General features: G+C 35.3%; 114 protein-coding genes and 1 tRNA gene (1 of these 115 only partly in view). 30 read left to right on the plus strand and 85 right to left on the minus strand.

Annotated elements, in window-relative coordinates; genetic code table 11:
• Positions 1-72: 72 nt before the first annotated feature.
• Positions 73-507, plus strand: a complete 435-nt coding sequence (locus J8281_RS01455) for a hypothetical protein (protein WP_210195807.1) — start codon at positions 73-75, stop codon at positions 505-507.
• On the plus strand, positions 504-1,373 hold the full coding sequence (locus tag J8281_RS01460) for an IS3 family transposase (protein ID WP_371812573.1): 870 nt from the start codon (positions 504-506) through the stop codon (positions 1,371-1,373). Before J8281_RS01455 ends, J8281_RS01460 begins: the two co-directional genes overlap by 4 nt.
• Positions 1,374-1,442: 69 nt before the next feature.
• On the opposite strand, the gene prfA is transcribed toward J8281_RS01460, so the two are convergent.
• From prfA to J8281_RS01510, 10 genes are all read right to left on the minus strand, one after another.
• Positions 1,443-2,519, minus strand: a complete 1,077-nt coding sequence (gene prfA, locus J8281_RS01465; protein ID WP_210195808.1) for a peptide chain release factor 1 — start codon at positions 2,517-2,519, stop codon at positions 1,443-1,445.
• A gap of 203 nt (positions 2,520-2,722) precedes the next feature.
• The gene (locus tag J8281_RS01470) at positions 2,723-4,597 is read right to left on the minus strand and encodes a hypothetical protein (protein WP_210195809.1); all 1,875 of its coding nucleotides are present in this window, start codon (positions 4,595-4,597) and stop codon (positions 2,723-2,725) included.
• A gap of 114 nt (positions 4,598-4,711) precedes the next feature.
• Complete coding sequence (locus tag J8281_RS01475) at positions 4,712-5,890, minus strand: AIR synthase related protein (protein ID WP_210195810.1); 1,179 nt, start codon at positions 5,888-5,890, stop codon at positions 4,712-4,714.
• A 70-nt stretch (positions 5,891-5,960) separates the two neighbouring features.
• Positions 5,961-7,418 (minus strand): carboxypeptidase-like regulatory domain-containing protein, encoded by a 1,458-nt coding sequence (locus J8281_RS01480; RefSeq protein WP_210195811.1) that lies wholly within the window; start codon positions 7,416-7,418, stop codon positions 5,961-5,963.
• A 108-nt stretch (positions 7,419-7,526) separates the two neighbouring features.
• Positions 7,527-9,002, minus strand: a complete 1,476-nt coding sequence (locus tag J8281_RS01485) for a CsgG/HfaB family protein (RefSeq protein WP_210195812.1) — start codon at positions 9,000-9,002, stop codon at positions 7,527-7,529.
• A 5-nt stretch (positions 9,003-9,007) separates the two neighbouring features.
• Positions 9,008-9,415, minus strand: a complete 408-nt coding sequence (locus tag J8281_RS01490) for a curli production assembly/transport component CsgF (protein WP_210195813.1) — start codon at positions 9,413-9,415, stop codon at positions 9,008-9,010.
• 11 nt (positions 9,416-9,426) lie between these two features.
• On the minus strand, positions 9,427-10,155 hold the full coding sequence (locus J8281_RS01495; protein ID WP_210195814.1) for a CsgE family curli-type amyloid fiber assembly protein: 729 nt from the start codon (positions 10,153-10,155) through the stop codon (positions 9,427-9,429).
• 73 nt (positions 10,156-10,228) lie between these two features.
• Positions 10,229-10,741: a hypothetical protein gene (locus J8281_RS01500; RefSeq protein ID WP_210195815.1), complete on the minus strand. Its 513-nt coding sequence runs from the start codon at positions 10,739-10,741 to the stop codon at positions 10,229-10,231.
• Between the two features lie 205 nt (positions 10,742-10,946).
• Complete coding sequence (locus J8281_RS01505) at positions 10,947-12,446, minus strand: hypothetical protein (RefSeq protein WP_210195816.1); 1,500 nt, start codon at positions 12,444-12,446, stop codon at positions 10,947-10,949.
• Between the two features lie 411 nt (positions 12,447-12,857).
• A complete protein-coding gene (locus J8281_RS01510; RefSeq protein WP_210195817.1) occupies positions 12,858-15,044 on the minus strand; it encodes a glutamine synthetase III in 2,187 nt (728 codons plus the stop codon).
• 219 nt (positions 15,045-15,263) lie between these two features.
• Between J8281_RS01510 and J8281_RS01515 the strand changes: the two genes are divergently transcribed.
• Complete coding sequence (locus J8281_RS01515; RefSeq protein ID WP_210195818.1) at positions 15,264-16,289, plus strand: glutamine synthetase beta-grasp domain-containing protein; 1,026 nt, start codon at positions 15,264-15,266, stop codon at positions 16,287-16,289.
• A 133-nt stretch (positions 16,290-16,422) separates the two neighbouring features.
• Here J8281_RS01515 and J8281_RS01520 read toward each other — a convergent pair whose 3' ends face one another.
• The gene (locus J8281_RS01520) at positions 16,423-17,376 is read right to left on the minus strand and encodes a calcium/sodium antiporter (protein ID WP_210195819.1); all 954 of its coding nucleotides are present in this window, start codon (positions 17,374-17,376) and stop codon (positions 16,423-16,425) included.
• A gap of 198 nt (positions 17,377-17,574) precedes the next feature.
• Here J8281_RS01520 and J8281_RS19600 point away from each other — a divergent pair, with 198 nt between their 5' ends.
• Positions 17,575-17,727: an SsrA-binding protein gene (locus tag J8281_RS19600; RefSeq protein WP_246848934.1), complete on the plus strand. Its 153-nt coding sequence runs from the start codon at positions 17,575-17,577 to the stop codon at positions 17,725-17,727.
• 114 nt (positions 17,728-17,841) lie between these two features.
• Entirely contained in the window at positions 17,842-18,660 is an 819-nt protein-coding gene (locus J8281_RS01525) for a hypothetical protein (protein ID WP_210195820.1), read from the plus strand.
• Between the two features lie 37 nt (positions 18,661-18,697).
• Here the strand turns inward: J8281_RS01525 and J8281_RS01530 are convergent, their stop codons facing one another.
• The 7 genes from J8281_RS01530 to J8281_RS01560 all read right to left on the minus strand — a co-directional run bounded on the left by J8281_RS01530 (position 18,698) and on the right by J8281_RS01560 (position 23,895).
• Positions 18,698-19,210 carry an adenine phosphoribosyltransferase gene (locus J8281_RS01530; protein ID WP_210195821.1) on the minus strand — a complete coding sequence of 171 codons (513 nt, stop codon included), beginning with the start codon at positions 19,208-19,210 and terminating at the stop codon, positions 18,698-18,700.
• 446 nt (positions 19,211-19,656) lie between these two features.
• On the minus strand, positions 19,657-20,769 hold the full coding sequence (locus J8281_RS01535) for a serine hydrolase (protein ID WP_210195822.1): 1,113 nt from the start codon (positions 20,767-20,769) through the stop codon (positions 19,657-19,659).
• A 10-nt stretch (positions 20,770-20,779) separates the two neighbouring features.
• A complete protein-coding gene (locus J8281_RS01540; protein WP_210195823.1) occupies positions 20,780-21,004 on the minus strand; it encodes a hypothetical protein in 225 nt (74 codons plus the stop codon).
• Between the two features lie 6 nt (positions 21,005-21,010).
• Positions 21,011-21,925: a PD40 domain-containing protein gene (locus J8281_RS01545; RefSeq protein ID WP_210195824.1), complete on the minus strand. Its 915-nt coding sequence runs from the start codon at positions 21,923-21,925 to the stop codon at positions 21,011-21,013.
• 12 nt (positions 21,926-21,937) lie between these two features.
• On the minus strand, positions 21,938-22,345 hold the full coding sequence (locus tag J8281_RS01550) for a DUF1761 domain-containing protein (RefSeq protein WP_210195825.1): 408 nt from the start codon (positions 22,343-22,345) through the stop codon (positions 21,938-21,940).
• Positions 22,346-22,450: 105 nt separating this feature from the next.
• On the minus strand, positions 22,451-23,266 hold the full coding sequence (locus J8281_RS01555) for a helix-turn-helix transcriptional regulator (protein WP_210195826.1): 816 nt from the start codon (positions 23,264-23,266) through the stop codon (positions 22,451-22,453).
• Between the two features lie 555 nt (positions 23,267-23,821).
• Positions 23,822-23,895, minus strand: a tRNA-Arg gene (locus J8281_RS01560).
• 455 nt (positions 23,896-24,350) lie between these two features.
• On the opposite strand from J8281_RS01560, the gene J8281_RS01565 reads away from it, so the two are divergent.
• The gene (locus J8281_RS01565) at positions 24,351-24,737 is read left to right on the plus strand and encodes a Fur family transcriptional regulator (protein ID WP_210195827.1); all 387 of its coding nucleotides are present in this window, start codon (positions 24,351-24,353) and stop codon (positions 24,735-24,737) included.
• Between the two features lie 86 nt (positions 24,738-24,823).
• On the opposite strand, the gene J8281_RS01570 is transcribed toward J8281_RS01565, so the two are convergent.
• Positions 24,824-26,092 (minus strand): S8 family serine peptidase, encoded by a 1,269-nt coding sequence (locus J8281_RS01570; RefSeq protein WP_210195828.1) that lies wholly within the window; start codon positions 26,090-26,092, stop codon positions 24,824-24,826.
• Positions 26,093-26,490: 398 nt separating this feature from the next.
• On the opposite strand from J8281_RS01570, the gene J8281_RS01575 reads away from it, so the two are divergent.
• The 7 genes from J8281_RS01575 to ggt all read left to right on the plus strand — a co-directional run bounded on the left by J8281_RS01575 (position 26,491) and on the right by ggt (position 35,204).
• Complete coding sequence (locus J8281_RS01575) at positions 26,491-26,769, plus strand: hypothetical protein (protein ID WP_210195829.1); 279 nt, start codon at positions 26,491-26,493, stop codon at positions 26,767-26,769.
• 353 nt (positions 26,770-27,122) lie between these two features.
• Positions 27,123-27,839 carry an ABC transporter ATP-binding protein gene (locus J8281_RS01580; protein WP_210195830.1) on the plus strand — a complete coding sequence of 239 codons (717 nt, stop codon included), beginning with the start codon at positions 27,123-27,125 and terminating at the stop codon, positions 27,837-27,839.
• The gene (locus J8281_RS01585) at positions 27,836-29,239 is read left to right on the plus strand and encodes a DUF3526 domain-containing protein (RefSeq protein ID WP_210195831.1); all 1,404 of its coding nucleotides are present in this window, start codon (positions 27,836-27,838) and stop codon (positions 29,237-29,239) included. Before J8281_RS01580 ends, J8281_RS01585 begins: the two co-directional genes overlap by 4 nt.
• A gap of 6 nt (positions 29,240-29,245) precedes the next feature.
• On the plus strand, positions 29,246-30,679 hold the full coding sequence (locus J8281_RS01590) for a DUF3526 domain-containing protein (RefSeq protein ID WP_210195832.1): 1,434 nt from the start codon (positions 29,246-29,248) through the stop codon (positions 30,677-30,679).
• 375 nt (positions 30,680-31,054) lie between these two features.
• Entirely contained in the window at positions 31,055-31,876 is an 822-nt protein-coding gene (locus J8281_RS01595) for a hypothetical protein (RefSeq protein WP_210195833.1), read from the plus strand.
• A gap of 207 nt (positions 31,877-32,083) precedes the next feature.
• The gene (locus J8281_RS01600; RefSeq protein WP_210195834.1) at positions 32,084-33,301 is read left to right on the plus strand and encodes a GTP-binding protein; all 1,218 of its coding nucleotides are present in this window, start codon (positions 32,084-32,086) and stop codon (positions 33,299-33,301) included.
• A 205-nt stretch (positions 33,302-33,506) separates the two neighbouring features.
• Positions 33,507-35,204: a gamma-glutamyltransferase gene (ggt, locus tag J8281_RS01605; protein ID WP_210195835.1), complete on the plus strand. Its 1,698-nt coding sequence runs from the start codon at positions 33,507-33,509 to the stop codon at positions 35,202-35,204.
• Here the strand turns inward: ggt and J8281_RS01610 are convergent.
• The 5 genes from J8281_RS01610 to J8281_RS01630 all read right to left on the minus strand — a co-directional run bounded on the left by J8281_RS01610 (position 35,201) and on the right by J8281_RS01630 (position 39,610).
• The gene (locus J8281_RS01610) at positions 35,201-36,115 is read right to left on the minus strand and encodes a bifunctional UDP-sugar hydrolase/5'-nucleotidase (RefSeq protein ID WP_210195836.1); all 915 of its coding nucleotides are present in this window, start codon (positions 36,113-36,115) and stop codon (positions 35,201-35,203) included. The genes ggt and J8281_RS01610 overlap by 4 nt on opposite strands.
• Positions 36,116-36,127: 12 nt before the next feature.
• Complete coding sequence (locus J8281_RS01615; RefSeq protein ID WP_210195837.1) at positions 36,128-36,898, minus strand: 5'-nucleotidase C-terminal domain-containing protein; 771 nt, start codon at positions 36,896-36,898, stop codon at positions 36,128-36,130.
• A gap of 398 nt (positions 36,899-37,296) precedes the next feature.
• Positions 37,297-37,740, minus strand: a complete 444-nt coding sequence (locus J8281_RS01620) for a hypothetical protein (RefSeq protein WP_210195838.1) — start codon at positions 37,738-37,740, stop codon at positions 37,297-37,299.
• Positions 37,733-38,926 carry an FtsX-like permease family protein gene (locus tag J8281_RS01625; protein ID WP_210195839.1) on the minus strand — a complete coding sequence of 398 codons (1,194 nt, stop codon included), beginning with the start codon at positions 38,924-38,926 and terminating at the stop codon, positions 37,733-37,735. The genes J8281_RS01620 and J8281_RS01625 overlap by 8 nt, the downstream gene beginning before the upstream one ends.
• A gap of 51 nt (positions 38,927-38,977) precedes the next feature.
• On the minus strand, positions 38,978-39,610 hold the full coding sequence (locus tag J8281_RS01630; RefSeq protein WP_210195840.1) for an ABC transporter ATP-binding protein: 633 nt from the start codon (positions 39,608-39,610) through the stop codon (positions 38,978-38,980).
• 99 nt (positions 39,611-39,709) lie between these two features.
• On the opposite strand from J8281_RS01630, the gene J8281_RS01635 reads away from it, so the two are divergent.
• The gene (locus J8281_RS01635; RefSeq protein WP_371812567.1) at positions 39,710-40,111 is read left to right on the plus strand and encodes a MerC domain-containing protein; all 402 of its coding nucleotides are present in this window, start codon (positions 39,710-39,712) and stop codon (positions 40,109-40,111) included.
• 237 nt (positions 40,112-40,348) lie between these two features.
• Here J8281_RS01635 and J8281_RS01640 read toward each other — a convergent pair whose 3' ends face one another.
• On the minus strand, positions 40,349-41,866 hold the full coding sequence (locus J8281_RS01640) for an amidohydrolase family protein (RefSeq protein WP_210195841.1): 1,518 nt from the start codon (positions 41,864-41,866) through the stop codon (positions 40,349-40,351).
• Positions 41,867-42,248: 382 nt separating this feature from the next.
• Here J8281_RS01640 and J8281_RS01645 point away from each other — a divergent pair, with 382 nt between their 5' ends.
• Genes J8281_RS01645 through J8281_RS01660 form a run of 4 tightly spaced genes read left to right on the plus strand, consistent with a single transcriptional unit; the run spans position 42,249 to position 46,355 of the window.
• Positions 42,249-43,244 carry a GntR family transcriptional regulator gene (locus J8281_RS01645; protein ID WP_210195842.1) on the plus strand — a complete coding sequence of 332 codons (996 nt, stop codon included), beginning with the start codon at positions 42,249-42,251 and terminating at the stop codon, positions 43,242-43,244.
• A gap of 1 nt (position 43,245) precedes the next feature.
• Entirely contained in the window at positions 43,246-44,163 is a 918-nt protein-coding gene (locus J8281_RS01650; RefSeq protein ID WP_210195843.1) for an aldose 1-epimerase, read from the plus strand.
• A complete protein-coding gene (gene galK / locus J8281_RS01655; protein ID WP_210195844.1) occupies positions 44,156-45,301 on the plus strand; it encodes a galactokinase in 1,146 nt (381 codons plus the stop codon). The genes J8281_RS01650 and galK overlap by 8 nt, the downstream gene beginning before the upstream one ends.
• Positions 45,302-45,332: 31 nt before the next feature.
• Positions 45,333-46,355, plus strand: coding sequence for a UDP-glucose--hexose-1-phosphate uridylyltransferase (locus tag J8281_RS01660; protein ID WP_210195845.1), 1,023 nt, complete (start codon positions 45,333-45,335; stop codon positions 46,353-46,355).
• Between the two features lie 34 nt (positions 46,356-46,389).
• On the opposite strand, the gene J8281_RS01665 is transcribed toward J8281_RS01660, so the two are convergent.
• The 5 genes from J8281_RS01665 to J8281_RS01685 all read right to left on the minus strand — a co-directional run bounded on the left by J8281_RS01665 (position 46,390) and on the right by J8281_RS01685 (position 52,902).
• Entirely contained in the window at positions 46,390-47,205 is an 816-nt protein-coding gene (locus J8281_RS01665; RefSeq protein WP_210195846.1) for an alpha/beta hydrolase, read from the minus strand.
• 583 nt (positions 47,206-47,788) lie between these two features.
• Complete coding sequence (locus J8281_RS01670; protein WP_210195847.1) at positions 47,789-49,189, minus strand: TolC family protein; 1,401 nt, start codon at positions 49,187-49,189, stop codon at positions 47,789-47,791.
• A 4-nt stretch (positions 49,190-49,193) separates the two neighbouring features.
• The gene (locus J8281_RS01675) at positions 49,194-50,549 is read right to left on the minus strand and encodes an HlyD family secretion protein (RefSeq protein WP_210195848.1); all 1,356 of its coding nucleotides are present in this window, start codon (positions 50,547-50,549) and stop codon (positions 49,194-49,196) included.
• Between the two features lie 6 nt (positions 50,550-50,555).
• Positions 50,556-52,223 (minus strand): peptidase domain-containing ABC transporter, encoded by a 1,668-nt coding sequence (locus J8281_RS01680; protein WP_210195849.1) that lies wholly within the window; start codon positions 52,221-52,223, stop codon positions 50,556-50,558.
• Positions 52,224-52,227: 4 nt separating this feature from the next.
• Positions 52,228-52,902: a TetR/AcrR family transcriptional regulator gene (locus tag J8281_RS01685; protein WP_210195850.1), complete on the minus strand. Its 675-nt coding sequence runs from the start codon at positions 52,900-52,902 to the stop codon at positions 52,228-52,230.
• 227 nt (positions 52,903-53,129) lie between these two features.
• Between J8281_RS01685 and J8281_RS01690 the strand changes: the two genes are divergently transcribed.
• Complete coding sequence (locus J8281_RS01690) at positions 53,130-53,501, plus strand: hypothetical protein (RefSeq protein WP_210195851.1); 372 nt, start codon at positions 53,130-53,132, stop codon at positions 53,499-53,501.
• 443 nt (positions 53,502-53,944) lie between these two features.
• Here the strand turns inward: J8281_RS01690 and J8281_RS01695 are convergent, their stop codons facing one another.
• The 7 genes from J8281_RS01695 to J8281_RS01725 all read right to left on the minus strand — a co-directional run bounded on the left by J8281_RS01695 (position 53,945) and on the right by J8281_RS01725 (position 60,962).
• Complete coding sequence (locus J8281_RS01695; RefSeq protein ID WP_210195852.1) at positions 53,945-54,805, minus strand: M57 family metalloprotease; 861 nt, start codon at positions 54,803-54,805, stop codon at positions 53,945-53,947.
• 545 nt (positions 54,806-55,350) lie between these two features.
• Complete coding sequence (locus J8281_RS01700; RefSeq protein WP_210195853.1) at positions 55,351-55,626, minus strand: ATP-dependent Clp protease adaptor ClpS; 276 nt, start codon at positions 55,624-55,626, stop codon at positions 55,351-55,353.
• A 59-nt stretch (positions 55,627-55,685) separates the two neighbouring features.
• Entirely contained in the window at positions 55,686-56,525 is an 840-nt protein-coding gene (gene prmA, locus J8281_RS01705) for a 50S ribosomal protein L11 methyltransferase (protein ID WP_210196072.1), read from the minus strand.
• A gap of 26 nt (positions 56,526-56,551) precedes the next feature.
• Positions 56,552-57,307 carry a triose-phosphate isomerase gene (gene tpiA / locus J8281_RS01710; RefSeq protein ID WP_210195854.1) on the minus strand — a complete coding sequence of 252 codons (756 nt, stop codon included), beginning with the start codon at positions 57,305-57,307 and terminating at the stop codon, positions 56,552-56,554.
• A gap of 49 nt (positions 57,308-57,356) precedes the next feature.
• The gene (locus J8281_RS01715; protein WP_210195855.1) at positions 57,357-58,430 is read right to left on the minus strand and encodes an ABC transporter permease; all 1,074 of its coding nucleotides are present in this window, start codon (positions 58,428-58,430) and stop codon (positions 57,357-57,359) included.
• A gap of 8 nt (positions 58,431-58,438) precedes the next feature.
• Entirely contained in the window at positions 58,439-60,100 is a 1,662-nt protein-coding gene (locus tag J8281_RS01720; RefSeq protein ID WP_210195856.1) for a BT_3928 family protein, read from the minus strand.
• Positions 60,101-60,407: 307 nt separating this feature from the next.
• Positions 60,408-60,962: a DUF1599 domain-containing protein gene (locus J8281_RS01725; protein ID WP_210195857.1), complete on the minus strand. Its 555-nt coding sequence runs from the start codon at positions 60,960-60,962 to the stop codon at positions 60,408-60,410.
• Positions 60,963-61,030: 68 nt separating this feature from the next.
• Between J8281_RS01725 and folP the strand changes: the two genes are divergently transcribed.
• Complete coding sequence (gene folP, locus J8281_RS01730; protein ID WP_210195858.1) at positions 61,031-61,858, plus strand: dihydropteroate synthase; 828 nt, start codon at positions 61,031-61,033, stop codon at positions 61,856-61,858.
• A gap of 221 nt (positions 61,859-62,079) precedes the next feature.
• Entirely contained in the window at positions 62,080-62,856 is a 777-nt protein-coding gene (cdaA, locus tag J8281_RS01735; protein WP_210195859.1) for a diadenylate cyclase CdaA, read from the plus strand.
• Between the two features lie 134 nt (positions 62,857-62,990).
• Here the strand turns inward: cdaA and J8281_RS01740 are convergent, their stop codons facing one another.
• Together J8281_RS01740 and truA are read right to left on the minus strand one after the other, a co-directional pair.
• The gene (locus J8281_RS01740) at positions 62,991-64,754 is read right to left on the minus strand and encodes an ABC transporter ATP-binding protein (RefSeq protein WP_210195860.1); all 1,764 of its coding nucleotides are present in this window, start codon (positions 64,752-64,754) and stop codon (positions 62,991-62,993) included.
• Entirely contained in the window at positions 64,735-65,496 is a 762-nt protein-coding gene (gene truA, locus J8281_RS01745; protein WP_210195861.1) for a tRNA pseudouridine(38-40) synthase TruA, read from the minus strand. Before truA ends, J8281_RS01740 begins: the two co-directional genes overlap by 20 nt.
• Before the next feature lie 106 nt (positions 65,497-65,602).
• On the opposite strand from truA, the gene J8281_RS01750 reads away from it, so the two are divergent.
• Entirely contained in the window at positions 65,603-66,097 is a 495-nt protein-coding gene (locus tag J8281_RS01750) for a metallophosphoesterase family protein (RefSeq protein WP_210195862.1), read from the plus strand.
• A gap of 57 nt (positions 66,098-66,154) precedes the next feature.
• Here J8281_RS01750 and J8281_RS01755 read toward each other — a convergent pair whose 3' ends face one another.
• Positions 66,155-66,565 (minus strand): DUF4293 domain-containing protein, encoded by a 411-nt coding sequence (locus J8281_RS01755; protein ID WP_210195863.1) that lies wholly within the window; start codon positions 66,563-66,565, stop codon positions 66,155-66,157.
• Positions 66,566-66,765: 200 nt separating this feature from the next.
• On the opposite strand from J8281_RS01755, the gene rho reads away from it, so the two are divergent.
• The 3 genes from rho (at position 66,766) to J8281_RS01770 (ending at position 71,796) form a co-directional block, all read left to right on the plus strand.
• Positions 66,766-68,409, plus strand: a complete 1,644-nt coding sequence (gene rho / locus J8281_RS01760) for a transcription termination factor Rho (protein ID WP_210195864.1) — start codon at positions 66,766-66,768, stop codon at positions 68,407-68,409.
• 728 nt (positions 68,410-69,137) lie between these two features.
• Entirely contained in the window at positions 69,138-69,806 is a 669-nt protein-coding gene (msrA, locus tag J8281_RS01765; protein WP_246848935.1) for a peptide-methionine (S)-S-oxide reductase MsrA, read from the plus strand.
• 829 nt (positions 69,807-70,635) lie between these two features.
• Positions 70,636-71,796, plus strand: a complete 1,161-nt coding sequence (locus tag J8281_RS01770) for a hypothetical protein (protein ID WP_210195865.1) — start codon at positions 70,636-70,638, stop codon at positions 71,794-71,796.
• A 900-nt stretch (positions 71,797-72,696) separates the two neighbouring features.
• Here J8281_RS01770 and J8281_RS01775 read toward each other — a convergent pair.
• The 5 genes from J8281_RS01775 to J8281_RS01795 all read right to left on the minus strand — a co-directional run bounded on the left by J8281_RS01775 (position 72,697) and on the right by J8281_RS01795 (position 81,191).
• Positions 72,697-73,584, minus strand: a complete 888-nt coding sequence (locus J8281_RS01775; RefSeq protein ID WP_210195866.1) for a bifunctional 5,10-methylenetetrahydrofolate dehydrogenase/5,10-methenyltetrahydrofolate cyclohydrolase — start codon at positions 73,582-73,584, stop codon at positions 72,697-72,699.
• A 135-nt stretch (positions 73,585-73,719) separates the two neighbouring features.
• Positions 73,720-75,048: a signal recognition particle protein gene (gene ffh / locus J8281_RS01780; RefSeq protein ID WP_210195867.1), complete on the minus strand. Its 1,329-nt coding sequence runs from the start codon at positions 75,046-75,048 to the stop codon at positions 73,720-73,722.
• Between the two features lie 518 nt (positions 75,049-75,566).
• Entirely contained in the window at positions 75,567-77,753 is a 2,187-nt protein-coding gene (locus J8281_RS01785) for a fasciclin domain-containing protein (protein ID WP_210195868.1), read from the minus strand.
• Positions 77,754-77,887: 134 nt separating this feature from the next.
• Complete coding sequence (locus tag J8281_RS01790) at positions 77,888-79,759, minus strand: fasciclin domain-containing protein (RefSeq protein ID WP_210195869.1); 1,872 nt, start codon at positions 79,757-79,759, stop codon at positions 77,888-77,890.
• A gap of 775 nt (positions 79,760-80,534) precedes the next feature.
• Complete coding sequence (locus tag J8281_RS01795) at positions 80,535-81,191, minus strand: hypothetical protein (protein ID WP_210195870.1); 657 nt, start codon at positions 81,189-81,191, stop codon at positions 80,535-80,537.
• A gap of 103 nt (positions 81,192-81,294) precedes the next feature.
• Between J8281_RS01795 and J8281_RS01800 the strand changes: the two genes are divergently transcribed.
• The 3 genes from J8281_RS01800 to J8281_RS01810 all read left to right on the plus strand — a co-directional run bounded on the left by J8281_RS01800 (position 81,295) and on the right by J8281_RS01810 (position 85,362).
• Positions 81,295-81,810, plus strand: a complete 516-nt coding sequence (locus J8281_RS01800; RefSeq protein ID WP_210195871.1) for an RNA polymerase sigma factor — start codon at positions 81,295-81,297, stop codon at positions 81,808-81,810.
• A gap of 130 nt (positions 81,811-81,940) precedes the next feature.
• On the plus strand, positions 81,941-82,846 hold the full coding sequence (locus J8281_RS01805; RefSeq protein WP_210195872.1) for a FecR family protein: 906 nt from the start codon (positions 81,941-81,943) through the stop codon (positions 82,844-82,846).
• Positions 82,843-85,362 carry a TonB-dependent receptor plug domain-containing protein gene (locus J8281_RS01810; RefSeq protein ID WP_210195873.1) on the plus strand — a complete coding sequence of 840 codons (2,520 nt, stop codon included), beginning with the start codon at positions 82,843-82,845 and terminating at the stop codon, positions 85,360-85,362. Before J8281_RS01805 ends, J8281_RS01810 begins: the two co-directional genes overlap by 4 nt.
• On the opposite strand, the gene J8281_RS01815 is transcribed toward J8281_RS01810, so the two are convergent.
• Together J8281_RS01815 and argS are read right to left on the minus strand one after the other, a co-directional pair.
• Complete coding sequence (locus J8281_RS01815) at positions 85,359-85,826, minus strand: GNAT family N-acetyltransferase (protein ID WP_210195874.1); 468 nt, start codon at positions 85,824-85,826, stop codon at positions 85,359-85,361. The two genes, J8281_RS01810 and J8281_RS01815, sit on opposite strands and share 4 nt — an antisense overlap.
• Positions 85,827-86,078: 252 nt before the next feature.
• Positions 86,079-87,857 (minus strand): arginine--tRNA ligase, encoded by a 1,779-nt coding sequence (gene argS, locus J8281_RS01820; protein WP_210196074.1) that lies wholly within the window; start codon positions 87,855-87,857, stop codon positions 86,079-86,081.
• Between the two features lie 1,077 nt (positions 87,858-88,934).
• On the opposite strand from argS, the gene J8281_RS01825 reads away from it, so the two are divergent.
• Both J8281_RS01825 and J8281_RS01830 read left to right on the plus strand, forming a co-directional pair.
• Entirely contained in the window at positions 88,935-90,362 is a 1,428-nt protein-coding gene (locus tag J8281_RS01825; RefSeq protein ID WP_210195875.1) for an SDR family oxidoreductase, read from the plus strand.
• An 81-nt stretch (positions 90,363-90,443) separates the two neighbouring features.
• Entirely contained in the window at positions 90,444-91,073 is a 630-nt protein-coding gene (locus J8281_RS01830) for a chromophore lyase CpcT/CpeT (RefSeq protein WP_210195876.1), read from the plus strand.
• Here J8281_RS01830 and J8281_RS01835 read toward each other — a convergent pair.
• The 38 genes from J8281_RS01835 to rpsL form a co-directional block, all read right to left on the minus strand.
• On the minus strand, positions 91,063-91,473 hold the full coding sequence (locus tag J8281_RS01835; RefSeq protein WP_210195877.1) for an Rrf2 family transcriptional regulator: 411 nt from the start codon (positions 91,471-91,473) through the stop codon (positions 91,063-91,065). The two genes, J8281_RS01830 and J8281_RS01835, sit on opposite strands and share 11 nt — an antisense overlap.
• 7 nt (positions 91,474-91,480) lie before the next feature.
• On the minus strand, positions 91,481-92,407 hold the full coding sequence (gene ctlX, locus J8281_RS01840) for a citrulline utilization hydrolase CtlX (RefSeq protein WP_210195878.1): 927 nt from the start codon (positions 92,405-92,407) through the stop codon (positions 91,481-91,483).
• 15 nt (positions 92,408-92,422) lie between these two features.
• Positions 92,423-93,340, minus strand: coding sequence for a dimethylarginine dimethylaminohydrolase family protein (locus J8281_RS01845; protein WP_210195879.1), 918 nt, complete (start codon positions 93,338-93,340; stop codon positions 92,423-92,425).
• Positions 93,341-93,785: 445 nt separating this feature from the next.
• Complete coding sequence (locus J8281_RS01850; protein ID WP_210195880.1) at positions 93,786-95,072, minus strand: citrate synthase; 1,287 nt, start codon at positions 95,070-95,072, stop codon at positions 93,786-93,788.
• 173 nt (positions 95,073-95,245) lie between these two features.
• Positions 95,246-96,535 (minus strand): phosphopyruvate hydratase, encoded by a 1,290-nt coding sequence (gene eno / locus J8281_RS01855; protein ID WP_210195881.1) that lies wholly within the window; start codon positions 96,533-96,535, stop codon positions 95,246-95,248.
• 179 nt (positions 96,536-96,714) lie between these two features.
• A complete protein-coding gene (gene carA, locus J8281_RS01860) occupies positions 96,715-97,833 on the minus strand; it encodes a glutamine-hydrolyzing carbamoyl-phosphate synthase small subunit (RefSeq protein WP_210196075.1) in 1,119 nt (372 codons plus the stop codon).
• A 131-nt stretch (positions 97,834-97,964) separates the two neighbouring features.
• Positions 97,965-98,444: a 50S ribosomal protein L17 gene (gene rplQ / locus J8281_RS01865; RefSeq protein ID WP_210195882.1), complete on the minus strand. Its 480-nt coding sequence runs from the start codon at positions 98,442-98,444 to the stop codon at positions 97,965-97,967.
• A gap of 63 nt (positions 98,445-98,507) precedes the next feature.
• On the minus strand, positions 98,508-99,500 hold the full coding sequence (locus J8281_RS01870) for a DNA-directed RNA polymerase subunit alpha (protein ID WP_210195883.1): 993 nt from the start codon (positions 99,498-99,500) through the stop codon (positions 98,508-98,510).
• A gap of 24 nt (positions 99,501-99,524) precedes the next feature.
• The gene (gene rpsD, locus J8281_RS01875) at positions 99,525-100,130 is read right to left on the minus strand and encodes a 30S ribosomal protein S4 (protein WP_210195884.1); all 606 of its coding nucleotides are present in this window, start codon (positions 100,128-100,130) and stop codon (positions 99,525-99,527) included.
• 128 nt (positions 100,131-100,258) lie between these two features.
• Positions 100,259-100,642, minus strand: coding sequence for a 30S ribosomal protein S11 (gene rpsK / locus J8281_RS01880; RefSeq protein ID WP_073316875.1), 384 nt, complete (start codon positions 100,640-100,642; stop codon positions 100,259-100,261).
• Between the two features lie 113 nt (positions 100,643-100,755).
• Complete coding sequence (gene rpsM, locus J8281_RS01885; RefSeq protein ID WP_210195885.1) at positions 100,756-101,130, minus strand: 30S ribosomal protein S13; 375 nt, start codon at positions 101,128-101,130, stop codon at positions 100,756-100,758.
• A gap of 2 nt (positions 101,131-101,132) precedes the next feature.
• On the minus strand, positions 101,133-101,249 hold the full coding sequence (gene ykgO / locus J8281_RS01890) for a type B 50S ribosomal protein L36 (RefSeq protein ID WP_073370549.1): 117 nt from the start codon (positions 101,247-101,249) through the stop codon (positions 101,133-101,135).
• Positions 101,250-101,465: 216 nt separating this feature from the next.
• Positions 101,466-101,681 (minus strand): translation initiation factor IF-1, encoded by a 216-nt coding sequence (infA, locus tag J8281_RS01895; RefSeq protein WP_010181908.1) that lies wholly within the window; start codon positions 101,679-101,681, stop codon positions 101,466-101,468.
• A gap of 108 nt (positions 101,682-101,789) precedes the next feature.
• Complete coding sequence (gene secY, locus J8281_RS01900; RefSeq protein WP_210195886.1) at positions 101,790-103,127, minus strand: preprotein translocase subunit SecY; 1,338 nt, start codon at positions 103,125-103,127, stop codon at positions 101,790-101,792.
• A gap of 10 nt (positions 103,128-103,137) precedes the next feature.
• The gene (gene rplO, locus J8281_RS01905; protein WP_210195887.1) at positions 103,138-103,590 is read right to left on the minus strand and encodes a 50S ribosomal protein L15; all 453 of its coding nucleotides are present in this window, start codon (positions 103,588-103,590) and stop codon (positions 103,138-103,140) included.
• A gap of 9 nt (positions 103,591-103,599) precedes the next feature.
• A complete protein-coding gene (gene rpmD / locus J8281_RS01910; RefSeq protein WP_210195888.1) occupies positions 103,600-103,779 on the minus strand; it encodes a 50S ribosomal protein L30 in 180 nt (59 codons plus the stop codon).
• An 11-nt stretch (positions 103,780-103,790) separates the two neighbouring features.
• Positions 103,791-104,315, minus strand: a complete 525-nt coding sequence (rpsE, locus tag J8281_RS01915) for a 30S ribosomal protein S5 (RefSeq protein WP_210195889.1) — start codon at positions 104,313-104,315, stop codon at positions 103,791-103,793.
• Positions 104,316-104,320: 5 nt separating this feature from the next.
• A complete protein-coding gene (gene rplR, locus J8281_RS01920; RefSeq protein WP_210195890.1) occupies positions 104,321-104,677 on the minus strand; it encodes a 50S ribosomal protein L18 in 357 nt (118 codons plus the stop codon).
• Between the two features lie 10 nt (positions 104,678-104,687).
• Positions 104,688-105,230, minus strand: a complete 543-nt coding sequence (gene rplF, locus J8281_RS01925; protein ID WP_210195891.1) for a 50S ribosomal protein L6 — start codon at positions 105,228-105,230, stop codon at positions 104,688-104,690.
• 20 nt (positions 105,231-105,250) lie between these two features.
• Positions 105,251-105,649, minus strand: coding sequence for a 30S ribosomal protein S8 (gene rpsH / locus J8281_RS01930; protein WP_210195892.1), 399 nt, complete (start codon positions 105,647-105,649; stop codon positions 105,251-105,253).
• Positions 105,650-105,716: 67 nt separating this feature from the next.
• Positions 105,717-105,986: a 30S ribosomal protein S14 gene (rpsN, locus tag J8281_RS01935; RefSeq protein WP_210195893.1), complete on the minus strand. Its 270-nt coding sequence runs from the start codon at positions 105,984-105,986 to the stop codon at positions 105,717-105,719.
• 2 nt (positions 105,987-105,988) lie between these two features.
• Positions 105,989-106,540 (minus strand): 50S ribosomal protein L5, encoded by a 552-nt coding sequence (gene rplE, locus J8281_RS01940; RefSeq protein WP_210195894.1) that lies wholly within the window; start codon positions 106,538-106,540, stop codon positions 105,989-105,991.
• Positions 106,541-106,542: 2 nt separating this feature from the next.
• Positions 106,543-106,854, minus strand: a complete 312-nt coding sequence (gene rplX / locus J8281_RS01945; RefSeq protein WP_210195895.1) for a 50S ribosomal protein L24 — start codon at positions 106,852-106,854, stop codon at positions 106,543-106,545.
• A gap of 14 nt (positions 106,855-106,868) precedes the next feature.
• Positions 106,869-107,237 carry a 50S ribosomal protein L14 gene (gene rplN / locus J8281_RS01950; RefSeq protein ID WP_027392543.1) on the minus strand — a complete coding sequence of 123 codons (369 nt, stop codon included), beginning with the start codon at positions 107,235-107,237 and terminating at the stop codon, positions 106,869-106,871.
• 2 nt (positions 107,238-107,239) lie between these two features.
• Positions 107,240-107,497 (minus strand): 30S ribosomal protein S17, encoded by a 258-nt coding sequence (gene rpsQ / locus J8281_RS01955; protein WP_109299479.1) that lies wholly within the window; start codon positions 107,495-107,497, stop codon positions 107,240-107,242.
• 12 nt (positions 107,498-107,509) lie between these two features.
• Complete coding sequence (gene rpmC / locus J8281_RS01960; RefSeq protein ID WP_210195896.1) at positions 107,510-107,704, minus strand: 50S ribosomal protein L29; 195 nt, start codon at positions 107,702-107,704, stop codon at positions 107,510-107,512.
• A gap of 11 nt (positions 107,705-107,715) precedes the next feature.
• A complete protein-coding gene (gene rplP, locus J8281_RS01965; protein WP_210195897.1) occupies positions 107,716-108,135 on the minus strand; it encodes a 50S ribosomal protein L16 in 420 nt (139 codons plus the stop codon).
• A gap of 20 nt (positions 108,136-108,155) precedes the next feature.
• Positions 108,156-108,881, minus strand: a complete 726-nt coding sequence (rpsC, locus tag J8281_RS01970; RefSeq protein ID WP_210195898.1) for a 30S ribosomal protein S3 — start codon at positions 108,879-108,881, stop codon at positions 108,156-108,158.
• An 8-nt stretch (positions 108,882-108,889) separates the two neighbouring features.
• Positions 108,890-109,297: a 50S ribosomal protein L22 gene (gene rplV / locus J8281_RS01975; protein ID WP_210195899.1), complete on the minus strand. Its 408-nt coding sequence runs from the start codon at positions 109,295-109,297 to the stop codon at positions 108,890-108,892.
• An 8-nt stretch (positions 109,298-109,305) separates the two neighbouring features.
• On the minus strand, positions 109,306-109,584 hold the full coding sequence (rpsS, locus tag J8281_RS01980; protein ID WP_210195900.1) for a 30S ribosomal protein S19: 279 nt from the start codon (positions 109,582-109,584) through the stop codon (positions 109,306-109,308).
• A gap of 6 nt (positions 109,585-109,590) precedes the next feature.
• Positions 109,591-110,415, minus strand: a complete 825-nt coding sequence (rplB, locus tag J8281_RS01985; RefSeq protein WP_210195901.1) for a 50S ribosomal protein L2 — start codon at positions 110,413-110,415, stop codon at positions 109,591-109,593.
• Positions 110,416-110,424: 9 nt separating this feature from the next.
• Complete coding sequence (gene rplW / locus J8281_RS01990; RefSeq protein WP_210195902.1) at positions 110,425-110,715, minus strand: 50S ribosomal protein L23; 291 nt, start codon at positions 110,713-110,715, stop codon at positions 110,425-110,427.
• Between the two features lie 5 nt (positions 110,716-110,720).
• On the minus strand, positions 110,721-111,350 hold the full coding sequence (gene rplD / locus J8281_RS01995) for a 50S ribosomal protein L4 (RefSeq protein ID WP_210195903.1): 630 nt from the start codon (positions 111,348-111,350) through the stop codon (positions 110,721-110,723).
• Positions 111,350-111,967, minus strand: a complete 618-nt coding sequence (gene rplC, locus J8281_RS02000) for a 50S ribosomal protein L3 (protein WP_210196076.1) — start codon at positions 111,965-111,967, stop codon at positions 111,350-111,352. The genes rplD and rplC overlap by 1 nt, the downstream gene beginning before the upstream one ends.
• 275 nt (positions 111,968-112,242) lie before the next feature.
• On the minus strand, positions 112,243-112,548 hold the full coding sequence (gene rpsJ / locus J8281_RS02005) for a 30S ribosomal protein S10 (protein WP_010181931.1): 306 nt from the start codon (positions 112,546-112,548) through the stop codon (positions 112,243-112,245).
• Positions 112,549-112,559: 11 nt separating this feature from the next.
• Positions 112,560-114,686 carry an elongation factor G gene (gene fusA, locus J8281_RS02010; protein WP_210195904.1) on the minus strand — a complete coding sequence of 709 codons (2,127 nt, stop codon included), beginning with the start codon at positions 114,684-114,686 and terminating at the stop codon, positions 112,560-112,562.
• Positions 114,687-114,698: 12 nt separating this feature from the next.
• The gene (rpsG, locus tag J8281_RS02015) at positions 114,699-115,175 is read right to left on the minus strand and encodes a 30S ribosomal protein S7 (RefSeq protein WP_210195905.1); all 477 of its coding nucleotides are present in this window, start codon (positions 115,173-115,175) and stop codon (positions 114,699-114,701) included.
• Positions 115,176-115,194: 19 nt separating this feature from the next.
• On the minus strand, positions 115,195-115,343 hold the 3' end of the coding sequence (rpsL, locus tag J8281_RS02020) for a 30S ribosomal protein S12 (RefSeq protein WP_024770883.1). The gene runs 226 nt beyond the window's last position; 149 of the gene's 375 nt are visible here — the last part of the coding sequence; its start codon lies beyond the right edge, outside the window — the gene reads right to left on this strand; the stop codon is at positions 115,195-115,197.

The following is a 115,343-nucleotide window of genomic DNA, read 5'->3' on the forward strand; positions in this document are numbered from 1 at the left end:
TCTTTTTAGATGGTTTTTTTAATTTTAAGACTTGTCTCGTCCTAAAATATCGATACACTAAATTTTAGTGTAATGAATAATTCAGCAAAGACGGGTTATGTGAAACGTACCCAAAAAGATTATTCGCTTTCTTTTAAGCTCCAAGTTGTAAAAGAAATCGAGTCAGGTCAATTAGAGAGGCTCCACGCCCATCTCAAATATGGTATCCAAGCCAGATCGACCATAACCCAATGGTTAAGAAAATATGGTACCTTTGACTGGGAAAACTTATCCGTAGTTACCGTGGCAAAAACACCTGAACAACGTATCGTAGAGCTTGAGGCAAAGATCAAATTGCTGGAAAAGCAGAAATCCAGAGCGGAGCATTTGGCCGAGCGCGCTGACAAGAAAGCTATTATTTTTGATATGATGGTAGATCTTGCCGAGCAGGAATATAATATCCAGATCAGAAAAAACTACGCGCCCGAGTTATCGAAAAGTTCAAAACAGAACACAAAGAAACCATAGTTTCCACCTGTAAGTTACTCGGGCTAGATAGACAGGTATATTATCGCAGTATCAGATCCAGGGCGCACAGGCAATTAATAGCACAACGAGTTGTAGTGTTGGTTCAAGGTATACGCAATGTAATGCCCAGGATTGGGACCAGAAAACTCTACCATATCTTAAAAAACGAACTTGCTGCCTTGAATGTTGGCAGGGACAAACTGTTTAAAATCCTTAAAGCAAACCATATGTTGATAAAACCCAAAAAATCATACCACATAACAACAGATTCACATCACCGGTTTAGAAAACACGAAAACAGGGTTCATAACTTGGAAGTTACCAGGCCGGAACAAGTTTGGGTCAGTGATATTACCTATACCGGAACACGGGATAACCCCTCGTATTTAGCTTTAATTACTGATGCCTATTCTAAGATGATAGTAGGATACAGTGTATCTGAATCCCTATCAGTAGAAGGTTCACTTAAAGCATTGCAAATGGCTATTGACAATAGAAAATATAAAAACCTTCCCCTAATACACCATTCAGATAGAGGGTTACAGTATTGTTCCAATGACTATCAAAACTTATTGGTCCAAAACAATATCCAGGCCAGTATGACTGAAAAATATGACCCTTATGAAAATGCAATAGCAGAAAGGGTCAATGGGGTTTTAAAGCAAGAATTCAATATAGATCAGAAAGTAAATGACTTCAATATCAAAACTAAATTAATTGAAAATGCAGTAAAACTCTACAACCATATCAGACCTCATCTATCCAACCATATGCTTACACCTAAACAAATGCATCAACAAAGAGAACTAAAACCAAAACAGTATAAAACAAAAATTCTCAGAGAAGCTAGCTTCTCTGAGAATTAAATAATAAATTTAATCTATCAATAATCTGTATCGATTATTTAGGACTGGTCAGACTTAGTCAACTAAAGACTAAAATACTTCGTTTGATTCTTTCAATTTTTCAGTGTTTTCTACCAATTGAAGTTCATCAATAATTTTTTGAATATCACCATCAATAATATTTCCCAGATCGTATAAGGTCAATCCGATTCTATGATCTGTAACTCTACCTTGCGGATAATTATAAGTTCTAATTTTAGCAGAACGATCGCCAGAGGATACCATACTCTTACGTTTCTCTGAGTCTGCGGCCTGTTTTTTGGCCAATTCTAATTCATATAACCGTGATCGCAATACTTTTAAAGCCTTTTCTAAATTTTTGTGTGACGATTTTTGGTCCTGACAACTTACAATCATTCCCGTAGGTTCGTGATGTAACTTTATCGCAGAATATGTAGTATTTACCGATTGACCTCCAGGACCCGTAGAGGTAGTCCTTTCAATACGTACTTCAGTCATATCTAATTCTACATCAAATTCTTCGGCTTCTGGCAGTACCATCACCGTAGCTGCACTAGTGTGTACCCTTCCTTGGGTTTCAGTCTGCGGCACTCTTTGCACACGATGTACTCCGGCCTCAAATTTCATAGTCCCATAAGCATCTTCACCATTTACCTCAAAGATAATTTCTTTATATCCCCCGCTGGTTCCTTCATTAAGATCAACTACACTTGTGCTCCAACCCTTTCCTTCACAATATTTAGTATACATTCTAAATAAATCCCCAGCAAATATGCTCGCTTCATCTCCACCAGTACCTGCGCGAATTTCTACCACACAATTCTTTGCATCTTCGGGATCTTTCGGCACGAGCATAAAGCGTATTTTTTCTTCAAGATCGGGCAGCTCTTCTTTGGCTTCTTCAAGTTGCATCTTTGCCATCTCTACCATTTCGGCATCGCTACCATCGGTTATAATATCTTCTGCCTCTTTTACATTATCGGTAAGTTCTATATAACGATCTCTTTCATCCATGATGGCTTTGAGATCTTTATATTCTTTATTAAGTTTTATATATTTCTTTTGATCAGCAATGATATCTGGCTGGATAATTAAATCACTTACCTCGTCAAACCGCTGCTTTACAATATTCAATTTATCAATCATAGTTCTCGTCCTAATCTGTAGAATTAACAAAAATAAGCTTTTTTTGCACAAAAGCCCATAGGATACCGAAACTCGGATACCAATTCTTTTCTAAATGTAAGCATCAATACAGATTGACTTAATACTACTGTACACATAGCTAAATCAATAAAAATAGGCTGTCCTAGCGTAGAACAGCCTATTTAAACTAACAGTAACTACTTTTATCTCACTAGATTTAGATAAAAATATACTTTATATTCTACATTATTATCTACTACAATTACATATCCAAACGGATTAAATCTAACATCAGAAAAATTACTGACACGACCTGTAAGAATTGAAGTCGGATACGTAAAATAACTGGTGATTTCTTGATTTGCTCCCGGAATTACCACTTTACTAATCGTGTAGGACTCTATATTTTCGTTAAAATTTAATCGTATTTGACCGGGAAATGTATCTCTCATATCATAATAAAGAGAGGCACCATCTACTTCGAGTGTAGGATGTTCACTAGGTGGCAGTTCAATCACTACGGGTATGTTGGTATCTATCCTTCCGAAGTTCTCGATATTACTTTGATAACTTATATAATAAGTGCCTGGTTTTTTCGCTCTACCACCAAAATCAATTTTAATCTCGCCATTTACGTAATTTGAAGAAGACAGCGTAACAGAATAGAAATCGCTACCCGATGCTTGTCTTAGAATAAAGGAAGCGCTGTTTCTAGGTAATCCAGGATAATACAAATTTTCTCCTTGCAGAGTTATTGTACTAGAGTTAGAATATATATTAGATTCAGCAATCCCTGTGATTACAGGACGTTTTGCTCTTACGATATTTATCGTATTCCCCTCATTATTTACAAAATTGTAAAATGTTTTAACTCCATCGATTTCTATGACAAACTCATGACCTGTACCTTCAATACCATTGTCAACAGACATATCTGGTAATTGAAAACCTAAATAATTAAAATCTTCATTAACCAATGTATTCGCAACGGCATACTCTTTTCCATCTTTTTTCAAATAGTAACTATACTCTGTTGCTCTAGACTCATTGATATACATATCGACGTAAAAGCTTCCCTCTGGAATGAATAACTCTTCGATTGCATCCTGACCATTAGCTCTTACACTTAAAAAATTAACAGTGCCTTTATCCAAAGTAAAACTTTCTGTACTATCAAAATTGTCATGTTCAATATACATCTCTAATTGATACCTATCATTCAAATAGTCGTTTGGCATTTGAACTGTCACCTCTTTTTTATCAATATCAATTGAATTTACTAGAAGGGAATAGGTACGTTGTTCATTCTTCAATGCAACTTTTAAACTATCGCTATAAGGATTAAGCGCATTAACTTCAAAAGTCACCAAAGAACCCGTATCTGCATTTTTGAATGCATTTGAAACGTTATTAGATAATTGTAATTTATCCAGGTATCTCTCAACCATGATTAAATAATCCTGATTTGAACCATCTTCGGCAGTCACCTCATAAACAATAGGTTTTGTAAAATCTAAGGTCAATCCTGATTCTGGCTTTACTTTTGAATTTTCGTCAATAATTACAAACGCTTCCAAATTACTTAAAGGACTAGCATAGGGCACTGAATATACAATAGTATCTTGATCTTCTTGCACCATATCGATTAAATCGTAAGATGCCTGACCAGGGGCGAGGTTATCAAAATAAAAGCTATATATTTTGGTATCAGAACCTTCTTTGGTAATTACTGCGCTATACTCTTTAATACTACCATCTTCAGCAGTAACCTCAAAAATTAGCGTCGAATTAAAATTAATAGCAGAACCTGAGGGTGGAAATACAGTTGCTTTATCTGAAACTTCAATCTGCGGTGTCAAATCAGTAATATCAATATCAGACTTAAATTTATAGACTATAGAATCATTACGCAGTTGTGCACTATATTCTTCTCCTTCAATTAAAAATGTAAAGGATAAAATTTCTTTTTCATCGCTTTTGTTAGTTTGATTGTTTGAATCGTTGGACACTACATCATCCTCACTAGAACAGGACATTACAAATCCTAGTACAAAAAGAAGCACTATAAAATTTCTCATTATTTTGGGTTTAAAATTTTGGCGAAGGTAATTAAAAATCAATTTAATTTATGGTATAACCGTAAATTAATTATGTAATAATGATAAATTAACAAAATGCACTACAAAATGCACTTAATACGTAAAACTCCCGAATTCACTTTTGATGGTAAGCTGCTTTTTTTCTGAAGCTTCTACCCTACCTACTATTTGAGCATCTACGTTAAAGCTTTTTGAAATAGCAATAATATCATCGGCAATGTGTTCAGAAACATATAATTCCATTCGATGCCCCATATTAAATACCTGATACATCTCTTTCCAATCTGTACCCGAGTTTTTCTGTATGAGTTTGAAGAGGGGGGGTACATCAAATAAATTATCTTTTATGATGTGCAAATGCTCTATAAAGTGTAAGATTTTAGTTTGGGCACCTCCGCTGCAATGCACCATCCCATGGATGGTAGAATTATCAAAATTTGACAAAATTTTATTGATTATAGGTGCGTATGTTCGGGTGGGTGATAACACTAACTTACCTGCATCCAAAGGAACTTCATTTATCCTATCCGTCAAATTGGTAGCCCCAGAATATACCAAGTCTTCAGGGATTGACGGATCAAAACTTTCTGGGTACTTTTCTGCTAATAGTTTATGGAATACATCGTGACGTGCCGAGGTTAATCCGTTACTTCCCATACCTCCGTTGTATTCTTTTTCGTAACTGGCTTGACCAAAGGATGCTAATCCTATAATTACATCGTTAGCTCGAATATTGGCATTATCGATTACATCCTTTCGTTTCATACGCGCAGTAACGGTAGAATCAACAATAATGGTACGTACCAGATCGCCAACATCTGCAGTTTCTCCCCCGGTAGCATAAATTTGAACCCCAAAAGCATTGAGTTCTTCAATCAGTTCTTCAGTACCATTAATAATTGCCGAAATCACCTCTCCCGGTATCAGGTTTTTATTTCTTCCTATGGTAGAAGACAACATAATATTATTTGTTGCCCCCACACATAAGAGATCGTCTATATTCATGATCAATGCATCTTGGGCTATGCCCTTCCAAACCGAAATATCTCCAGTCTCTTTCCAATACATATATGCCAAAGAAGATTTTGTTCCTGCACCATCAGCATGCATAATAAGGCAGTGCTCGTCACTTTGTGTAAGGTAATCTGGAACTATTTTACAAAACGCTTTAGGAAAAAGTCCTTTGTCTATATTCTTGATTGCACTATGTACATCTTCTTTGGATGCAGAAACGCCTCTTTGTGCATATCGTTTACTTACTTCTTGGCTCATTATTGCATATGAATTAAAGGGTAAAGATAATTGAAATTCAGAATTTAAAATTCAGAATTCAAAATTATTGTTACTCCCAGTCGGGCATCATGGCATTTTGCACTACTAATTGTCTATCCAACATATCTGAAAGCTGAATGGTTTGAATACGTTTTGTTGAAATGCCATCATTAGAAGTGTTTACATAGATAATGCTTGCTTCGTTTGGAGCATAACGTGCATCCAGATCGTTGGTTCCTGCAGGTTTATTTATCGAAACATCAGTAGTTGGATCACCATTAAAGTTATGTATAAATATATGAGAATCAAGCCTGCGGTATGTAGCATTCTCTGATCCTGAAATATCCCGTGTATATAAAAGTTGTGAACCATTAATAGATAAGTCGATCCCACCAGCAGCACCCGGTAGACCAGATATGACCGTATTTTGCAAAACCCCTGAAGTATTGATCGTAAATATTTCAACATTATACCCATCTAAATCGTTTGTTTTTAATGCAATAAGACCCGTACTCTCGTTTTTATCGACTTCTGTGATAAGATTTCCGTTTGAGGTTTGATACACTAATTGCAACCCGCTTCCGGTAGTGTTTATGGTATACAATTTATCCTGATTAGGAAATAATAATTTGGAGCCATTAGCATCCCACGAAAAATCTATTTCTTCCAAATTGAATCCAGACACCCCGACCTGAGAAGTAACCTGTTTTACTTCAGAACCGTCTGCATTCATAGTGAATAGATGTGTTTGCGAGCCTACAGATTGTAAGAATGCAATTTGACCGGTAGAAGGATTTCTTCTAGGTCTAAAACTATTTTTTGAAGATGCTGTAAGAGCTATGGGTGACTCACCGTTCTCATCTGCCGAATAAATAACGCTATTTCCTGCTTCCAATCGTGTAAAAATTACTCGATTATTGGGTAAATTAGTTGTTGTAAATGCGAAGACTGAACTATTTACAGCAGTATTAATAGCATCATTTGAAGATACTTGCCAGAAATATTTCGTTCCATATAAAAGTCCGGAAACAGTAAATGCGGTATCTGTAATAGCATCGTAAACCTCGACAGTATCATTATCTTCGTTTCTTAAACTTACGGTATAGGTAAGCGTGTCCTCATCAGGATCGTTTCCGCTCCACACCAGTTGAACTTCTACAGGAAGATCTTGAGCATTATCATTTGGTGTAAAAAGTACTGGGGTATCTGGCGGTCGATTACCTGCTGTTTCGACATCCATTTCAAAAACCACTTCCAATTCAACATCGGGAATGATTGTGATTCCTTCGAAAACTGCCAACAAACCTTCTTTTTGAGCGGCTAATGAGTAATCACCTGACGGAATGTTTTCTAAAACATAAAAACCTTCTGCATTGGTAAAAACTGTACTTGAACCCGGGTTAGTCGAAATTTTTACATTTTCTAAAGGCTCATTTGTCCCGACTTTTACAACTCTACCCTGTACAGATCCCAGACCTTCTACATCAATAGTATCTTCGCTGCAAGAAACTACACCTAGTACCATCATAATACGTACTACAGTATTTATACATCTTATCATTACTTTGTCTATAATATTGTTGCTTTTCTAGTATTCTTAATCTATTTGATAACGAACTACTTTGATCATTCTTGGCTATAGCTGTTCTTTTTTTCGCTCTTTTCTAACATTTCGGTTTCGCTCTCTTAATGTCTTTAGGCTTTGATCTTCCTGTTTCTTTTTCTTTCTGGCCTTTTTGTGCATTTTGATAGGGTTTCCAAAATACCAATTCACGCCAAATGAAAAATTAAGATATTGGTCATCTCTTTTCCCTTGGGCAATAGCATCCAACTGATCTCCAAGAACAAGGTGATGTGTAGCATTGAGAGATACTCCTATAGTATTTGAAATCAAATATTCAATACCTCCACCGTATTGAAACTTAAAAAATGTGCTACCAAAATCATCGGTATTAACATTACCCATACCGCCGTAGAAAAAAGGTGATAATTTTTCGAAAGGCAAAAGAGTAACTTCTGCATTAAGATCAAAAGCATTAAACCCTTCAGAAAAAGCATTCTGATTAGAAAGCTCAAACTTATGTATTGCAGCATTAACATTAAGATAAGGATTGAGATAATGTCGTACTCCCGCAGTTGCGGCATAGGTTACATCAGGATTGTTATAATCTCCGTTAATTAAAGCGATTCCTCCTTTTAAGAACATTGATGTTTTACCTCTTCTTTCTTTAAAATATCGTTCGTAAAGCGCAGTGTTTTGAGCCTCATATTTTTCAGCATTATACGCTTCGATTATTTGACTTGTAGTTTGGCTATCGGTATTGGGTGTCCATAATTTATCTTCTATTCCTTCTATAATTAAAGACTCTACTGCTTTTTCAATAGCTTCTGAAACTGCCATTTGTGTAGGCTCATTCTTAGTAAATCCTGTTTCTGCTTCTAACAATCTTCTAAATGTGACATATCGAAAAAAGCTCGCGTCCAAAGCTTGTGAAAGTATCGTCTTAGAAACGTAAACGGTTTTGAGAATTTTTCCACTAGATGTGGATACAGCTCTTAAATATACCGTGATTCTATCTTGTCGGTATTGGGTCGATGCTCCAATTCCAAAATATCGTGCTCCCAAACCTCCTGTGATCGTATTAGTATCGTACGAAACAATACCACCTTCGAGAATAATTCCTGCATACAATAAAGGGGGAAGTTGGGGTTCATTAGAAGTATTATTTTTTCTATACTCTTTTCGGGTAGAACGTATAATGTTACGTTCATTAAGAAGATTACTTAAATTTTCTCGCTCTATAGGCACAAACCATTTGGAGTCTTCTAGAGCCTTGATTAGTATCGTAGTAGCTCCTTGGGTCACTGCCGTACTAAAGGTGCTACCAGCCTCGGTAGGCTTATATTGCCCGGTTTGATCTCGAAATTTATACACCCCTACAACTACAGGTTCTACAGGTTTTGGAAAATCTTTAAGTGTTTTGGTCACTTTTGAATCTTCTCCCATTCTTGCATTTTCGACAACAACGGGCTGATTAAAATAGGCGCCACATCCCGAACATAAAAGTACGCAAAACACTACTGCGATTACTTTGTAAAATTTATAATGCATTGATATCAATTAGGAATTATTACTTGGGATTGATCTCCTGTGTTTGTATCAAGAATATTGATAACCAAGCCCTCTCCCGATGGAAAAATTTCTATAAATAACGTACCAAAGTTGAAGGTGCCTTCAGTTAAACCATCTTGTCCAAACTGTTCATTAAATAAAGATCTCGAGATTTGATTTAATAGTTGGTTATTCAAATTATCTGTAAATCGTTCTAGATCTGATTGATTATTTCTACCATTATTGTTGACATCTGTAAAAGTATTTTGTGCCTCGGCAGAACTCAATAACCATTGATAATTAAATGTATCACCTCCAAATGCCGGGTTTACCGGTCTGTATACCAGGTCTTGAGAGAACGATAAAGCGATTGCCGTAAAAATAAAAAGTAGTGTTAATACTATTGTTTTCATATCAGATATACTTAATATTGAAAAATATCGTCTTTCTGTTTTTCTAAATCTTTGAAATACTTAAATACTTTTCTGATTGCAATTTTCGACATTTGTTCTAAATATTCCAAATCTGGTTTACCAATAAATTGATGAATGACAACATCTTCTATTTTCACCTGAAGAATTGTAGTACGCCCAAAACTCAATGTCTCATATACACCTACTATTTTATTACCATTGATCTGATTTAAGGAGTAAGAATTATAAAAAAACTCGTAAAAATCTCTCCCGGGCTTTGTTTTGGTATCTTCTACTACAATACCTTTTAATTCTATACCGTCGTTAGACAACTCGTCGTCTTTTTCATTCGAAGGCTTTTTTGTTTGTTCGTTAAAGGCTAAACGATCTTTTGCTATAATTTTATTATCTTCAAAGACTAATAAAAGTACAATAATTTTGTCGGGAGTTTCACTACTTATCGTGCCCCGAGCTAACTCTTTGGTTTCATTTGTTTCTAATGTAAATCTTGCTTCCTGGATGTTTTTGGTGCTATTGTTTTGACGGTCTGTTCTGAAAACAGTTAGCGTGTACCGCAAACTTTTATAGACTTTGGTAGTGTTTGTAGCTGTAGCTACAGCCGTAATCATTTCGTCAACAGTTTCTGTCTTTATTTTTGCAGTAACTTCTGTGTTGGTGAGTTGCGCTGTGGCATTTTGAGAAACCAATATTAGTAGTAGTAAAAATGTTGGTTTCATCATATTCATATCAAAATTTCAAAGGTCTCATGACCAGCCTTTATGGCAAAACGAGTTATCGATAAATACCTGTGTATTAAAAACTTCTAACGATAATGGTTTGTGCATCTCCTGCCATTCTAAACTTCAAGCTTTTAGTAAGTTCATTGGTGCCAAAACGTTCGAAAATCAAATTATTCCCTTCCTGAATCAACTCTAAACTAGTAGACATGCCAGGATTAATAGAAACATCAAATACCCTATTATTGTTACCAGTTTGCGAAATTAATTTTTCAATTTCCAAAGCTGATTCTTCTAATTCAATATTATTTTCATTTCCTTCTTGGTTAATACGAATCGTTGAGGATTCGGCATCTATAGTCGATACTACAGAATTATTAACACCTATTTGCTGAATGAAAATTGCATTATTTATTCCAACCTCTATCGCAGCTAAATTGGGACTGTTTTGAGAAGCTATATTAGTAATTTGTGATAAAGTGATAAACCTTTCTTGATCTGTAATCAAAACATCGACTTCTTTATTACTTTCTTGAGCAAAGCAATGCGTAGTGTAACAAACTAAAATTACGAAAATTATTTTGTACATATTGATCAATGTTTTTTTCAAAATTAAAATTAAGAATGAGGCTATCTAAAAAGTAAACCTTATTGTCATTAGGATCTGCTTTGAGCTGAAAAGAACTCTATTTTTCAGAAAGCTGAGTTTAAAAGATTTCTTTGCTTCTCATGGAATGACAGTTTTTCAGATAGCCTCATCTGAAGATATAAAATTTTATGCTAATTGCTATATCTTACTGAAATCCATTTTGTGTTACTGTAGCAGAATTGGCGTTTCCTGTCTGGATGATAGTACTTGCATTAAGCTCTCCAACCTGAGATACAGTAGTTGCATTACCAATACCTGTTTGCGTATCTTGTGCAACATTTCCTGCACCAAACTGGAAGATATCGCTTACATTAGTCTCTCCTAATTGGCTAGATATGGCAACGTTATCATCTCCGAATTGAAATTGGTCTACCAGGTTACTTTCTCCTTCTTGAACAGAAGTTCCTGTATTTCCTGCCCCAAACTGAAGCTGCTCTGCAACATTTTCTCCCCCGGTGGTTAATAAATTTTGTACAGCAGAAACTGTATTGCTTATCCCTGTTTGCGTTTGTGTAATTGTATTGTTATCCTCCTCATGTCTTGCAAGTGCAGTATTGCCTTCACCGTTTTGAGTTTGTGCTATTGTACCTCCTCTAGAAGTGAAGAAAAGACCGCCCTGAATTGCTTCTGCATTATTTCCCATTCCGATTTGAGATTGAGTTGCACTATTATCTGCTCCAGACTGTGTTACAGCACCACTATTCTCGTCACCTTCTTGTGTTTGTTCAGAAGTATTTGTACTTCCATTTTGAGCTGCGGTTACCGTGTTTCCATTTCCTAATTGTACCTGAGTTACAGAATTATCGCCCCCAAATGATAATAGGTTTTGGATGGCACTTGCGCTATTTGCATCTCCAGATTGCCCCTGGATGATCGTATTATTATCTTCTTCATGGTTTGCGAATGCATTATTTTCATCACCTACCTGTACTTGTTGTACTTGTCCTCCTCTAGAATCAAAAATACTACTCCCTTGTAAAGAATTAGCTGTGTTTCCTCCTCCTTGTTGATCTTGCACTACGCCATTGTTAGTTCCCCATTGCTCTGCAGCACCAAAATTAGCATCACCTACCTGTGTTTGCGATGATTGATTTAATTCGCCAACTTGTGCAATCGTAGAAGTATTAAATACACCTTCTTGGTTACTTGCGCTAAAGTTAGCATCTCCTTGCTGACTGGCTGATGCTGAATTTTCATCACCTACCTGAATCTGAAAGGCTCTGTTTGACGTTCCTTCTTGACCAATAATAGTGGTATTACCGTTACCTTCCTGAAGTTGGTCAGCAACATTCATCCCTCCTAAAAATTCTAAGTTTTGAGTTGCAGTAGCCGTATTTCCATCCCCGATCTGTACTTGGAAAATGCCATTTACATCTTCTTCATGCTGCGCAGTTGCACTATTTTTATTTCCAGTCTGTGTTTGTTCTATAACACCATTTCTAGAAGCAAATAAAGCGCTTCCCTGGGTGGCAGAAGCTGTGTTACCCATCCCCTCTTGTAACAATAGTGATGAATTCGTATCACCTGTTTGATTTACACTAGCTGTGTTAGCGTCTCCTGTTTGAGTAACATCACTAGAGTTTGATTGTGCAACCATCACTGACGCACTTAATAAAGTTGCTAGACTAAGAATTACTGTTTTCATACATAATATAATTAAAATGATTAATACGATTACAAATTAAAAATCTGTATACCATAACTACATACAGATAAGCAAGGCTAATCTATATTATATCTGATAAGTAAAATTTTGTTTGGGGGGTGCTAGGGGTTATCAAAAACTACTTTTTGATTTTGGCAAATTTATGAAAATATTAAGGCTGTTTTTACGAATTCTTTAACTATTCGACGAAATACATAATAAAAAAATCTTAAAATATGAATTTATATGATTTTTAAAAGGTTTATGAAGTTTAAAAAAGAGGGGATAACATTCTGAAATATCGTTCGGGTAAGTAAATTCTTACCCAAACGACATTATATATACATTTTCACAAAAAAAGTATTATATACAGTTTTTTATCAATGAACTGGTTTACTACTTTATCATTCATTATCGGGTAAACAAAAGCTCTCGATATTTGGTTAATGGCCATAATTCATCATCTACCAAAAGTTCAAGCTTATCACAACTGTATCTTATCTCGTCGAACATGGGTTTTACTTTATTGCAATATTCTGATGCTTTTTTATTCACGTCTGTTAACTTATTTGTCTTTCTTCGTTGATCTGTCATCTCATTGACTTTTGCATTAATTTTTCCTATGTGACCAGATATTTCTTCAATTATTTCAAGTTGCTCTTTTGCATAATTCTTAAAATCTTTGTCATACAGTTCTTTTAAACCAGACACATTATTAATAAGCATATTTTGATAGCGTATTGCTGTAGGTATCACATGATTGCGAGCGATATCACCAAGAACTCTACTTTCTATCTGAATTCTCATAGCATACTCTTCTATTTCAATTTCATACCTGGCTTTGGCCTCAACCTCATTCATCACCTTCATTTCTTCAAACAATTTGATATTTTTAGCAGATACTTTTGCTTTTAAAGCTTCGGGAGTCGTTTTATTATTGCTTAGTCCTCTCTTTTTAGCTTCTTTCTCCCAATCTTCACTATAGCCATTACCTTCAAAAAGAATGGTTTTGGACTGCTTGATATACTCCCGTAAAATATTAAAGATGGCTTCATCCTTTTTAAGCCCTTTAGCCTCTATCAATTTATCTACTTCTTTCTTGAAATCAACAAGTTGTTTTGCAACTATTGTATTCAAAATAGTCATAGGATTGGCACAATTGGCTTTTGAACCTACGGCTCTAAATTCAAACTTATTTCCTGTAAAGGCAAAAGGAGAAGTTCTGTTTCTATCGGTGTTATCTAATAAGATCTCGGGTATTTTACCTACTACATTGAGTTTAAGATCTGTTTTTTCTTTAGGAGACAATTTACCATCGGTAACTCCCTCTAATTCTTTTAAAACTGCTGTTAATTGATCTCCGATAAAGACAGACATAATCGCCGGAGGGGCTTCGTTAGCACCCAAGCGATGATCATTACTTGCCGAAGCGATACCCGCTCTCATTAATTCTTCATTTTCGTTAATAGCTTTAATCGTATTGATAAAAAACGTTAAGAATTGAAGATTGCTCATGGGTGTCTTGCCTGGACCCAGCAAATTGATCCCTGTATTTGTACTTAACGACCAATTATTATGTTTTCCTGATCCATTTACACCTGCAAACGGTTTTTCATGAAGTAAAACCCTAAGATGATGTCTCGACGCAACCTTGCCCATTACATCCATTAAAAGCGAATTATGATCTACGGCAAGATTGGTTTCCTCAAAAATTGGTGCCAATTCAAATTGATTGGGGGCTACTTCGTTATGTCTGGTTTTTACAGGAATGCCCAACTTTGTACATTCGATTTCCAGATCCATCATAAAATTTAAGGCTCGTGTTGGAATACTACCAAAATAATGATCATCTAATTGTTGTCCTTTTGCAGAGGAGTGCCCCAGCAATGTTCTACCTGTCATTACAATATCAGGTCTCGACGCTGCTAGTGCCTCATCAATCAAAAAGTATTCTTGTTCCCATCCTAAAGACGCATTTACTTTTTTTACATTTTTATCAAAGTATTTGGCTACTGCTGTGGCTGCATGATCAACTGCTTGTAACGCTCTAAGCAAAGGGGTTTTATAATCTAATGCTTCTCCGGTGTAGGCGACAAATACCGTTGGAATACATAAGGTTGTACCAAATATAAAGGCCGGTGATGTAGGATCCCAAGCCGTATACCCCCTGGCTTCAAACGTATTTCTAATACCGCCATGAGGGAAAGAAGATGCATCTGGTTCTTGTTGCACTAATTGTCCACCTCCAAATTTTTCAATGGCTTCTCCATTCCCTACCGTTTCAAAAAATGCATCATGCTTTTCTGCAGTTGCCCCTGTAAGTGGCTGAAACCAATGTGTATAGTGCGTAACACCCTTGGATAATGCCCAATCTTTCATAGCCGAAGCTATTTGATCGGCTACTTTGCGATCTATTTTTGTGCCTTTTTCAACAGCAGCTGTTACACTGTTATATGCATCCTTGGTTAAAGATTGGAGCATTGTTCTCTGGTTAAAAACGTTTTCACCAAATAAGGCAGAACGACGTTCTATTTCATTGACTATTACTGTACTGCGGTTTAGTGTTTCTTTGAGTGCCTGAAATCTGAGTGTTGACATGATTTGTTAGTTTTATTACAAAGATAAAATAACTTTCTATTGTGAATACGTAAAAAATAATCTTTTGAAATTAGTAATAATTAAAAATACCCCCTCAAAAATTAGGGTGTTCACAAAAGTAGAATCAAATTTTACCGAATTAACCCTTATTTTTTTGCATATCTATCAATATGAATTAGTTTTGTAGCTTTTAAGAGTTCAATTTATAAAGTATTAATTATGAGTAAAGCTAAATTAGAATACATTTGGTTAGATGGTTACAAACCAACTGCTAATCTAAGAAGTAAAACCAAAATTGAAGAAGATTTTAGCGGAAAGCTTGAAGATTGTCCGACCTGGTCTTTTGATGGCAGTTCTACAAAACAAGCCGAAGGTGGATCTTCAGACTGTTTATTAAAACCCGTTGCTATTTATCCGGATCCCACAAGAAGAAATGGATATTTGGTAATGACCGAAGTTTTAAATGCAGACGGAACGCCGCATGAATCTAATGCAAGAGCCACGATAGATGATAATGATAACGATTTTTGGTTCGGTTTTGAGCAAGAGTACTTTATTATGGACAAAAAAACGCAATTACCACTTGGATTTCCTGTAGGTGGTTATCCCGGACCACAAGGGATGTACTATTGTTCTGTAGGAGGAAGAAATACGCATGGAAGACTTTTTGTTGAAGAACATGCAGATCTTTGTATCGATGCCGGACTTAATTTTGAAGGTATTAATCAAGAAGTTGCTAGTGGGCAATGGGAATTTCAATTGTTTGCAAAAGGTGCAAAAAAAGCAGGAGATGAAATATGGATTGCACGTTATTTATTAGACCGTCTTACAGAAAAATACGGATATTATATTGATTATCATCCTAAGCCTATTAAAGGGGATTGGAATGGATCTGGTATGCACGCTAATTTTTCTAATTCTGTTTTAAGAACCTGTGGTTCTAAAGAAGTATATGAAACTATTTGTGAAGCCTTTAGACCTGTAACCAAAGAGCATATAGCCGTATATGGTGAATTTAATGATGAAAGATTAACTGGCGAACATGAAACTCAATCTATCGATGAATTTTCATACGGAGTTTCAGATAGAGGTGCTTCAATCAGAATTCCTATCATTACTGTAGAAAACGGTTGGAAAGGATGGTTAGAAGATCGTCGTCCTGCTTCTAATGGAGACCCGTATAAGATTGCTGCAAGGATTGTAAAAACAGTCAAAACTGCAGATGTTGAAGCAATGTTAGCATAAAATTAGTATACCGTTAAACGCAAAAAGCGGCTGTTTAAAAAGTTATCATTTCGAGAGATGATGGATTACTTTTAGACAGCCGCTTTTATATTTTGAAAATATACCTATTTTATATTTTAAAACAGAGCGTGTGCTATTTTATAAAAACCAGGGCTACGAAAACACAATAGGCTATAAAAATGAGTAATCCTTTGGGTCGATTTAGAATCATCTTTTTAGGAATAAAGGCCAAAGGAAGTAAGATCATAGCAAAGCCAAGCATCCAGAAAATGTTAACACTGATTAAAATCTCATCTTTTACCGCGATTGGCTGTATTATAGAGGTGATACCTAAAACCGATGCAATATTAAAAATATTAGACCCTATAAGATTTCCCAGAGAAATTGCTTTTTCTTTTTTTAATGCAGCAATTACAGACGCAGCCAATTCGGGAACACTTGTTCCTACCGCAATGAGCGTAACCGCTATGACACCCTCACTAACACCTAGTTTTAAAGCAATAGTTTCTGCTCCACTTACTAAGAGTTCTGACCCAAAATAAAGTGCAACACCACCTATGAGCAACCATATAATAATTTTAAAGTTTGACGTTTTTTGTAGAGAATCGTCTACCTCTTCAGTGGTTGTATCTGAGAATTTTCTGGCTCTTTTCAGCAGTAAAAAAAGATATATAATTAATGAAGATAATAAAATAAGCCCTTCTAATTGAGTTAGAACGCCGTCGTTATCCAGCATAACATACAGGGCAAATGACAACAATACCATTACCGGCCAATTAAATTTATAGAAATCCTTATCTATAGCTAGAGGACCTATTATTGCTGTAATTCCCAGCACTAATCCAATATTGGCTATATTCGAGCCAATCACGTTACCCAAAGAGATGTCTGACAGCCCATTCAACGCTGCTTGTATACTTACTAATAGTTCGGGGGCAGAAGTAGCAAAAGAAACCACTGTTAAACCGATAACCATTTTTGAAAGTTTCAGTTTAAAAGATAAAGCTACCGAGGACCGAACCAAAAACTCTCCCCCAACTACAAGAAGAACCAGTCCGACAAATACATAAAGTAAACTTAGAAGCATTGCATGTATGTTTGCCTGCGAAGATAAAACAAGATTCTAATTCGTACTAGAAATTTAAATGCGATTTTTAACACAAAAAGAATAAACTACCCCAACGAATAGCTATAAAAATTGTTCGTGATTACTTTCTATTTCGAGCCAATACCAGAATGAACATAAAATTCACTTGTATAAAATGAGTTTTTTTATTTTTGCATAATGCAGCAGTATTTTTTTTCTCTCATAGCTAAGATTAACAAAGCAGTGCTACCTAGTTTTACCAAAAGACGTTTAGATCTTAGTAAAGCTTCAAAACTTCAATTGTTAATTTTTGGCTGGAGGTTGTACGTAACAAAAAGAGCTTTAGACTAAAAAATATATAGTACACTATTGAAAATATAGCTTTTTTGCAACATCAATTATTCTTAATCGTAATTATATTGAAGTTTTACTATTAAATGAGCTATATACACAAACTTATGTAGTATGAAAAAATGGATTTTTTTGGGAATAGGCATACTAGGTACGCTTTCCCTTACAGGGCATACAAAAGAATCGTACAACGAAAAGGTAATTCGTTATTTGCAGTCTGATGAAATCACGGCCATAATTAACAAAAATACCACCGAGAAAGAATTAGAAGATTTAAAAACTTTTTTTGCAGAAAATGGAATTGATTTACTCATCAAAAACGTAGCATACAATAGCAATAATGAATTAACGAGTCTAAGCATCATTCTTAAAAAAGGAAATTCTAAAAGCCAGTATTCTTCTTCGTCCAACAGCCCTATCAATGAAATTGAGTTAGGTTACAAAAACAATAATTTATACATCACTAACTCTGGAATGTTTGATATTGCTGCCTGGAAAAATCAATCTGGTTTTAAATATCCGAAGATGAATATCGATAGCTTGATGAAACAACATAACTTTGCTTTCAATTTTGATTTTAATCAGGATGTTGACTCGTTGCACTTCAGCGGTCATATGGATATTCAAAAACTAAAGGATCAAATTATGAATTCTTTTTCTTTTGAGGAAGATGAAGATGGTAATTTTATTTTTAATGGTCAGCCCCTTACTCCATTTCAAAACAACAAAATGCAAAAATTTAATTTTGTTGACAATCCTGATATTGAAAAGTTGATTATCATTGATGGTGAAGAGGCTAATTTTGAAACTCTTAATCAATTATCAAAAACGAATCAACTGGATGAAGTTGATTTTCTTAAACCCGAAACGGCTATAAGTATCTACGGAAATAAAGCCAAGGATGGTGCTATTATAGCGACTACTAAAAAATAGCGGTGTTCATTAAATCCGGATCATGCAGTATAAAATACTAGTACTGTAATACGGCGGCTACCGGTACATGTAAATGATCTCTGCCTTTTAGAGCATTGAGTTCGATAATAAAATTACATTGTATCACTACTCCACCTAATTCTTCTACCAAACTACAAACCGTGCTTGCTGTACCACCTGTAGCCAGAACGTCGTCATGAACAAGTATGTGCTCTCCCTTTGAGATAGCATCGGCATGAATTTCTAGAGTATCGCTACCGTATTCGAGATCGTACTCTTTTGATATTATTGTATGGGGAAGCTTTCCTTTTTTGCGTACCGGTATAAATCCAGCTTGTAAGCGTTCAGCAAGCATGGCACCCATTATAAATCCTCTAGACTCTACACCTATCACTTTATCAATTGAAGTATTTACAGGCACAAGGTCTGCTAATTGATTTGCACAGGCGACCAAAGCATTATAATTTAAAAGCAAAGGCGTGATATCCTTAAACTGAATCCCAGGTTTAGGAAAGTCGCTAATATCTCGTATAAAATTTTCTATTTTCATTGATCTAATGTACTAAACGCTTTATGCATTATAAAATCTATTACGGGTTAAAAATTCAAAAAATATTTAGAAAACCTAATTTTGGTATGCTTTGTAATGAAGAGCTATTGTTACAAAACTTAGGCTTCAAACCTATCTGCAATAGCTGTTTTCATTTAGAGATTTTGTATTCTTTCTAATAGTTATACCACTTCCACTTTAAAATTACTCAGTAAAGAAAATGCATATTTAATAATTTGATTATTGAATATCCGTAATGAAGAATAAAATATAACCGTCAACCTGAATACTGAAACGAGTTCAGCACAGGCTTGTTTCAGGTTCTCATTATAAAACGTTGTTTATAAGCATGATGAGATTCCGAAATAAATTCGGAATGACGCTAAAAAATGTCTTTATTACATAAAACGGATATTCAAATTTGATTTAAAAACATCTGTGCGTTTTTATTTATTTAAAGTAGAACTGGTATTAACCGATTTTAGGATATAGTTTTCAAAAATAATCCTTGCTTGTTCTCCTTCAATATATTCATTTCCATACCCACTCCCTGTAAGTATAAAAACTAAATCCAACTTAGGGAGCACAATAATTTTATTTCCTCCGTTCCCAGAGGCTTCAAACCCGGGTATCTTTCTTTCTTTATAAGTGTACTCTTTAACCCACCAAAAATAGCCATAAGCCGCAGATTCGTTTGGGACTTCTATTTGAGTCGATGTACTTTCTTCAATCCATTTTTCTGGAATTATTTGCTCTCCCTCCCATTTTCCTTTATTTTTGTAAAGTAACCCAAACTTAGCCATATCACGGGGTTTAAGATAATTTCCGCCACCGGCGAATTCGTTATGTGGTGGCTTGGGCACAATAAACCATTCATTTTCATAAACTCCTATTTTGTTAAACAGTACAGTATCAGCATATTCTTTTAGTGATTTTCCAGATGCTTTTCTAATAATTTCACCTAACAAATTGGCACCCCCAGAGCAATACGCAAATCTTTTACCATTTTTGCTTACCATGGGTAGATTCAATGTAAGCGCAAAATCATCTTTCGCAGTTACAAAATGCTTTGTGTTTCCGGGAGAATCTTCGTCCCAATCATCGCAAGCTAAACCAGAGGTCATGGTAAGAAAATGATATATTGTTATATTTTTCTTTTCTGTATTGAGATCTCGTATTCTATAGGAATCAGTAAAGTAATCCATCACAGTTGTTTCGAGACTAGGAATAAGACCCTGTTGTATTGCAATACCTACTAATGCAGAAGTGATACTTTTACCTACAGAAGCCGTATTATGCATACTATCTTTTGTATAACCATTGAAATATTCTTCTAAGACAATTTTTTCATCTTTAATTAAAAGAATAGCATCAATAGCATGAAATGAAGAATCTTTAACTTTTTTAATGAGCTTGTTAAGAAGTTCTGTATCTAAATGTAGATTTTTTGGTGATTCAACTTGCCATTTAAATTCCTTTTTATAGGGATCACAACTCACTAGAAGAAAATAAAGCATCAATAAAGAAAATGCATATCTAATAATTTGATTTGAAAACATCTGTGCGTTTTTATTTGTTTTGAATTATGGTAGTAAGCTCACTATGGTTTTGAACAAAAATGTGGATATAGTCAAAACTTTCAGCGTCCAGTTCTTTCTTTCGGATAGTATCTTTCGGAAAGTCACTGAACAAACTCATATAATGCTTGGGTTCATTCACGACCAAAATTACATGACCTTCTTTAATTCCCAACTTTTTGGCTAAAGGTGTTTTTGAGTATCCAGCAGTTTCCATATCGTACTATTTAGTTTTTACGAAAACAGGTGCATACTGTTCAAGATTATCATCTGTCAGTTGGATAACCTTACCTTCAGTTGTTCGCTTATACAATTCGTAACCTGAATGATTATTCATTGAAGCTTCAAAGATGAGTTCGCCTTTGTCATTCCAATGATGGTACACTTGATTGTTTTCCAGAGGTGTCACCGATTCCATTTCGGTACCGTCGGGATTGATGAGATAAATGTCATAGTTGTTATCCTGCATAGAAGCGAAAGAGATCTTACCATCTGCGCGCCATCTGGGTGCCGCCGCCAAATAGCCTGTCCATTGTTTTCCAGTACCTTCATCGGGATGCGAAGTAATCTTCGATACTTCTTTCGATTGTAAATTCATCATATACAAGGCATCTGTAAAACCGAGTTCCCGCGGTGATGTTTTATCGCTTCCGCGAAAAACGATATGCTTACCATCAGGTGAAAAGGTTGGGTCATTGGTATACGCTAAATTAACATTCACTTTTTCAAGAATTTTACCTTGTAAATTGATAATGTAGAATTTAGCATCTTTTGCTTTTGCCGGCTTTACGATAAACTCTGTACCTTTTTTCCGACTGCCTAACCAACTATCTGCAAGTTTAAAGTCTGTTACTTTTCGAACATTTTTGCCTTCAGAATCCATTTCATAAAGGTACAGGCATCTGAAGCATTCGCTACGGTCAGACAGGAAATAAATTTTTTCATTAAAGCTGTCATAAACCCAATCCACCGATTTTGAGTTGGTAATGTTCTTGGGATTCTTTCCATTGGTATCCATCACATAGACTTCGTAATTTTGTGTGGCTGGATCTTCCAATACATTGTATGCCATTTTCTGTTGTGCCTGGCAACTTACTATAGCAAATGCCAGACTTAATGTGTAGAGTAATTTTTTCATCGTTCTAATAATTTATCTCCAGATTCCTAAAACGAAACCAATTAGTGTAAAGTAGAAAATAATGTACCCGCTATTGATCAGAATGTATTTCCAAGACTTCTTCTCGAATAAGGCAATTGCGGTAAAAATCATTGCGCAAAACCCAAATCCTGTAAAAAATCCAGCAGCTGTACCCCAAGCCCAATCTGTATTGGCATCGCCCAAAAAGAAGGCCATATTGTAGCTCATTATCAAAGCAAGAACGAAGCTAACACCATACAACTTACCCATATTGATGTTTTCAAAATCTACATCTGTTAGACCATTTTCCTTTTTCCAAGCTTTGTAGAATAGTGCTGGGCTATACCAAAATGCGCCTACGACTAAGTTTAATATCGCACAAACTGCTACTGCGATATGATTAATGTACATTGTTTCCATAAATTTTGTTTAGTGAATTGATTAATACACCACAAAGAAATAGAGAAGACTACTTTTAAAATTGTAAAAAATTTACTTACCCAATTTCTCAATAGAATTCAAATACTACTTTACAGGCAGAAAATTGGGGTAATCTTCGATATCACTTAGGTATTTCTTGGGATTGATTCCAGAGAATGATTGAAAGTCTTTAATAAAATGGGCTTGATCAAAGTACCCGCAATCGGCCGCAACTATGGTCCAAGAAATAGTTTCTTGATTTTCGACAGCAGCTAATATCTCATTGAAACGAATAACTCTGTGGAATTGCTTAGGGGTCAATCCCACATACTTCTTGAATAATTGAATAAACTGTTTCTGAGAATAACCTAACTTATCTGAAAGCTCTGAAAGATTTATTTGTGTAGGTGAATTTTCGATAGCGTCAATGGCATACCGAATAACTTCCAAATAAAAATCGTCTTCTGTTAATTGATTGTCCAGCCATTTTTCAATGGCCAAAAATTTTTCTTCGGGTGTGGTTGGCAATTTCAAATCCTTCAATAAATTAAGTATGCTATCGCCGAAAACTTGCTCAGCAGGCACCACTTGATTGGTAAACTTTGATATATCTTTATAAATCAGTGGAAATCCTGTACCAGGTTTAAAGACCAATACCATCATTTCTTCGTGATGACTGCTAATGGTAATGTAATCTTTCAATACACCAGAAAACCAAACATTCTTACATTCCTGTTTTGTTTTACCAGTTACGTTATCGTAAATAAATTTGGGATTGTTAGTAAGCTCAAAAATTATATTGATCGTACCATCTGGCAGGTATTTATCCCTTTTGTGATTGGGATAATAGTCTTTGTGATACAATAAGTCGGTTACATATTTCTCTAACCGAAGAGGGATTTGGTGTTGGTTGAAAATCATTGACCTTAAAAATAGTTAAAAATTAAAAAAATCTTTTAACTTAATATGAATTTGAGTCAACTTGTAGAGAAGTTGTAATAAAAACATTAATTTGTAGTAAACTACCTCGGGGGTATGATACCCTTTGACGGTGCCAATAAAACTGTATTTTTGATAATATTATCGTCTAAGCCTTTCTATTCTTTTGATTACTTGTTTCTAAATTTTTGAGTTTCTCTCTCATATTATTTATATCAGCGCTCACTTTATTCTAAAGTACACGGACATAAATCTTAAGAGAAAGCAATTTTAGTATATTTTAGCAATTTTGAAACCATTTCAATAAGTATGCTGTTTGAGAACGTCATAGTTATAACAAAATATCTCTAACCATACCATAAAGATAATATTTTGTACTCAAAGCTTTCAAAGGTATTGGTGCTTAAAAATTTTATTGACGATATGATAGCATTTTAAGTCAAATTATATCAAATAATTTGATGGTCCAGAAACAACAAAACCTTACAAATTCTATGATTTGTAAGGTTTTTTGATACTCTTTATTAATAATTTTAGTGACCTCGGCAGGATTCAAACCTGCAACCTCTTGAGCCGTAATCAAGTGCACTATTCAGTTATGCTACGAGGCCTTTTTGCGGGTGCAAATATAAAAGTTTTTTATATAGTTGACAACATAATATTTACTTTTTCACATATATGTAATGAACGGGTTCAATATATTCAAAAACAACGCTACCTTTATTGAAGGTTTTGCATTTACATAGACTATTTGCAGCTTTTATTTGTATCATTGAATACATTCTTTTGATTTATAATGCATATTGCAATTGCATGCCATACATTCAACCAAAAGATATAATGAGCTACTCAAAATTTCAAAATTTTTTTACCTATAGGAATTAAAGTATCTTTGAATCATAGCTATATACGAAGTAATTACAATACAGAAACTAATCTTTTCTACCTAATTGTATCAAGTTCTTAAGGCGAAAAACTATTCCTTTCAAAGGATATAAAATCACCTGAAGCGAGTTTATGGTATCAAAGCTCGATGTGCGAATACTAAAGTTTTGAATATTGGTTCATGGAAACTAAGAAAACAAGAAATACCGAAAAACAAAATCTCGTAAGAGCAATTTTATCAAATACACAACATACCATGTCTGCCGAAGATATTATGGATGCCATGCCTATTAAAGTGAATAAAACTACGATTTACAGAATTTTAGATAGATTCGTTGCCAAAGGAGAAGTACACTTTATAACCGTAAAAAATGGTAAAGCGCACTATGCGCTTTGTAATCAGTGCGGAGTATCTCACCAAATCCATAATCATATTCATTTTGAATGTCAGGTATGTAACGAAGTAACTTGCCAACCCAATACTTTACTTATTCCTGATCTAGAAGGTTTTACAGTTAAAGAAACACAATTTTTGGTAATCGGTATTTGTAATAAATGTAAAAAATAAAAGAGGCTATCCAAACCAATAACAAGGTATTGCTTTTTGGACAGCCTCTTATAACTTACGCTTTCATATGTAAGTTTAGCGGTTATCTATCGTACAGCTATAGGATAATTTTCTCCTCGACTGCTTACAGAACCCGATGTTCTTGGCCCGCTTTGTCTTGCATGCATAATACCAGCAACATGTGGAGTAGCCATAGAAGTACCACTTAATGTAGCGTACCCTCCGTTTAGGTACGTACTTCTTACACTGCTACCAGTAGCTATAACATCAATCGGATTCATATTGAAATTAGAGAAAGATGAAAATCCGCGATTACACGTCATAGAAGCTACTGTGTATATATTGTTACCATTAACACAAGCAGGTTGGTAATTAGATGCATTAGCACTATCATTTCCTGCTGCAATTGCTATACGTGTTCCGCCACTTGCCAAATTTGATAGTGCGGTACGATACGATGAATTATTTGAGCAACCTGATCCAAAAAATCCTCCTAAACTTAAATTAGCGACATCTCCTGCAAGATCATTAGCTGCTACGTGATTAATTCCGTTGAGTATGGTTTGAGTACTACTACCACCACTACATCCGAAAACTCTTACAGAAACAACATTTGCTCCTGCAGAAACCCCAATAACACCAACACTATTATTTACAGCCGCCGCTGTACCCGCTACATGAGTCCCATGCCCATTACAATCGTTGGGAGATCCTCCCACAAATGTTTTTGAATATCTTGAATCGGTAACTACGTTTAAATCTGGATGATCCAAATCAATACCGCTATCGATTACCCAAATCCATTGGTCTCTTCCTGAACCATCAACTGCGCCACCTGCTCTCGAAATACCGCAAGGTGTTTGCTGCGCCATTTTTGCAGAACCGTCAGCCTGAAATACTTCTTCTACCTCAAACTTTGGTAATTTTACGATTCTGTTATACTCAATAGAAGCTACACTAGGGTCTTTTGATAATTTTTGAAATTCATCATCTCCTAATTTGAGAGCCATCCCTGAAATAGCAGTAGTATAATAGCTCATTACCTTGGCCTGATCTACACCATAATCGAGTAAAATCGTATTCATTTTTTGGATAGAAACTTCAGAAATTTCTCTTACCGATTTCGCTTTTGCCTCTCTACTGGTAAAGGATGATTTAGAAAGAACCTTTGATGTTGGTCGTATTTTTGAATCTTTGAAAACTACAATATACTCTCCCGGAATAATGTTTCCTTCTGTACTTGTAGGTTCTACAACTGATTCAACAATCTCGTCAGATGAAGTTTCATTTTGACAAGAAGTGATTACTAATGCTGAGAGTACAGTACCCAAAGCTAGTTTACTAAATTTTTTCATAATAATTAAATTTGTGTTAGACTGTAAAATTATTAATTCAAAATAAAAATCGGCTGTGGTAAAACCGTACTGCTAATCGATTATCTTGTCTATTATAAAGCAAAAGAGGTATACTGAAAAAACATTTGCAACAGTGTTGCATTAGTAAAAATAACCCATAAACATTTTTTAACAGGAATTACCCTTCGGATGAAATATGTAGGAATAACTTCCTACAAGAATTAAAAAATTAACATTAATTTAACATAAATATAGACAGAAAGGACTGAAACGCTTTGATTAAATCCTAAACTTTTACAAAAATTCTTGTAATAAATTCATGTATTTAGATAAAATACAGGTTTAATACTTACTTTTATTCCATGATCATGAATTCGTGGAAAAACAAAATTTGCTTTATGATTGTTGTCACGTTTCTACTTCTTAGAATCGTAGACACACATTCCTTTTTTCATTTTTCTAACGATGATATCAGTACTCATTGTGAGTTATGTGATATTGCGCTACTTTCAAAACAACTTACTCCCTTTATTAAGAATGATTTTTTTGGTTCTGAACAAAGATCTATTACCAATTATCAGATTCAATTTTATACTATCTTTTGTTATGAAACACATCAGTACAGCGTTACGCTTCCTAAAAGTGTTTATAACAAACCTCCTCCTTCTGTAATATAGTGGTTGTATTTTCAGAGATATTTATGTTATAGTTTTATACCTAGCATACGGCTATATAGTATACATATATAGTGTTTTATTACCGTTCTAATCTTTTCAATAGTATTTCACTATAAACACCATAATTAGTTTTAGCATTGTATACTAACCCTTAACCCTATAATTCATCGTACTTTGTATTTATTCATACTTACAATTCGAGAAGAATTGCCGTACTGTATATAGTATTGATTATCTACAAACAAAATATCTTAAAGTAAACTTATAAGACATCAGTTAAAAGCTATTATTTATCTCGAGATGAGCCTCTTGGTAAATAAATTTCAATTATCGAAACTATTAATTCAGTCAAAATGATTACAACACAGAATCTTACAAAAAAATATAATAATCAAACCGCTTTGGATCGGCTAAACCTGAACGTAGGTAAAGGTGAAATTTACTGTTTACTTGGAGCTAATGGAGCTGGTAAAACTACCACCATCAATCTCCTATTAGGATTTATCGAACCAACATCGGGGAATGCCCTGATTAATGGCCTGAACGTATTAGAGAATAGCAAAGAGACCAAAAAATTTCTAGCATATATTCCGGAAAACTTAATGTTGTATCCTAGTCTTACAGCTATTGAAAATCTGGATTACTTTTCGGGCATTGCGGGCAAAAAACTCACTAAACAGCACTTAATATCTTTTTTGAAAGAAGCGGGACTCCAAGAAAGCGCTTTTGAGAAAAGAATAACAGCTTTTTCTAAAGGGATGCGTCAAAAAGTGGGTATTGCGATTGCGCTCGCCAAAGATGCCAAAGTTTTACTTCTAGATGAACCGACTTCGGGTCTTGACCCAAAAGCCAGTAATGAATTTGGGCAACTCCTTCAAAAGCTTTCTCAAAAAGGAGTAGCTACCCTTATGGCTACACATGATTTATTTAGAGCAAAAGAAGTAGCTACTCAGATTGGAATTATGAAGAATGGGCAATTAAAAGAAGAATTTATTGCTAATGATATTTCTTTAACCGATCTGGAAAAAACATATTTAGTTACTATGAATTATAAAGAGGTAGCGTTATGACTAGAAAAACATTTGTTAAAGAAAGTAAAGAACTTTTTCGTGACGGCCGGGTACGAATCGCCATGTTTATCGTTATTCTACTAATGGGTATATCAATATGGATTAGTACGCAGCACTATCAAAATATTAACAAACAGTATGAAACAGCCAAAACTGCTGAAAGAAATGTATGGGACAATCAAGGTGAGAAGAATCCACATTCAGCTGCACATTATGGTACCTATGCGTTTAAACCGAAGTATCCTTTATCTTTAATTGATCAAGGGGTTGATAAATATGTAGGATCTTCTATATTTTTGGAAGCGCATAAACGAAATGAAGCTCAATTTAGTGCTGCAGCCGATCAGACAGGCTTAGCACGTTTTGGAGACCTAACTCCTGACTTCATGCTTCTATTTATGATCCCTTTGCTAATCATTCTCTTAGGATATAACAGCTTTACAAAAGAACATGAAATGGGAACACTAACCTTGCTAAAAAGTCAAGGTTTTTCTGCATGGAGATGGGTATTGGGCAAATGGATGGCACTTTTTATCCCTATCTTAACGCTTACCACCGTACTCTTTATCGTTGCAGGATTGATCTTGTCTAATCTAAAAGACTTTGGTATTTTCGATTGGAATTCTTTGATATGGATGTATCTTCTGTATACCGCCTACTACATCATTTTTGTGAATCTGATATTGTTTATTTCTGCTAAAACAAAAAAATCTGGAATTTCTCTGGTGGTAGCATTATCGGTATGGATTGTTTCCTGTTTGGCTATTCCGAAAGCTGCCAGTAATATCGCCGAAGATAAATACCCATACCCTACCCGACAAGAATTTGCTGCTAATGTTCTAAAGGACAAAAAGCAAGGGCTAGACGGCCATAATCCGTGGAGTAAAGAAGCCAAACTGTTAAAAGAAAAAGTATTAGCCGAACATGGGGTCGATAGTATTCACAAATTACCTTTTAACTTTGATGCATATCGCATGCAAAAAGGAGAAGAACACGAAGCTGATATTTACTTTAAACACTACAACTACCTTAAAGATCAGTTTACAAAACAAACCAAAGTTTACAAAGGATTGGCTGTATTTTCTCCTTATCTGCCCACTCGTTTTATGAGTATGGCCATAGCACATACCGATTATGCGACACATTGGAATTTTGCTGATGCTGCAGAAAATTATAGAATTGCCACTCAAAAATTTCTTAATGATGACTTTGCCAAAAATTCTGCCTATGGCAACTGGGGGTACAAAGCTGATGCCAGTTTTTGGAAAAAGCTTCCTGTATTTGAATATTCACCCCCCGAACTTACCGCAGTACTTTCTCAAAATACGCTTAATCTTGCTGTTTTGAGTACTTGGCTTTTGGGCTCTTTTGCTTTGCTATCATTCATTAAAAAAATATAAATCGTCATGTTATCATACAATTTTAAATACGAATTAAAACTACTTTTACGAAGTAAATGGATACAATTGCTAAGTATCATTTTGCTGCTGTTATTTGGATTTTCGGGGTATAACGGGAAGGAAAAAGTAGCAAAAAGAAAAGCCGCTATTACTGCTGCCCAGGATGAAGTAAAGAAAAACGACGAAATGATGCTACAATTACTGGATTCTATAGAAAAAGGGATGCAAGTTAGTGCTTCAAGGTGGACCCTACCTACAAGTCCTATGGCAGTTGGCAATTACCACCCACGTGTAGCCGCAATGGAGTCACAATCAATGGCTTTTATAGCAACCGGGCAAGCAGATCTTTTTACACATTATGTGAAGCCGAAAGTTAGTGGAGATGATGCTGCATTAAACTTTACAGAGATGACTAGCCCTGTTCAATTGCTATTTGGCAGCTTTGATTTGGCTTTTGTGATTGTCTATTTACTTCCTTTACTTATTATTGCTTTTTCTTACGATATACTTTCCGCAGAAAAGGAAAGTGGTTCATTACGATTACTGGCCTCTCAACCTATTGGGATCCAAAATTGGGTATTACAAAAGCTATCACTCCGCTTTTTATGGTTGTCTGTACTTGTAATAGTAGCCCTGGTAATTACGTTGTTCATTTTAGAAATAGCATGGTTTTCAATGTTTACAGCATTTATGCTGTTTATTAGTATTGTATTAACCTATATGCTATTTTGGTTTGCTCTTGCATTTCTAGTTAATCTCTGGGTAGGTAGTTCTGCGAAAAATGCAATTTCATTACTAGGATTATGGGTGCTTTTTGTATTGCTCATCCCATCTACGCTTAATCAGGTAAGCACAACATTACACCCTATGCCTTCGCGTACGCTACTAATAAATGAAATGAGAGGATTAAAAGCCGAAGTAGCGAAGAAACAAGATAAAATTCTGGATAATTTTTTAAGAGATCATCCTGAATATGCTATCAACGATACGACACAAACACGTGGATTTTATCATCGGTATATGGCGTCCCAACAACTCGTTAAAGGAGAACTGAAACCAGTGATTACAACCTATGAAAATCAACTGCAAAAACAACAAGCATGGGTTGAAAAGTTAAAATGGGCATCTCCAGCAATTACTGTACAAGAGTCCTTGAACAAAATGGCAGGAACCTCAACAGGAGACTACGATCATTTTCGAAAACAAGTTGTTGTTTTTGCTGAAACCTGGAGAAGCTATTTAACGCCCTTTTTATATAACAATCAAAATTTTACACAAAAAGATTATCCAGAGCTTCCACAATTTGTATTTCTTCCTAAACCTGAATCGAAATTACATTTGGTACCGGTCATTCTTTTGGGAATAACTACATTACTTTTCGGCATTGGATATATATCTTCCAAAAAGTTCGAAGAACGTACTGTGCTTACTTCATTTTGATATGAGATATTGTGTACTAGTAGTCGTTTTCATATTGCAGCTAACCTTGGTGACTCAAAAACAAGGGGTAAATAATTTCCCTCTTCCTAAAGTACCTATAAAAATTGGCGCTATCATTAGCTGTAAGTGCGAAGCTTTTCTTAAATCGACATACGTAAACCATGAGTTTTTTAACAGGATTCAGAAAATTTATATAAAGTTTACTGTAGCACCCTTAGATAATGTAGAATATAGTAAAATTACCCAGATAATTTGTAAATTAAACGACAAATACAATAATAGACCCAGTAGGGGAATCACTTCTATCTGGAATTTTGAGAAACTGCATTCAAAAAAACCTTTAAATCAGATTATATAAATTAAAATTAAAACACAATGAACACACACTATGTAAGTATTATTGCATCTTTAATGCTCTTTTTCACTACAGCTTGTAAGCAGGAGAAAAAGGATGCTAACAATGATGAAGGCGTAACCAAAGAGGTTGAGACAGAAACCGAAAAAGTACCATCAAAAATAACACTTGAAAAATTAGAAGGCTCTCCCGCATATGCTGATGCTTCACTTATTTTGGATACCCCAGAAGACATCAAAATGGCAAAAGCAGGAGAAATGGAGTTTTCGTTTAACGTAGAAAATTATGAATTAGGCGCACAAACAAAAGGTCCTAACGCTCAAAAATTAGCAAACTCGGGAAAAGGTCAACATATTCACTTCATTTTAGACAATCAACCTTATTCTGCTCATTACGAACCAAATTTTAAAAAAGAAGTTCCGGCAGGAGTGCACCATTTGGTTGCCTTTTTAAGTCGTTCATTTCACGAATCCGTTAAAAATGAGAACTCTGTAATTGTTCGTAAACTTATAGTTGGGGATACACCTGAAGACAAACTTGGTCTTGATATGAAAGCGCCTACACTTATATATAGCAGGCCAAAAGGAGAATATGCCGGAAAAGACACAGAGCAAGTACTACTCGACTTCTTTGTACTCAACACCTCACTTTCAGAAAAGGGTCATAAAGTTCGTGCTACTATTAATGGGGAAGAATTTATGATTACAGAATGGGCTCCACACGTTATCAAAGGATTACCAATGGGAGAAATCACAATTCAATTAGAATTGCTTGATGAAATGGGGAAATTGCTTCCGGGACCTTTTAACAAAGTAACTCGTACTGTTACATTAAAAGAGTAATTTCTAGACTGAGCGGCCTCAAGGCGTGCCTTGAGGCATTTAAATCTAGTTGATCGAATACGTAGCCATAAAGTAACTTAAAATCATGTGTAAAGCTGAAATTAGGAATACTTGTCTATTGTATTGTAGTTAAGACGGCGACAGTGCTTGTACACAACAGGTTAGTTGTAATAACACATATTCGATAATTTTTAAATATTCAAATCAATGAATAAATTGCCCGTAACTGTATTAAGTGGATTTCTTGGTGCAGGAAAAACTACACTTTTAAATCATATTTTACATAACAAAGAAGGACTTAAAGTTGCTGTTATCGTTAATGATATGAGTGAAGTTAATATTGATGCACAACTTGTAGAAAATGAAAATACGCTTTCTCGAACCGAAGAGAAATTGGTAGAAATGTCTAATGGCTGTATTTGCTGTACTTTAAGGGAAGACCTTATGATTGAAGTAGAAAAATTGGCTAAAGAACAGCGCTTTGATTATCTAATTATTGAAAGTACGGGAATTTCAGAACCTATACCAGTTGCACAAACCTTTAGTTTTGCTAGTGAAGATGGACAATTAGATTTAAGTCGGTTTAGTTACGTAGATACTATGGTCACTGTCGTAGATGCGTTTAACTTTTTAAAGGATTTTTCTAGCCCACAATATTTAACAGATAGAAATCTTACCAATATTGAAGGAGATGATCGCACTATTGTTAATCTGCTAACCGATCAGGTAGAATTTGCCAATGTAATTTTACTGAATAAAGTCGATTTGGTGACGGAGTCTGAATTAAGGAATTTATACGATATTATTCATAAATTAAACCCGAATGCTCGTATTATTCCTACTCAAAATTCTCAAACTGCGCTACGCGAAGTAATAGCCACAGGGTTATTCAACTTCGAAGAAGCCGAAGCATCAGCAGGCTGGATACAAGAACTTGAAAATGAACATATCCCTGAAACCGAAGAGTACGGAATAGGTTCTTTTGTATACCGACGACGTACACCTTTTCATCCTAAACGATTTTTAGATTTTGCAACACAACACTTTCCTTCCAATATTATTCGTAGTAAGGGGTTATTTTGGCTGGCCTCACGATCAGACCAAGCTCTTATTTGGGGTTCTGCAGGAGGTTCGCTAAAAACAGATCCTGCCGGAGTTTGGTGGGCTTCAATGCCCTTTAGTGAAAGAATCGGTTATGCTTCTTTTGTTAATAATCAAGAAATGATCGAATCAGAATGGGACGCAACTTTTGGCGATCGTAAAATTGAATTGGTATTTATTGGTCAAAATATTAATGTTGACCAGGTCACAAAACAACTTGATGCAAGTTTGCTCACCAAATCAGAGATCAACCTATGGAAAAAAGGTGAGTTCTCTACAAAAGATAATTGGCCTATTGCTACTTATCAAGAACCATCGATGTAACTCGTTTTATATGAATTTAGCTATAAAACAAAACTTTCAATGCTAAAATTATAGAAAGTCTTTTCATATCTTTACTATGAAAATACGAGCTGGTAGACGCATTTTCTCGTAAAAAAATATGGCTCCAAAGGATGAATAAGGAGTATTATATTTGGGATGTTAAGTCAAATCACCATACTGCTTATTTAAAATTGATTAATTACAGATGAAAACTCTTTTTTATTATACTTCTATTCTTTTTTTAGGTATCGCTTGTACTTTTGCGCAAGATAGAATTACAGGAAAACCTTTTGCAACCCGATCTGAAGTTCTAGGTCAAAATGGAATGGTAGCGACCAGTCATCCTTTGGCTACTCAGATAGGGCTAGACATACTTAAAAGTGGAGGTAATGCCATTGATGCCGCTATTGCCGCAAATGCAGCACTGGGACTTATGGAGCCTACGGGCTGTGGTATTGGTGGCGATCTTTTTGCTATCGTTTGGGACGGAAAAACTAAAAAACTCTATGGTCTTAATGCCAGTGGGCGTTCTCCTCAAAAACTTACGCTAGAATATTTTCAAAAGAAAGGAATGGAAAAAATACCATCATATGGACCATTACCTGTAAGTGTGCCTGGTGCAGTTGATGGCTGGTTCGAACTTCATAAAAAATTTGGTTCAAAACCGATGTCAGAAATACTGTCACCATCTATCCAATATGCCGAAAATGGATTTCCGTTGACCGAACTTATCTCATGGTACATCCAACGTACTATACCACGTTTTGAATCCAAAGGGTTTCCTAATATAAAAGATACGTATATAACCCAAAATGGAGGCAAACTACCTAAAGAAGGTGAACTATATAAAAATCCGTATCTCGCTAACACCTATAGAAGTCTTGCTAAAGAAGGACGTGATGCTTTTTACAAAGGCGATATTGCTAAAACCATTGATACTTTCATTAAAGAACAAGGCGGATTTCTATCGACCAAAGATCTTGCCGCTCATACGTCAGAATGGGTAGAACCGGTATCTATTAACTACAGAGGCTATGATGTATGGGAATTACCTCCTAACGGACAAGGGATTGCAGCACTACAAATGCTACAAATATTAAAAGGTTATGATTTTTCTACTATTGAATTTGGAAGTACAGAACATCTACATCTTTTTACCGAAGCTAAAAAGTTAGCCTTTGAAGATCGCGCAAAATACTATGCCGACATGGATTTTTTTGATGTTCCTGTGACGCAATTACTATCAGAAGAATATGCTGAGAACAGAAGAAAACAAATCAAAGCTAAAGCAGGAACATATAGCGCAGGTGAAATTTCTGCAGGGGAGACTATTTATATGACAGTAGCTGACAAAGAAGGCACCATGATATCTTTGATTCAAAGTAATTATCGAGGAATGGGTTCTGGTATGGTTCCGCCAAAACTTGGCTTTATGTTACAAGATCGAGGGGAATTATTTAGCCTAAAAAAAGGGCAGGCCAATACCTATTCACCTGGAAAACGCCCTTTTCATACAATTATTCCGGCATTTATTACAAAAGACAATAAGCCTTATGTTAGTTTTGGCGTGATGGGAGGTGATTTTCAACCTATGGGACATACGCAAATTGTTATGAACTTAATTGACTTTGGTATGAACTTACAAGAAGCTGGTGATGCCCCGCGTTGGGATCATACGGGTGGAGCAAGCCCGATGGGAAATACCACTCAGGACACCGGAATGATACGAACTGAATCTGGAATACCCTATACGACATTGAGAGGGTTAATGGATAAAGGTCATAAAATTGGTACTGCCCGAGGGGTATATGGAGGGTATCAGGCTATTTTATGGGATGATAAAAACAAAGTGTATCACGGCGCCTCAGAAAGCCGAAAAGACGGACAAGCGGCAGGATACTAAACGGAAAGTGAATTTCCATCGGGTGTTTTGTTTTTCTTAGAATCAAAATAAAAATCTATTCTTCCTAAGTATAAACCATAGCATCCTACTTGATTCACAAGTACATCTTTGTCTTTTTTATTTTTTACTACCGTGGGTTTTTCAAGAAAGGTATGCGTATGCCCACCAATGATTAGATCGATATCTTCGGTAGCTTTAGCAAGACGTATATCGCTTATTCGATCGGGATCTTTTTTGTATTCATAGCCTAGGTGCGATAAACATATCACCAAATCACACTGTTCTTCTTTTTTCAATATTCGACTCATATCCTGAGCGATGTCTATTGGATTTAGATATTTGGTTTCTTTGTACAATGTTTTCATAACGAGCCCATCCAATTGTATGCCTAGTCCAAAAATCCCAATCTTTACGTCGTCTTTAATCAATATTTCGTAAGGTTTTACCAACGTATCCATAATCGTATTGCTAAAGTCATAATTAGCTGAAACAAATTTAAATTTAGCATACGGAAGTTGTGCATGCAACCCTTCAATACCATTATCAAAATCATGGTTACCAACTGTTGCTATATCATAATTAAGCATGCTCATAAGCTTAAATTCCAGTTCGCCACCATAAAAATTAAAGTACGGGGTTCCCTGAAAAATATCACCGGCATCAAGCAATACCGTATTTGGATTCTCTTGTCGTATTTTTTCTATAATCGCAGCTCTTCTTGCCACACCTCCTTTATTCGCATTTCTACCTGCTCCCGGTCCAAAGGGGTCAATATGACTATGAACATCATTAGTATGTAAAATAGTTATTTTTTTTGTGTCATTTCCAGAAAAAGATGATAACCCCAACCCCCCTAAAGAAACCAACGCTGTAGATACTGCAGTTTGTTTTAAAAATTCTCTTCGTTTCATTATGATATTGAGTTAGTTAAGTTGTATAAATCGATCATCTCTAACGGGATTTATTGTATCAACCTTGTGAAAATAATCAATCATGGCATTTCTAATTTTGTAATTCAATATATGTAATTTACCTGCTTGCTTAAAGAAATACATCTCATCGCCTCCACCGTGTAAATAATCATTTGTAGCCACAAAATACGTTTTTTCATCTTGAATAGCTTTGTTATTTATCAAAACCTGGATACTATCAAAATGAGTATCTACGGTTAATTTTAATCCTGAAATAGGATGTGCTCGTTTAGATTTTTGTAAATAGGCGACTAGCTTTTTAACCTGGATGCCTTTCATTTCTACCACTACTACACTATTTTCAAAAGGCATTACTTGATAAGCGGTTCGCGCGGTTATATTCCCTTTTGAAATAGGTGCACGAATGCCGCCATAGTTTAGCAAGACCATATCGATCGCGTGTGCCGTTCTGGATTTGAATATTGGATTAGCTTGTTCTAAAACAATATCTGCCAGCAAATTACCAATAGCGGTATTTAATTTTCCATCTGTTTTAACATATGTTTTAGGTGCATAAGCAAGAACGCTATCCAGATTTTTTTCTACATTTTCTCTATAGGGTTTGATAAAACTTTCAATATCGGCATTTGACGGACTGGCCTCGTTTATTTCAATTCTTTTATCTTCAATTTTTACAAGATGCTTTTCTTTACTACAAGATGAAACAAGTATAAGCCATAGGATTGCTGGAAAAAGTATATCAATTCTTAATGTTCGTTTCATTCGATTCATAGAGTTTGTTCGATAATAACTTCAGCCTTAAATGTATTACAAAAGTTACTCAAATACTAGCATACTTTATTAACTGATTTAAATTTTTTGATGTAATCTTAAAATGGAGGTTTTACGTTTAGATGACGTAATTTTTGACTTAAGTAGCGCTGCTAAATAAGTTAAAAATTATAAACTACACATGGAAAACAACATTTTTAGGCAAATTGAAAAAAATTGAACTAGTTCATTGAACTCATCTTGACTTTTTTGATTAAAGTGAAAAATAGAGATTTTTTGCTTAGTTGAAAGTATTTTTTTGTTGCATAGCCTTAGCTACGGAACTCAAAAATGATAAAAAGTAAGTAAAAAAGATCATTTTGTAGCTAATTATAAAAGTCAAGATGAGTTCATTGTATTAATCTACCCGTAGCTTCTTTTAGTATATAATTACAGTGATCTACATCATCAATATTAAGCTCAAGAACACCCGTGACCTCTACAATCTGATCCATTCTAAAAGCTGGCTTTTGTTTAAAAACCACCTCTACTACACTTTCTGGACCTGCACCACCGCAAAAAAAACAAGAAGCTCTTGGGTTCTGAGAAAGTAAATAAAACTCATCTTCTTCAATAGAAAAATCTAAAAAATAACCTTTAATACGAATTCTGGCACCTTCATAAGACTGAATTATAGTACCAAATTTTGGCTTAAGGAAAATATCATCATAAACAGCACTATACACGTGGCTAAATTTTACGTCGGCAAAATCACTCCATGTCAACTTTTCTTGAGAACATAAACGCACTGTGATTAACGTAAAAAACAGGATTGAAAAAACGAATTTAGGCATCAAATATTATTTTAGAAACGTTTAACTTAAATAAAGATAGTGAGGCTGATATGGCTGCCAGTAAAGTTGTTAAAATTACCAATACCAAAATAATTAACTCTTTTTGAGTAGGGAGGCTAAACACAAAATGATAACCATATACATCCTCGGTAAAAATTGATAAGAACCATAAACTAATTCTTCCTACAAACCACCCTATGGCAGTTCCAAAAAAAGATAAGAAAAGTGCCTCCAGAAAAACCAATTTTATCAACTGAAATGTATTGGCACCATAAGTACGCAATAAGGCCAGCTCTTGTTTTCTTTCTCTTACGGTTTTTATTAAATTTATAAATATACTAAGCCCGGCCACTAGTAATATGGCAGTGGCAATCCCATTAATGGTTTGGAAACCAATTCCTAAAAACCCCATTAATCGTTCAATTTCAAATTTGGGAATTGCCGCTTGCATTGTAGTTTTGTCATTAATAAACCTAGAGATTTGCAATGCGCCCAAGGGATTTCTAAATTTTACTAACAAAGAAGTTATTTGGCGTTCTTCTTCATGTTTATCATTAGGATTACTATGCGCATCTACATGTTCCATATGATGCTCTTCTTCATGATGGTGTGGTTCATCGTGATGTTTGTGTACTTCCCATATACTTTCAAGGTTGGTAATGATAAGATGATCAATAATGGTGTATGTTGGCTTTACTATCCCGGTAATGATAAAAGGTTTATCATTATGGGTTTCTAGTGCACTTTTTGCTAAGCCGTGTGAGCTCAAAAAGGTATCACCTACGTTCAATTCCTCTTTTTTTGCCACACTACTACCAATAACTGCTTCAAATGGTTTTTCAAATAATTTTCCATCCTGTAAACTTGCATCGTAAGTAGTCAAATACTCCTTTGATGTACCCAATATTCTGATTCCTTTATAATTATCTCCATAAGAAACAGGAATAATGTCTTTGGCCATAGGGTTTCTGGCAATACGCATCGCTTTTTCTAGGGATATGTTACCGGTAGGATTATCAATATGTAAAACTGAAGATAGGACAAGTTGCAATGAGCTTCCTTTGGCGCCAATTACCATATCAAAAGGTTTGATAGTACGTTCTAAATGGTGAAGAAGCTGATTTCTTATTTGCAACACAAAAGTTGCCAATGAAATGCTAAGCATCAACAATACAATACTTAACATAGTATTCAAAGGTTTAGAAATCAAATTTTTGTAGGCCAGATATAACAATTTCTATAAATTTATATGATTACTAAAGTGTGCCGTAACTCTATGATCATGAGTGATAATTACTAAATTACTTTGGCAGATCTGTGCTTCTTTTTTTAATAATGAAATGACTTTTTTACAATTCGCATCATCCAGGTTTGATGTGGGTTCATCTGCCAAAATAATCTTAGGTTTATGTATAACCCCCAAAGCGATAGAAAGTCGTTGTTGTTGCCCCAGGCTTAGTTGATATACTTTTTTATGCAAAAGATCTGAGAGGCCTAAATGCATAATCAATTCTTCTTTGCGATAACGATCACCTTTCTTTTTAGAAAATCGCTCACGTAAGGTTAAATTCTCAAGCAAGGTTAAAGATTTAATGAAACATGTTTTTTGGAATATTAATCCTATATGTTCTCCCCTGAAACGATTAAGTTGTCTTCTCGAAAGTCTATTCAAACAAGTATTGGCAATGCAAATATCTCCAATTTTGGGTGGTAAAAGCCCTGCCAAAAGATGTAATAACGTGGTTTTACCAACGCCAGAGGGTCCTAAAATTAACATATCCTTTTTGGGTGGTAAAACTATATCAGGAAAACATAGTGTTTTATTTTTTGTATCTGGATATGTAAAGCGTAACGATGTGGTTTGAATCATAGCATCATTTTGTCAAAAATAAAAAATTATAATTAACGCAACAAAGTTGCATTTATAAAATTATAGTATATTTGCAATCCTTAACAAATACATTTTCTTGTGAATATATCTCACGCACGCAACCACTCAGATACTTTAGGAATCATGGCGAGTAGTTTATGTTTAGCACATTGCCTGCTTACTCCTTTTCTCTTTATGGCACATTCGGGATCCATGCTTTTTCATAATGAACATCCGCTCTGGTGGAAATCTTTGGACATCATTTTTTTAGGACTTTCTTTTCTTGCCGTAAGAAAATCCTCTAGAACCACGTCAAAATCTAAAATGAAATATGCGTTTTGGATAAGTTGGCTACTATTGTTTATTATTGTAATTAATGAAAAGTTAGCGCTATTTCCTTTGGCAGAAGAAACTATTTATCTGGCGTCTTCTTTACTCGTTATATTACATGTCTACAATCTAAAATATTGTCAACGCAAGCAAGATTGTGTTAAACATTAAAATTTTGTAGCACTGTTAGAAAGAGTAGCACTGCTAGCTTCTTCTATAATTTGACCGATTGACTAATAGGGATACTATTGCTCTACCTTTGGACACCTATGATAATGGCATGGAGTAGCATTCTTTTGATTTGAATACAATGGTATTCTAAAATCATAATAATGTAAACAATTATAGCTATGGGTACAGCCTATCAACTTCCAATTCGTTTTAGTAGTTCGCGTACACACAACATTATTACTCCTTAGTAAATTCGGTAATATTTACCGATCGGTTTTCGTTGTTGGTTTTTGCAATTTCAGATAGCAATTTCTCTATATTTTCTTTATCAATGGTTGCATTTCCTATAAAAATACGTTCGATAGCCTTAAGATTATTGATGTTTTCTAATGGATTATTTGACAATATCAACAAGTCTGCATGATTACCTTCGAGAATAACTCCAGAATTTAAGTTCATAAAATTTGAAGCTTCAGAGGTTGCAGCTTTAAGGATCTTCTCATTAGCAATATTAAGTTTTGAGAGTGAAGCTAACTCGTCATGAATAGAAAACCCGGGAACTACACCCGAAACATTAGCATCTGTACCTACCAGAACCTTTACTTCGTTTGCAAATAATGATTTGGTAATGATATGAATTCCCTCGACGTAGGTTTTCCAGAATAATGCTCTCCATTTTTTATCGGCTTCAGATGGATTTGGCAGTTCATATCCATTATTACCAGGCAACCAACCCTTTCTTAAATTTGAACCTTCTAAAACACCAGGATTTACATAGGACAGTTCTATGGTAGCTATAAATTCTGAAAGATGTAATACCTGCTTTGGTAGTGTTTCCATTAACCATATAGTTGTGGATACCGATATATCTTTTGACTTCAATTTTTTAGCAATGGATTCACTTTCGGTAGTAAGAAATCGCAGAAACTCACCTGAATTTTCTTCATTTATACTTCCGAAGTCACTCATTACATTTTTTAAAATTTCTTCAACGTGTGCTACCTGCGTTTGATTAGAATTGTAAAGGTTTTCCAAACCAACTTCTTTTGAAACATGTCCAAGCACAGGCATATGTAATGTATTCGCCTCTTTATTAATTGCTTCATAAATTTTAAGGTCCATAAGAGAACTTAATTTTAAGGCGTCATATCCCTGTTTCTTTAAATTTTCGACTCCATCACGAACCGCGTCTTTAGTTGAAAATGATATAGCGCCCCCAAAGAATTGATCTATCTTAGGTCCCATACCGCTTAAACTAGTAATTTTACTCGATGCTACTTTTATATGCGGGCTAATAGCTCCTTGAATTGCTTCTTCTTTCCATCGCAAATGGTTCTGGTTACCGTACATTTCATACACCGAAGTTACACCATTGGCAAGATATAAGTACAAGTCATTTTTACTATTTTCCAGATGAACATGTGTATCCGCAAGTCCGGGAACCAAATACTTCCCGTACCCATCTATATAATGTACTCCTTCTTTTTTAACAGCTATAGTATCTATCGCAGTAATGCGTCCAGATTCTAATACTACATTCTTGGTTATAAAATAAAGACTGTCATCATGTATCAAAACGTTAATCTTCTCGATCCCTATGCGTTCATAGCGTTCAAAAAATGGTTCTGGATTGATCACCTTAGTAAATCCACCCGATTGTAACTTGGTTTCATAACGTATGCCAAAGAATAAAACTGCAACTGCAATCAGAATAAGAATCAGTGCTACAATAAGTATTTTCTTTACTATTTTCATATAAGCAACCTATTTGAAATTTTGTAAGCTATTGAGATTGGGGGTAACATCCTTAAAATCAATAAAATTTCAAATATACTAGACAAATGGATAATATGCAATGACTATTAGTAAAGGCTATAAACAGGTATAAAAGGGTATTCGACAGACGTAACTACTCATTATAAATTCGAATGGCAATTTCGAACTTTGATAATTTGAGTTCGATTGTTATACCAGGTCTCGACCGAGCCTGTCCCGAGCTCTGACGAAGGGCTCGACCAAACAGAAAAAAGTAATCGAATACCATTCTTAGGTTGATAACAAAAATATACCTAATACATACAAAAACCTACTAGTACCTACTAGTTGTTTATTTTAAAAATTATAGTATTTTTACAGAATGGATATTGTTACTATTACAGAAAATTCTGGCATACCTAAGTATAAACAAATTGTATCTTCTATAGAAAAAGCCATTATCAATAGGATACTGGTAAAAGATGATAAACTCCCATCATTAAATAGTATCAAAAATAGGCACTCACTATCTAGAGATACGGTATTAACCGCATTTAATGAGCTAAAAACAAGAGGCATAATTCAATCTGTAGTAGGCAAAGGCTATTATGTAGTTAGTGAAAATATTACTATATCTCAAAAAATTTTCTTGCTATTCGACGAATTTAATGCTTTTAAAGAGGATCTTTATAATGCATTCAAAGACCGTCTTGACACTGGTGTACAAGTAGAAATTTTTTTTCATCACTTTAACTACGAAGTTTTTTGTAATCTGATACATAATAGTGCAGGTAACTACAGTGATTATGTTATTATGCCTGCCAATTTGAAAGATGTTCATAAACCATTGCGCATATTACCAAAAGACAGTGTATATATTTTGGATCAAATGCAAAAAGAATTAAGTGAATACTCAGGAATTTATCAGAATTTTGAAAAGGATATATACTTAGGATTACAAAATGCTTTAGGAAAGATTAAAAAATACGATAAAGTAGTTTTATTGCACTCTCCAACTCAGCCAAAAGGGCTTTTAGAGGGTTTTCGTACGTTTTGTGCGACATATAAAATTAAAAATGAAACTATAACGACATTTGAAAGTAGCTTGTTAAAAAAAGGAGAATTATACATCATACTAGATGATCAAAATTTAATTCGGGTAATCAAACAAATTAAAGAGCAAAAACTGGTGATTCCAGACGATATCGGTATAATTTCTTACAACGATACGTTATTAAAAGAAATTATTGAAGGAGGTATTACGACAATATCCACAGATTTTAAAGAGATGGGCAACCGGTTGGCTCAAATGATATTGTCAAAAGAGTTTACACAGGTTGAAAATAATAATCGTTTAATCCTTAGAAAATCCTTATAGCTTGTACACTATCACCCATAAAAAAATAAAAGGCAGAAGTCTTATAGCGCTCAGTAATGCCGCCAAAACTTCAAAAGCTGAGCTTTGTCTTGATCAGGGAGGGAGACTTAGTAGTTTCACTTTTGAAGGTATACAAGTTATTGCCGATCCAGAAGCTATCGATTACAGCCAAAGTTATGCATCTTCTATCTTATTTCCTTTTGCTAATCGAATTAAAGATGGAACATTTTCTTTAGACAACACCACCTATACACTAGATTGTAATGATACCGGTCTAAACAATGCGCTTCATGGTCTGGTTTACGACAAATCATTTACTTGCATACATCAAGAAGCAACGGTAGAACAAGCATTGGTTACCCTGGTTTACGAAGATAAGGGATTGGCCCAGGGATTTCCTTTTGCATTTAAACTTCAGTTCATCTATATTTTAGATAAAAACGGTATACAATTAGCTGTGTCTGCTACGAATACAGACAAAAAGTCTTTTCCGTTTAGTATGGGTTGGCATCCTTATTTTGTAAGTAAAAATCTTTATGAAAGTTATCTTATTTTCAATAGCTCGTCCCAATACACATACGATCATCAAAAAATTATAAACGGAAGTTACTATGCAAACCTGCCCATGCCTTTTCAAGTTGAAGACCACCAACTGGATCAAGGGTTCACCCTAGAAGAAAGTGAAGTTCAATTTTTAACCCCAGAATATAACCTTACACTAAGTGCAACAAAAGACAATCAATTTCTACAGGTATATACTCCGCCTCAAGGAAATACAATTGCTATAGAACCAATGACTGGTGCTCCCAACAATTTCAATACGAAAACAGGACTACAAATGTTGGTACCTAAAGCAACCTATACCACTGAATGGTGTATTGCCATAAAAAGTCTGTTAAGAGAAAAAAAAGATGGCTAAAAAGTTAAAGAAAAAAGTTTTAAATAGCTTCGAAAATCGGTTCGACACCGCACCTTTGATAGTGTTTTCACCCGGAAGAATTAATCTTATTGGAGAACACACAGATTATAATGAAGGCTTTACGTTTCCCGCTGCCATAAATAAAGGAATTGTAGTGGCTTTAAGCAAAAGTAATACTGAAAAAAGCCAAATCTATGCTGTAGATAAAAAAGAAGCATATGAATTTACTGTTCAGGATATAGCTCCTCTTGAAAATGGGGGCTGGAGAAATTACATTCTGGGAGTAGTTTCAGAATTGCAAAAGTTAGGTAAGAAGATAGGTAACTTTAATGCCGTTTTTGCAGGTAATATTCCTAGTGGAGCAGGTATGTCATCCTCTGCCGCTTTAGAAAATGGTTTTGTATTGGGTCTAAATGAATTATTCGGATTGCAATTATCTAAAAAAGAAATGATTTTTATCGCTCAAAAAGCCGAACATAATTTTGTAGGTGTCAAATGCGGAATTATGGATCAATTTGCCAGTATGTTCGGTATTAAAAACAGTGCGCTTTTTCTGGATTGTAGAACTGTGCAAGCAGATCCTTATCATATTGATCTCTATGAGTACAAATTAATGCTTATCAATAGTAATGTAAAACACGATTTATCAGAAAGTGCCTATAACGACAGAAGGGCAGTTTGTGAGAAGGTATCAGATATACTAAATGTTAACGCATTAAGAGATGCATCTAAAAAAGATCTTGATTGTATTCGCCAGCAAATTTCAGAAGAAGAGTATCAAAAAGCACTTTATGTAATTAATGAAAACCTACGTGTGCAACAATTTTCAGAAAGTATAAAAAAGGGAGATCTCGTTGATTTAGGCGATCTGCTTTATCAATCTCATAAAGGTCTAAGTGAACATTACAAAGTAAGTTGCTCAGAACTTGATTTTTTGGTAAATAACACGAAAGAAAATCCAAATATTCTTGGTGCACGCATGATGGGCGGAGGTTTTGGAGGCTGCACCATTAATTTAATTTTAAAAAGTGAATACAAAGCTTTTAAAAAAGAAATAACTAAAAAATTTAAAGAAAGGTTTAAAAAAGAATGTAGTATCTACAGTGTAAAATTAGCTGATGGCACACAACTTATTTAAAAGATTACAGACGCTTTAAAAATTGCATAGCATGGATAAAAATTTGCAAGATTATTCACACAAACGACTAAACATTCTTACCGGAGAATGGGTTTTGGTATCTCCTCACCGGTCAAAACGCCCTTGGCAGGGACAAAATGAGGTTGTTTCTAACGAAAAACGTCCAACATACGACCCGTCCTGCTATTTATGTGCTGGTAATACCAGAATCAACGGAGAGAAAAATCCAGATTATAAAAACGTCTTTGTATTTGTGAATGACTTTGCCGCTTTACAAGCCGATTCACCCGATTTTTCTTTTACTTCTAATTTGCTTCGGGCTGAAAGCGAAAAAGGTATTTGTAAAGTGGTATGTTTTAGTCCTGATCATTCTAAAAGCCTGGCAGATATGGATGTTAAAGCAATCGCAAAGGTTGTAAAAACCTGGCAACAAGAATTTGTAAAACTAGGCGCAGAAGAAATGATCAACTACGTTCAGATTTTTGAAAATAAAGGAGCGGTTATGGGGTGTAGTAATCCACATCCTCACGGACAAATATGGAGCCAGTCTTCACTACCCAACGAAGTACTAAAGAAAGAGCAACAGCAAAAAAAATACTTCGAAAAGCATCAAAAAAGTTTATTAGGTGATTATTTAGATCAAGAATTAACGCTCAACGATCGTATTATTTATCAAAATCATGATTTTGTAGTATTAACACCATTTTGGGCCATCTGGCCCTTTGAAACTATGATCATTCCGAAGAAACATAGCAAAAATATTACCCAGATGTCGTCACAAGAAAGTCTGGCTTTTGCAGATGCCATATCAAAAATTACAAAAGCTTATGACGGCCTATTTCAAACTTCATTCCCATACTCTAGTGGTATCCATCAGGCACCAACGAATAATAGACCAAATACGCATTGGCATTGGCATATGAGCTTCTACCCTCCCCTGCTTCGAAGTGCCACAGTAAAAAAATTCATGGTAGGATATGAAATGTTTGGTTCACCTCAACGCGATATTACTCCAGAACAAGCTGTTAAAAGATTGAAAGAGAAGCTGAAATAAGGAATGTTTACTATCGTTACAATACTACACAAGACTACTTTTTAGTTCTATCCTTGATATATTTAGCAAGTAACGGGTATCCGGGCTCTGTCATATCATGACCATATCCTTGTATTTCGAATAGCGCTATATCACTATGCCCGACTGTTTTCATCATACTTTCGAAATACGCATTCTCTTCGTATCTTCCGGGAAGCTCTAATGTTCTATCGCCTGTAATTAACAGAAACGGTGGTGCGTCTTTTCGTATATAAAACAAAGGAGCATAATCGTCGACTATAGGTTGATTTCTAGAAATACCGTTTTCGTCTCTTACTGTAAAATGTGTAATCGTATGACCGCTAAATGGGATAACTCCGGCAATTTGGTCTGCATCTATATCGTGCTTGCGTAACCATTTTTTATCCAAAACAACCATAGACGTAAGATATCCTCCGGCAGAATGACCAGACACAAAAATCTGATCAGTATCCCCTCCATATCGATCGATATTTTTAAAAACCCAAGCAACTGCTGCGGCTGCATCTTCAATATATTTGGGTTTTTTTACTTTTGGGTACAACCTATAACTTATCGCAACTACAGCAAATCCCTGGTTCATAAGTCGTTCAGGAATATATTTTTCTCCGCCAACTAATCCTCCTCCATGAATCCATACGACCGTAGCAAAATTTTTAAGGTTGGTAGGATAATAGAGATCCAACACACAGCGTTCTTTGGAGTAGCTGTCTAATTTCTTTTTTATACCATCATAATATTGGATGTTATTCTCAAATTGGTATGAAATCTGTTGAGCAGAACACCATTGCAAAAAAAATATGCCAATCACTAAATATCGTAATGCAATCATATACTAATTATCTTTAAATGAACGGTAAGCAGGTTTAATAGTTTTATACGTTAAGAACGTCTATTACCGCTTTCAACAGCTTCAAAGACGTTCGCTTCGCTAAGTTTTCAATGTAACCGTAGCCTTTCGACCTCGATCTAAGTAAACTGCTATGCTGAAATTAAGAAAGCATCCGCGTTTTCGTATTTATACCATTTCTACTGTATAATCCCGGTTTAACGTCTTTACTTTATTAAATTTCTGTCGTGATTTCACACTAATCCTTACTTGTCAACATAAAACATTACGTGATAAAAGACCTGCACTTTAATTCTTATGTATAAATCGAGTTCAACGTAGAATTTATTTAAACCATTTTACAGCCAAATATAAAAATTATTGATTGTCCATTATTATACCTACAATTTAACTGAGAAGTCATCCTGAATTCAGTTTAGGATTTCATTACGTTTATTTTCAGTACATTGAGATGAGAAGCCGAAACAAGCATGTGCTGAACTCGTTTCAGTATTCAGCTTAACGCAAACCGTTTAGGTTAAATTATGGATATTCATAAAAAGTTAAGATGTGTTAAGGATTACAACTAAAGATTCTCGGGATTTAACGCCATACTATTAAATAATTTGGCCTTGGTAGTGAAAAACTTGTTTTGAACCTCGATTTCTTTCAACCTGGCATCGATCAAGCTTCGCTCTCGAGAATTTATTAAAAACAAAGAGCTTTCACCAAAGCTAAATTTACGTTCTTCGGCGTTTAGTAATGTTTGATAATTATCCACAATATTTTCTATGAGTTCATTTTGACTCACAAAAGATTCTAGTTCTGCAAAAATAGCAGCAATCTTATTTCTTATCTGCAGCTGAGTAGTTTCAAATTCAAATTGTGCATCTTGGACCTTAAACCTTGCTAACCTTAAATCACCGCGTTCTTTTCGTAAAAAAAGCGGAAAACGAAAGGTTACTCCCCCCTTATATTCCGCCGTATTAAAAGATCTAGCCGTTTCTGGAGTCTCAGTAAGAAAATTGTATTCTAGGTCGATTTTGGGTAATAATTTGTTTGCTTTCAATCTTCGATCTACTTCTAACCCTTCTATTTTAAAATTTAAAGATCTAAGTTTTGGGTGATTTTCTAATGTAAAACTGTCGAGTGGGAGTCCCATGATCTCTAAGGTAGTGTCAATATCGTTTTCTACGTTTTGATCTGGAACAACGTTAGGTTGCAACTCTACAGGAACATTACCCTCTAGCCACAAAAAATTAGATAGCTCTAAGGTTTTATTCATCAGTTTAACTTTTGCCTGCACTAGGCTTAACGCTCTATTTTGAAATGCAATTTTTGCCTCTACGGTATCAATAGCTGCACGATCTCCGGCTAATGCGCTTTGTCGAATTCCTTCGAAACGCATTTTAGCATTCTCAAGAAAATTAAGATAAATTTCTTTTTCATTAAACGCCCGTAACCAATCAAAATAAGCAAGAGAAGCATCGAACAAAATTTGGTTGACCAATAGATCTCTATCTGCTTTGGTTTGCTCTCTAAAAAACTTCGCTTTACGAAGTGTGGCCATTCGGTCATTTATAAATAATCCCTGCCCCACTGGAACTGAAACACCGGCACTAAATAGACCATCATCAGGTACAGAATTTTGAGGGTTAAGAAAATCTCCATCATTTTGCTCGAATCCTCCTTTAAATTCGATACCATACCAGGTAGGAATTTTGAAAGTAGCGTTCAAAAGGTCATAATATTCTGATCCTTTGAACTTTTTACGATCATAATCCACCTCCATTTTAGGATCAAAACCACCACGTGCCCTCATTAAATTCGCTTGTCCTATATCGATATTAAGTTGTGCCTGCTTCGCTACCGGATGATACTTTTTCACATATCCTAAGTATTCTTTAAAATTAAGCACCAAGGTATCTTGTTGTTGAGCAGCTATAGAGGTCACCAAAAAAAACAGGGAATACACTATGTATTTCATGGTACTATTTTTTGTCGGTTTTGGCCATTTTTTCATTTGTACCAGGTTGATAGTAATTGGGTGGGAATCCATTAAGCTGCCTCCATAATTCAAACCAAATGGGCACATCTTCTAAAAGGGCAATAGTCCTGGCTCCAGAACCAACCTGTATTTCTGGCCATTCGTGATCATTGGGATCTGGTGCGATAAGCACTCTATATTTGCCATTATCACTTATAAATCTTTCGATGGCCACGATTTTACCTCCGTAGGTACCGTATGAGACATTGGGCCATCCACTAAATACGATTGCCGGCCAACCGTCGAACTGTATACGAACTTCTTCTCCAATATGTAGCAAAGGTAAATCAAGAGGTCTTACAAAAGTTTCTACAGCCAGTTCATAATCTGATGGCATTATACTAACTAATTGATCACCCTCTTTGAAAGTTTCACCTACCCCAGATCGCAAGGCTTTATTAATGAATCCACTTTGCGGCGCTTTAATATAATACATATCGCTTCGCATTTCGTAATTCGTGTATTCATTTTCTAATTTGGTCACTTGTGCTTCTGCATCAAACTGATTGGACTGTGCTGTATATTTATCGCTTCTGGATTTGGCTATTTTGTCTGCATATTCCGCTTTTACCCTATTGATCTCAACCATGGCATTCAACACCTCATTTTTACTCGCTAATAATTTATTTTCCTGAGAAATTAATTTCGCTTGTGTTTCTTGAAGTTTTAGCCGTTTTTCTTCTACATCGGTCACAGCTTTCAAACCTTCGCTTTCTAGTTGCTCTGTTCGATCGTATTGTCGCTGTGCTATTCTTATATTCGTTTTGGCAGCTTCAAGATCAATACTATCACTTTGGACTTTTAATCTTGATTGCAAAAGTTTATTCTCTGCCTGCTGCAATTTCAACTTTCTTTCATTAATCAAAGCTTGCGCCTGTGTATTTAATGCCTTTACTTTTTCTTCATAAGAAGTTACAGACATCTCTTTAGCTTTAATCTGCTGTCCGGTACGTGCTACCAGGTTAGGATCGAAATATTCATTCTTGACTTCTGAAATAAATAATATTGTATCTCCTTTTTGAACAAAATCTCCTTCTTGCACATACCATTTTTCTATTCGACCAGGAATAGGAGATTGTATCGTTTGAGGGCGATGATCAGGTTTTAAAGTGGTTAAATATCCATTTCCGGATATATTTTGAGTCCATGGAAGAAACAAAATTATAACTACAGTGACCGCGAATACTTTTAAAAATCGATTAAAATATTTGTAGTGCCTTCTATGAAAAACTTTCTGTACAGCACTATATCCCGTAAGATCTACTTTTTGATTTAATGTATTTTGAGAAATATTCAACATATACAATTATTTTTCACTTATGATTTTTCCATTTTCAACATTGATGATTCTACCACATCTTTTGATCCATTTTGGATTCTGGCTTACTACAACCAAAGCCCAAGGACTTGATGCATCGGTAAGAAAATCCATGATCCTGTTTACTTCTTGATCATCAAACTGGTCTAAGGGATCTTTAAGAATCAGCAATTTAGGTTTTCTCACGATACTGCGAGCCAATACAATTTTTTTGGATATAGTATAAGATATCTGTTTCCCTTCTGGATATAAGACAGTTTTCAATCCTTTAGGCTGTTCTTTTACAAAATTGGTGAGTCCTACTTTGTCTAACGCCCAGTATACATCTTCGTGAGATACCGATTCATCTCCAAAGGTAATATTCTCTAATAATGTTCCTTCAAAGGGAGATTCTTCAGTAAGCGATTGCCCCAAATGTGCTCTGTAATAATTCAAATTAACACCTCTCAGCTCTACATTATTTACAAATATATTACCCGATGTAGGTTCTACGAGCCCTGCAATTAGTCGAAGTAATGTGGTTTTTCCTGAGCCACTAGGCCCCTGAATAAGTATGGTACAATTGGGTGTTATAGTAAGGGATACCTCGTCTAATATTGTTTTGTCACTATCGGGAGTATTATACACAATGTTTGATAACTCTACCGTATAACGATCTTCTTCTTTAAAAGGTTTTTCTCCATCCTGAGGTTCTAACTCTTTATCCACTACCTGCCCTAGCTTTTCCATCGAGGTTAGCACATCATAAAAAGATTCTAGACCCAAAATAAGTTTCTCTACCGATCCGATTACCAGTACAATAATAATTTCGGCTGCAACAAACTGACCAATGTTCATTTCTTGATTGAGTACTAATATTCCTCCTATTAAAAGAAGACCTGCAGTAACTAAAACCTTAAAGCCGATCATCTGTATGAATTGCATAACCAAAACCTTAAAGTGACTCTCGCGGGCATCTAAATAACTACTTACCAGCGCATCGTTTTTACTTAGCGCGTGCGTTGTTTTTCCAGAAAGTTTGAAACTTACGATCGTTCTGGCAACTTCTTGTATCCAATGCGCAACTTTATACTTGCTTTTGGACTCTTTAAGACTTGTTTCTAAGCCTCGCTTTGCTGTATATTTAAAAACGATATACACAAGGAGTAATAGCAAAATACCATAGATAATAAAAAACGGATGATAAAACGAAAGCAACATCAAACCAAAGATTATCTGGATAAGCGCTGCAGGAAAATCTATTAGAATTTTGGCTAGTCCTTTTTGAGCGGTTAACGTATCAAAAAATCGATTGGCCAACTCTGGAGGATAGTAATTTCGTAATTCGCTCATCTTAATTTTGGGAAAACGATAAGCAAACTCGAAAGATGCGCGAGTAAAAATCTTTTGTTGAACGTTTTCTATAATTCTAATCTGCATCAGTTGAAGCAATCCTACAAAAAGAACACCTAAAGTTACGAGCACTACCAAAATAATCCATGAGGTGCTAATTTGTGCTCCCTGTATTAAATTAATAATAGCCTGTATCCCCAAAGGAAGTGATAAATTTACTAATCCGGCAAAAATTGCATAGTAGAATGTTTGAAGAATATCTTTTTTATCGAGCTGTAAAAGTCCTATTAACCTTTGCCAGGCTGTCAAAATGTTCTTAGCCATAAATTTATTTCTTTAAAGAATGAAACACGAGGTCGGTAAAATATTTGGTTGGTGTGATTTTATGATCACAGTTTGTTAAAGAAGGAAAGTGCTCTTTGAGAAAGTGTTGATGCAAAGCACCTTCTATTATTGTACTAGCCAGACTCGCCGGATAAGGATATGTACTATTTACCTCGATAATCATGTCTTTAATTCTAGTGGCTAAGCGTTTATAGATAGAAAAGTAACCTTCTTTATTGTCTGTATCAACTTCTTTGGTTAAATATGATTTTGAATATTCATTGATTACTATTTTATTTAAAAGTACTTCATTAATATGAGAAAAAGAAGAGTCTTCCTCTATAGATCTGGTGATAATGTCGATACCAACCTTTAATTTATCTTTTGAGTTAGGAATATTATTAGTCGCAAACACTAATTGATATTCTAGCCAGCCCCAATACCAACACGTTAGATATAGTAATAACTTATGTTTATTTTCAAAATAGCGGTAAATGGAACTTTCATTAGAGCCTATCTTTTCACCAAGTTTTTTAAAAGTAAAACTTTCAAACCCTTTTTCCTGGATCATCAAAATACTATGTTCTATAATACGCTTGCCCAATGCCGAAGACTCTGGGTCTTTAATATAAATCTTATCGTTAATTCTTACTTTTAAATCTTGAAGTAAATATTTCATTAGTTTGTGCTATTTTTGTTTTTCACTTCACAATCGCATTGAAATAAAACTTTTACTATTCATTAGACAGTAAATTTCTCTCAAATTATTCCTTGCAAAAATAAAAGTAATGCTATCAAACACTAACAGATTAACTTTTATTTAACCAATCGATTTTTTGAATACAACGTACTAATTAGTAACTTTATAAAAATTTGAAGTATTATTACTAATACGCTAATAGACTTATGAAAAAAATCTTATTTTTTGCGGTATTATCATTTTTGACCTTTGAAATCCAAAGTACTACCGTTCCGTTACAAAATACAATAGAGGTTGGAGATGTGATCACATTAGGGCAACCTTCTACTCAGGGATATCAGTTTATTAAATTTCCAAAAGCAAATTTTATTATTAAAAAAGGAGGAATTCCTAATTATAAGGCATTAGCAGGAAGTAATGTAACCGTAACAAAAATTGAAAAAAACGAAGACGGATCAACTGTAGTGATACTTCAAAAAGAAAACGGGACAAAATTTTTTAATGCGATAACCTTGGTAAAGGCCGATTATGATAAAGCATTAGAACATAAAGAAATTATTCTATCCAAATCGAAGTAAGTGTATTGATAGGTTGTAGATAGTATACAATAAGTTATTTCTTATGCTAAATTTATTGTAGCTACTATCAATTAAATCTACATAGATATTGAGTGGATTACTATGAAATATTGAACTACATCACACTCAATTTGAACTAATTAGGAATATACGTAATTTAACCTAAACGATTTGTGTCAAGCTGAAAACTGAAACGAGTTCAGCACAGGCTCGTTTCAGCTTCTCATCTCAATGTACTGAAAATAAACGTAATGAGATCCTGAAATGAATTCAGGATGACTTCTCAGTTAAATTTTAGGTATTATAACGGACAATCAAGAACTAAGTATTAGTTTCTTACCTTGATTCACAACTTTTATTCAAAGTATACACAATTATAAAAAACCCATCTCGAAAATTCGAGATGGGATAAAGATCAAAGCTATTATTTTTGTTACAATAATTTAATATAGTGTTTGCAAGGCAATTCGATCAAATCTACTAATTCTTCCGTCTTCATTACCGAAACAAGAGATCATTACCGAATCACTATCCAAACCACTTTGCCCCCATCGATTAGCCGATGGTGTTCCTGGAATTCGAATAGCACCTACATTTGAAGCGCCTTCGTTTGTACCGTCACATCTTCTTCTGGCATAATCTGTATGTCTAAATCCAAGAGCATGTCCCATTTCATGAATCATTACATGGGTATTGTTACCTGAACTTTGTCTATCCATACCGCCAAAAATTTGAATAAATTTACCAGGTCTTCCTCCTTGAGGGAATTCTGCCTGCCCGCCGGCATTAGAACCACCTGCATTGTAAATTACCATATCGGCATTAGTCGTTGCTGCAAAACGTAAATTAAATCTCAAAGAAAGATTAAGACTATTATACGTTCTTACAGCTGCACTTAGACCATTTCTCATCCGATTTGTTAATGCGAATCGACCACCAGTGTAACCTACTACATTAATTGTTCTTCCTCGACTTACGAGGTTTCTGGTTCTATATTGCTTATTTCCTTCAGCCTCTGTGGCCAAGGCCTGTTCGACTAAATTATCTAATGCAATGAAGATATCTCGATTTCCTACAGTTCCTGCGGCAATCCCTTCCTTTGAAGTACCATCAGGATAAGCTACAGTAGCATAAACCGCATTGTAAGGATTCACTCCTGCCTCAAGTAAAGCAACTTGATGTTTTTTTGAAAGTTCTACAGCAGATGTTTCTGGTTCGATTTCATTAGAGACATCACTTTTTTGACACGACGTAGCCATACCAGCTACCATAACGCTAAGCGCTATAATTTTGATTTTTTTCATTTTTAATAAGTTGAGTTTGTGTTATCACATATAAAATTAGATAGTTAGGCTAATTTTATAGTTTTAATTAAAAGCTTTGAACTTTTTATAATCAATGTTTGAAGATATGATATTTTTTTGTAAAAATTGATCAATTTTTTGAGATATTCATTAAAAATACGGGAAAACCATAATATAATCTCAAGGCAAATGGTGATTTTACTACTTTTATATAATCTTCAAATCGATAAAGTGCAAAATTGATCCATCTCGAATATTTTTTAAAAACATTAAATACGAACTATGGTAAGAATTTTAACAAAATGTTACTGCACCAAATAAATATAACTTGAAGGTTTTTTCTGATAAAAGTTAAATTTTATAGTACTACGTTCACTATTTTAATTATTTAACAACTTCTTATGTATTGTATTCAAATGATACATTATTGTGATGGTTAACTACGTTTATTACTGTATTAATGAGTATCAATAAATAGTTACGATAGTAATTTCAACAAAAAAAGCCCTAATTTAGGGCTTCTAGGGTGTAGTATTTATTTACGCCTATACAATTTCAGCGCTTAGACCCGCCTGAAGTAATTTTGAGCATCTCGGAACCAATTCTTCGTAACTACCAGTCTTAACAATACATTTACCTTTGTAATGTACTAATAATGCACATTGCTCAGCTTGTACTGCCGTATGCTCACAACTACTTATAAGAGTTTCAATAACATGATCAAAAGTGTTTACATCGTCATTGTACAAAACAATTTCACTATTACTTTGATCTACGGACTTTTCAAGAATTTCTTCAACAACTTTTTCCTGGGCACTCATGTTTTACATTCTTTTGTACAAATATAATAACTTATCCAAATATTTAGCAATTCTACAGATCACTTTAACGTATAAGAAGCTGCTATCCAGTTATTTCTAACAATATGATGCTCATAATTTAACTTGTAATGTTCGCATTCTTTTGTGATGATATCTAGATCTTCGAAGTAGAAACCACTTAGTAATAATTGTCCTCCCTTAGACATAGTGGCGGCATAAGACTTAATGTCTTGAAGCAAAATATTACGATTTATGTTAGCAATGACTACATCATATTTTTTATTAGATAACAAGCTTACATCGCCTTGGAACGTTGTAATATGTTGGCATTGGTTATGCATTATGTTTTCTAAAGTATTTAGGTAGCACCAATGATCGATATCGATCGCATCAATAGGATGAGCGCCTCGTATTTCGGATAAGATGGCAAGCACTCCCGTACCACACCCCATATCTAAAACTTTTTTATCCTGAAGATCCATATCCAGTAAATGCTGAATCATCATATAGGTCGTCTCATGATGTCCGGTTCCAAACGACATCTTTGGTGTGATCACAATATCATATTGAACTTGTGGCTGTTCATGAAAAGGAGCTCGCACGCTACATCTATTATCTACAAGTATGGGACTGAAATTCTTCTCCCATTCTTGATTCCAATTTATTTGTTCAATTTCTTCGGAAGAATAGCTAATCGTAAACTCTTCCGAATTTAAGATATAGATATCATCAAGTATATCTTTGTGCCAGTCTTTTTTAGTGATGTAGGCATTTACACCTTCTTCTGTTTCAACAAAACTCTCAAAACCCACCTCTCCCAATTCTGCTATTAATATTTCGCTAGCAGGCTGAAGAGGATTCACTTTAAAATAATAACCAAGATAGATAGAGTTCGACATCATAGTAAGCCTAATGAGTACAGAAATTATGAAATAGCATTAGCTATAGTAACAAAACTTTTGGCGTCGAGTGAAGCACCACCAATTAATCCGCCGTCTACATCTGGTTTTGCAAATATTTCTTTGGCATTATTAGGTTTTACGCTTCCGCCGTATAAAATTGAAACGTTGTCTGAAATCTTAGTACTATATGCTTCGCTAATGGTTTTACGAATAAACGCATGCATTTCCTGAGCCTGTTCTGGACTAGCGGTTTCTCCGGTTCCTATAGCCCATACAGGTTCATAGGCCAATATTACATTATCCCAATCTTCATCTTTTATATGAAAGAGTCCATTTTTTAATTGATGTTTTACTAAAGAGAAATGCTCCTTATTTTTGCGGTCTTTTAATTCTTCTCCAAAACAAAAAATAACTGTCATATGATGCGCCAATGCTGTATTTACTTTTTTGGCCAAAAGTGCATCAGTCTCACCAAAGTGCGCTCTTCGCTCGCTATGACCTAGGATGACTGTTTCGACACCTATACTTTTTAGCATATCGGCAGAAACTTCTCCGGTATACGCACCCTGTTCTTCTTGATGCATATTTTGAGCAGCTACCTTAACTTTTAAGTCTTTACATTCTTCAAAAGCGTAGTAAAGATTAGTAAATGTTGGAGCGATAATGATGTCTGCCTCTAATGCATTCTCAAAATTTCTTTTCATTGCTGCAATCAATTCCCCTGTTTCTGCCAGGTTTTTATTCATTTTCCAGTTTCCTGCTACAATTTTTTTTCTCATCAATTAAGTATTAAATAGTGGTTATACGTAAATTTTTTGTAGTAATTTTTTATAGAATGATACGCGGATCCAACCATTTATAAACAATATCCACTAATATATTAATTAGTATAAATAGGGTTGCAATCACTAACACAGCTCCCATAATTACAGGAAGGTCTAAGGTGTTTAGCGCATCTACAATTTCTTTTCCCAATCCGTTCCACCCAAAAATATATTCTACAAATACGGCACCGGCCAGCATACTGGCAAACCATCCTGATATTGCGGTGATTACAGGATTTAGAGAATTTTTAAAGGCGTGTTTTCTTATGATTTGATACTTTGAAAGCCCTTTGGCTTTCGCTGTACGAATATAGTCTTGATTCATCACCTCTAGTAATGAATTTCGCATTAATTGTGTGACTACCGCCAGAGGTCGTATGCCTAAAACTATCGCAGGTAAAATCAAATTTTTCCATTGGATATAGCGTCCTTCACCAAAATCATCTACTTCGTAGAGACTTCCGGTCATATTTAAGTTTGTGATTTCATGTAAAACATAGCCAAATAACCATGCAAAAATGATCGAACTAAAAAATGAAGGAACACTCATCCCCAAGGTACTTACTAATTGGATTATTCCATCTGGCCATCGATCTTTTGTTAATGCGCTAATAATACCTAGAAAAATTCCTAATACAATAGCTATACATATTGCAGAAATTGCAAGTATGGCAGTATTAGGCAATGTTTCACTAATGACCGCGCTTACTTTTTTTCCATTTTTTTGAAATGAATCTCTTAAATAGGGTAATTTGGCTACTACTGCCACTTTTTTAAATGTCAATAATCGATAAGCCGAATATTTGTTGTGATCCAAATATGAAAAATCTTCTTCACTTAAGCTATGAAAAGATATAGGAGAAAGATCATTAAGATAATATATGTATTGTGTAGCGATAGGCTTATCAAAACCATATTTCTGCCGTACCGTATTCAATTGCTCTTGATTTTCATTTTGCCCAAGCATCATCTGTGCCGGATCTCCGGGAAGCAATGTAAAAAGCAAAAATATAACAGTAACAACACCTAGTAATGTAAGCAATGCATAACTCAGTTTAGTAAAGATGTACTGTAGCATGGCTTATATTACTTCGCAGTTTGTTTTAACTTTTTTACATCTTCTAGCGTGTATACCTTGTATGGAATATCATGTAAACGTTGGCTATACACTTCTACCGTCTCTTTAAATCCCAGCGCTTGCCTTCTTTTATTAACCTCTTTAGGATTTTTAATCGGCCATATAAAACTAATAGAGTTATCGTTATCCATACGTAATGTCATACCTTGTGATCCATACAATTGTTCTTTTTCTTGTTGCATTAGCAACCGGTCTTCCATCATAGCTACATAAACTTTACTTAATTCGCCTTTCTCTCCGGCTTCTTTTATAAGAGGCAAATACGCATCAATCTTGTCTGAATGCTGAATAACCAACCATGCTGCCATACTGGTTTCTTCTCCAACCGATGATTTACCTGGGTAGCCGTGCTTTTTGAACACGTTTTCTATAAATACTGTATTGGTACTGTCTATTTGTTGTTGCGCTTTCCAAGAAACGTCCCCTTCATTTCTACCGGCCTGATCCAGTTGCATAATACTATCCAGTTGGGCTTTTAAAGTTTCATTGATTATTGGTTTTGCGGGCACTACTTTATCAAGTTTTAGTTCTGAGACATCATTCCAGTGTAGTTTTTCTACAATTGTGCCTTTTTTTAATTGTATGATTCCGGGATTAGATCTTATTATCGTTTTTAAAGCGGTCTCATCTGTTGTATAAAAATTAAAGTTTAGATCGAACTTTTCTTTTATTTCCTTCATTTTCTCGGGCGTCGAGGCTGTAAGACCGATAACGTTGTACCCCAAAGATAAAGCCTCATCGGTCACTTCTTTGATAGCTGTTAGACCAGGTTCTTCACTTTTCGAAAGATTATAGGTGACTACGGCAAGTACATTTGCTCTTGTCAAAAATTCTGCAGTATAATCAAAACCACCCTTTTCGATAGTAAAATCATGAATAGGGGGTTCGTATCCTTCTTTTATTGTTTCTGTTTCTACTTCTATAAATTTTCCATCTACTTTTGGGTAATTGCCGCTGGTCGTTATAACTTTTTCTTCTCCCTGTACTTCAAACTTCCAGTGGTAAGCGAATTCTGCTTTTGGCGCATCATCTGGTACCTGCATACCCTTTTCGATATTAGTTCCAATTTTATAAGCTCTAAAGTCAAACACCGGTAAATGCATTAATACGTAATACGCCAATCCCAAACAAGCTGTAAAACTTGCAAAAACAACCCATTTATGCATAGCTATTGGCTGTATAGGATTGATATATTTTCTTCCGAAGAATAAGATAAGTATGAATACCAATAAAATAATATCCTTTGTAAATGACTGCCAAGGTGTTAGTGGCAAAGCATCTCCAAAACAACCACAATCGGTAACTTTGTTGAAATAGGCAGAATAGAATGTTAAAAAAGTAAAGAATATGATCATCACAAGTAAAGACCAAACCGTAAATTTTGGCAAATAACCCAAAAGTAACGTAATGCCCAATACAACTTCGAATATGACTACAAAAACAGCAATGAGTAATGCATAGGGTATCAAAAATTCTAAATTCAAAACTCCCTCACCAAAATATTCTTGTAATTTATAAGAAAAACCAAGCGGGTCGTTTAGTTTTATAAATCCGGAAAACAGAAAAAGCGCTGCTACAAAAATTCTTGAGAATGTAACTAGTATTTTCATCAATTTTGAAATTAGTTTTTATTAAACTTATCTTGACTTTTAATCATTAACTGCAAAACCAAGCACTACGTTGTATTTTTAAGTTTCACCGTAGCCCTTCGACTCCGCTCAGGGTAGACTGCTATGCTGAAACTTAGAAAACACTATTCCAACGCTACATCTCGCCCAAAGCAATGTTTTGTCGTGGTATTTTCAAACCTTATAACTAAATTCTAATGCATAAACCGGATTAAAAAGAATAGAACAACTATTACAGCTTTACAATATAAATACTGCGAACCATCTATTGCATTGATTTAACAGTATTTTATATATCGATTTTATCCAAATATTCTAAGTGAATCATTGCAAATACGCTATAATTAATGATATCCTGATAATTTGCATCGATGCCTTCACTTATCAAAGTCTTCCCTTTGTTGTCTTCGATTTGCTTTACACGAAGAAGTTTCTGAATAATCAGATCTGTAAGCGAACTTATTCGCATATCACGCCATGCTTCACCATAATCGTGATTCTTATTCATCATTAACTCTTTGGTACTATTGCTATGCTTATCGTATAATTTTTCTGCTTCTTCTGCGGTGAGATCAGGTTGATTCGCTACCCCCCGTTCTAGCTGTATGAGTGCCATAATGCTATAATTGATAATTCCAATAAATTCTACCGCTTCGCCTTCGTCTACTTTCTGAATTTCATTTTCTTGCAAACTTCTTATGCGTTGTGCTTTTATAAAAATCTGGTCGGTCAAGGATGGGAGCCTTAAAATTCTCCAGGCACTCCCGTAATCTTTCATTTTTTTTATAAAAAGGTCTCGACATGAAGTAATCACTTTGTCATATTGAGCCGATGTATCTTGCATAAACTGTTGAATTTTGTGTAAATTTCGCTTTATTATGGGAATTAAAAAAATCGAAGTTTAAATAAATAATGACTATAAACTGTAATGGCACTATTGTAGACTTATCTACACCCAAAGTGATGGGGATTTTAAACGTGACTCCAGATTCATTTTATGATGGTGGCAAGTACAAGAATGAACATCAAATTATAGCCCAGGTAGAAAAAATGTTACACGAGGGTGCCACGTTTATTGACGTGGGAGCCTACTCTTCCAGACCGGGAGCAGATCACGTTTCTGAAGAAGAAGAAAAAAGAAGGATCATCCCTATTGTGGCGTTATTGACTCGTACTTTCCCAAAAATATTGCTATCCATCGATACCTTTAGAAGTGAAATAGCAAAACATAGTATTGAAACCGGAGCATCCATCATAAATGATATTTCTGCGGGGAATTTTGATAACCAGATGATGACTACTGTAGCAAAATTAAACATTCCATATATTATGATGCATATGAAGGGAACTCCAAAAACTATGAGTTCTCTGTCAAGCTATGACGATCTTGTACATGAAATGAATATTTATTTTGCTGAAAAAGTAGCTGCCGCAAGAAAACTGGGTATACACGATCTTGTGATAGATCCTGGTTTTGGTTTTGCAAAAAATACCGATCAGAATTTTGAACTTTTACATAAACTTCAATTACTTGGTATACATGATCTTCCTTTACTCGTAGGGGTGTCCAGAAAATCGATGATTTATAAAACACTAAAAATTTCTCCGAACGAAGCATTAAATGGTACTACTGCCTTACATACCATAGCTTTGTTGTATGGTGCTGCTATCCTTCGGGTGCATGATGTTAAAGAAGCTGTAGAATGCATCAAACTGGTTGATCATACAAAAAGAGCATAAGTGGTTCATACTTTACTTCGCACAAAACTGATGTAAACTTTTTTCAATTTGCTAAAAAAATGAACCATACCAAGACTTTGCTTCAAGAAAAATGCTATCGATTAAAATTGAGTTGGTGCCATTTATTTTAATACCCTATTGATTTTGGTATTACGCATGCTTTTTAGGCTTTTCGAAACATGGTTTCGCTAATTTTTCTATTTTTACAAAAACTGCTGACTTTGGATTTAATTAATCTTCGAATACTTGATGTACTTGACATCGTTCTAGTTGCCCTGTTATTATACTACGTTTACAAGTTGGTTAAAGGAACTGCTGCTATTAACATCTTTATTGGTATAGTTATCATCTATCTAGTCTGGAAACTTACGCAGTTACTCGCTATGGAAATGTTAAGCAGTGTTTTAGGTGAGTTTATTGGTGTAGGAATGTTTGCTCTTATCGTAGTTTTTCAGCAAGAAATACGCAAATTTTTGCTTATGATAGGCTCTACTAATTTTGGGCGTAGACGAAAATTTCTGAGACAGTTAAAGTTTATAAGGGATACTCCCGAGGATAGCGTAACCAACGTTAAGGCGATTCTAGAGGCGTGTGTTCATATGGGAAAATCAAATACCGGAGCTTTGATTGTTATTAAGAGAAATACCTCGCTTGATTTTGTTAAAACTACGGGAGACGCTATGGATATTATGGTGAATACTCCTATTCTCGAGAGTATTTTTTATAAAAATAGTCCACTTCATGATGGCGCTATGGTCATAGAAGATAATCACATTGTTGCTACGCGAGTCATTTTACCCGTAAGTAATGATAATAACATGCCTTTGCGTTTTGGGTTACGACATCGAGCTGCTGTAGGAATTACTGAAAAAACTGATGCGATTTCTCTTGTCGTAAGCGAAGAAACCGGTAAACTTTCATATATCAAAAATGGTGAATTCGTAATGTATAAAACCCAGGAAGAGTTAGAAGAAAAAATTAAAAGAGATTTAGAGTAGTGTATCTATAAATTCTAGATGTCTTTCTATTTGAAACAAATTTATTGTAATTCGGATGCTACGGCAACAATTACAAACCGGAACAACATCTTTAGTAGCGATTAGTAACAAATAAAGCAAACGTTCATTGATTATTAATCTACGACAGTTGCAAACTGCACTTCATATAGATTTCGATAATATCCATCTTTAATTTCCAGAAGTTCGTTGTGATTCCCTTCTTCAACAATTTTACCCTGATCCATTACAATAATCTTATCTGCATTTTTTATAGTTGCCAAACGGTGAGCAATTACAATTGATGTTCTTCCTTTGGTAATCCTATCTGTAGCATCTTGAATCAATTGTTCACTGTGTGAATCTACAGACGAAGTGGCTTCATCTAATACTAAAATTTCGGGATTAGTTACAAAAGCTCTTAAAAAAGAAATAAGCTGTCGTTGACCGGAAGATAACATTACTCCGCGCTCTTTAACATTGTATTGATATCCCTCGGGGAGACTTATAATGAAATCATGTATACCTATTTCTTTTGCGGCTTTGTACACTTGTTCTTCAGAAATGTTCGGATTATTAAGTGTGATGTTATTAAATATAGTGTCTGCAAACAAAAATACATCTTGCAATACGACAGCAATATGCTTACGCAATGACGCTAATGTAATAGTAGTAATATCATGATCATCAATAGTGATAGAACCACTGTTAATTTCATAAAACCTGCTTAGTAAATTTATAATAGTTGATTTTCCAGCACCGGTGGCACCAACAATTGCTATTGTTTCTCCTTCTTTTACTTGAAGTGAAATTCCTTTTAAAACCTCTTCATCATCAACATAGCTAAATCTGACATCGTTAAACGAAATTCTGCCTTGAACACTTTCTAGCTTAAGATTACCTTGATCTATTATTTTTGAATCGGTATCCAGCACTCTAAACACGCGATGTGCAGCTACCATACCCATTTGTAACGTATTAAACTTATCTGCAATTTGACGTAAAGGCCGAAATAACATTTGAGACAGTTCTATAAATGCAATCACCACACCCACAGTAAGTACGTCGCCTTGAGCAGCTTGTAAGCCTCCAAACCAAACAATAAGACCAATAGTAATTGAACTGGACATTTCTGCAATCGGAAAGAAAATCGAATTGTACCAAACCGTTTTGATCCAACCCTTTTTATGTTGCTCATTAATTTCTTTAAAACTTTTGTACTCTGATGCTTCTCTAGTAAATAACTGCACTATTTTCATGCCAGTAATACGTTCTTGAACGAATGAATTCAAGTTCGAGACCTGAGTTCTAACTTCTTCAAAAGCTATTTTCATCTTCTTTTGAAAAACTCTTGTGGCATACAGTATAAATGGTAAAACTACCAAAACGATCAAAGTAAGTCGCCAACTTTGATAAAACATATATCCCAAGATCACCATCATTTTTAAAAGATCGCTAATGATCATAAAAAGACCCTGACTAAAAATACTAGCAATCGTCTCAATATCACTTACCGCCCGGGTAACTAATCGACCAACCGCCGATTGATCGTAATACTGCTTCTTAAATGTCAACATATGATCAAAAAGTGTAACTCGAATATCGCGTATCACTTCCTGACCTAGCCAATTTGCAAAATAAATAAATAGAAACTGAGAAATAACCTCTAGAAGTAACACAGCAAGCATCATTACAGTAAAATCGACTAAAAGCTCGGTACTCTCTGGCATCAAACTTTTATCAATGATTTGTTGCAAAAGATAGGGTCTTAATATGGCAAAGACCGATAATAAAATGGCTGCAAAGGCTACAAAATAAAAAGTAAGCCTATACGGATTGGTATAGGTTACCAATCGTCTAAAAAGTTTAAAATCAAAAGCATTACCGCTGTTTTCTGCCATCTATATAGATTTCTTTTGGATAGTTAACACTCGTAAGATACAGGCCATGAGCAGGAACAGAATACCCTGCACGACTACGATCCTCACTTTTTATAATCGCTATCAAGTCATGTACATAAAGTTTGTGTATTCCTATTTCAATTAAAGTTCCCACAATAGCCCTTACCATATTACGTAAAAAACGATTTGCCGTAATTTTAAAAACTAATTGATCTTGATTTTTAATCCAAATTGCTTCCGTTATGTTACAATTATACGTTTTTACATCGGTTTTGGACTTACTAAAGCATTTAAAATTTGTATAGTTTAACAGTAATTTGGCAGCTTCATTCATCACATCTACATCAAGCGATTTTCTAAAATAATAAGAGTTTTTACTTAGAAAAGGATCCTTTTTAAGATGCAAGTGATACTCGTATGATCTACTTATAGCATCAAAACGAGCATGCGATTCTTCTTTTACTTTTTTTATACTGTGCACAGCAATTTCTGCGGGTAAAATTGAATTAAGCTTATAAACAAAATCTTGATTTTCTAGAGTATCATGATGATCAAAATGAGCCATTATTTGTTTTGCATGAACTCCTGTATCGGTACGCCCAGCTCCCACAACAGCTGTTTTACCCCTTAATAACGTAGACAATGAGTTTTCTAGAACTTCTTGAACAGAAATAGCATTGGGTTGTCGTTGCCAGCCGTGAAAAGGATCTCCGTTATACGAAAGTTCTAAAAAGTATCTCAAAGTGTTTTATTTTTGTCAAAACCGAAAGCAAATATACTTTTTATATTACTGAAACATATTATAGCGTAGTTTCTGTTTTTTCTAAAATGATTTTTATATTCGAATTGTGAAAAAAATTCTTTTACTAAGTGATACTCACAGTCACATCGATGATCGTATATTACATTACGCATCTCAGGTCGATGAAGTTTGGCATGCAGGTGATATAGGTGATTTAAAGGTTACTGATGCTCTGGAAACTGAAGCACCCGTTCGAGCAGTATATGGAAATATCGACCACGATAAAATACGAGCTACGTTCCCGTTACACCAAAGGTTCGTATGTGAAGGTGTTGCTGTCTGGATGACTCACATAGGAGGTTATCCCCCCAAATACAATAGTCTTACCAGAAACGAGATTGAAACCAACCCTCCTCAGTTATTTATTTGTGGTCACTCACATATCTTGAAAGTAATTCCAGATAAAAAACACGGGGTATTGCATATGAATCCAGGTGCGGCGGGAACACACGGTTTCCATAAAATAAGAACCATGTTAAGATTTACCCTCGAAACCGGGAAAATTGAAAATCTGGAAGTTATTGAATTAGGTAAAAAATAAAACCCGAAGTTGGCATACTCCGGGTTTTAACGCACTAATACTACTAAGATTTTAGGTTTATCGTAATCGATCAACTGATTTTACAAGCTGCTCATCCTTTTTTATGGCTTTATTGGCCATAACTAATAAAACGATAGAAATAATAGGTATGATCATCCCAATACCTTTCTCTGAGACCGAAGTCTCTCCAGATACCTTTAGCGACCAATAAACGAATACTCCTAGTAAAATAAAGTTTAATAAGATATTGATACGCCCCAATACAAATTGAAGCTGTCTATTATGATATAAAAAAATTGAAAGTAACGAAAATGAGGCTGAAGTTATCAACATTCCCATAACAAAAACATCATCTTGCATATATAATGGTATACCCTCACTATTCATACCAAATGGCAAATAGAAACCCAATCCTGCAGAAACTCCCGCAGCTAATAAAAGATAAATTGTTTGTATCCTTTGTAACATTACATCTTTTTGTAACCGAAAAGCAAAAATAAGGGTTTCTTTTTATAAATATGTGCAAAAGATTAAAAATAAAGTTGTATACTTGCATCACAATTATGTAACCAATTCAATCAGGGTTACTTACCTTCAAAACAAAATTTTCCTAGATTTCTTTTCTTTAGAAAATAGATACCAAAACGTAAATTATACAATACATTTAAATGTTAGAGATTTCTGAATTAAAAGCGAAAAAGCTTCCTGAATTACAGGAAATTGCAAAAAGCCTAAACGTACCAAAATACCGCTCTCTTAAAAAGCTAGATTTAGTATACCAAATACTAGACTATCAAGCTTCAAATCCTGATCAGTTAAAAGAGCCAAAAAAAGAAAATACTACCCCAAAATCGAATACAGAAACGGGCAGCTCTGCTTCTAGACAAAGACGACCACGTACCAGAAAAAATGAAACTTCAAATAATCAAGGTAGTAAAAAAGAAAAGTCGGTAGCAGACCATAGTAAAGAAACTACGCCATCTAGTAAAACTGACCACAGTACAGATAACGGTTCTGATCAAAATTCGAAACACGATATCAACAACGACAATAACAAACCCCAACAGGGAAAAGATGATAAAAAAGATCATCGAAACAATCGAGGGAACGATAAAACTCAAAATAAAAATAGAAATAATAAAAAAGAAAACGGCAATAGAGATAATAGAAATCGTTACAAAGAACCAGACTTCGAATTTGATGCGATTATAGAAAGCGAAGGCGTTTTAGACATCATGCAGGATGGTTATGGTTTTCTGCGATCTAGTGATTACAACTACCTATCTTCTCCAGACGATATATATGTATCTCAATCCCAAATCAGACTTTTTGGTTTAAAAACAGGAGATACCGTACTCGGACAAGTTAGGCCTCCAAAAGAAGGGGAAAAATATTTTCCATTAATAAAAGTTAATAAGATTAATGGTCTAGACCCACAAGTTGTACGAGATAGAGTTTCTTTTGAGCATTTGACCCCTCTATTTCCGCAGGAAAAATTTAATATTGCAGAAAAGCAAAGCACCATATCTACTAGAATCATGGATTTGTTTGCACCTATAGGTAAAGGACAGCGAGGTATGATTGTTTCGCAGCCCAAAACCGGGAAGACGATGCTATTAAAAGACGTGGCGAACGCCATAGCCGCCAATCACCCCGAAGTGTATCAAATGATCTTATTGATCGATGAAAGACCTGAAGAAGTTACCGATATGCAGCGTAATGTTAAGGGCGAAGTAATTGCTTCAACTTTTGATAAAGAAGCCAATGAGCATGTTAAAGTGGCTAATATTGTATTAGAAAAAGCAAAACGATTAGTAGAATGTGGACATGATGTAGTCATTTTATTAGACTCTATAACCCGACTAGCCAGGGCGTATAATACAGTACAACCTGCTTCTGGTAAAATTTTGAGTGGTGGTGTCGATGCTAATGCATTACATAAACCAAAACGATTTTTTGGAGCCGCACGAAATATTGAAAATGGAGGCTCATTAACCATAATTGCTACTGCCCTTACAGAAACAGGATCAAAAATGGACGAAGTTATTTTTGAAGAATTTAAAGGAACCGGTAATATGGAATTACAATTAGACCGCAAGATATCTAATCGACGTATCTTCCCGGCCATAGACCTTACCTCTTCAAGTACTCGACGAGATGACCTATTATTAGACGACACCACGATACAAAGAATGTGGGTTATGCGAAAATATCTTGCAGATATGAATCCGGTTGAAGCTATGGAGTTTATTAACGAGCGTTTTAAACAAACTAGAAATAATGATGAATTCCTGATTTCAATGAATGGATAGACACCTTTTATCTTGATACAATGAATAAGTAGGCGATCGATTTTGATCGCCTGTTTTTATTTTACGGATATTCAAATATTCAAAAAAATAGGGTATACTATGCAAGTTTTACTAAAATATGCTGACCAATAGTAATAAGTGTGAGTAAAAGATTCATAGTTTTAGAGTACACTATCTCAGGCAAGCCCGTGAGGCATTCGTTAAAAATAATTGTTTAATTTCGCAGTAAGCCTAAAGAGATATTGCTCCCTTTGGCGGTGCCAATAAAAACAAGTGTTTTCTCAATTTCTTTGTAGCACCGCTACAGTGACATTGAAAAATATAGTGCAGTGTTTGTTTTTGATGATATGTTGAGTGTAATAGATTTTATTATGCCTCATTCGGGTTAAAGGTTTACAGCAACACTTCGATTAATTCAATACTATAAAATAAAAACCATGAAACGAATAGTAATAAATAATGAATATCCGTAATTAATCATATCGCATTGTTTCCTCGAGCGCAGTCCATAGGTTAGTAAATCCAACGAGCTCTAAATCAGGTCTCAACTGCGCTCGACCAGACATTAAAGTTAAATTTATGATGTATAGCGGATACTCAATAATAAATTTTAAACATTATTTCACAAAAGGGAATGTTTAAAATTTTTAACGTAAGAACGCAGCGGTTACACGCGTTCTCAATTTTTTAATTATTTCATTTTCAAACAATTCAAAACATATAAACGTATGAAAAGAACATCATATATAATGATGACAACCATTTTAATAGTACTTAGCAGTTGTCAAAGTAAAGGTCAGTCAGTAAAAAACAAAAAAGAAACAACTATAAATATTCAACCTGTACAAGTACCTCGTGTCGACGGACTAGAAAGGGCATATTTTGCTAGTGGATGCTTTTGGTGCGTAGAAGCAATTTATGAAAGTGTAAAAGGTGTTAAGGAATCTGTTTCGGGATATTCTGGCGGTCATACCGAAAACCCTACTTACGAAAGTAGTAATACCGGACGCACTGGTCACGCAGAAGCAGTAGAGGTACATTACGACCCGGCAATGGTATCCTTTGCTACCCTTGTAGATGTGTATTTTGGATCGCAAAATGTAACACAAATCAACGGTCAAGGTCCCGATCATGGTTCGCAATACCGCTCTATAATTTTTTATCAAAATGAAAAACAAAAGCAAATTATAGAAGAAAAAAAGGAAACCTTAAGCAATACACTGAACAAAAAAATAGCTGCAGAAATACAACCATTTCAAAAATTTTGGAAAGGAGAAGCCTATCATCAGGATTACGAGAAGAGAAATCCAAATAATCCATATATTCGAAATGTTTCTATACCAAGATTAAAAAAATTCCAGGCCAAATTCCCAGATCTTGTAAAGAAAAACCATTAAAAAATTGTGTATTCGGTACATCTGTTACATCCAGTTTATGTGTTAGAATGTCGTTATGAGGTTTGAAAATGTCACAACGAAGCATTGCATTGAGCATACGTAACGTTGGCCATGTTTTTCTAAGTTTCAACATAACAGTTTGCCTTAATAGTGGAGTCAAAGGACTACGGTGACACTTAAAAACATAACGCAAGGTTTAGTTTTGCGGTAGTTTTAAGCCGTAATACCTGTCCGCCTTTTTCTAGATAAAATGGTAGGCGGGGGATTTTCTAAAGTCTAATGCGGGTTAAACACTGTTAAATTTTCAAAAACTGGAAACACTACCGTTTTAAAGTTTGAAAGGAAAAATTTACTTTTCTATACTCATGAACACTTAAGAAAAGTGAAACCGACATCACGCCTTTAAAATGAATAAAAAATCAGTTGTAATACACAAAATAATCGCTGAAAAACACAAAATGATTGAAAAAAAATAGTATTTTTAGACAAATAAAGTTGAAAGAAGTTGTGTTTTTCATATTAAAACACTACTTTTGAGTCTGATTTAATGGTTTTTATACCAGTATTTTAATACAAAATATTAAAGTTTTAGTATAAAAAAGTTTTGTTAAATTATTGATAAACAAATCATTACAATCAAAAAAGTTCTTTAAAATTGTTAACATTCTAAACTTTATACATAAAGAGAGGAATTAGAAGAAATTAGAGTTAATTTTGATAGGATACTTTTTTCGAAAGGCAATTTTTAGACTAAATTTTAGTTATTAATACTTAAATGAATAATATAACAGAAATAATTTTTAACCCAATCTACTTAAAAACAAGAGACATGAAATCTATTTTTACATTTATTCTACTTTTGGTGATTACGTTCTCGACAGCTCATGCACAAGATGGGCAATATTTAATGTCTTCTCAAAAATTAGAAGTTCGCAGTGGTCCCGATTTAACATTTAATACTATAGCCGAAGTTCCTCAAGGAACGCAGGTATATGTTATGAGTTCAAATTACGGAGACTGGAGTGCAATACAGTATAAAAGTATGAACGGTTTTGTTCTTACTAGATTATTAACACAAGACAGCCGAATTGCAGACGCAGAAAGAGCAGCAGCAGAAGCAGCAGCAAAAAGAGAGGCAGCCAAAGCAGCAGCACAGGCAGCAATTGCACAGGCAGAAGCAGCCAAAAGAGCAGCAGAAGAAGCGGCCAGAAAAGCAATTGCAGATGCAGAGCGATTGAAGAGAGAAGCTGAGGCCAACGCAGCAAAAGCTATTGCAGATGCTGAGGCAGCTAAAAGATCGAAAGATGCAGCCGCTCAAAAAGCATTAGCAGATACCAGAGAAACTCAAAAAGCATTAGAAGAAGCACGTCGTAGAGCAGCTAGAGGTGGTGATGTAGCTTCTACTCCTATTGAATCTACTACTTCTTCTTATGGATCTAGCTCTAATACGAGTAAGCCTACTGCAGCAGCAATGACTGTTAGCAGAGAAGATAAGTATTCTAGTTGGGAGAAGAAATCTTACAAGTCTGGTGCTACGCCAAAATCATTTAACTTTAAAGGTAAGTTTGATTACAAATTAGATAACTATTTAAAAATTAAAGTAGGTAAGAATACTGAGGTAGTAGTTAAAATGTACAAGATGGGTCAAACAGAAAAAGATGATGAGTTAGTTCGTGTAACGTATATTAATTCGAATACTACCCAGTTTATAAGAAACATTCCTGAGGGAGAGTACTATCTTAAAATTGCTTACGGTAGAGACTGGAGAGAAAATGTTGTAAATGGTAAGAAATTTGGAACCTTTACTAAAAATGCTTTATACGAAAAGAGCAATCAAGTTTTAAATTTCAATACGGTTAAAACTTCAAAGGGTATTAACGTTCCTTCTTACAACTTAGCGCTTGACTTGTTACCATCTAGCGGTGGTTATACTACAGGTAGCGATGACAATATATCACCTGAGTCATTTAATAATGACGGTGGCCAATAATAAATAAAGAGTATTATATACATTTTCAATCACCAAAATATAAATGTAAAAAAACGTTAGGACTTAGGTCCTAACGTTTTTTTTATAACTTCTTACTCTTTTTTAAGAGCTGAGTTGGATTGTTAATTTACTGATTTTCAGAAGACCTATTCTGCACCAGGGTATCTCATACAAGATCAAAAGATTATTTTTAGGTTCATTAACCAGGTCTAGACTCCGCTACCATTGATGTATTGCGTAATATTTAGAAAACCAGCAAGTAAAACATCTCTTTAATTCCCTTACTAATACCAGTTCTACTTTGAAATTGCTCAAATAAAAGGCAGTCACTTTTTGTTTAGACAAAAAAGAAAACTCAATTATAGGCCCTAGCTACGGTTGCTTTTTATGTCGAAGTATAAACGGAAAAGGGCAATCTTTAGTGAGTAGTTTTAAAGTGGAAGTGATATAAAACCAGTTTAGTACAAGCTTTTAAAGAGGGGCTTTGCTCCCTTTCTTTTGAAGGCGATACCAAAGTAAGGACTGGCGAGATAGAGCGCGGAAAAAGGGATGGATGTTTACGTCAGTTCAATCACTAGATAAAATTTTTATAGAATGTCTCAACCAAGGCAGGCGAAAGTAAATGAATACTATTCAACAAATTAATCATCGAACACAGATTTGTATAGACTATTTTAAAACAGCGCCATAAGAATATACTACCAAATCTACTTGTTCATTTTCCTTCCTTCCTCATTAAAAAAACCATTGCTATCGACAGATATAAAAGACTGCACAACAAGACAGAAGAAAAAAGCTTATGTTCAAGTTGTATTAGGATTAGTACCTACTTAGGTATATTTTTATCTCGAAGAGGTTTTACTAGTATTCTCTATAATAATGAAACCATTCAAAAATATATTAGTTTGATGCAGTTCTATGTCTTTCTCTGGCTAATAATGTATTTTTGAGTAACATTGCTATAGTCATAGGACCTACACCACCTGGAACAGGAGTAATATAAGATGCTTTTTTACTTACATTTTCAAAGTCAACATCACCTACTATGCTGTACCCTTTTGGCTTAGTATCATCGGCAACCCTTGTAATTCCGACATCTATCACTACAGCATCATCTCTTACCATTTCAGCTTTGAGAAAATTTGGTACTCCTAATGCCGATATTACAATATCTGCCTGAGAAATAATTTGTGTGATATTTTTGGTATGACTATGGGTTAGTGTTACCGTAGAATTACCTGGCCACCCTTTCCTTCCCATTAAAATACTCATAGGTCGCCCCACAATATGACTTCTACCTATAACTACCGTATGTTTTCCTTTGGTATCTACATTGTATCTTTCTAATAACTCTAATATCCCAAAAGGTGTAGCGGGTATAAAGGTAGACATATCCAAAGCCATTTTTCCAAAATTCATAGGATGAAAACCATCCACATCTTTATCTGGGTCTACTGCTAACAATACCTTTTGGGTGTCGATTTGCGGGGGTAAGGGCAACTGAACTATAAAACCATCGATATCTTCATTTTCATTGAGTTCTTTGATTTTAGCTAGCAATTCAATTTCACTGGTTGTACTTGGCATTCTAACCAAAGTAGACTCAAAACCAACACGCTCGCAAGCTTTTACCTTACTACCTACATATGTTAAACTGGCACCATCACTACCTACCAACACAGCTGCCAGATGTGGAACTTTTTCGCCACGTTGCTTTATTTTTTGAACCTCAGCAGTGATCTCTTCCTTAATATCATTACTGACCTTTTTCCCATCAAGTATTTCCATTCCCCTAATTATATTCTATCTATTATTTAAATGTATTGGCTGTACCAAAGTATATAATACCCCCCCCCGGGCTTGCCTCGAAATTGAAAAATTGTTTTCAACGAATGCCTCGTGAGCTTGCCCAGAGGCAATGTACTATCGCATTTTCCCCATCATCTGCATCATTCGTTTTCCACCACCGCCTTGCATCATCTTCATCATTTTACTCATTTGATCAAACTGTTTTAGCAATTGGTTAACCTGTTGTATCGACGTTCCTGAGCCTTTACCAATACGTTTTTTTCTACTGGCATTGATTATTTGGGGTTTGGATCGCTCTACCGGGGTCATCGAATGGATGATGGCTTCAATATGTTTGAAAGCATCGTCATCGATATCCATGTTTTTCATCATTTTTCCGGCTCCGGGAATCATACCAACAAGGTCTTTCATATTACCCATTTTCTTAATCTGCTGAATTTGCTTTAGAAAATCATCGAATCCAAATTGATTTTTAGCGATTTTCTTTTGCAACTTTCTCGCTTCTTCTTCATCAAATTGTTCCTGAGCTCTTTCTACAAGAGAAACCACATCTCCCATTCCCAAAATACGATCGGCCATACGAGAAGGATAGAATACATCGATAGCCTCCATTTTTTCTCCGGTACCGATAAACTTAATCGGCTTGTTGACTACAGATTTTATAGATATTGCGGCACCACCCCTGGTATCACCATCTAATTTGGTAAGAATAACACCATCAAAATTTAAAACATCATTAAAGGCTTTGGCTGTATTTACTGCATCCTGACCTGTCATAGCATCTACAACAAACAGAGTTTCATCAGGCTGTATGGCTTTATGAATATTCGCGATTTCTGTCATCATTGCCTCGTCTACTGCTAATCGACCTGCGGTATCGATAAGCACTACGTTAAAACCGTTGGCTTTGGCATGTGCAACTCCTGCTTTAGCAATAGCTACAGGATCATTATTACCTCTATCGCTAAACACCTCAACATTAATCTGCTCTCCTACTACATGTAATTGATCAATCGCAGCAGGCCTGTATACATCACATGCTACTAATAGCGGTCTTTTAGTTTTTTTATTTTTGAGAAAGTTGGCTAATTTTCCTGAAAACGTAGTTTTACCAGACCCCTGAAGTCCTGACATTAATATTACTGCAGGGTTTCCTGATAAATTAACTCCTGCAGCATCCCCACCCATCAACTCGGTAAGTTCATCTTTTACCAACTTGACCATAAGTTGCCCTGGTTTAAGACTTTTTAAAACATCTTGTCCCAGTGCTTTTTCTTTTACTGTTGCCGTAAACTCTTTGGCAATTTTATAGTTTACATCGGCATCTACCAGGGCTCTACGTACCTCTTTTAATGTTTCGGCGACATTAATTTCAGTAATTTGCCCGTGACCTTTTAAAATATGTAACGCTTTATCTAACTTATCACTTAAATTATCAAACATATGTATATCCTATTTTGAAAATAGCTATGTGTTTTTATAGCAAAATGCAAATTTAGGGATTTATCGTGGATTACCAGATTTCTAAGCTACAAAGTTATGGAATTGATGAGTTGCGGAGTTTGTGAGTTTTTGAGTCTGTGAGTGGGTGAGTCTGTGAGTTGCTAAGTTGCTAAGAATCTAGGTTACTAAGCCGTTGAGCCATAAGGCTGCAAAGTTGCAGAGTTAGCTGGAATCTAAGTTTTTATGAAGCCGTAAGGTTTTATGGTTGCTAGAGATCTATATTACTGAATTTTTAAGTTCTCACACTCAATACTCAATACTTACTACTGAACCACTTTTATATTTTTTATTTACAATTTTGCTTTTATATTTCTAACTCCATGGCTCCCAACCCATTATTATAGCATATAAGATGCAATAAAAAAGCGATATTTAACATTGTCGTATACAATGGCAAATACCGCTTTTATGAAATAATCAAAATCTGAGTGGCTAACTCACGTATTAAATATTCTGGTTTACAAGGATGAAGGTAGTAAAACTCCTTTAATCACATGTACAATACCATTAGATGCTTCTAAATCTGCCATATCCACTTTGATCTCATGGTTAAGTAAAACATCGCCTCTCGAATTCATTTCAATAGTAACTACTTCTCCCTGTACAGTGGTTACCTCTTGTTTTTGTAATAAATCTGCAGCTGTAAATTTACCTGCGGCTACATGATATAGTAATACTTCTTTTAAAGCCTCGCCAGACGGAATACCATCTAAGGCTAAAAAAGCATTGTTGGTAGGTGCAAATACTGTAAAAGGACCGTCACCACTTAACGTATTTACCAAATCTGCGGTTTGTAAGGCTCCTACTAAGGTGGATAGTTGCGGAGTATTTACAGCAATTTCTACGATAGATTGTAAAGGTGAAGGCGGTAATAATACTCCGTCGATAACATGTACAATACCATTCGAAGCCTCAATATCTGCAATGCTCACACGAATAGATTCATTCAAAAATACGTCACCATTTCTCATTTGAATCGTAACCTCATCTCCCTGAACTGTGGTCACCGTTTGTTTTTGCAATAAATCTGCTGCCTTAAATTTACCTGCAGCTACGTGATATAATAATACTTCTTTGAGCGCATCGCCAGAAGGAATTGCATCTAAAGCTTCAAAAGCCGCATTGGTAGGTGCAAACACAGTAAAAGGACCGTCACCATTAAGGGTATTCACCAAATTGGCAGTTTGTAGTGCTCCAACCAATGTTGATAATGTTGGGGTAGCTACAGCAATTTCTACGATAGATTGTAGCGGTGAAGGTGGTAGCAACACTCCATTGATTATATGCACAATACCGTTTGACGCTTCAATATCTGCGGTAATAACTTCTATGTTACCATTTAGGATAACATTACCAGCATTATTTACTTCGATAGTTACTTCATCTCCTTGAACTGTAGTAACCGTTTGTCTTTGGATTAAGTCTTGTGCTGTAAATTTACCTGCGGCTACGTGATATAATAATACTTCTTTGAGCGCATCGCCAGAAGGAATTGTATCTAGGGCTTCAAAAGCTGCATTGGTAGGTGCGAATACTGTAAATGGTCCTTCACCGCTTAAAGTGTCGACTAATTCTGCTGATTGTAAGGCTCCTACCAAAGTAGAAAGCTCTGGCGTTGCTATTGCAATTTCTACAATACTCGAAAGTTCTTCAAAAGACGGTGGAATTAAAACAGCATCTATTACCTGAATTACCCCATTGGAACCGCCAATATTAGCCGCTAATAATTTAACAGTGTCATTAATAACAATTTCATTATTCTCAGTTAAGGTTACTTTTACATCTTCACCCTGAAGTGTTTTTACCAATGTTCTGGCTAGTAATTTTGGTGTAGTTAATCTTCCTTGGGCTACGTGATATAATAGAATCTCTCTTAATGTATCTAGTGGCGGAATTTCATCTAGTGCTTCAAAAGCTGCATCGGTAGGTGCAAATACTGTAAATGGCCCTTCGGCACTTAAAGCATCAACCAGTTCTGTAGCTTGCAGTGCGCCTATTAGAGAGGTAAACCTACCATCTTCTACGATAAGCTCTACTATATTTTTATTAGGGAAAATAGTTTGTGTAAGAGCGGCAGTCCAATCTCCAGATCCGATCCCGTTTCCTGTAAATATAGTAAAGGCACCCGCTTGATTACCTTCATCATCTATTTTTCCTATCCCAAAGATTAAATCTCTACCAGGTATGTTGATGATTAAGTACACAAATCCGTCACTAATGATAGCACCTCGTGTTCTGGCTTTGCCACCATCTGGCAATACTAAATTACCTCGTACCAAAGTAAAATCTGAATGATATAATGTAAAGTTAAGTCTTAACTTTCCTTCCAAATTGGTTCCTTGTCCGGCACCATTGGTTACAGTAGCTGCAAAATCATATACTCTACGCTCTCGGCTTATGTTTCGTTTTGCATTTTTTGAAGTAGCAAAAGCTTCTTCTTCATTGTCTGGTTCTAATAACTCCCCATCCACTATATTTTGAGTCATACGTTCGATCTCATCAAAACTTATAATGGTTGACTCTTCTGGGGAAGCTCCCACTTCTGGTGGTGTTTCAGACGGATCGTCATCTTGACAAGATAGGATCATACTAGTTAAAAAAAGGCACAAAAAGGGTACCGTTAATCTTTTGATTAGCGTTTTCATAATAAAAAGTTTTAAAAATTAGTGTGAAAAATTAGATACTTGTGTAGAAAAAATCCGAGCTGTTTATGATAAAAATATATCGGGAAAATAAACAGCCCGGATTGTCGAGGGTTTTACTAAACTACCTCAATAATTTATGGTTGTTGCATTGCTGTTGGTGACAATACTTGATCTATTGCATGGATAACTCCATTCGTTGCTTGTACATCAGCTTGTACAATTGCACTTGCAGTCATATTACCTACACCTTGTACAGTAGCTGGGTCTGCAGAGATGGTAACATTGGCTCCGTTTACTGTAGCAACTTCTCCTGCAACACTAGCCAAATCTGTGGATCTTACATTGCTTTGAGCGATTACATGATATGTTAAAACTGCCCTTAATTCATTACCAGTAGGCACACTAGATAAATTATCAAAAGCTGCATTGGTCGGTGCAAAAATAGTAAAAGGTGCTTCTGGAGTACCAGTACCGTTAGTGGCTTGTAAAGCTGTTACCAAATCTGCATTAGTTAATTGCTGAGCCAATGTTGAAAAATTAGGATCTGCAGTTGCAAATGTAGTAACATCTGGTAAGGTAATCACCTCGTCTACTACATGTACAATACCATTTCGCGCATCAACATCGGGACCTGTAACTGTAGCGACACCATTTAATATTACTCCTCCATCAATATTTATAAAAATACTTAAGTTATTATCAGTATCTCCATAAGTAGCCAATGTGGTTCTATATCGGCTTCCTTGTGTCACAAACATACTTGCACTTATTGCGTCGCTATCTACAATAACATGATTTAACAATATCTGTGTCAAATCTTCTACGGGAATGTCTTCTAAGTCTCTACCATCTAATAATGTTCTAAAAGCATCATCGGTTGGTGCAAAAACGGTATATGCATTTCCATCGGCAGCAGGTCGGTCTAATACATCATTTAATTCTGTTCTATACAATGCTGCTGTTAGCAAATCTAATCCTGGTGTAGCTACAGCTCTGGCCGTTATACTTCTATCTAAAACATCATCGGCAAGAGCAGCAGCCGGCAATAACACTTTATCAATAGCATGTATCACACCGTTGGTTGCTTTTACATCAGTTGCAATAATAGTAGCATCTACACCAGTTTCATCTTCTATGACCGCTTCATTATCTTCAATAAAAATACCACTATACCGCTCTCCCTGTAAGGTTGCAGGAGCTTCTCCCTCTACCAAATCTGGAATGCCTGCAGCCAGTAGTCTAGTTCCTGGTATTACATGATAATTTAATACGATAGCTAGCTGCTCTGGAGTTATGCTGCCTACTGCAGTATTTGTAATTGTGTTTGCAGCAATCCCAAATCGAGCTGCCAAATCTAAAAAGGCATCATTGGTAGGTGCAAAAACTGTAAATGGCGAGGATTCAGTCCCGCTTAATGTAGCTGCATAATCAACATCTGGCGTTCTTGTAGTAAGTGATAATGCCAATTGACTAAAATTAGGATCTGCTACTGCAAATGTAGCAACTGTGGGTAACGCGATTACAGCGTCTACGGCATGGATAATTCCGTTAGTTTGATTAAGATTCGGAGTCGTTACATTAGCAGAACCGTTAATCACTACACCACTGTCGCTATTATTTACATACGTGCTAAAATTGGCAAGATTATCTCTATATCCGGTGGTTAGCTGTGCAGAAGTAAGCGCATCTCCCAGTACATGATTTAATAAAATAGGCTCTAGCTGTTCTTTTGTAGCAGCATCTAACGTAAGATTATTTGCTGTTAAAAATGCGTCAAAAGCTGCATTATTTGGTGCAAATACAGTAAAATTACCTTCTCCTGATAGTGTTGCAACTAATTCAGCCTTCTCTAATGCGGCTAATAAAGAACTATAATCAGGATTACCTGCTACAAACTCTGCAATAGTCGTAGTCGCTGGTGGAAAGGTCGTGTCGTCATCATCACTACAAGCTACAAAGCTAGTAACAAATAAGACTACAAAGAGTGTTTTAAAAATGTGTTTCATCTTCATGGTGTTTAAATTTATTGTTTAATGATTAAACAACTGATTGTAAAAAATTCGAACCCCAGCATGCCATTTTAGCAGTATTTTAACTTTTTGTTTAATAGTTACAAATTTTTGTTAAACAATAAACGAATATCCGTAATTTAACCAAACCGGTTTGTGTCAAGCTGAATACTGAAACGAGTTCAGCACAGGCTCGTTTCAGCTTCTTATCTTAATTTATTGAAAATAAACGTAATGAGATCCTGAAATGAATTCAGGATGACTTCTCAGTTAAATTTTAGGTATAATAACGGACAATCAATAACAGTAATTAAACCCGGTTTATGTATTAGAATTTCGTAATGAGGGTTGAAAATGCCACGACAAAGCATTGCTTTGGGCGAGATATAGCGTTGGAAGAGTGTTTTCTAAGTTTCAGCATAGCAGTTTATCCTGAGCGGAGTCGAAGGGCTACGGTGAAACTTAAAAATACGACGTAGTGCTTGGTTTTGAAGCAGTTTAAAGCCGTAATAGATTTTCTAACGCATAAAGCGGGTTAAAGATCGATAGTTCTTAACCCGGGTTATAATTAATTATTAACGCGCATGTTTATCATTCCAGATTAGGATAGCTGATGTATGAAACGGGACAAGACTATTATGCTTTTGAAAACTCATAAGATGATACATTTAACGTATCCCACATTTTATAAAGTTAGTTTTTGAGGAAGATTGAAAACGTATAAGCTAATGTAAATACTCTATTCTGAAAAAAAAGAATTACCAAAATAGTACTATTCATCATTCTCATCACAGGCCGAAACAACTTTAGAAATTGCTTCCTGCAAGCCGCTGTTATGCTGTGTATCTATGCTCTCACCAGTATATAATACCAAATCAATAGGATAATTTATACTAAAGCTGGTATTCTCATCAATAGAAGACATAAAAAGAAAAAAATCAAAATCGTGATTAAGTAAAGTAGCACTTAAAGAATTTGATCTAGTATTAAAGGTAGATATCTGAATAGGATAAATAAAATCGATACATTCTATATCCTCATCGTCAACCTCACATTGACTACTTATCGCTTCTAACTCTTTTACAGAATTGATAGTAGCTTGTTGGTAATCAGAAAATGTTACCATCACCGGAAACTGTATGTCGATGCGATCTGTACTGCCAATTGTATTGTAATCTTCACGTTGTAATATCGTTTTTGGCTCTCCATTTACTAATAATATGTAAGGCAAGTCAATACTAAAACAATTCCCTCCGTCGACAATATCATCATATGATCCGTCGTGTATCACAACATTTTTCATAAGTTTTGCCAATGTAGAATTTGTAGAGATTGTAGTATCGATCGTTGGATCGATGAGTTCTCTTTCTTCTTCCTGGCATGAACTCATCATAAAACATGTAATGACTATGATTAGAAAATTCTTCATTCTTAACAATTTTTCCTCTATTTTTTTGTAAATAAAACAACATGTATCATAAAATTCCTACTTGACCTTTTGATTTTTTTTTAATTTTAACAAAAATCCCGATATGCCTAAAGATTTATTTGACAACGTATGTGAGGAAAAGTTATTTTCAGAACTTTTTCAAAAACATGCAAAAAACCTACACGATTTTATCTATTACAAATACGGAGAACACGTAGATGCAAAAGACAAAGTACAAGAAGCTTTTATAAAACTTTGGGATAACTGTCAAAAAATTCCGCTACAAAAAGCTAAAAGTTTTCTCTTTACCGTAGCAAACAATATTACTTTAAATGAATTGAAACACAATACGGTAAAATTAAAATATCAGCAGATAGCGCATCCCTACAAAACCAATGAAAACCCTGAATTTATTTTAGAAGAGAAAGAATATTTACAAAAATATCAAAATGCCTTAGCAAAACTTACGGAAGCACAAAGAGTCGCTTTTCTTTTGAATCGAATTGAAGGAAAAAAACATAAAGAAATTGCCGAAATTTTAAATATTTCAAGAAAAGCAGTAGAAAAAAGAATTTACGGTGCCATAGAAAAACTTCGAAAAGAAATTGATAGAATTTAAAAATACAAATCCTAGCCGAAACACTTAAAAAATGATCTCAATACGATAAATTTATAGCTAAAAATTATAAAATTAGATCTTGAGGTAGGAATTTTTGAATGTTAACTGTTATATATATAGAAAATTGACGATGAAAGAAGAAGAAATTATACATAAATGGTTAGACCATGAAGAACTCACCAAAGAAGAGCTTGAAGCGTTTCAGCACATGGAAGGCTATGCCTCATTTATGAAAATTTCTGAAAACGCTCGTACATTCAAATCTCCAACATATTCGATTCCTGAAGAATTAGAAAAGATAAAAGCATATACGAAACCTCATAAGAAAGTATCTTTTTCAACATCTTCAATTAGGATGATTATGAGAATTGCCGCCATATTTATCTTAGGAATTGGAATGTATTTTACCTTTTTTAATGAAAGTACAATAACAAAACAAACCCTGATTAGTGAGAAAGCCTCTACAACACTACCAGATCAGACAATGGTAACACTCAATTCTCTTTCTTCAGTACGGTATAAAGAAAAAGATTGGGATGAAAATCGTAAAATCGAACTCGACGGCGAAGCTTATTTTAAGGTTGCGAAAGGGAAGAAATTTGATGTCATTACTTCAGCAGGTATAGTACGAGTACTGGGTACCCAATTTGCTGTAAAACAACGAAAGGACTATTTCGAAGTGATTTGTTATGAAGGTCTTGTACGTGTTCTTTATAAAAATAAAACTAGTGAATTACCTGCAGGCTCCATTTTTAGAGTGGTGAAAGGTGAAGTTTCTAATAGCACAACTTCTTTTACAAAACCTAGTTGGATAAAAAACAGAAGTGTTTTTAACAGTACACCATACCGCTATATTCTTAGAGAATTTGAAAGGCAATATAATGTTAAGATAACTACAAAAAATATTGATCAGGATAAACTATTTACGGGTAATTTTGTACATTCAGATATTCAAACAGCATTGCAATCCATTACAATTCCTATGCGTTTGGAATATAAAATGAACGACAACCACGTAACCCTATACCATCCGTGATCCGAATCACAAACCTTATTATATTTTTATTTCTCTTTGTTAAAATTCAATTAGTACATGCCCAGGTCAATCAGGATACCTTGTCTCTTGTTACTATTTTGCAACAACTCCAGAAAAAATTTAATTGTAACTTCACCTATGCAGACGAAGATGTAGCCGATGTGCAATTAATAAGGCCCTCTAACTCGCTTAATTTGCAACAAACCATAACGTTTATAGAAAGTCAAACTCCCATCGATTTCACTTTTCTTAACACAAAAAGTATCGTTTTGAGTCGTAGTATTGAACAAAAGGAAATATGTGGAATCTTAATGTCCCTTTCAAATAGCGCTGTATTACCAAACGCTTCTATTCAATTAAAAAACAAAACCACTACAAGTAATAAAGAAGGAGAGTTCAGGATTACTGTTGAAGATCAAAAAGATTGGTTACATATTAATTTTATAGGATACAAAAGCTTAAAAATACCTGTCGAGGATTTTACTGACGTAAACTGTAAAGTAATTTTTTTAACCCCAGAAGTGCAATATTTGAGTGAAGTCGTACTTAATAACTTTCTGATTAAAGGAATCAACAAAAAATCAGATGGATCTATTAGTATTGATTATACCGATTTTGGTATTCTACCGGGATTGCTCGAGCCTGATCTACTTCAAACGATTCAGGCATTACCCGGAGTTATAAGTGTAAATGAAACCGTTTCTGATATCAATGTGCGAGGAGGTACCAATGATCAAAACCTCATTTTATGGGATGGTATAAAAATGTACCAGTCTGGGCATTTTTTTGGACTCATTTCTGCTTTTAATCCCTATCTCACAAAAAATGTGCAACTCATTAGAAATGGATCCAGCGCAAGTTATGGAGACGGAGTATCGAGCGTAATTGCGATGAATACTTCGAATGACATCAATAAAAAACTGGATGCAAGTATAGGGGTTACTATGATTAGTGCCGATATGTATGTAGATACGCCTTTAGGAAAAAAATCTTCACTCCAGGTATCTGCAAGAAGATCAATTAGCGATGTAGTAGAAACACCTACATATGATCAATATTTTGATACAGCTTTTCAGGATTCTGAAGTGACCAATACTGCAGAATCTATATCTAATACCGATCAGGCCTTTACCTTTTACGATACAAGTTTACGATGGTTATACCAAGTAAGTCCTAATGACCTTATAAAAGTTAATGCTATTCTAATGCGTAATGACCTCGTGTTTAAAGAAAATGCGGTAATTGATCAAATAAATATATCGCGAGAGAGCAGCATTAAACAAAACAATAGTGCCGCAAGTTTATCGTATCAAAAAAACTGGAGTACTGTATTTAGAAGTGAAGTGCTGCTATATGGAACAAATTATGATCTGCAGGCTACCAATTCTGACGTTATTAATAATCAACGTTTAGTCCAGGAAAATGAGGTGCTCGAAAGCGGTTTTAAAATAAATACGCTACTTCAGCTAAACGCTCATTTTAATCTAAAAAACGGGTATCAATTCACCGAAACTGGAATTTCTAATCTACGAGATGTTACTAATCCCACATTTAGAGATTTTATTAAGGAAGTCCTTCGTACACATAGCTTTTTTTCAGAAATAGAGTTCAAATCAATAAACAGTAATACTCACCTTACTGCCGGATTAAGGCTGAATCATTTTGATAAATTCGATACATTTTTGGTTGAACCCCGAATTAGTATCAATCACAAATTAAATAACCTTTTTACAGTTGAAGTTTTGGGAGAACTGAAAAGCCAGGTGACATCGCAAATCATAGAATCTCAAAATGACTTTTTGGGTATCGAAAACAGAAAATGGGTACTGGCCAACAACGACAATATTCCTATTTTAAAAAGTCAACAAGTATCTTTTGGGATAACTTATAATTACAACAATTGGTTGATTAGTACTGATCTCTACCTAAAACATGTTGATGGTATTATCACTCAAAGTCAGGGTTTTCAAAATCAATTGGAATTTGAGCAAGATCACGGAAGTTATACAGTAAGAGGTATTGATTTTTTGATTAATAAGCGATTTAATAAGTTAGGAACATGGCTTAGTTATTCCTATGCTACCAATTCTTATACATTTGCCACTTTAAGTGAAAGAGATTTTCCGAACACCATAGATATTCGTCATAACATTAATTTTGCATTATCGTATTCTTTTAATAATGTAAAGTTTTCTAGTGGTATCAATTGGCATAGTGGGAAACCAACAACAAGACCAGTTCCAGATAATGAAATCAATACTAACGGGACTATCAATTATCAACATCCCAATAGCGAAACGTTGACCGATTATTTTAGATGGGATGCATCTGCTACGTACGATTTTAAATTTTCTTCCCAAATTAGGGGAATGGTAGGTGCCTCTATATGGAATATAGTAAGCCGCCAGAATACAGTAAACAACTACTATAGAATTACAGATGCAAATACGGTCGAAGAGGTTCGCCAATTTGGCTTAGGTTTTACTCCTAACGTAGTGTTTAGGGTAAATTTTTAAAGCCTTTTACTCCCCGTAAAGCTAATGGCTTCTTCACCCCCAACTACTTTTACTGCATTCTTTATAATTTTGAATCCGTTATTTTTAAAAAAATCTTTGGTGGCTATATGTATCTGGGTAGTTAATACCTCGATTTGGGATGTTTTTGCCACTTCTTCTAATACACTATACAATTCTTTTGCAATGCCTTTGCCATGATAATTCATATGTACGAAGAAATATTCGATCGTTCCGTTAGTGTCCATAGAAAAAGATCCTACGATCTCGCCATTAAGCTTAGCATTATAGACATGATCTTTTTTAAATTTTTTTTGCCAATAGATTTTATTCGTCGCCAAGCGCGAGTATATTTTAACCTCTGCTTTGGTAAACAACACAGCGCCATACATCGTTACTGTTTGATAAAACAAACGCTGCATGAGGGGTAAATCAGTATCGGTTGCCTTGGTAATTTTGTAATGCATTCTTTAAAATAAAAAAACTACACGGTATATTACAAATTATCCTTTGTTTTTTCTTATTTATTTTAGTTCAAAGGAAAGAATTATCGATGTTCAACACTTTTTTACTATGAATTCGATGTAAGAATCAAGACCGTCTCGCTTAGCACATCGACGAACAAGAAGATTTGTGTTATTTTATGGTAAATCTGGTATTCGCATCTGTGCACATCAACAGAGATGAAGTGTCTGAAGGAATTCTTTTGATATAAGGAATTACATACGCTCGGGAACTTCAATCCCTAATAAACCAAAAGCTAATTTAATTACATTACCCACAAAACCCGAAAGCTGTACTCTAAACTGCTTTTCTTCTTCAGAATCTGCTCCAAAAATAGAAACATTTTGAAAAAACGAATTGTAATTTTTGACCAGATCATACGTGTAATTTGCAATGATCGCCGGACTTAATTCACTTGCTGCACTTTGAATGGCATCAGGAAATACTTCTAAATGCTTTATCAATTCTCTTTCCTTTTGATGTAACTTGATATTTTTAATCGCCGTACTTCGATCAAAATTTGCCTTGCGCAAGATGGCTTGAATTCTTGCATAGGTATATTGTATAAACGGCCCCGTATTACCTTGGAAATCTACTGACTCTTCTGGATTAAATAGTATTCTCTTTTTAGGGTCAACTTTTAATATGTAATATTTTAATGCTCCCAGACCTATTTTGTTGAACACCGCTGTTTTTTCACTTTCGGTATATCCTTCTAGTTTTCCTAGCTCTTGAGATATTTCTTTAGCAGTTTTGGTCATTTCGTCAATAAGATCATCTGCGTCAACAACCGTTCCTTCTCTACTTTTCATCTTTCCGCTAGGCAAGTCTACCATTCCATAACTTAAATGGTGTAGATTTTTTGCCCATGAATATCCTAATTTCTGTAGTATTAAAAACAACACTTTAAAATGATAATCCTGTTCGTTACCAACGGTATAAATCATTCCGCCGACATCTGGATGATCCTTCACTCGTTGGATAGCGGTACCTATATCTTGTGTCATATACACTGCAGTACCATCACTTCGCAATACCAGCTTTTCATCTAGTCCATCATCGGTTAAATCACACCATACAGAACCATCTGGTTTCTTAAAAAACACCCCGTCAGACAGTCCTTCTTCAATATTATCTTTACCTAATAAATAGGTATTGCTTTCGTAGTAATAGCTATCAAAATCGACCCCAAGAGCGGTATACGTTTGCTCAAAACCATCATATACCCAACCATTCATTTGTTTCCAGAGTGCTACGACGTTTTGATCCCCAGCTTCCCATTTACGAAGCATTTCTTGTGCTTCAATAAGAATAGGGGCTTGTTTTTTTGCAGCTTCCTCAGACATACCATCGGCAACTAACGCTACAATTTGTTCTTTATAGACCTGATCAAATTTAACATAGTAGTTTCCTACTAATTTATCACCCTTTAAACCGGTTGACTCTGGAGTTGCTTCTTCCCCAAATTTTTTCCAGGCAACCATCGACTTACAAATATGAATTCCTCTATCATTAATGATTTGAGTTTTATACACTTTTTTGCCACTAGCTTTACTAATTTCAGCTACCGAAAACCCTAATAAAATATTTCTGATGTGTCCCAGATGCAAAGGTTTATTGGTATTTGGAGAAGCATATTCTACCATAACCGCCTGATCATCTTTCGGAGTATCTACAAAACCGAAACGTTGATAATTTTTAATTTCATTAAAGAAATTAAGGTAATAACTATCGGCAATTACAAGGTTTAAAAAGCCTTTAACTACATTAAAACGCTCAACTTCTTCTACATGATCGACCAAATAGTTACCTATGGCTTCACCTATTTGAACCGGATTACCTTTAACGACCCTCAACATAGGAAATATAACAACAGTGATATCACCTTCAAACTCTTTTCTAGTTGCCTGTAATTCGACAGTTTCTAAAACGTTGTCATACAAAGTTTGAACGGCTATTTTTACTTTCTCTGAAATGGTTTGTTGTAAACTCATTTTATTATAAAATGTATTTAAAAAAGATCCCGCCATAGCGCGGGTACTTTAGACAATTAAGAACGGTTATAATTTTAACCCGGATTATGCAGTCATCGAGTTAAAAGAGATCAACTTATACTCAAACAAGCGACAAAGATAACAGAAATTCTAGTCTACACTATGAACTACTCTTGACTTTTTAATTTTAACTAGTATTTAGAAATTAGAAAAAGTCAAAAGGAGTTCTTATGTGACGAAGTATCATTTGTGTATACTACTACAAAAACAATCACTCTATCTAATAGTTTTAGACAACTTAGAACCTTTGACCTATTGTTGAGGTGGCTTACATGAAGTAAAAAAAGGGTAAGAACGCCATAAAAGAGGACGGCACTCCCGATAACGGGATTTATAGGTTTCTTACGTTTTCCTTCTCCTAATGCCCCGGTATGAACCTCTTAACCGGTACTTGGAGCCGATGGTCATTCTTACCCGGTATCAAAAATACTAATTTCAATACTATGATGGTACATGAAGTTTAATTTTAATCCGGTTTAATAGGAGTTATTTTATTTTTGAATCAAAGAAAAGTTACAACTATATAATGGGCTTAGCGCTACCTATAAAAACACTAACTGCTGCATTATGAGAATTTGTAGAGTTGCGATAAAGGATTAAAGGAGCTATACAAAGATTGGTTTATTTCATACGTCCTAATTATAGTAATTACCGAACAACAAATTAATTATAAAAAACACAGGTAACCACTACGTTCTCATAATAAAAATTTTAACCCGGATTATGTATCAGAATTTCGTAATGAGGGTTGAAATACCACGACAAAGCATTGCTTTGGGCGAGACGTAGCGTTGGAAGAGTGTTTTCTCGATCTTAGCATAGCGGTCTTCCCTGAGCGGAGTCTAAGGGCTACAGTGATATTGAAAAATACAGCGCAGCGTTTTTTTGAAGGTATTTTAAGCCGTAATAGATTTCATAATGCATAATCCGGGTTTAAATATTCCCTTTGGTGAAGAATTTTTTTAAAATTTAGGAAGACTCGTTTCCTGTAAATTTCTTCGTAACTTATACACAAAAATGCGAATTCTTATTACGGGAACCAATGGGTATATTGGTATGCGCCTCTTACCTCTTTTGCTAGAGGATGGTCATGATGTTATCTGCTGTGTACGGGATCAAAATAGACTTTCGATTGATCAGGAAACCAGAGAAAAGGTTTCCATCATAGAGATCGATTTCTTGCATGAACCTAATATTTCTAAAATTCCATACGATATTGATGCGGCTTACTATTTAATTCATTCGATGAGCTCTTCTACCACTGATTTTGATAAAAAAGAAGAAATTTCTGCTCAGCACTTTAACACCTATGTTAGTCACACTCGCATAAAACAAGTAATTTATCTGAGTGGTATTGTTAATGAAAAAAACCTATCTAAACATTTATGGTCCAGAAAAAATGTAGAAGAAACGCTATATAAAGGTAGTTATCATCTTACCGTATTGCGCTCGGGTATCATTGTAGGTTCTGGGAGTTCTTCTTTTGAAATTATTCGGGATTTATGCGAAAAATTACCTGTTATGATCACTCCCAAATGGGTCAATACCAAAACACAACCTATAGCGATAAGGGATGTTCTCAATTTTATGACCGGGGTATTAGGAAATTCAAATTGTTACAATCAATCTTATGACATAAGCGGTCCTGATGTCATGACTTACAAACAGATGCTACTGCAATATGCAAAAGCTCGTGGTATTCGATTGTATATAGCGACACTCCCTATCATGACACCTAAACTATCCTCGTACTGGTTATATTTTGTAACCTCTACATCTTACAAATTGGCACTTAATCTTGTAGACAGTATGACTATACCGGTGATTGCTAATGATAACCGCCTACAAGAACTGCTAGATATAACTCCTATGAATTATAGAAAAGCACTAGAACTCGCTTTTATAAAAATAGAACAAAATCAAGTCGTATCGAGCTGGAAGGATTCTATGATTAGTGGTCGGTTTAAAATAAACCTGCAAAAATATATTACCGTACCAAAAAACGGATGTTTTATAGATCACAAAACAATCAAATTGAATGATGCTAAGCAAGCGCTAGAACGCATATGGAAAATTGGAGGTGAAACAGGATGGTATTACGGAAATTGGCTATGGAAAATTCGGGGGTATTTTGATAAGGCTTTTGGCGGAGTTGGGCTAAGACGTGGTAGAACCAATCCTAACGCCATCTATTCTGGAGATGCGCTGGATTTTTGGAGAGTGTTAGTTGCCGATAAGAAAAATAAGCGATTATTGTTATTTGCTGAAATGAAGGTTCCCGGAGAAGCCTGGCTCGAGTTTGATATCGATGATCATAATGTGCTGCACCAAACGGCTACGTTTCGACCTAGAGGAATCTGGGGGAGACTCTACTGGTACGTGATGGTACCGTTTCACTATTTTATTTTTGGCGGAATGATTCGAAAAATTGCAGCTCTGAAATGATTTTTTACAAGATAAAATGCAAAATTCATCGACAAATAACATTATTGTCCGTATTTTTTTTTATATTTAAGAAAAAACCGAATGAACCGACTTTTATTGTTTCTCATCTTATTTGTATTATTTTCAGGTTGTACTACTGAAAAAGCAAAGGATGTAGAATTGAATAATCTCGTTTCATTACTTATTGGTAATTTTTCTAATGCAGAGCAAGCAAAGGACGATCCGAGTTTTGCCCATTTGAGCTTGATCAACGTTCAGATTTGGGAAGAAAGACCCGGAATTTGGATCTATTCCAAAATTTCTGACATTGAGCAAAACTATATCTACAGTGAGCGTATAGTAAACTATAACACCATTGATTCTACTAAATTCTCGAGTACTAGTTACACGATACCCAAAAAGAAAAACTACCAATACGACTGGGAAGATGTAACCACCTTTGATGCGATACCTTTTAAAGAATTAAATAAAAGAGACGGTTGCGATATGTATTTCTCAAAGAAAACATCTACTATTTATTCTGGAAAAATAAAAAAAGGAGTATGTATGAGTCGCTTGGAAGGAGTGCACTATCTCACTAGCTCCTTGGTACTTAGTAAGGATAAGATATCTATATGGACTAAAGGGTATGACGAAAAAGGCAAGCAGGTCTGGGGAAAAATCAAGGGTCCGTATAAATATAAAAGAATAACCGAAACATCTAGTTTGTAAAATCAGCCAACGTTTTATTTTCTAACACTTTTAACGTATTATCTCTTACTTCGATCATTAAGCTATGCACAGCGCAAGTATCTTCATCTGGACAATCATCACATTTTTCGTAAAAATTAAGACTTACGCAAGGCAGCATGGCAATAGGGCCTTCTAGAACTCTAATTATTGCAGCCATAAAAATTTCTTTAGGTTCTTTGATTAAATAATACCCACCTCCCTTACCTTTTTTGGAGCCTAAAAAACCGTTTTTTCTTAAGGTAAGTAAAATGCTTTCTAAAAACTTTTGAGAAATATTTTCCTGCTCTGCAATTTCAGAAATTTGCACCGGATGACTACATTTTCTTCTAGCAATGTATGTAAGTGCTTTTAATCCATATTTTGTTTTTTTTGAAAGCATAGTACTATCATTTATTAGGCAAAAATACCTCAGCCATCATACATCGCGCGCTTCCTCCACCCAAGGTTTCTATAGTATTAAGGTTGCTATGTAAAATGTCACAGTGCTTTTTAATCGCTTTAATTTGATGTGTAGTAAGACTGTGATAAGCCGCAGACGACATTACAAGATACTGTTTATCCCCCGAACCTACAACCTGCAATACGTTACCCGCAAAACTAGTAACTTGATCCTCTGTAATTTGAATAATCTCTTTATGATCTTTTCTTAAATGAGTGACCAAATTTTTTCTTTCCTTTCGGTCGTCTACGCAATCTAGACATACTATAGCAAAGGTATTGGCCACACCCATCATTACATTAGTATGATAGATGGGTAATCGTTTTTTTTCAACAGTTTGATATGCTGTAAATATTACGGGAGTATATTCAAAATCTTCACAAAATTCTAATAACAAATCCTCATCAGCCCTTGGTGAGAGTGCACAATATGCTTTTCTATTCACTCTATCCAGAACCAAGCTGCCGGTACCTTCTAAAAAGATTTCCTCCTCTTCAGCTTTGGTGTAATCGATAATATTCTTAATCTTAAAACCCGATGATTCTACAGTATCTAACACTTTTGGTCTACGTTCTCTTCTTCTATTTTCGGCAAACATGGGGTATAGTCCAACATCTCCGTTTTCATGAAAAGAAATCCAATTGTTAGGGAAAATAGAATCGGGAGTATTGTTATCTGGATCATCATCGATAACAATCACGTGCACCCCGATATTTCTAAGCGCCGACACAAAATCATCAAATTCTTGTTGTGCCTTGGTGTTAGCGTCGATTATTTTTACATTCTCTTGATAATAATTATTCACTGCTGTCTCTTCATTCATCCTGAAGCGTACTGGGCGAATCATCAGTATGGTATCGGTAACTTGTTTCATATTGATTTACAATAATTAATCTCTAATTAACGGCATTGTGGAACACCTCAACAAGCCTTCTTGTTTAGCAATTTCAGCATAGGGTACTTCTTCGACCACAATATTTAAACTTCGAAGCCACGTATTAAGCCTTGTAAAATTTTTTTCAGAAATTACTATATCTTCTGCAATTGAAAATATATTAGAATTCATATGATACATCTCGTCTTTATTAATATGAAATACATTCTCTTTTCCGAAGAAATTTATCAAGTATTCATAATCTGATAGCTCTCTAAAACCTTCTTTATGAATAATCGCTTTATTTTTACCTACAGGCTGAAAACAGCAATCCAAATGCAGTGCGTTTTCTTTCGGATCTTTCATTGATTTATTAAGATCAAATTCTTTTACCGTTTTGTTAGGAAAAAGAGACTGTATGTATGCTACTCCTTTCATATTTGTGCGAGCTACAATACAATCGGGATAATCCTCTCCCTTGTAAGTCCCTATAAAAACATGATCATTATGAATCATAATATCACCCCCTTCAAAATGGATATCTTCAGAAGGTGCTTTACGTACTTTTTCAGGAGATATTTCATCGATTACATGTTGTATTGCTTTGATTTCTTTTTCGCGATGCGGAAGAATATTTGACTTAACGAAGGTATCATCAATCACCAAAGCTATATCTCTAGCAAAAATCTGATTATAATTTTCGATAACTTTAGGGCGGTATACCTTTACATCGTACTTTTCAAAAACGTTGGCAACAGCCTTCATTTCGCTGATCATATCCTTTTCTTTGGGATAAGTACCCGCTTTTATATGTGCTATAGACTTTGGATCGTAGGCGTCCTCTATTTTTGGTATGGGTCCGTTACTTGTGGCTATTCCTAAAACTACAGCTCTAAGCCTGGATGTTTCGTTCTGTATATTTAAATTCAACAAAATTTATATTTAAATGTAGATACTATTTTAGCGCATTAGATTTTTTTATTTAAAATCTGTCATTTTGTATTATTTGACAAAAATAGAATAAAGATTGAATAGTTAGAATAATCTCAAGCTAAATCAATAGTGAATACTATGAATAGTATAAAGCATAAAGGTCGGTAGCTAGTTACCTGTACGATGAAAATGCAAAAGCCCACTATCTGATTGATCAAAATTGAAGCCTACCCTCGAAGACGAAAAATTGTCGACTGCGCTACCATTAATACCTTTCGCAATATTCTGAAAATCAGAAATCAAACCATCCTGAGGCATTGTACCCTTTGGCGGTGCCTATAACACCTCTCTAAATCCCTTACTGAAATCAGTTTATAGGTTAACCCTTAAAAACTTAAAAAGCGTTGAAGTGATCAACGCTTTGATATATTAGAGATATTATAAGTTAGCGATTAGTGATCGCTGTAAATTTTCTATGATTTTCTCCTATATAAATTTGTCTGGGTCTTCCAATAGGTTCTTTACGCAAACGCATTTCTCTCCATTGTGCGATCCAACCTGGTAACCTTCCTAGTGCAAACATTACTGTAAACATATCTGTAGGGATACCTAAAGCTCTATAAATGATACCTGAGTAAAAATCTACGTTAGGATATAATTTTCTCTGTACAAAATAATCATCTTTTAATGCTACCTCTGCCAATCCCTTTGCGATATCAAGAACAGGATCTTCTATACCAAGGTCGCTTAGAACTTCTTCTGCGGATTTTTTAATAATCTTTGCTCTGGGATCAAAGTTTTTATATACTCTATGTCCAAAGCCCATAAGGCGAAATGGATCGTTTTTATCCTTTGCTTTGGCTATATATTTTGCAGTATCTCCACCATCTTCTCGTATAGCTTCTAGCATTTCAATCACTGCCTGATTAGCACCCCCATGTAACGGTCCCCAAAGGGCAGAAATACCCGCAGATAATGACGCGAATAATCCAGCATGCGAAGAACCCACTATTCTTACCGTAGAAGTCGAACAATTTTGCTCGTGATCTGCATGAAGAATTAATAATTTGTCTAAGGCATCATTTACGATTTTATTGGCTTCGTAGGATTGATTAGGCTTAGAAAACATCATTTTATGTAGATTTTCTACATAGCCTAAAGAATTGTCTCCATAATCTAAAGGTAGACTTTTCTTTTTTCTCATAGTCCAGGCAGCCAGCACAGGAAATTTTGCTAAAATTTTTACAATCGCATCATACATAGCTTCTTCAGAATCTACATCTACCGATCCGGGGTTAAAGGCAATTAAGGCACTGGTTAGCGATGATAATACGCCCATAGGGTGAGCACTTTTGGGAAAACCATCGAGGATTTTCTTCATGTCTTCATCTACCTGAGATTCTTCTTTGATGTCTTTATCAAATTTCTCTAACTGTTCTGAAGTAGGAAGCTCACCAAATATTAATAAATAGCATACTTCCAAAAAATCTGCTTTTTCTGCTAGTTCTTCAATTGAATATCCACGGTATCTTAGAATTCCTTTTTCTCCATCTAAAAAAGTGATCGCACTCTCGCAGCTTCCTGTGTTTTTATAACCGGGATCAATAGTGGTAACTCCACCGGTATCTGCTCTTAGCGTTTTAATATCGATTCCTAATTCGTCTTCAGTTCCTTTTATAATTGGGAACTCATATTTATTACCGTCAATCTCTAACGTAGCTATTTTTGTCATATGAATATTTAGAATTTTGCTATTATATTAAGGGTTGCTAAAATACGAAATATAGTGTTAAAATAGTATTAATCATTATATCATTTTCCCGTTCATTATAGGAATTCCAAAAACTGATATAAAAAAAATAGGTTGTCAAATTGACAACCTATTTTCTATGAAATTATATCATACTATTTGATCTTAAAAGCCTTGTTTTTGGGATAATACGCTACACTTCCCAGCTCTTCTTCAATCCGTAATAGTTGGTTGTATTTTGCCATTCTATCACTACGTGAAGCAGATCCTGTTTTAATTTGTCCGGTATTTAATGCTACTGCCAGGTCAGCAATAGTATTATCTTCGGTCTCTCCAGATCTATGAGACATTACGGAGGTATATCCTGCGTTGTGTGCCATGGTTACGGCTGCAATCGTTTCCGTTAAGGTACCTATTTGATTCACTTTGATCAAAATGGAATTGGCGATACTATTCTCTATTCCTCTTGAAAGTCTTTCAACATTGGTTACGAATAAATCATCTCCTACTAATTGTACGTTATCTCCTATTTTATCGGTTAGATATTTCCATCCTTCCCAGTCGTTTTCATCCATACCATCCTCGATAGAAATAATTGGATATTTTGATGCTAACTCGGCAAGATAATCGGCTTGTTCTTCGCTGGTTCGCACGACACCTTTATCTCCTTCAAATTTGGTGTAATCATAAGCGCCGTTTACAAAAAATTCTGCTGCTGCACAATCTAAAGCTATCATTACTTCATCACCAAAGGAATAGCCCGCATTTTCAACAGCCAATTTTATGCTATCCAGAGCATCTTCGGTTCCGTCTAAGGTAGGCGCAAAACCACCCTCATCACCTACGGCTGTACTTAATCCTCTATCGTGAAGCACTTTCTTGAGATGATGAAAAATTTCAGTTCCCATTTGCATTGCCTCAGTAAAGTTTTTGGCTTTTACAGGCATTACCATAAATTCTTGAAAAGCTATAGGTGCATCACTATGAGAACCTCCGTTAATAATATTCATCATAGGGACAGGAAGTGTATGAGCACTTACCCCTCCTACATATCGATACAAAGGCATATTAAGTTCATTTGCGGCAGCTTTTGCCACTGCCAAAGAGACTCCTAAAATAGCATTAGCACCAAGTTTTGATTTGTTAGGAGTTCCATCGAGATCAATCATGGTTTGATCTAGTAAATTTTGATCAAATACCGAATACCCTAAGAGTTTTTCGGCTATTATTGAATTTACATTTTCAACGGCTTTATTAACGCCTTTTCCCATATATTTTTCACCCCCATCTCTAAGCTCTACAGCCTCGTGCTCTCCTGTCGAAGCTCCTGAAGGTACCGCTGCACGTCCTAAAACCCCATTTTCAGTAATTACATCAACCTCTACAGTAGGATTACCTCGTGAATCTAATATTTGTCTGGCATGAATATTAATAATGACACTCATTTCTTTGTTTATTTTGTTGGATATATTTTCTTCTTCGCAAGATACAAAACCGTAAAATCTTAACCCCTTTAAAAAAGCCCTTATTTATTGCAGAACTCTCAATATTTTAGTTAAGTTATCAACTATAACGTTATAGATATCTATACGAATTCATACATCAATATGCTTTCAAAATAATACTACGACACCGTAACTTTACTCTTTTTAATTTGCGCTATAAAATCATCAAAAAGGTATGAAGAATCGTTAGGCCCCGGACTGGCTTCTGGATGATATTGAACAGAGAAACAGTTTTTACTTTTCAATCTAATGCCCGCCACAGTATGATCATTAAGATGTATATGTGTAATTTCTACATCATTGTGATTTTCTGTTTCTTCTTTGTTAATAGCAAAACCATGATTTTGAGATGTAATTTCACCTTTCCCCGTACGTAAATTTTTTACCGGATGGTTTATCCCTCGATGTCCATGGTGCATTTTATACGTGCTAATTCCATTAGCCAGAGCTATTACCTGATGACCTAAGCATATACCAAAGAGCGGCAAATCTCTTTCTAATATTTCTTTGGCACATTGTATGGCCTCAGTTAAAGGTTCTGGATCTCCTGGTCCGTTGGATAAAAAATAACCATCGGGTTGCCATTCATTCATTTCTTTGAAGGAAGCGTTATAAGGAAAAACTTGAATGTATGCATCTCTACTAGCCAGGTTGCGCAATATATTTTTCTTTATACCAATATCTAATGCAGAAATTTTATACGTGGCATTAGGATCCCCGTAGAAATAAGGTTTAGCTGTCGAGACTTTTGAAGCTAGTTCTAATCCATTCATGTTGGGAACTGCTGCTAGTTGTTCCTTTAATTGATCTATAGTATCTATCTCGGTAGAAATGACTGCATTCATAGCGCCGTTGTCTCTTATATAGCTTACTAGTGCACGTGTATCTACATCTGAAATAGCCAATAAATTGTTTTTCTCAAGGAATTCTTGTAACGAGCTATCTGCGCGATCTCTAGAATATTCGTAGCTAAAATTTTTAACGATAAGACCGGCAATTTTAATAGCATCAGATTCTATCTCGTCGTCATTTGCACCATAATTACCTATATGCGCATTTGTCGCCACCATTAACTGGCCATAGTACGAGGGATCTGTAAAAATTTCTTGATAACCGGTCATCCCAGTATTAAAACATACTTCACCAAAGGCACTACCTGCTTTACCCACCGCTTTTCCATGAAAGATTGTTCCATCTGCTAATAAGACAATTGCTTTCTTTCGGGATTGATATTTCATCATTTTTTTATTTTATCCTTGTTGACAATCACACCTCTTTATCGAGATTAACTTTTCAAAATTATTTAAAAAAAAAGGATAAACGCTAAACGTTTATCCTTTTGTTATTATGTGTTATTCACACTTTTCATTTATTCTTCTTCTGATGTTGAAGTTTCTGGTGCTGGAACCGTTGGTGCTGTCGCCGCCTTTTTTCCTTTGCCTCCTCTTCTTCTGGCTTTCTTTTTGGCAGGTTTACCGGCATTGTAAAGCGAGTTGTAATCTACCAATTCGATCATTGCCATGTCGGCATTATCACCAAGTCGATTTCCTAACTTAATAATTCGGGTATATCCCCCTGGTCGGTCACCTACTTTTGTCGCAACATCTCTAAACAATTTGGTAACTGCGTATTTGTTACGCAACTTACTAAATACGATACGTCGATTATGTGTAGAGTCCTCTTTAGATTTGGTCACCAAAGGTTCTACAAATTGTTTAAGTGCCTTTGCTTTGGCTACGGTAGTGTTGATTCGTTTGTGCTCAATTAAGGAACAAGCCATGTTGGCAAGCATTGCCTTGCGATGTGCTGTTTTTCTCCCTAAATGATTTACTTTTTTTCCGTGTCTCATGACATTTTGTTTTGATCATCATCTTGCTCGATCTACCTCGTGCAGAGAGCAAAATATGATGAATTAATCTTTATCCAGTTTATATTTTGATAAATCCATTCCGAAGTTAAGACCCTTCACGTTAACCAATTCTTCAAGCTCGGTTAAAGACTTTTTACCAAAATTTCGGAACTTCATTAAGTCATTTTTATTGTACGATACCAAGTCTCCAAGCGTATCGACTTCTGCCGCCTTTAAACAGTTTAATGCACGAACTGAAAGATCCATATCAATGAGTTTCGTTTTTAATAACTGTCTCATATGAAGTGATTCTTCATCATAAGTTTCTGTTTGTGCGATCTCATCAGCTTCTAAGGTAATACGCTCATCAGAGAACAGCATGAAATGATGAATCAAAATTTTTGCTGCCTCGGTAAGTGCATCTTTAGGATGGATAGATCCATCGGTTACGATTTCGAAAACTAGTTTTTCGTAATCGGTTTTTTGCTCTACACGATAATTCTCGATACTGTACTTTACGTTTTTAATAGGAGTATATATGGAATCAGTAAAAATTGTGCCGATGGGAGCGTTTGCTTTCTTATTTTCTTCTGCAGGAACATAACCTCTACCCTTCTCGATAGTTATTTCTAGGTTAAGTGCTACTTTCTTATCCATATTACAGATCACCAAATCAGGATTTAGTACTTGGAATCCGGAAATAAATTTCTGAAAATCACCAGCTACTAATTGTTCCTGTCCAGAAATAGAGATAGTAACAGATTCATTGTCGATGTCTTCAATCTGACGTTTAAAACGTACCTGTTTAAGATTCAAGATAATTTCTGTTACATCTTCTACTACTCCAGAAATCGTTGAGAATTCGTGATCCACGCCTTCTATTCTAAGAGAAGTTATAGCGAATCCCTCTAAAGAAGATAGCAAAACTCTTCGCAAAGCATTACCAACTGTTAATCCATATCCGGGCTCTAATGGTCTAAATTCAAATTTACCATCGAACTCGGTGGAGTCGATCATGATAACTTTATCGGGCTTCTGAAAATTTAATATTGCCATGTTATTGTTTCTTCTTTAGCGTTATTATTTAGAATATAATTCGACGATGAATTGTTCATTAATATTTTCTGGTATTTGGATTCTGGCCGGAACAGATACAAAAGTACCTTGCTTGGTGTCATTGTTAAATGTAATCCATTCGTACACTTTACTATTGTTAGCAAGTGCATTTTGAATAACCTCTAAAGATTTTGATTTTTCTCGCACTCCCACAACATCACCAGCTTTTAATTGATAAGACGGAATATTCACTTGCTTTCCGTTTACAGTAATATGTCTATGCGAAACCAATTGTCTTGCTCCTCTTCTAGAATTTGCTAATCCCATTCTAAACACTACATTGTCTAAACGAGATTCACACAGTTGAAGTAACACCTCACCGGTAATTCCCTGTGCACGTGTTGCTTTTTCAAACATATTTCTGAACTGACGTTCTAACACTCCGTAAGTATACTTCGCTTTTTGCTTTTCCATCAACTGGATAGCATATTCACTTTTTTTACCTCTTCTTCTGTTGTTTCCGTGTTGCCCCGGAGGGTAATTTCTTCTTTCGAAAGACTTATCATCCCCGAATATCGCTTCTCCAAATTTACGAGCGATTTTAGTTTTTGGACCAGTATATCTTGCCATTATTAATAATTTAGTTATCGAGGTGATTATGAATTAAGGTCTCTTTCCTTCGATAATCATTGTTCCTCTTTTCGATTACTTATTTATATATAGAAAAATCCCGAAACGAAATTCGGGAATATATTATATTAAACTCTTCTTCTTTTAGGAGGACGGCATCCGTTGTGAGGCATAGGAGTTACATCAATAATTTCAGAAACTTCGATACCAGAATTATGGATAGAACGAATTGCAGACTCCCTACCATTACCAGGCCCCTTTACATAAACCTTTACTTTTTTTAGTCCTGCTTCTATTGCTACTTTCGCTGCATCTTCTGCTGCAAGCTGTGCAGCGTAAGGTGTATTCTTTTTTGAACCTCTAAACCCCATTTTACCGGCAGAGGACCAAGAAATGACGTCACCTTTTTTATTGGTCAACGAAATTATAATGTTATTAAAAGAAGCGGTAACGTGAGCCTCTCCTACAGACTCTACAATTACTTTACGTTTTTTTGAAGTTGACTTTGCCATACTTTTTAGTTTTTAGTTGTTAGTTTTTAGTTGTTAGAATCCTAAACATTGCTATTTCAAACAGATTCATCTAACGTCTAATTACTAATGACTAATGTCTTTATTATAAATTATTACTTGGTTGCCTTCTTCTTGTTAGCAACTGTTTTTCTTCTTCCTTTACGTGTTCTAGAGTTGTTCTTTGTACGTTGACCTCTTAAAGGTAATCCCGCCCTGTGACGTATACCTCTGTAGCATCCAATATCCATTAGACGCTTAATATTTAACTGTACTTCAGATCTCAATTCACCTTCGATAGTGTAGGCACCTACAGCCTCACGGATTCGACCTATTTGATCATCATCCCAGTCAGAAACCTTTATACTCTCATCAACTTTGGCAGTATCTAAAATTTCTTTAGCTCTACTTTTACCAATACCGAAGATATAGGTTAATGCTATAACTCCTCGCTTTTGTTTAGGTATATCTACCCCTGCAATTCTTGCCATAATTACCCTTGTCTTTGTTTAAATCTAGGATTCTTTTTATTAATCACGTAAAGTCGGCCTTTTCTACGCACAATCTTGCACTCGGCACTTCTCTTTTTTACTGATGCTCTAACTTTCATCTGTTCTTTCTTAAAAGTTTTTCAACTGTTTGGATAGCTATCCTTTTACAATTACAATAATTTGTTATGATTAACCAACAAATTACTGTAATTGTGTCGGTTATATTTTCTTTACCATCCCACAAAAAATAAAAAATCTTTTGTGGCGTACGTATAAAGAGGATTTTTTCAGCCTGCAAAAGTATGAAAAAAAACTCAATAAACTAATTTAATTTATTAATATCTGTAGGTAATACGCGCTTTGGATAAGTCATAAGGACTCATTTCCAGCTTTACCTTATCTCCAGGTAACAACTTAATATAATGCATACGCATTTTACCAGAAATATGAGCTGTTACAACATGACCGTTTTCAAGTTCTACTCTAAACATAGCATTAGACAATGCTTCGATTATACTTCCGTCTTGTTCTATTGCGGGTTGTTTTGCCATTTTTTAGTTGTTAGTTGTTAGTTATTAGTTGTAGTAATTAAATTCTGAAATTCACATTGAATAGTTTCATTTTCTACTCCTAACTACTAATTACTATTATCATCCTATTTATGCTACTGCTTTTCTATTTTTACCTGATTTCATTAATCCGTCATAATGCCTATTCAACAAATATGAATTTACTTGTTGCATGGTATCGATAGCAACACCTACCATTATAAGTAATGATGTTCCTCCGAAAAACAATGCCCATCCTTGCTGTACGTTTAATAATTTTACAGCAATAGCGGGAAATATAGCTATCAATGCCAAAAATATAGATCCCGGTAACGTTATTTGTGACATAATTTTATCTAAATACTCAGAAGTTTCACTACCTGGGCGTATACCCGGTATAAATCCACCACTTCGCTTTAGGTCATCTGCCATTTTATTAGTTGGAACTGTTATTGCCGTATAGAAATAGGTAAATACGATAATTAGTAAAGCAAATACAACATTATACCAAAATCCAAAAATATCGCTAAATGCAGCTACTACACCCTGTGATGCCTCAGAATCTGAAAGACCGGCTACTGCGGCGGGCACAAACATAATTGCTTGAGCAAATATAATAGGCATTACTCCTGAAGCGTTTAATTTAAGTGGTATGTATTGACGTGAACCGAAAACATTCTTCTCATAACCCCCACCTGCAGTTCTCCTGGCATATTGTACAGGAATTTGACGAACTGCCATTACTAATAAAACGGATGCCAGTATGATCACGAACCAGATTACCAATTCAATTAATACCATGATCATTCCTCCTCCATCACCCGAAACTCTCGAAGAAAAATTTTGAACAAAAGATTGCGGTAATGTCGCTATGATACCTACCATAATTAATAAAGAGATACCGTTACCGATTCCTTTATCAGTTATTTTTTCTCCCAACCACATTGAAAAAATACAACCTGTCGAAATAATGATCACAGATGATACAACGAAAACAGTTTGGTTTGGAATTACAAAAGCATCAGCGGGCAATGTTGCAAATAAATTATAGATATAACCAGGTCCTTGCACTAAGGTAATAGCTATGGTTAACCAACGTGTAATTTGATTTATTTTCTTTCTACCACTTTCTCCTTCTTTCTGAAGTTTTTGTAGATACGGTATTGCTATTCCCATCAATTGTACGACGATGGAAGCAGAAATATAGGGCATAATACCCAGTGCAAACACCGATGCATTAGCAAAAGCTCCGCCAGTAAATGCATTGAGCAATCCTAACAAGCCATCCTGTGTTTGTGTTCCTAAATTTGCCAACTCAGCCGCATCTACACCTGGTAATACAACCTGTGCTCCAAAGCGATATACTAAGAGCAAACCAAGAGTCACCAAGATCCTATTTTTTAGCTCCTCGATTTTCCAAATGTTCTTTATTGTATCAATAAATTTCATGAATCGTTTATTATAGGGTTACTGCTTCACCACCTGCAGCTTCGATAGCTGCTTTTGCAGTGGCTGTAAATTTGTGGGCTGTCACTTTCAATTTTGCCTTCAATTCCCCTCTACCCAATATTTTCACCAAATCGTTTTTTCCAGCCAGACGTGCTGCCAAAATCACATCAAAGTCAACAGTATCTTTGATTCTTCCTTCATCTACTAATTTCTGAAGTGTATCAAGGTTGATCCCTTGATATTCTTTTCTATTAATATTTTTAAAACCAAATTTAGGCACTCTACGTTGAAGAGGCATTTGCCCTCCTTCAAAACCTATTTTTTTAGAGTATCCAGAACGCGACTTCGCTCCTTTATGACCACGAGTTGCGGTACCGCCCTTTCCAGAACCTTGTCCGCGACCAACTCGCTTACTATTGTTTTTTACTGAACCTGCAGCAGGTTTTAAGTTACTTAAATCCATGTGCTTTTATTATTTTGTTTCCACCGAAACTAAATGTTTAACTTTATTTACCATCCCAAGAATATTAGGAGTATTATCATGCTCCACAACCTGACCGATCTTTTTAAGACCTAAAGCCTCTAGAGTTCTTTTTTGTCTCTGAGTGCGGTTTATTGCACTTTTTACTTTAGTAATTTTAATCTTTGCCATCGTTATTCTATTTATCCTTTAAACACTTTTTCAAGTGAAACACCACGTTGAGTCGCCACCTGTTGCGCACTACGCATTTGCAATAAGGCATCGAATGTAGCTTTTACAACGTTATGTGGGTTGGATGATCCTTGATTTTTCGAAAGTACATCGTGTACCCCTACTGCTTCTAATACTGCACGAATAGCACCACCTGCGATAACTCCTGTACCAGTAGCAGCTGGCATTAATAGCACACGGGCTCCACCATACTTTCCTTTTTGCTCATGTGGCAAAGTACCTTTATGTAGAGGAATACGAACTAAATTTTTCTTTGCGTCTTCAACCGCTTTTGCAATAGCTTCAGCAACTTCTTTAGACTTCCCTAGGCCGTGACCTACTACTCCGTTTTCATCACCAACGACAACAATTGCCGAGAATCCAAAAGCTCTACCTCCTTTGGTCACTTTAGTAACACGCTGTACACCTACTAAACGGTCTTTAAGTTCAAGTCCACTTGGCTTTACTAGTTCTGCGTTTTTATATTTTTGATACATAATTCTTAGAATTTAAGCCCTGCTTCTCTAGCACCTTCGGCTAATGATTTTACTCGTCCATGATATAAATATCCTCCTCTATCGAAGGATACTGTCTCTACTCCAGCTTTTTTAGCTTTTTCGGCCAATGCTTTTCCAACTAAATTAGCCTTTTCAACTTTGTTGCCCGTCGCCGACGCAATATCTTTATCTCTTGAAGAAGCAGCACTGATAGTTTTACCAGTGACATCGTCTATAATCTGACCGTAGATTTCTTTATTACTTCGAAACACAGATAATCTAGGACGTTGCGAAGTACCGTTTACGCTTCCACGGATACGCTTTCTTATTTTTAATCTTCTTGATTCTTTTGAGAATGCCATAACACTGTTATTATGCAGATTTACCTGCTTTTCTTCTTAATTGTTCTCCTACAAATTTAATACCCTTCCCTTTGTAAGGCTCTGGCTTACGAAAGCTTCTAATTTTAGCCGCTATTTGCCCAACCAATTGCTTATCGTGGGAAGTTAATTTAACGATAGGATTTTTACCTTTTTCAGAAATCGTTTCTACCTTTACTTCTGGGGCCAGATCTAAAACAATGTTATGCGAAAAACCTAACGCCAAATCTAATTTTTGTCCTTGGTTTGAAGCTCTATACCCTACACCAACTAATTCTAGCTCTTTAGTAAAACCCTCAGATACACCAACTACCATATTATTAATCAACGCTCTGTACAAACCATGCTTTGATTTATGATCTTTGGCATCACTCGGTCTTTCTAAAATTACCTGATTCTCTTCGACTTTTACATCAATACTATCAATTTCTTGAGAGAGCTCTCCTAATTTTCCTTTAACAGTAACAACATTACCTGTCACTTCAACAGTGACACCAGACGGAACAGTTACTGGATTTTTTCCTATTCTTGACATTTCTTTTGTCTTTTATACTGTTAATATACGTAACAAAGCACTTCACCTCCTACATTCTCTTGTCGTGCCTGCTTACCAGTCATTACACCATGAGAAGTAGAAACTATTGCGATACCTAATCCATTCAATATTCTGGGAATATCAGAAGATCCTGCATATTTTCGTAAACCAGGTTTACTAATTCTTTGTAATTCTTTAATTACGGGCTCTTTGGTTAGCTTATTATATTTTAATGCAATTTTAATAGTGCCTTGAGTAGTATTCTCTTCAAACTTGTAACTTAGAATATATCCTTGATCGAATAATATTTTTGTGATCTCTTTTTTAACCTTTGATGCAGGAATCTCTACTACTCTGTGTTGAGCTCTATTTGCATTGCGTATTCGGGTTAAATAATCTGCTATGGGATCTGTATTCATTATTTAAAATTTATGGTATTGGTTTTCGATAAATCACATCGAACCTTACACCAATTATTATATTTTTTTACCAACTCGCTTTGGTCACGCCTGGAATTAATCCTTGATTTGCCATTTCTCTAAATGTAACTCGAGAAATTCCGAATTGACGCATATACCCTTTCGGTCTACCAGTCAATTTACAACGATTATGTTGACGAACGGGTGAAGCGTTCTTTGGTAACTTTTGCAATGCTTCGTAATCGCCAGCTTCTTTCAAAGCTTTTCTCTTTTCGGCATATTTCGCAACAGTTTTAGCTCTCTTCACCTCGCGGGCTTTCATTGATTCTTTAGCCATATTTAATTCTTTTTAAAAGGTAATCCTAATTCAGTTAATAATGATTTTGCTTCTTTATCGGTTTGAGCCGAAGTTTCGAAGGTTATATTCATTCCTGAAATCTTGTTTACTTTATCGATATCTATTTCCGGAAAAATAATTTGCTCTAAAATACCTAGAGAGTAATTACCTCTTCCATCAAAACCTGTGGCTTTAATTCCACTAAAATCTCTTACACGTGGAAGCGCTGAAGTGATGAGGCGATCCAAAAATTCATACATTCGCTCTCCTCTTAAGGTTACTTTGGCACCAATTGGCATTCCCTTACGTAATTTAAAAGAAGCAACGTCTTTTTTAGAAATTGTAGGTACAGCTTTTTGACCTGTGATTGTTGTTAACTCATCTACTGCGTAGTCTATTAACTTCTTATCTGCAACGGCAGCGCCAACACCTCTACTTAAAACTATTTTTTTAAGCTTAGGCACTTGCATAACATTATCGTAGCTGAATTCTTCTGTAAGAGCTGATACTACTCTATCTTTATACTCTTGTTTTAATCTTGGGATATAAGCCATAACTATATTACTTCATTAGATTTTTTAGAAAATCTCACTTTCTTATCTCCTTCTATTCGATATCCAACTCGTGTTGTTTCACCTTTTGCGGTCAACAATGATAAATTTGAAATATGAATAGGTGCTTCTTGCTTTACAATACCACCTTGTGGATTGGCTGCGCTAGGCTTTTGGTGTTTAGAAACTAAATTAACACCTTCTACAATTGCCTTATTTTTATCTTTCAATACTTTCTGTACGGTACCCTCTTGACCTTTATTATCTCCAGCAATTACACGTACTGTATCTCCTGATTTTATTTTTAGCTTTGTCATATTCACAAGTATTATTAAAGCACTTCTGGCGCTAGTGAAACTATTTTCATGAATTGTTTATCACGCAGTTCTCTTGCTACGGGACCAAAAACACGAGTTCCTCTCATTTCGCCTGCAGGGTTTAACAAAACACATGCATTATCGTCGAAACGTATATAAGAACCATCTGGTCGACGTACTTCTTTTTTGGTACGAACTACAACTGCAGTTGAAACTGCTCCTTTTTTAATATTACCATTAGGAGTGGCTTCTTTTACGCTGACAACGATTTTGTCTCCTACAGAGGCGTATCTTCTTTTTGTTCCACCTAAAACACGGATAACTAAAACTTCTTTACCTCCCGTATTGTCGGCTACTTTTAATCTAGACTCTTGTTGTACCATAATTACTTCGCTCTTTCAATTACTTCTACTAATCTCCAGCATTTGGTTTTACTTAAAGGTCTTGTTTCCATGATCTTTACAGTGTCACCAATATTGCAGTCGTTTTTCTCGTCGTGTGCAACATATTTTTTTGTCTTTAACACGAACTTTCCGTACATGGGATGTTTTACTTTTTTAACTTCAGAAACCACAATTGACTTCTGCATTTTGTTACTAGTAACAACTCCTATACGTTCTTTTCTTAAATTTCTTTTTTCCATCTTTCAGCAGAATTAACCGTTTAATTCTCTTTTTGTTAGCTCTGTAGCCATTCTTGCAATAGATCGTCTTACTTTACGTAATTGTAAAGGATTTTCTAAAGGAGACATAGCATGAGCCATTTTTAAATCTGAATACGCCTTACGCGATTTACCAAGTTCTTCTTGTAATTCAGCTGTAGATAATTCTTTTACTTGTGATTGCTTCATAATATTCAATTTTAAGCTTGATAATCTCTAGCTACAATAAACTTAGTTCGAACAGGAAGTTTTTGTGCCGCAAGACGTAATGCTTCTTTTGCTACGTCTAATGGTACACCTCCTATTTCAAATAATATTCTACCAGGCTTTACAACTGCTGCCCAATATTCTACAGCACCTTTACCTTTACCCATACGTACTTCAAGAGGCTTTTTGGTAATAGGTTTATCTGGGAAAATCTTAATCCACATTGAACCTTCTCTTTTCATATAACGAGTAGCTGCAATACGCGCTGCTTCGATTTGTCTAGCAGTAACAAAACTTGAATCTAATGATTTAATTCCGAAAGTACCATTTGATAAGGTGTGACCTCTTTGAGATAACCCTTTCATGCGTCCTTTTTGTTGTTTACGGAATTTTGTTCTTTTAGGCTGTAACATTGTTAATTTACTTTAAAAAATTACTTTCTACGACGTGACTTATTATTTCCGCCACTTCGTCCACCTCTGTCACCTTTTCCTTGTTTTTTGGATAAACCAACTAAAGGAGAAAGTTCTCTTTTACCATATACTTCGCCTTTCATGATCCATACTTTCACACCCAATCTACCATATGTAGTATGAGCTTCTACCAAAGCATAATCTATGTCAGCTCTAAATGTTGATAAAGGGATACGACCTTCTTTATAGGATTCTGAACGTGCCATTTCAGCACCATTTAGACGCCCAGAGATCTGAATTTTAATACCTTCAGCATTCATTCGAATTGCAGCCGCAATAGCCATCTTGATAGCTCGACGATACGAAATACGACTTTCAATTTGTCTTGCTACACTAGATGCCACTAAGAATGCATCAAGTTCTGGTCTCTTAATCTCAAAAATATTGATCTGAACCTCTTTATCCGTAATTTTTTTAAGCTCTTCTTTCAACTTGTCTACCTCTTGACCACCTTTACCGATGATAATACCAGGTCTGGCAGTAGTGATAGTAACGGTTACAAGTTTAAGCGTGCGCTCAATAATTACTCTAGATACACTTGCTTTTGATAAACGTGCGTGTACATACTTTCTAATCTTATCGTCTTCGGCAAGTTTATCACCGTAGTCATTACCTCCATACCAGTTGGACTCCCATCCTCTAATGATACCCAGGCGATTTCCGATTGGATTTGTCTTCTGTCCCATAGTCTATATTAGCTTTGTGTATTATTTTTTGCTTCGACCACGATCGTAACGTGATTAGAGCGTTTTCTTATTCTGTGTGCTCGACCCTGTGGTGCCGGACGAAGTCTTTTTAACATGCTTCCTCCATCTACACGGATTTCTTTTATAAAAAGATCTGCATCTTCGATACTAGCATCTTCATTTTTCGCTTGCCAGTTTGCAATCGCTGAAAGTAATAGCTTTTCTAAACGACGCGATGCTTCTTTAGGGCTAAATCTAAGAATCTGAAGCGCTTTTTCAACTTTCTCACCTCTAATCAAATCTGCTACTAAACGCATCTTGCGAGGTGACGTAGGGCAGTTATTAAGTTTTGCAAAAGCTAATTGCTTTCTCTCTTCCTTAATTCTTTCTGCCATTTCTCTTTTACGAACTCCCATGACTCAAATTATTTTTTACCTTTATTTTTAGCACCTGCATGTCCTCTAAATGAACGTGTTGGCGAAAATTCTCCTAATTTATGTCCTACCATATTCTCTGTAACATATACCGGTACGAATTGGCGACCATTATGAACTGCAATTGTTTGCCCTACAAAGTCTGGAGTAATCATAGAAGCTCTGGACCAAGTCTTAATCACAGACTTTTTATTGGCTTCTACATTTGCAGCAACTTTTCTCTCTAACTTATAGTGAACGTAAGGTCCTTTTTTTAATGAACGTGCCATATCTTATTATTTCTTTCTACGTTCTACAATATATTTATTACTCGCTTTTGTCTTAGAACGGGTTCTATATCCTTTTGCAGGTAGCCCTTTTCTAGAACGTGGATGCCCTCCTGAAGAACGACCTTCACCACCACCCATTGGATGATCAACAGGGTTCATAGCAACAGGTCTTGTACGAGGACGACGACCTAACCATCTTGTTCTACCAGCTTTACCACCCACGACTAATTGATGATCACTATTCGAGATTGCCCCGATAGTCGCCATACAGTTAACCAGGACCATTCTTACTTCACCCGAGGGTAACTTTACCGTAGCGAATTTTCCATCTCTTGCCATAAGCTGAGCGAATGATCCGGCACTACGAGCCATAACAGCACCTTGACCGGGACGCAATTCTATACATGAAATAATGGTACCTAGCGGAATATCGCTTAGAGGCATTGCATTTCCAATTTCTGGAGCAACGTTACTACCTGATACTATGTTTTGCCCTACCTGTAAACCATTTTGTGCGATTACATAACGTTTTTCACCATCTTGGTAATTTACAAGAGCAATGAATGCAGTTCTATTTGGATCGTATTCGATAGTTGAAACGGTAGCAGGAATTCCTTGCTTATCACGTTTAAAGTCGATGATACGATACCTTCTTTTATGACCACCACCTTTGTAGCGCATAGTCATTTTTCCTTGACTGTTTCTACCACCAGTTCTTTTTTTCGGAGCTAATAAACTTTTCTCCGGCTTATCAGTAGTAATTGCGTCAAATCCATTTACTACTCTAAAACGCTGACCTGGGGTAATTGGCTTTAATTTTCTTACTGACATGTTTTAGTCTTAAAGATTACTATATAAATCAATTACATCACCATCCGCCACCTGTACAATTGCTTTTTTATAAGCAGCTGTTTTACCAGTGATCATACCTGTTTTTGTATAACGGGTTTTTCGATCTGGGCGAACATTTATTGTACGAACTTTGGTAACAGATACGCCATAAGCAGCCTCAACTGCTTTTTTAATCTCTACCTTATTTGCTCTTCTATCTACCACGAAACCATAGCGATTAAATATTTCACTGTCGGCAGTAGCTTTTTCCGTAATAATAGGTTTTATTAAGATACTCATGACTTCTATTTACTTAAATTCGTTTCAATTCCTTTCAAAGAACCTTCCAGAAATATAACATTATTTGCATTAAGTATTTTATAAGTACTTAATTCTGAAGCAGTTATAACTTCGGAACTTTTTAAATTGCGTGACGACAAATATACATTTTTATTTGACTCAGCCAACACAAACAGAGATTTTTTATCTTCAAGCCCTAGTGACTTCAAAATAGCTGTAAAATCTTTAGTTTTTGGAGCATCAAAACTGAAATCTTCAACCACCTGGATTGCCTTATCATTTGCCTTAATACTCAATGCTGATCGTCGAGCTAATCTTTTAAGATTTTTATTTAATTTAAAAGAATAGTTTCGTGGTCTAGGACCAAATATTCTACCTCCTCCTTTAAAAACAGGAGACTTGATACTACCTGCTCTGGCGGTACCTGTTCCTTTTTGTTTTTTTATCTTTCTGGTACTACCGGCTATCTCTGCTCTTTCCTTTGCTTTATGAGTTCCCTGACGTTGATTAGCCAAGTATTGTTTCACATCAAGGTAGACCGCATGATTATTCGGTTCTATACCAAAAACAGCATCAGAAAGGTCTGCCTTTCTTCCTGTTTCTTTTCCGTTAATATCAATTACCGCTACTTTCATTACTTCTGAATCGTTACATAAGCGTTTTTATGTCCAGGAACACACCCTTTCACCACAAGTAGATTCTTTTCAGGAACTACCTTTAACACTCTTAAGTTTTGAACTTTAATTTGATCTCCTCCCATTCGTCCGGCCATTTTCATTCCTTTGAATACTCTTGCAGGATAAGAAGCAGCACCTATAGAACCCGGAGCTCTTAAACGGTTATGCTGACCATGCGTTGCTTGACCAACACCACCAAAATTGTGTCTTTTAACAACACCTTGGAAACCTTTTCCTTTAGAGGTTGCCGAGACATCGACAAATTCACCTTCTATAAAATGCTCAACAGTTACTGTATCACCTAATTTGTACTCCTCCTCAAAACCTTTGAATTCGACAACTTTACGTTTAGCAACAGTACCTGCTTTTTTAAAGTGACCTAAAGCCGCTTTTGTAGCATTTTTGTCTGCTTTGTCATCGAAACCAAGTTGAATAGCTTCATAACCATCAACTTCTTCGGTTCTGACTTGGGTAACCACACATGGCCCAGCTTCGATTACCGTACATGGAATATTTTTTCCATTCTCATCGAAAATGCTGGTCATGCCGATCTTTTTTCCTATTAACCCAGACATATTATAATTAAGAATTACGAATTCAGAATTTAGAATTTTAACATTCTTCATTCTTCCTTCTATTATTAAACAATTAGTTCTATTTCAAATTAAAACGGGATCAAAATATATTCGATCCCGAATCCTATTTTGTTTCCGTTTTTCCCTTGCACGCAGCTCGGGACATTTTCATCCTGAATTTGTTTCAGGATCTCATTTTCTTTAGATCCCAGCCTGTGCCAGGATATGATACTTCTAATCTTTCAATTCGCTTCGCTTTTGAAAGCTAAGAATTATCACACCTTAATCTCTACTTCAACTCCGCTTGGCAACTCAAGTTTCATTAATGCATCGATGGTTTTTGATGAAGAGCTATAAATATCTAAAAGCCTTTTATAAGAACTTAGTTGAAATTGCTCTCTTGATTTTTTATTTACGTGCGGAGATCTTAGCACTGTAAAAATTTTCTTATGTGTTGGAAGAGGAATCGGCCCTGTTACTACAGCTCCGGTACTCTTTACGGTCTTAACGATCTTTTCTGCAGACTTATCTACTAAGTTATGATCGTAAGATTTTAGTTTTATTCTAATTTTTTGACTCATTGCTGTAATATTTACGCGTTAACTCCTTTTGCTGCTGCAATAACTTCTTCTGAAATATTAGAAGGAGTTTCAGCATAGTGAGAAAATTCCATTGTCGATGTAGCCCTACCCGAAGATAGTGTTCTTAATGAAGTAACATAACCAAACATTTCTGAAAGAGGAACTAGCGCCTTAACAACTTTTGAACCTGAACGATCACTCATATCGTTAACCTGCCCTCTACGTCTATTTAAGTCACCTACAATATCCCCCATGTTTTCTTCTGGAGTTAATACTTCAAGTTTCATAATAGGCTCCATAATTACAGCTCTTGCCGCTTTTGCAGCAGCCTTATACCCTAATTTTGCAGCCAATTCGAAAGACAATTGATCAGAATCCACATCATGATATGATCCATCGGTAAGCGTAACCTTCATAGCGTCCATTTCATATCCTGCTAATGGTCCGTTTTTCATTGCGACTTTAAATCCTTTCTCTACTGAGGGAACAAATTCTTTTGGAACATTACCCCCTTTGATTTCAGAAACAAATTCGAGCCCTGTTGCACCTTCTTCAGCCGGTTCCATTGTAAATACGATATCTGCGAATTTACCTCGCCCACCAGACTGTTTTTTGTACACTTCTCTGTGCTCTGCACGCGCAGTAATAGCTTCTTTGTACTCTACCTGAGGCTGACCCTGATTCACTTCTACTTTAAATTCACGTTTTAAACGATCCACAATAATATCTAAGTGAAGCTCTCCCATACCAGAAATAATGGTCTGTCCAGAAGCCTCATCTGTTCTTACCGTAAATGTAGGATCTTCTTCTGCCAGTTTAGCCAAAGCCATACCCAACTTATCTACATCAGCTTTTGTTTTTGGCTCTACTGCAATACCAATAACCGGATCAGGAAAATCCATTGATTCTAGAACAATAGGATTTTTTTCGTCAGACAGTGTATCTCCGGTTTTAATATCTTTAAATCCTACTGCAGCACCTATATCACCAGCTTCGATAAATTCGATTGCGTTTTGCTTATTAGAATGCATTTGATAGATACGTGAAATTCGTTCTTTTTTACCAGAACGATTATTTAACACGTATGAACCTGCGTCTAATCTTCCTGAATATGCTCTAAAAAATGCTAAACGACCTACAAATGGATCGGTAGCAATTTTGAAGGCTAATGCCGAGAAAGGTTCTTTTACATCAGGTTTACGTGCAATTTCTTCGTCGGTATTAGGATCTGTACCTACGATAGCATCTTTATCTGTAGGAGAAGGTAAATATCGACATACAGCATCTAATAAAAACTGCACCCCTTTGTTTTTAAATGCAGACCCACATACCATAGGTATAATAGACATATCCATTACTGCAGCTCTAAGTGCGGCATGCACTTCGTCTTCGGTAATAGAATCCTCATCTTCCATATATTTTTCAAGAAGATCTTCATCATATGCAGCAACTTCTTCAATAAGTTTACCTCGAAGCTCTTTAGCTTCTTCTTTAAGATCTTCAGGAATATCTACAACATCAAAAGTAGCCCCTTGTGTCTCGTCGTGCCAAATAATAGCTCGGTTTTTCACAAGATCTACAATTCCTTTAAAATCAGCTTCGTCACCAATATTCAAAACAATAGGAACCGCATTAGAACCTAACATTTCTTTAACCTGATTACATACTGCTAAAAAGTTAGATCCTTGTCGATCCATTTTATTTACAAATCCCATTCTAGGAACTTTGTAATTATCGGCAAGTCTCCAGTTGGTCTCTGATTGAGGCTCTACACCATCAACCGCACTAAATAAGAATACTAATCCGTCAAGCACACGTAATGAACGATTTACTTCTACAGTAAAATCCACGTGACCAGGAGTGTCGATTATGTTAAAATGATATCCTTTGGTTTCAGGTGTTGGCTTGCCATTTTCTGTTGGAAAATTCCATGTACATGTGGTAGCAGCCGAAGTAATGGTAATACCACGTTCTTGCTCTTGCTCCATCCAGTCCATAGTAGCCGCACCGTCGTGCACCTCACCTATTTTATGACTTACACCGGTATAATACAATATACGCTCTGTAGTCGTTGTCTTTCCTGCGTCAATATGCGCAGCAATTCCTATATTTCTAGTATATTTTAAATCTCTAGCCATTTCTGTTATTGATTAAAATCGAAAGTGTGAGAATGCTTTATTAGCTTCAGCCATTTTATGAGTATCTACCCTCTTTTTTACAGCAGCTCCTTCTTCTTTTTCTGCAGCGATAATCTCTGAAGCAAGTTTCTGAGCCATAGATTTCTCATTTCTTTTTCGAGCAAATTGGATCAACCACTTCATAGCAGTTGATATTTTTCGGTCTGGTCGAATAGGATTAGGAATTTGAAAAGTAGCTCCACCTACTCTTCGGCTTCGTACTTCTACGTGAGGCATTACGTTTGACAACGCATCTTTCCACATTTCTAATGCAGTCTTTTCGTCATTTTGTTTTTTTTCATCTACGATATCGATAGCATCGTAGAAGATTCTAAAAGCAGTAGACTTTTTTCCGTCCCACATCATCATATTTACAAAACGAGTAACTAATTGATCGTTAAATCGCGGATCTGGAAGAATTGGTCTTTTTTTAGCCTTTCTTTTTCTCATGTCTTCTTAAAGTTTTTAATTACTTCTTAGGGCGTTTGGCACCATACTTAGATCGTCGTTGTGTTCTACCTTCTACACCAGCGGTGTCTAAAGCTCCACGAACAATGTGATATCTAACTCCTGGTAAATCTTTTACCCTTCCACCTCTAACTAATACTATCGAATGCT

Origin of the sequence: Aquimarina sp. U1-2, from assembly GCF_017897595.1 — a bacterium.
In the GTDB taxonomy this organism is placed as follows: Bacteria; Bacteroidota; Bacteroidia; order Flavobacteriales; family Flavobacteriaceae; genus Aquimarina.

Coding starts and splice junctions, on each gene's coding strand:
- J8281_RS01520 (WP_210195819.1), bottom strand. CDS start 17,376: ATGCTTCTAAGTTTACTTTATGTATTTGTCGGACTGGTTCTTCTTGTA.
- J8281_RS01805 (WP_210195872.1), top strand. CDS start 81,941: ATGAAAGAAGAAGAAATTATACATAAATGGTTAGACCATGAAGAACTC.
- argS (WP_210196074.1), bottom strand. CDS start 87,857: ATGAGTTTACAACAAACCATTTCAGAGAAAGTAAAAATAGCCGTTCAA.
- J8281_RS01645 (WP_210195842.1), top strand. CDS start 42,249: ATGGATATTGTTACTATTACAGAAAATTCTGGCATACCTAAGTATAAA.
- J8281_RS01615 (WP_210195837.1), bottom strand. CDS start 36,898: ATGAAACGAACATTAAGAATTGATATACTTTTTCCAGCAATCCTATGG.
- rpsH (WP_210195892.1), bottom strand. CDS start 105,649: ATGAATACAGATCCCATAGCAGATTATTTAACCCGAATACGCAATGCA.
- J8281_RS01755 (WP_210195863.1), bottom strand. CDS start 66,565: ATGTTACAAAGGATACAAACAATTTATCTTTTATTAGCTGCGGGAGTT.
- rplF (WP_210195891.1), bottom strand. CDS start 105,230: ATGTCAAGAATAGGAAAAAATCCAGTAACTGTTCCGTCTGGTGTCACT.
- fusA (WP_210195904.1), bottom strand. CDS start 114,686: ATGGCTAGAGATTTAAAATATACTAGAAATATAGGAATTGCTGCGCAT.
- J8281_RS01720 (WP_210195856.1), bottom strand. CDS start 60,100: ATGAAAATACTAGTTACATTCTCAAGAATTTTTGTAGCAGCGCTTTTT.
- rplX (WP_210195895.1), bottom strand. CDS start 106,854: ATGACAAAGCTAAAAATAAAATCAGGAGATACAGTACGTGTAATTGCT.
- J8281_RS01680 (WP_210195849.1), bottom strand. CDS start 52,223: ATGGCTAAGAACATTTTGACAGCCTGGCAAAGGTTAATAGGACTTTTA.
- secY (WP_210195886.1), bottom strand. CDS start 103,127: ATGAAATTTATTGATACAATAAAGAACATTTGGAAAATCGAGGAGCTA.
- J8281_RS01555 (WP_210195826.1), bottom strand. CDS start 23,266: ATGATTTTCAACCAACACCAAATCCCTCTTCGGTTAGAGAAATATGTA.
- J8281_RS01695 (WP_210195852.1), bottom strand. CDS start 54,805: ATGAAAAAAATCAAAATTATAGCGCTTAGCGTTATGGTAGCTGGTATG.
- J8281_RS01490 (WP_210195813.1), bottom strand. CDS start 9,415: ATGAAAACAATAGTATTAACACTACTTTTTATTTTTACGGCAATCGCT.
- ffh (WP_210195867.1), bottom strand. CDS start 75,048: ATGTTTGATAATTTAAGTGATAAGTTAGATAAAGCGTTACATATTTTA.
- J8281_RS01825 (WP_210195875.1), top strand. CDS start 88,935: ATGCGAATTCTTATTACGGGAACCAATGGGTATATTGGTATGCGCCTC.
- J8281_RS01690 (WP_210195851.1), top strand. CDS start 53,130: ATGAAAAAAATCTTATTTTTTGCGGTATTATCATTTTTGACCTTTGAA.
- J8281_RS01790 (WP_210195869.1), bottom strand. CDS start 79,759: ATGAAACACATTTTTAAAACACTCTTTGTAGTCTTATTTGTTACTAGC.
- rpsK (WP_073316875.1), bottom strand. CDS start 100,642: ATGGCAAAGTCAACTTCAAAAAAACGTAAAGTAATTGTAGAGTCTGTA.
- rplE (WP_210195894.1), bottom strand. CDS start 106,540: ATGGCTTATATCCCAAGATTAAAACAAGAGTATAAAGATAGAGTAGTA.
- J8281_RS01530 (WP_210195821.1), bottom strand. CDS start 19,210: ATGAAAATAGAAAATTTTATACGAGATATTAGCGACTTTCCTAAACCT.
- J8281_RS01570 (WP_210195828.1), bottom strand. CDS start 26,092: ATGAAAAAATTTAGTAAACTAGCTTTGGGTACTGTACTCTCAGCATTA.
- J8281_RS01775 (WP_210195866.1), bottom strand. CDS start 73,584: ATGGAAATACTTGATGGGAAAAAGGTCAGTAATGATATTAAGGAAGAG.
- J8281_RS01800 (WP_210195871.1), top strand. CDS start 81,295: ATGCCTAAAGATTTATTTGACAACGTATGTGAGGAAAAGTTATTTTCA.
- rpsN (WP_210195893.1), bottom strand. CDS start 105,986: ATGGCTAAAGAATCAATGAAAGCCCGCGAGGTGAAGAGAGCTAAAACT.
- rpmD (WP_210195888.1), bottom strand. CDS start 103,779: ATGGCAAAGATTAAAATTACTAAAGTAAAAAGTGCAATAAACCGCACT.
- rpsJ (WP_010181931.1), bottom strand. CDS start 112,548: ATGAGTCAAAAAATTAGAATAAAACTAAAATCTTACGATCATAACTTA.
- rplB (WP_210195901.1), bottom strand. CDS start 110,415: ATGTCAGTAAGAAAATTAAAGCCAATTACCCCAGGTCAGCGTTTTAGA.
- J8281_RS01515 (WP_210195818.1), top strand. CDS start 15,264: ATGAGTAAAGCTAAATTAGAATACATTTGGTTAGATGGTTACAAACCA.
- rho (WP_210195864.1), top strand. CDS start 66,766: ATGTTAGAGATTTCTGAATTAAAAGCGAAAAAGCTTCCTGAATTACAG.
- J8281_RS01715 (WP_210195855.1), bottom strand. CDS start 58,430: ATGCTACAGTACATCTTTACTAAACTGAGTTATGCATTGCTTACATTA.
- rplO (WP_210195887.1), bottom strand. CDS start 103,590: ATGGATTTAAGTAACTTAAAACCTGCTGCAGGTTCAGTAAAAAACAAT.
- J8281_RS01480 (WP_210195811.1), bottom strand. CDS start 7,418: ATGATGGTACTAGGTGTAGTTTCTTGCAGCGAAGATACTATTGATGTA.
- J8281_RS01545 (WP_210195824.1), bottom strand. CDS start 21,925: ATGAAAAAATTACTCTACACATTAAGTCTGGCATTTGCTATAGTAAGT.
- J8281_RS01470 (WP_210195809.1), bottom strand. CDS start 4,597: ATGAGAAATTTTATAGTGCTTCTTTTTGTACTAGGATTTGTAATGTCC.
- rplR (WP_210195890.1), bottom strand. CDS start 104,677: ATGGCATTCTCAAAAGAATCAAGAAGATTAAAAATAAGAAAGCGTATC.
- infA (WP_010181908.1), bottom strand. CDS start 101,681: ATGGCAAAACAACCCGCAATAGAACAAGACGGAAGTATAATCGAAGCA.
- ykgO (WP_073370549.1), bottom strand. CDS start 101,249: ATGAAAGTTAGAGCATCAGTAAAAAAGAGAAGTGCCGAGTGCAAGATT.
- folP (WP_210195858.1), top strand. CDS start 61,031: ATGACTATAAACTGTAATGGCACTATTGTAGACTTATCTACACCCAAA.
- rplQ (WP_210195882.1), bottom strand. CDS start 98,444: ATGAGACACGGAAAAAAAGTAAATCATTTAGGGAGAAAAACAGCACAT.
- rpsC (WP_210195898.1), bottom strand. CDS start 108,881: ATGGGACAGAAGACAAATCCAATCGGAAATCGCCTGGGTATCATTAGA.
- J8281_RS01625 (WP_210195839.1), bottom strand. CDS start 38,926: ATGTTAAGTATTGTATTGTTGATGCTTAGCATTTCATTGGCAACTTTT.
- J8281_RS01670 (WP_210195847.1), bottom strand. CDS start 49,189: ATGAAATACATAGTGTATTCCCTGTTTTTTTTGGTGACCTCTATAGCT.
- J8281_RS01550 (WP_210195825.1), bottom strand. CDS start 22,345: ATGGAAACAATGTACATTAATCATATCGCAGTAGCAGTTTGTGCGATA.
- ctlX (WP_210195878.1), bottom strand. CDS start 92,407: ATGAAACAAGTTACCGATACCATACTGATGATTCGCCCAGTACGCTTC.
- J8281_RS01700 (WP_210195853.1), bottom strand. CDS start 55,626: ATGAGTGCCCAGGAAAAAGTTGTTGAAGAAATTCTTGAAAAGTCCGTA.
- J8281_RS01835 (WP_210195877.1), bottom strand. CDS start 91,473: ATGCTTTCAAAAAAAACAAAATATGGATTAAAAGCACTTACATACATT.
- J8281_RS01485 (WP_210195812.1), bottom strand. CDS start 9,002: ATGCATTATAAATTTTACAAAGTAATCGCAGTAGTGTTTTGCGTACTT.
- eno (WP_210195881.1), bottom strand. CDS start 96,535: ATGAGTGTCATTATTAATATTCATGCCAGACAAATATTAGATTCACGA.
- rplC (WP_210196076.1), bottom strand. CDS start 111,967: ATGTCTGGGTTAATAGGAAAAAAGATCGGCATGACCAGCATTTTCGAT.
- galK (WP_210195844.1), top strand. CDS start 44,156: ATGGCTAAAAAGTTAAAGAAAAAAGTTTTAAATAGCTTCGAAAATCGG.
- J8281_RS01665 (WP_210195846.1), bottom strand. CDS start 47,205: ATGATTGCATTACGATATTTAGTGATTGGCATATTTTTTTTGCAATGG.
- ggt (WP_210195835.1), top strand. CDS start 33,507: ATGAAAACTCTTTTTTATTATACTTCTATTCTTTTTTTAGGTATCGCT.
- J8281_RS01785 (WP_210195868.1), bottom strand. CDS start 77,753: ATGAAAACGCTAATCAAAAGATTAACGGTACCCTTTTTGTGCCTTTTT.
- J8281_RS01565 (WP_210195827.1), top strand. CDS start 24,351: ATGGAAACTAAGAAAACAAGAAATACCGAAAAACAAAATCTCGTAAGA.
- J8281_RS01850 (WP_210195880.1), bottom strand. CDS start 95,072: ATGACAAAAATAGCTACGTTAGAGATTGACGGTAATAAATATGAGTTC.
- J8281_RS01610 (WP_210195836.1), bottom strand. CDS start 36,115: ATGAAACGAAGAGAATTTTTAAAACAAACTGCAGTATCTACAGCGTTG.
- J8281_RS01495 (WP_210195814.1), bottom strand. CDS start 10,155: ATGATGAAACCAACATTTTTACTACTACTAATATTGGTTTCTCAAAAT.
- J8281_RS01505 (WP_210195816.1), bottom strand. CDS start 12,446: ATGAAAACAGTAATTCTTAGTCTAGCAACTTTATTAAGTGCGTCAGTG.
- J8281_RS01630 (WP_210195840.1), bottom strand. CDS start 39,610: ATGATTCAAACCACATCGTTACGCTTTACATATCCAGATACAAAAAAT.
- prfA (WP_210195808.1), bottom strand. CDS start 2,519: ATGATTGATAAATTGAATATTGTAAAGCAGCGGTTTGACGAGGTAAGT.
- J8281_RS01660 (WP_210195845.1), top strand. CDS start 45,333: ATGGATAAAAATTTGCAAGATTATTCACACAAACGACTAAACATTCTT.
- J8281_RS01540 (WP_210195823.1), bottom strand. CDS start 21,004: ATGGAAACTGCTGGATACTCAAAAACACCTTTAGCCAAAAAGTTGGGA.
- rplN (WP_027392543.1), bottom strand. CDS start 107,237: ATGGTACAACAAGAGTCTAGATTAAAAGTAGCCGACAATACGGGAGGT.
- J8281_RS01510 (WP_210195817.1), bottom strand. CDS start 15,044: ATGTCAACACTCAGATTTCAGGCACTCAAAGAAACACTAAACCGCAGT.
- J8281_RS01500 (WP_210195815.1), bottom strand. CDS start 10,741: ATGTACAAAATAATTTTCGTAATTTTAGTTTGTTACACTACGCATTGC.
- J8281_RS01580 (WP_210195830.1), top strand. CDS start 27,123: ATGATTACAACACAGAATCTTACAAAAAAATATAATAATCAAACCGCT.
- J8281_RS01725 (WP_210195857.1), bottom strand. CDS start 60,962: ATGCAAGATACATCGGCTCAATATGACAAAGTGATTACTTCATGTCGA.
- J8281_RS01600 (WP_210195834.1), top strand. CDS start 32,084: ATGAATAAATTGCCCGTAACTGTATTAAGTGGATTTCTTGGTGCAGGA.
- J8281_RS01525 (WP_210195820.1), top strand. CDS start 17,842: ATGAAAAAATGGATTTTTTTGGGAATAGGCATACTAGGTACGCTTTCC.
- msrA (WP_246848935.1), top strand. CDS start 69,138: ATGAAAAGAACATCATATATAATGATGACAACCATTTTAATAGTACTT.
- rpmC (WP_210195896.1), bottom strand. CDS start 107,704: ATGAAGCAATCACAAGTAAAAGAATTATCTACAGCTGAATTACAAGAA.
- rplD (WP_210195903.1), bottom strand. CDS start 111,350: ATGAAAGTAGCGGTAATTGATATTAACGGAAAAGAAACAGGAAGAAAG.
- J8281_RS01830 (WP_210195876.1), top strand. CDS start 90,444: ATGAACCGACTTTTATTGTTTCTCATCTTATTTGTATTATTTTCAGGT.
- J8281_RS01675 (WP_210195848.1), bottom strand. CDS start 50,549: ATGTTGAATATTTCTCAAAATACATTAAATCAAAAAGTAGATCTTACG.
- rpsM (WP_210195885.1), bottom strand. CDS start 101,130: ATGGCAAGAATTGCAGGGGTAGATATACCTAAACAAAAGCGAGGAGTT.
- J8281_RS19600 (WP_246848934.1), top strand. CDS start 17,575: ATGCAGCAGTATTTTTTTTCTCTCATAGCTAAGATTAACAAAGCAGTG.
- J8281_RS01575 (WP_210195829.1), top strand. CDS start 26,491: ATGATTGTTGTCACGTTTCTACTTCTTAGAATCGTAGACACACATTCC.
- J8281_RS01795 (WP_210195870.1), bottom strand. CDS start 81,191: ATGAAGAATTTTCTAATCATAGTCATTACATGTTTTATGATGAGTTCA.
- rpsD (WP_210195884.1), bottom strand. CDS start 100,130: ATGGCAAGATATACTGGTCCAAAAACTAAAATCGCTCGTAAATTTGGA.
- carA (WP_210196075.1), bottom strand. CDS start 97,833: ATGAAATATCAATCCCGAAAGAAAGCAATTGTCTTATTAGCAGATGGA.
- prmA (WP_210196072.1), bottom strand. CDS start 56,525: ATGTCGAACTCTATCTATCTTGGTTATTATTTTAAAGTGAATCCTCTT.
- J8281_RS01770 (WP_210195865.1), top strand. CDS start 70,636: ATGAAATCTATTTTTACATTTATTCTACTTTTGGTGATTACGTTCTCG.
- J8281_RS01870 (WP_210195883.1), bottom strand. CDS start 99,500: ATGGCAATATTAAATTTTCAGAAGCCCGATAAAGTTATCATGATCGAC.
- J8281_RS01590 (WP_210195832.1), top strand. CDS start 29,246: ATGTTATCATACAATTTTAAATACGAATTAAAACTACTTTTACGAAGT.
- J8281_RS01455 (WP_210195807.1), top strand. CDS start 73: ATGAATAATTCAGCAAAGACGGGTTATGTGAAACGTACCCAAAAAGAT.
- rplP (WP_210195897.1), bottom strand. CDS start 108,135: ATGTTACAGCCTAAAAGAACAAAATTCCGTAAACAACAAAAAGGACGC.
- rpsQ (WP_109299479.1), bottom strand. CDS start 107,497: ATGGAAAAAAGAAATTTAAGAAAAGAACGTATAGGAGTTGTTACTAGT.
- J8281_RS01475 (WP_210195810.1), bottom strand. CDS start 5,890: ATGAGCCAAGAAGTAAGTAAACGATATGCACAAAGAGGCGTTTCTGCA.
- J8281_RS01815 (WP_210195874.1), bottom strand. CDS start 85,826: ATGCATTACAAAATTACCAAGGCAACCGATACTGATTTACCCCTCATG.
- J8281_RS01535 (WP_210195822.1), bottom strand. CDS start 20,769: ATGTTTTCAAATCAAATTATTAGATATGCATTTTCTTTATTGATGCTT.
- rpsG (WP_210195905.1), bottom strand. CDS start 115,175: ATGAGAAAAAGAAAGGCTAAAAAAAGACCAATTCTTCCAGATCCGCGA.
- J8281_RS01740 (WP_210195860.1), bottom strand. CDS start 64,754: ATGGCAGAAAACAGCGGTAATGCTTTTGATTTTAAACTTTTTAGACGA.
- J8281_RS01585 (WP_210195831.1), top strand. CDS start 27,836: ATGACTAGAAAAACATTTGTTAAAGAAAGTAAAGAACTTTTTCGTGAC.
- rpsS (WP_210195900.1), bottom strand. CDS start 109,584: ATGGCACGTTCATTAAAAAAAGGACCTTACGTTCACTATAAGTTAGAG.
- J8281_RS01595 (WP_210195833.1), top strand. CDS start 31,055: ATGAACACACACTATGTAAGTATTATTGCATCTTTAATGCTCTTTTTC.
- rpsE (WP_210195889.1), bottom strand. CDS start 104,315: ATGTATCAAAAATATAAAAACGCAGAACTAGTAAAGCCAAGTGGACTT.
- rplV (WP_210195899.1), bottom strand. CDS start 109,297: ATGGGAGTTCGTAAAAGAGAAATGGCAGAAAGAATTAAGGAAGAGAGA.
- J8281_RS01640 (WP_210195841.1), bottom strand. CDS start 41,866: ATGAAAATAGTAAAGAAAATACTTATTGTAGCACTGATTCTTATTCTG.
- rplW (WP_210195902.1), bottom strand. CDS start 110,715: ATGAGTATCTTAATAAAACCTATTATTACGGAAAAAGCTACTGCCGAC.
- J8281_RS01620 (WP_210195838.1), bottom strand. CDS start 37,740: ATGCCTAAATTCGTTTTTTCAATCCTGTTTTTTACGTTAATCACAGTG.
- tpiA (WP_210195854.1), bottom strand. CDS start 57,307: ATGAGAAAAAAAATTGTAGCAGGAAACTGGAAAATGAATAAAAACCTG.
- J8281_RS01685 (WP_210195850.1), bottom strand. CDS start 52,902: ATGAAATATTTACTTCAAGATTTAAAAGTAAGAATTAACGATAAGATT.